We start from the raw sequence: 114,710 nt of genomic DNA on the forward strand, positions 1-114,710 counted from the left end.
CCCGCGGAGCGGCTGCTTCCGGCACTGCTCTCGGGCGAGGCGTCGGCGACCCTGGCCCTCGACGGTTCGTACGCGCTGGACGGCGACGCGGCGACCGTCCGCCTCGCCCTGACCGCCGGCGGACTGCGTCTGGCCCCCGGCCACGGCCCGGTCCGCGCCTGTCTGGACCCCGCCCGCCGCCTCACCCCGCTGACGGCGGGCGGCGAACTCCTGTCCACCGCGCCCCCCGTGGAACACGCCCTCACCTGGGCCCGGCTCGCCACCGCCGCCCAGGCCCTGGGTGTCGGTCTCACGCTCCTCGACCGGACGGTCGCCCACGTCCGGCGCCGCACCCAGTTCGGTGTCCCCGTCGGCTCCTTCCAGGCCGTCAAGCACCGGCTCGCCGACGCGAGGACGGCCCTGGAGTTCGCGCGCCCGCTGCTCTTCGGAGCGGCCCTGACCATGGCACCCGCCGATGTCGCCGCCGCCAAGGTCACCGCCTGCGAGGCGGCGTACGCCACCGCGCGCGCCGCACTCCAGCTGCACGGCGCGATCGGCTACACCGCCGAGTACGACCTGTCGCTGTGGCTGGCCAGGGCCCGCGCCCTGCGCACCGCCTGGGGCGGCCCGGCCGAGTGCCGGGCGGCCGTCCTCAGTGGTCGTGCCGCTCGCCCGTGATCTCCCGGTACTCCTCGGCCGTCGGCTTCGGGATCTGCGTACCGGGCCCGTACATGGCCCGCGCCAGCCGGGCACGCAGCCTGCGGCCGGGGCCGACACGGCGGACGACGCCGTTCGCGTCGACGAGCGGGCCGACCTCGTACGGCGGCGGCTGCTCGTGCTGGGTGAGCGTGAACCGTTGCGCGGGCGAGAGCGGTTCGTGGACCTCCACGTACTCGCCGTGCGGCAGCCGCCGGATCATCCCCGACTCCCTTCCGTGCAGCACCTTTTCGTGGTCCCTTCGCTGAAGTCCCAGGCAGATCCGCCGGGTGAGGACGAAGGCGAGCGCGGGCGCGACGAAGACGGCGACGCGGACGAACCAGGTGATCGCGTTGATGGAGAGGTGGAAGTGGGTGGCCCAGAGGTCGTTGCCGCCGCCGACCAGCAGCACTCCGTACAGCGTCAGCCAGGCGACACCGAGCCCGGTGCGGGTGGGAACGTTGCGCGGCCGGTCCAGGATGTGGTGCTCGCGCCGGTCCCCGGTGATCCACGCCTCGACGAACGGATACACGGCGATGGCGGTCATGATGAGCGGGAAGAGCGAGAACGGGATGAAGACGCCCAGTTGGAGGGTGTGGCCCCAGGCGTTGATCTCCCATCCCGGCATCACCCGGATCAGGCCCTCGGAGAACCCGAGATACCAGTCGGGCTGCGCGCCGGTCGTCACCAGGTCCGGCCGGTAGGGCCCGAAGGCCCAGACCGGGTTGATGGTCGCGACCGCCCCCATGATCGACAGCACCCCGAAGACCAGGAAGAAGAACCCGCCCGCCTTCGCCATGTAGACCGGCATGAACGGCATGCCGACGACCGACTTCTGGTCCCGTCCGGGGCCTGGGTACTGCGTGTGCTTGTGGTAGAAGACCAGGATCAGATGGGCGACCACCAGTCCCAGCATGATCCCCGGCAGCAGCAGGACGTGGATCGGGAAGAAGCGCGGGATGATGTCGTGGCCGGGGAACTCCCCTCCGAAGAGGAAGAAGGAGAGGTACGTCCCCACGACCGGGACCGACAGGATCGCGCCCTGGGCGAAGCGGACGCCGGTGCCGGAGAGCAGGTCGTCGGGGAGCGAGTAGCCGGTCAGTCCGGTGATGAGGCCGAGCATCAACAGGGTCCAGCCGAAGAGCCAGTTGACCTCACGCGGCTTGCGGAAGGCGCCGGTGAAGAAGACCCGCATCATGTGCACGAGCATCCCGGCGAGGAAGACGAGCGCCGCCCAGTGGTGGATCTGCCGGATCAGCAGGCCGCCGCGCACGTCGAAGCTGATGTCCAGCGTGGACTCGTACGCCCGGGTCATGGTGATGCCGTCGAGCGGTGTGTAGGAGCCGTGGTAGACGACCTCGGCCGCGCTCGGCTCGAAGAAGAGCGTCAGGTAGACGCCGGTCAGGATCAGGACCAGGAAGCTGTAGAGGCAGACCTCTCCGAGCATGAAGGACCAGTGGTCCGGGAACACCTTGCGCAGATTGGCCCTGGCCAGCGCGTACAGCCCGAGCCGCCCGTCGGCCCAGTCCGCCAGCCGCTCGCCCCGGCCGGCCGCGTCGCCCCGGCCGGCCGCCGTTTCCCGGGCACCCCCCGAAGTGTCCTCGTTCTGGCCGGAGTTGCTCTCTCGCACGTCCATGCGCCGCTCCCCTCGGCCCACCAGGGTGGCATGGCGCCTCCCCGAAGCCAACGGGGCGTCACGGGTCGGTCGGCGCGGCGAGCGGGGCCCGTGCCGCGAGCCGGACGACGGCGGTGCGGCCGGTCGCCCGCAGCACGGCGTCCTCGCCGGTCAGCAGCGCGGCGTCGTACCGGTCGAGGGTCAGCCCGGCCACCTCGGCGGTGCCGTCGAGCACGACGATCAGCACGGCCGGGGCCGCCGGCACGGCGACGGCCGCGCCACCCCGCACGACCGTGACGGCAGGGACCGCCCCGTCGCCCCTGCGCCACATGACGTTGAGGTTCACGACCGGGCCGGCGAGCAGACGGCAGCCGGTGGGCAGGTCTCCGGGGAAGGACCGGGGCACGAAGGGCGTGTCGACCCGGTGGTGTTCGCCGCCGACGGTCAGGTCCATCCCCGCGCCCTCGGCCATCGTGAGGGTGCGGTCCACCCCGTCGAACGACGAGAACGGGCCGTCGGCGCCGACGTCGGCGAGGCTCACCCGCCACCGGAAGTCGTCCATGCCGGCGTCCTCGGGCCACGCGGCGATCTCCCGCGTCACCCCGCCGCCGTTCTTCCAGGGCACCGCCGCACGTCCGGCGGCGGCCAGCAGCCGGGCGGTCACCGTACGATCCCCCGGGTCCGCGCCGCCGCCAGCCACTGCGGGAACTCGCCGACGATCCGGTCGTACAGCTCCTCGTCGCTCACCTCGCCGGGATACGAACCGGCATGGAAGAAACCGGCGTTGTCGACCACCCGCTTCTGCGGGACGGCCAACTCGTCGAGCTTGCGCAGGAAGTCGAACTGCTTGCTGTCCGGGTCACCGAACCCTATGAACTGCCAGAACAGCGGGAGCTTCGCCGCCTTGCACAAGTACCGCTCGGCGGCAAGCTTGTTGACCGGTCCGCCGTCGGTCTGGAAGACCACCAGGGCGGGGTCCTTGGAGCCGCTGTCGAGGTAGTGGTCGATGACCGCGTCCATGGCCAGGTGGTAACTGGTCCTGCCCATGTGCCCGAGCCCCGCGACGATCCGCTCCACCCGCCCCTGGTGGTCGTCGAGCGCGATCTCGGTGACCGCGTCGATGCCCGTGGAGAAGAAGACCACCGGAACCGTGCCGTCGTCGTCGAGATGTGCCGACAGGCCGAGCACCCGGTCGGCGAGCGCCTGCACACTGCCGTCGCGGTAGTACGGCTTCATCGAACCGGAGTAGTCGACCACCAGGTACACCGCGGCCCGCTGCCCGCCCAGCCCGTGCCGGGCGAGCGAGACACCGGCGGTCTTGTACAGACTGACCAGCGCGGGCGCGGTCTCCTCCACCTTGCTGAGACTGATCCCGGGCATACGGGCTCCCTTCGGTACGGCTCCGGTGCGGCTCGGGCAGGGCTTCGATGCGGTGAGCTGGGCGGAAGTGCCGAGATTACGTCACCACGGCGGCCCCCTGCCGTCCCGCCCGCACACCCGTGTTCGCTATTTTGTTCGCCGCCGACCCCACCGGCTCACCCCTTCCTCTCCCGCATGTCGTACCGCCAAGGAGCCGGCCGTGGAATCCGAGTCCACCGAACCCGCCGCGTCAGCCGACCCCGTCGAGCCCGCCGCCACCACCTGCTACCGCCACCCCAAGGTGGAGTCGTATGTGCGCTGCACCCGGTGCGACCGCTACATCTGCCCCGCCTGCATGCGCGAGGCGGCCGTCGGCCACCACTGCGTGGAGTGCGTGAAGGAGGGCGCCCGGTCCGTCCGGCAGGCCCGCACGGCGTTCGGCGGCCGGATCTCGACGGTGCCCGTGCTGACGTACGTCCTGATCGCGCTGAACGTGCTGGCCTACCTGGGCGAGGTGGCGCGCCCGGCGATCGTGGACCGGTTCGAGATGCTGGGCGCGGGACTGATGGGGCCGGACGGCGGACACTACCTCTGGCAGGCACACCACGCGGCGGACTTCCGTCCGGAAGGCGTGGTCGACGGGGAGTGGTACCGGACGCTGACCGGCGCGTTCCTCCATCTGCCGCCCACCGAGGGCACGTTCGGGATCGTGCACATCGTGATGAACATGGTCGCCCTGTGGAACCTGGGACGGGTGGTGGAGGCCCAGCTCGGCAGAGTCCGCTACATCGCCCTGTACCTGCTGTCGGCGCTCGGCGGTTCCGTCCTGGTGCTGCTGCTCGCGCCGGACGAGCCCACGCTCGGCGCGTCGGGCGCGATCTTCGGACTGGGCGCCGCGTACTACGTCATGGCCCGCCGCCTGGGCGCGGACATGAACGCCGTCAACCGCATCATGGGGGGCCTGCTGCTGTGGCTGCTGATCTCGGCGGGATACACCTCGTGGCAGGCGCACCTCGGCGGTCTGCTGGCGGGCGGCGTGGTCACCTTCGCGTACGCGTACGCACCCCGGGACGGCCGGCGTGCCCTCGTCCAAGGCGCCGTGTGCGCGGGGCTGTTGGTCCTGCTGGTGGTACTGGCCGTCACAAAGGCCTCCGCGCTGCGGAACGGAGCGGTCTAGTCGGGATCCGCCCCGGCCGGTCCCTACGCTGGGGGCATGAAACGCGCACGTCTCCTTCTGCTCGCGGTCCTTCCCCTGGTCGCGGCGGCGCTCTACTTCTTCGTCCCCGGGCTCCAGGGCCCGGGCGAGGCGGCCGGGTCCCCCGGCCGGCAGGGCGCCGGGCGGCCGCGAGGCGCCGGCCTCGCCGCGCCGGACAAGAAGGAACTGGCCCAGGAGATCGTGGCGAGTGCCGAGAACTCCACACTGGACTGGCGCAGCGCGTACGGCTACATCGAGGACATCGGCGACGGCCAGGGTTACACGGCGGGCCTCATCGGCTTCTGCACCGGCACCCACGACCTGCTCGTCCTGGTCGAGCGCTACACGAAGGACCACCCGGGCAACGGCCTCGCCCGCTATCTGCCCGCGCTGCGCAGGGTCGACGGCACCGACTCCCACGAGGGTCTCGACCCGGGCTTCCCGGCGGCCTGGCGCAAGGAGGCCGGGGTGGCCGCTTTCCGGAAGGCCGAGGACGCCGAGCGCGACCGTGTCTACTTCGATCCCGCGGTCCGCCGCGCCGAGCTCGACGGGCTGGGCACGCTGGGGCAGTTCGTCTACTACGACGCCATGGTCATGCACGGCCCCGGCACCGGCCCCGACGGTTTCTACGGGCTGCGCCGGCGCGCCATGGCCCAGGCCGACACCCCGGCCGAGGGCGGTTCCGAGAAGTCCTACCTCGACATCTTCCTGGACATCCGCCGCTCCGCGATGAAGTCCGAGAGCGCCCACCACGACACGACCCGTATCGACACGGCCCAGCGGAAGTTCCTGTACGACGGCAACTTCGACCTGGACACACCGCTGGAGTGGAAGGTGTACGGGGAGACGTACAGGGTGGCGCGGTGACCGGCCGGGGCGGGACGCACCACGGCGCCCACCACCGTCCGGTCGGGGACAAGGCGGGCGCCGCGTTCAGTTCCGTACGCCTTTGTACGGGACGTCTGTTGGGGTGGAGCGTCAGACCATCAGGGAACGGTCCGTGGGGCGGATCGGGGCCGGCAGGTCGCTGGCGCCCGTGAGGAAGCGGTCGACCCCGCGGGCGGCCGAACGGCCCTCCGCGATGGCCCACACGATCAGGGACTGGCCGCGGCCCGCGTCACCGGCAACGTACACGCCGGGCACGTTGGTCGCGAAGTCGGCGTCGCGGGCGATGTTGCCGCGCGCGTCCAGCTCCAGGCCGAACTGGGCGACCACGCCGTTCTCCACGTCGGTGCCGGTGAAGCCCATCGCCAGGGTGACCAGCTGGGCGGGGATCCTGCGTTCCGTGCCCGGCTTCTGGTTGAGCCTGCCGTCGACGAACTCGACCTCGGAGAGGTGCAGCCACTGGACGTTGCCGTCCTCGTCGCCCTCGAAGTGGGTGGTGGAGACCGAGTAGACGCGCTCGCCGCCCTCCTCGTGCGCCGAGGTGACCTTGTAGAGCATGGGGAACGTCGGCCAGGGCTGGCCGGGGTTCCGCTCCTCGCCCGGACGGGGCATGATCTCCAGCTGCGTGACCGAGGCCGCGCCCTGGCGGTGGGCGGTGCCCACGCAGTCCGCGCCCGTGTCGCCGCCGCCGATGACCACGACGTGCTTGCCCTCGGCCGTGATCGGGGGCGCCACGTAGTCGCCCTCCTGAACCTTGTTGGCCAGCGGCAGGTACTCCATGGCCTGGTGGATGCCCTTGAGTTCGCGGCCGGGCACCGGGAGGTCCCGAGCGGTCGTGGCACCGGCGGCGATGACCACCGCGTCGTACCGCTTGCGCAGGTCGGTCGCCTTGAGGTCGCGGCCGATCTCGATGCCCGTGCGGAAGCGGGTGCCCTCCGCGCGCATCTGCTCGATACGGCGGTTGATGTGCCGCTTCTCCATCTTGAACTCGGGGATGCCGTAGCGCAGCAGGCCGCCGACGCGGTCGGCGCGCTCGTAGACGGCGACCGTGTGGCCGGCCCGGGTCAGCTGCTGGGCGGCGGCCAGGCCCGACGGGCCCGAGCCGATGACCGCGACGGTCTTGCCCGACAGGCGCTCGGGGATCTGCGGGGCGACGTCCCCGCTGTCCCACGCCTTGTCGATGATCGAGACCTCGACGTTCTTGATGGTCACGGCGGGCTGGTTGATGCCGAGCACACACGCCGACTCGCACGGAGCGGGGCACAGTCGGCCCGTGAACTCCGGGAAGTTGTTCGTGGCGTGCAGGCGCTCGGACGCGGCCTGCCAGTCCTCGCGGTAGGCGTAGTCGTTCCACTCGGGGATCAGGTTCCCCAGCGGACAGCCGTTGTGGCAGAAGGGGATGCCGCAGTCCATGCAGCGGCCGGCCTGCTTGGAGATGATCGGGAGCAGCGCACCCGGAACGTAGACCTCGTTCCAGTCCTTGACGCGTTCCTCGACGGGGCGGGTCCTGGCGACCTCGCGGCCGTGGTTGAGAAAGCCCTTGGGATCAGCCATTGGTCGCCGCCTCCATCATCTTCTCGGTGATCTCGGACTCGGTGAGTCCGGCTCGCTCGGCGGCGTCCTTGGCGGCGAGCACTGCCTTGTACGTGCTGGGGATGATCTTGCTGAAGCGGTCGACCGCGGTGTCCCACTCGGCCAGCAGCTTCCCGGCGACCGTCGAGCCGGTCTCCTCCTGGTGGCGGCGCACCACGGCGCGCAGCCACTGCTTGTCGGTGTCGTCGAGCTCCTCGACGGCGCCCACGTTGCCGGCGTTGACGTTGTCGCGGTCGAGGTCGACGACGTACGCGATGCCGCCGGACATGCCGGCCGCGAAGTTGCGTCCCGTCTCGCCGAGGACGACGGCGTGGCCGCCGGTCATGTACTCGCAGCCGTGGTCGCCCACGCCCTCGGAGACCACCGTCGCGCCGGAGTTGCGGACGCAGAAGCGCTCGCCGGTGCGGCCGCGCAGGAAGAGTTCGCCGCCCGTCGCGCCGTACGCGATGGTGTTGCCCGCGATCGTCGAGTACTCGGCGAGGTGGTCGGCGCCCCGGTCGGGACGGACGACGACCCGGCCGCCGGAGAGGCCCTTGCCGACGTAGTCGTTGGCGTCGCCCTCCAGGCGCAGGGTGACGCCGCGCGGCAGGAAGGCGCCGAAGGACTGGCCCGCCGACCCGGTGAAGGTGATGTCGATGGTGTCGTCGGGCAGGCCCGCGCCGCCGAACTTCTTCGTCACCTCGTGGCCGAGCATGGTGCCGACCGTGCGGTTGATGTTGCGGATCGGGACCTGGGCGCGGACCGGCTGGGCGTCGGCCTGGGAGTTCGCGGCCAGCGCGTCGGCGGCGAGCTTGATCAGCTCGTTGTCGAGGGCCTTCTCCAGGCCGTGGTCCTGCGCGATGACCCGGTGGCGCACCGCACCCTCGGGCAGTTCGGGCACGTGGAAGAGCGGGGACAGGTCAAGGCCCTGCGCCTTCCAGTGGTCGACGGCCCGGGTGACGTCGAGGTGCTCGGCGTGGCCGACGGCCTCCTCGATGGTGCGGAAGCCCAGTTCGGCGAGGATCTCGCGGACCTCTTCGGCGATGAACTTGAAGAAGTTCACGATGTACTCGGCCTTGCCGGCGAAGCGGTCGCGCAGCACCGGGTTCTGGGTGGCGATGCCGACCGGGCAGGTGTCCAGGTGGCAGACGCGCATCATGACGCAGCCGGAGACGACGAGCGGCGCGGTCGCGAAACCGAACTCCTCGGCGCCGAGCAGCGCGGCGATCACGACGTCGCGGCCGGTCTTCAGCTGGCCGTCGGTCTGGACGACGATCCGGTCGCGCAGGCCGTTGAGCAGCAGGGTCTGCTGGGTCTCGGCGAGGCCCAGCTCCCAGGGGCCGCCCGCGTGCTTGAGCGAGGTGAGCGGGGAGGCGCCGGTACCGCCGTCGTGGCCGGAGATGAGGACCACGTCGGCGTGTGCCTTGGAGACGCCCGCGGCGACCGTGCCTACGCCGACCTCGGAGACCAGCTTCACGTGGATGCGGGCCTGCGGGTTGGCGTTCTTGAGGTCGTGGATCAGCTGAGCCAGGTCCTCGATGGAGTAGATGTCGTGGTGCGGCGGCGGGGAGATCAGGCCGACGCCAGGGGTGCTGTGCCGGGTCCTGGCGACCCAGGGGTACACCTTGTGGCCGGGCAGCTGGCCGCCCTCGCCGGGCTTGGCGCCCTGCGCCATCTTGATCTGGATGTCGTCGGCGTTGACCAGGTACTCCGAGGTCACACCGAAGCGGCCGGAGGCGACCTGCTTGATGGACGAGCGGCGCGCCGGGTCGTACAGCCGGTCCGCGTCCTCGCCGCCCTCACCGGTGTTGGACTTGCCGCCCAGCTGGTTCATGGCGATGGCGAGGGTCTCGTGCGCCTCCTTGGAGATGGAGCCGTACGACATGGCGCCCGTGGAGAAGCGCTTGACGATCTCGCTGACCGGCTCGACCTCGTCGACCGGGATCGACGGGCGGTCGGAGGCGAAGCCGAACAGGCCGCGGAGCGTCATCAGGCGCTCGGACTGCTCGTTCACCCGGTCCGTGTACTTCTTGAAGATGTCGTAGTTGCCGGAGCGCGTCGAGTGCTGGAGGCGGAAGACCGTCTCCGGGTCGAACAGGTGCGGTTCGCCCTCGCGGCGCCACTGGTACTCGCCGCCTATGTCGAGGGCGCGGTGCGCGGGCGCGATGCCGGAGGCCGGGTAGGCCTTGGCGTGCCGGGCGGCGACCTCCTTGGCGATGACGTCGAGACCGGCTCCGCCGATCTTCGTCGCGGTGCCGCTGAAGTACCTGCCGACGAACTCCGCGTCCAGGCCGACGGCCTCGAAGACCTGCGCGCCGCGGTAGGAGGCGACGGTGGAGATGCCCATCTTGGACATGACCTTGAGGACGCCCTTGCCGAGCGCGTAGATCAGGTTGCGGATGGCCTGCTCGGCCTCGATGCCCTGCAGGAAGGTGCCGGCGCGGACCAGGTCCTCGACCGACTCCATGGCCAGGTACGGGTTGACCGCCGCGGCGCCGAAGCCGATGAGGAGGGCCACGTGGTGGACCTCGCGGACGTCGCCCGCCTCGACCAGCAGGCCCACCTGGGTGCGCTGCTTGGTGCGGATGAGGTGGTGGTGGACGGCCGCGGTCAGCAGCAGGGAGGGGATCGGGGCGTGCTCGGCGTCCGAGTGCCGGTCAGACAGCACGATCAGGCGGGCGCCGTTGTCTATGGCGGCGTCGGCCTCGGAGCAGATCTCCTCGATCCGCGCGGCCAGCGAGTCACCGCCGCCGGAGACGCGGTAGAGACCGGAGAGCGTGGCGGCCTTCATGCCGGGCATGTCGCCGTCGGCGTTGATGTGGATGAGCTTGGCCAGCTCGTCGTTGTCGATCACCGGGAAGGGCAGGGTGACGCTGCGACAGGAGGCCGCGGTCGGTTCCAGGAGGTTGCCCTGCGGGCCCAGCGAGGAGCGCAGCGAGGTGACGAGCTCCTCGCGGATCGCGTCCAGCGGCGGGTTGGTGACCTGCGCGAAGAGCTGGGTGAAGTAGTCGAAGAGGAGACGCGGGCGCTGCGACAGGGCGGCGATCGGCGTGTCCGTGCCCATCGAGCCGATCGGCTCGGCGCCGGCGTTGGCCATCGGCGCGAGGATGATCCGCAGCTCCTCCTCGGTGTAGCCGAAGGTCTGCTGGCGGCGGGTGACCGAGGCGTGGGTGTGCACGATGTGCTCGCGCTCGGGGAGGTCGGAGAGCTCGATCTCGCCGGCTTCCAGCCACTCGGCGTAGGGCAGGTCGGCGGCGAGGCCGGCCTTGATCTCGTCGTCCTCGATGATGCGGTGCTCGGCGGTGTCGACGAGGAACATGCGGCCGGGCTGGAGGCGGCCCTTGCGGACGACCTTCGCGGGGTCGATGTCGAGGACGCCGACCTCGGAGCCGAGGACGACGAGGCCGTCCTCGGTGACCCAGTAGCGGCCGGGGCGCAGACCGTTGCGGTCGAGGACCGCGCCGACCTGGGTGCCGTCGGTGAAGGTGACGCAGGCCGGGCCGTCCCAGGGCTCCATCATCGTGGAGTGGAACTGGTAGAAGGCGCGACGGTCCGGGTCCATGGAGCCGTGGTTCTCCCACGCCTCCGGGATCATCATCAGCACGGAGTGCGGGAGCGAGCGGCCGCCGAGGTGGAGGAGTTCGAGGACCTCGTCGAAGGAGGCCGAGTCGGAGGCGTCCGGTGTGCAGACGGGGAAGACCCGCTCCAGGCCCTTGTCGCCGAACAGGTCGGAGACCAGCTGGGACTCGCGGGCCTTCATCCAGTTGCGGTTGCCCTTGACCGTGTTGATCTCGCCGTTGTGCGCGACGAAGCGGTACGGGTGGGCGAGCGGCCAGCTCGGGAAGGTGTTGGTGGAGAACCGGGAGTGCACGAGCGCGATCGCGGAGGCGAAGCGGCGGTCGGACAGGTCCGGGAAGAAGGGTTCGAGCTGGCCGGTGGTCAGCATGCCCTTGTAGACGATGGTGCGCGCGGAGAGCGACGGGAAGTAGACGCCGGCCTCGCGTTCGGCGCGCTTGCGCAGCACGAACGCCTTGCGGTCGAGGTCGATGCCCTTGCTGGCGCCGTCGGTCACGAAGATCTGGCGGAAGACGGGCATCGTGGAGCGGGCGGTGGCGCCGAGGAGTTCGGGGGCGACGGGCACCTGGCGCCAGCCGAGGACGGTCAGGTCCTCGTCGGCGGCGATCGTCTCGATCCGTGAGACGGCGTCCTGGGTGCCGTCGCCGGGCAGGAAGGCGATGCCGACCGCGTAGGCGCCGGCCTCGGGCAGCTCGAATCCGGCCACCTCGCGGAGGAACGCGTCCGGGACCTGGGACAGGATGCCCGCGCCGTCGCCCGAGTCGGGCTCGGCGCCGGTGGCACCGCGGTGTTCCAGGTTGCGCAGCACGGTGAGCGCCTGCTCGACCAGCGCGTAGCTCGCCTCGCCGGTGAGGGTGGCCACGAAGCCGACGCCGCAGGCGTCGTGCTCGTTGCGGGGGTCGTACATACCCTGAGCAGCAGGGCGAGCATCCATGAAGGACCAGTTCTGGCCATTCGTGGAGTGCTGGGACGGCTGGCGCGGCGAACGCATCGGCTCTCCCGTCGTCGTCGTGGCTGGGGGCGCCTCCCAGCGCTTCGAAGGCGTCTGGGGGAGCATGTGCCGAGGGACGACTCTGGCCCTCTGCTGGGGGGATGCAAAATTTCGTGCAGGTTACATGATGGAGCGGTTCTCGGGAACCGGATACTGCGTTCCAACATGCGGACACCGGGGGTGGCGGCGGGGGTACCGCGCACGGCACTGGAGTAAGAGGGGACCCAGTCGGACAGATCGGTGTCCGCGGGGCCGGGGCGCGGCAGGCAACGTCGCCCGCCGCGGTGGTGCGGAGCAGGCCTCATTGCCCGCAGCGCTTACGGCTCATGCCCAGTGGTTAAGTATTCGAAACCAGCGAGTAACGGCTACTTATGCAGTCCCTTGCATAGCCCCGCTATACATCATCCTACGGCGGTACCGAACAGACTGCCCAGGACGTACGTCACACCCGCCGCGGCGCCCCCGAGCGCGAGCTGCCGGATTCCGCTGTACCACCAGGACCGCGCCGTCACCCGGGCCACCACGGCACCGCACGCGAAGAGCCCGACCAGCGCGAGCAGCAGCGCGGGCCACAGGACGGTCGCGCCGAGCAGGTACGGGAGCAGGGGGAGCAGGGCGCCCAGGGCGAAGGAGCCGAAGCTCGACACGGCGGCGACGGCGGGCGAGGGCAGATCGCCGGGGTCTATGCCCAGCTCCTCGCGCGCGTGGATCTCCAGGGCCTGCTCGGGGTCGCGGGACAGCTGCCTGGCGACCTCTCGGGCCAGGGCGGGCTCGACGCCGCGGGTCTCGTAGAGCGCGGCGAGCTCACGCTCCTCGTCCTTCGGGTGCTTTCGCAGCTCCCGGCGCTCCACCTCGAGTTCGGCCTCGACGAGTTCGCGCTGCGAGGCGACGGAGGTGTACTCGCCGGCGGCCATGGAGAAGGCTCCGGCGGCCAGACCCGCGAGACCGGTGATGACGATCGTCTGGTGGGAGACGGACCCACCGGCGACACCCGTCATCAGGGCGAGGTTGGAGACGAGCCCGTCCATCGCACCGAACACCGCCGGGCGCAGCCAGCCACCGTTCACATCGCGGTGGGTGTGGTTGTCCCGGTGCGCCTCGTGCAGTGCGGCTTCGGTCTCGATGATGGACATACCGGTCCCCCAGAACATGCGATTGGACTGTTTCTACTTTTCGACAACCATAAAAGTACGCCTGGAATTTCCTGCCCGCCAGCAAGGAAAGGCTGGGCTAACCTGCACCTTTACCCTTTTCCGCTCATCCGTGGATGGTCATGCACAGATGTCGACCGGGTGAATGCGGGGCTGCGCGAGGCTCTGCGCGCCTCCTCCCGTGGGACACATCCCCAAAGGGCTCTGGGCCCTGAGAGGAGTGGCACCGAATGGCTTCCATCGCCTGCATCCCCTCCGTCCCGGCGCCCGGGGACGCCACCGGTCTGCGCGAACGGGCACGCGGGGCGCTGCTCGGACTCGCCGTCGGGGACGCGCTGGGCGCGCCCGCCGAGAACATGCGGCCGTCGGAGATCCGTGCGAAGTGGGGCCGGATCACGGGCTACGTCGCCGAGCATCCGGCCGGCACGGACGACACGGAGTACGCGATCTTCTCCGGACTGCTGCTGGCCCGGCACGGCTCGGCGCTCACCGTGGCGCACGTCGAGTCCGCCTGGCACCAGTGGATCGCGGACCGTGACGAGGGGCCCTTCCGCGGCGCCGGCTTCAGCGAGCGCGGCACCCTGGAGAACCTCCGCCGGGGACTGGCGGCCCCCATCTCGGCCCAGCACCGGCACGCGTGGAGCGACGGCCTGGCGATGCGCGCGGCCCCCTTCGGCGTCTTCGCGGCGGGGCGTCCCGCGGAGGCCGCGCGACTGGTGGCGATCGACGGTTCGGTGAGCCACGACGGCGAGGGCATCTACGGCGGCCAGGCGGTCGCGGCGGGTGTCGCGGCGGCGATGGCGGGCGCCTCGACGATCGCCGTAGCCGCCTCCGCGCTCGCGGTGATCCCGGACGACTCCTGGACGGCCCGGTCGCTGCGCCGCGCGATCGCGGTCGCGCACCGCGGCGAACGCGCGGTGCGCTCGGCGGTCGTCATCGGCGGCTACCCCTGGACGGACCTGGCCCCCGAAGCCGTCGCCCTGGCCTTCGGCGCGTACGCCGCCGCCGACGGCGACTTCACCGAGTCCGTCCTCACCGCCGTCAACATGGGCCGCGACGCCGACACCACGGCGGCGGTGGCGGGCGCGCTGGCCGGGGCGACCCGGGGCGCCGGCGCGATCCCGGCCGCCTGGGCGGCGGCCATCGGACCGGCGCGCGGCAGCTGCCTCCCCTCGATGGAGGGCCACCACGTGCTGGACGTGGCGGAACTGCTGACCCCCGGGGACGACAAGAAGTGGTGTTCGGGTGCCGCCCGGGAGCCGGTCCCGGACGACGGTCCCGCCGTACGGGACCGGAGACGGCCCGCACACGATCCGGACCGCACGAGAGCGGCCCCGCATCCGGAACCGGGCGTCGCCCTCGGCCCCGGCCCCCGCGTGCTCACCACCGTCTCCGTCAGCACCGCGGGCCACCCCCTCACTGCGGACCGCACCCTCACCACCGTCTCCGTCAGCACCGCGGGCCACCCCCTCACCACCGACTCCGTCAGCACCGCGGGCCAGATCCCCACCACCGGCCACGCCCTCGACGCGGATCACCTCGTCACCGCCGCCCATGCCCTCCCCGCGGACCCGGCCCTCACCGCCGGCCCCCTCTTCACCGCGGACCACCCCGGCGCGGACCACCCCGTCACCGCGGCCCCGACCCTCACCACCCACCCCGCCCACACCACCCACCCCGCCGTCACCGCGGACCCCGCCCTCGCCACCCCCACTCTTGCCACCACCGACGAGGAGGTACGCCCGTGAGTCCCGGTCTCGTGGGAGACGAAACCGGCGCGGGAGCGGCCTCGGCGCCGGACGTCCTCGTCACGGAGGTCGCCGACCCGGCGCCCGGCCCGCGCCCCCGCCGTATCGAGGGCCTCCTGCTCGGCCTCGCCGCCGGCGACGCCGCCGGCTGGCCCGCGGCCCGGCACCGCGCCGCCCGCATGCCCGAGTGGACACGGCGGCTGACCAGGGAACTGGACACGTTCGCCGAACAGAACGCGACGACGACCCTGCCGGTGCCCATCGCCCTGAACCAGCCGCCGGAGCCCCTGCGGCTCGGCCCCTCGGACGACGCCGAGTGGGCGGCGTTCGCCGCCGAGGCCGTACTGCGCGCCGGGGACGCCGGCGCGCTCGGCGATCTCAGCCGGGCGCGGCGGATGCGGGCGTCCATCGACCTGTCCTGGAACGCCGTCGCCAGCGAGGTAGCCGCGGCCGCCGAGCGCGCCCCCGAGGTCGAGTCCGCGCTGCAGCCGCTGCGCGCCCGGATCTCCGTACGGGCCGGGCTCGGCAACCTCGCAACCGGCCTGCGCCCGCCCGCCACCGGCCACGACAATCCGCACTACTTCGACGACGCGGCCTGCGTCCGGGCCTGCGTGCTCGCCATCGCCCACCCGGGCGACGCACGGCTCGCCGCGGAACTGGCCGAGTTCGACGCCCGCTACACCCAGGACGGCGACGGCGTGCACGGCGCCCGCGCCATGGCCGCCGCCCTCGCGCTCGCCCTCGCCGGGGCCGACGTCGAGGCATGCGCGGACGCCGCCCTCGCCGAACTGCCCAAGGAGACGGAGATCGGCCGCAACGCGCGCCACGCGCTGCGGCTCGCCCGCGACAGCGAGGGCACCTTCGCCCTGGTCCCCCTCCTGGAGCACCAGATCGTCGACCACGTCTACAGCTACGGCGTCGCGGCGGCGGAAACCGTTCCGGTCGCCCTGGCCCTCGCCACCGCGGCGCGCGGCCGGATCGCGGAGGCGGTGCCCGCCGCCGCCTGCCTCTCCCGCGTCGCCGACTCCGCCCCGGCCCTGGCGGGGGCGCTGACCGGCGCGCTGGGCGGCGGCGCCGCGATCCCGGCCACCTGGCGCGACGCCTGTCGGATCCTCTCGGGGTGCGCGCTCCCCCGCCTCACCGGTACGGACCTCATCGGACTCGCCGATCTGCTCGAAGCGACGGAACTGGCCCTCCCAGAGGGATGATTCGGGCATGACGCCCAAAAGAGTAGAAATGGGAACCCTCGACGAACGGATCACGGGAGCCCTCGTCGGAGCGGCCGTCGGCGACGCTCTCGGCGGCCCCGTCGAGGGCTACACCCCCGAGCAGATCACCGAACGGCACGGCGGCCGCGTGCACGGCGTCGTCGGCCCCTGGAACGGCGACGCCTGGCGCACCGCCCGCCCCATCGCCCCGTACCACAAGGGCGACGGGCACGTCACCGACGACACCCTCATGACCCACGCGCTGATCCGCGTGTACACCACGGTCCGCGACCACCTCGACGCCTACGCCGTCGCCGGACATCTGGTCCCCGACCTGATGACCACCCCCCGCTGGATCCCGGAACTGGAAGCGGAGGCGCTCCCGCTCCAGCGGATCTTCCTCGCCGAGAAGTGGCTGGTCGCCCGGCTCCACTATGGCCATGTGGACCCCCGGGAGGCGGGCGCGGGCAACATCGTCAACTGCGGCGCCGCGATGTACATGGCACCGGTCGGACTCGTGAACGCGGCCAACCCGGCGGGCGCGTACGCCGAGGCGCTGGACGTCGCGGGCGCGCACCAGTCCTCCTACGGCAGGGAGGCGGCGGGCGTGCTGGCGGCGGGGGTGGCCGCGGCGTGCGCGCCGGGGGCGACCCCGGACTCGGTCGTCACGGCCTGTCTGGCCCTGGCGAAGGACGGCACCCGGGACGCGATCGAGGCGGTCTGCGAAGTCGCCGCCCGCCACTCGGACTTCGAGTCGGCGCTGCGCCCGCTGCGGGAGGCGGTGGCCCCCTTCGACACGGTGGGCCCGGACTACCGCACCCCGTCGCTCGGCGCCCGCCGCCCCTCCCGTCTGCACTCGATCGAGGAGCTCCCCGTCGCGCTCGGCATGCTGCTGGTCTCCGGCGGCGACTTCCGGCACGCGGTCCTCGGCTCGGTGAACTACGGCCGCGACTGCGACTCCATCGCCACGATGGCCGGGGCCCTGGCCGGGGCGCTCGGCTCCGGGATTCCGCGCGACTGGGCCAAGACGGTCGAGGAAGCGAGCCGTCTCGACCTGCACGCCCCGGCGACGGCCCTCGCCGAGGTGACCCGCGAGATCTTCGACCGGGACGTACGCCGCCGGCGCGCGCACGAGGCGGCGTACGCCGCGCTTGCGGGGATCCCATGCTCCGACTGACCTGGGTCCAGCCCGAGGACCTCCTCGGGCACGAACTCCACCAGGCCGCCCAGGACGGCCGCGAGGCCGATCCCATCGCGGCGCGCTGGCACGCGGCCGGCGGCCCGCGGGCCCCCCTCCGGGCCGGTGCCTCCGCCACTCCCGCCTCACCGTACCTACGGGCCCTGGCGACGGATCTGCTGGACGAACTCGCGGACCTGCCGAGCGAGTCGGCGGATCACGAGCCGACGGAACTGGCCTCCGTCATGGCCCGCTGCCCGGACTGGCCCACGCGGCAGCCGGCCCCGCCCGCCGACGGCGACGGCGGCACATCCACCGCCGCGCCCGGAGTCCCTGGCGTCTCCCCGGCCGTCGCCGTCCCCCGCCTGGAAGCCGCCTGGCTGGGCCGGGCCGCGGGCTGCCTGCTGGGCAAACCCGTCGAGAAACTCCCCCTCCGGGGCATCCGCGCACTGGCGAAGGCCACCGGGAACTGGCCCCTCCACACCTGGTTCACCGCCCGCGGCCTGCCCACGGAGCTGACCGACGCGTACCCCTGGAACAGACGCTCGGCGTCCACCTCGCTCGCCGAGAACATCGACGGCATGCCCGAGGACGACGACCTCAACTACCCCCTGCTCAACCTCCTGTTGCTCCAGCGCCACGGGAAGGGCTTCACCACCGCGGACGTGGCCCGCCTCTGGCTGGACGAACTCCCCGCCGGCCGCACCTTCACCGCGGAACGCGTCGCCTACCGCAACCTCCTCGCCGGCGTCGAACCCCCGCGCACGGCCCACCACCGCAACCCCTTCCGCGAATGGATCGGCGCCCTCATCCGCGCGGACGTCCACGGCTGGACGAACCCCGGCGACCCGGCCGCCGCCGCGACCCAGGCCCACCGCGACGCCACCCTCACCCACACCGCGAACGGCGTGTACGCAGCCATGTTCACCGCGGCCACCATCGCCGAGGCCGCCACCGGCCGCAGCGACATCCACGCCTGCCTGCGTACCGGCCTGACCGTCGTGCCCCCCGCCTCCCGACTGGCGAAGGCGGTCCACCACGCCGTCCGGCTCGCCCACTCGACCGTCGACTTCGAGAAGGTCGTCGACGTCCTGCACACCACCTACGGCGACTACCACTGGGTGCACGCCCTCCCCAACACCGCCCTGATCGCGGCCGCCCTCACCCACGCGGACGGCGACTTCAGCGGATCCGTCTGCCGCGCCGTGTCCGGCGGCTGGGACACCGACTCCAACGGCGCCACGGCGGGCAGCGTCGCGGGCCTGCTCGCCGGCGCCCCCGCCGCCCTGCCGGAGCGCTGGACCACCCCGCTCAAGAACCGCCTGGCCACCTCCCTCGCCGACTTCAACGGCATCGGCTTCGACACCCTCGCCCAGCTCACGCACCGGGAGACCCGTCACCCATGACCCACATCGCCGTGCTCGGCAGCACGAACATGGACCTCGTCACGTACGTCGCCAAGGCCCCGCAGCGCGGAGAGACCGTGACGGGACGGGAGTTCCGTACGATCCCCGGCGGCAAGGGCGCCAACCAGGCGGTCGCCGCGGCCCACGCGGGCGCCGACGTCACGTTGATCGGCGCGGTCGGCGTCGACTCCTTCGGCTCCCAGCTCCGCTCCGCCCTGGAGCACTCCGGCGTGGACACCGACCATCTGCGCACCACCGAGGGCCCCTCCGGCACCGCGCACATCGTGGTGGACGACGAGGGCGGCAACGCGATCGTCGTCATCCCCGGCGCCAACGGCACCGTCGACCACCTCGCCCCCGGTGACGAAGGCATGATCGCCACCGCCGACGCGCTCCTGCTCCAGCTGGAGATCCCGCTCGCCGCCGTCGTCGCGGGCGCCGAGGCGGCCCGTCGGCACGGCGTCCGCACCATCCTGACCCCGTCCCCCGTGCAATCCCTGCCCGCTCAACTCCTCGCCTCCATCGACCTGTTGGTGCCCAACGAGTACGAGGCCGCCGCACTGACCGGCACCCCCGACCCCCGCGAGGCGGCCACCGCGCTGCTCGACCTGGTGCCGCAGGTCGTCGTCACCCTGGGTGCCGCGGGCAGCCTGTACGCGGCACGGGGCGCCGCCCCCCTCACCGCCCCCGCGCCCCGCGTCAGCACCGTGGACTCGACCGGCGCGGGCGACACCTTCGTCGGCACCCTCGCGGTCGCGCTCGCGGAGGGCCGGCCGATGCCCGAGGCCCTCACCTGGGCGTCGGCGGCCGCCGCGCTGTCGGTACAGCGGATCGGGGCCACGTCCTCGATGCCGTACCGCTCCGAGATCGACGCCCAGGCCTCGCTGCCCGCGCACCACGCGCAGTCCACGTCATGAGCGCGCGCCCCGGACCCGGCCCGCTCACCGGCCTGCGCGTCCTCGACCTCGCCACCCTCTTCGCCGGCCCGCTCGCCGCCACCCTGCTCGGCGACTTCGGCGCCGAGGTCGTCAAGGTCGAGCACCCGGCCAAGCCCGACCCGTCCCGGGGCCACGGCCCGTCGAAGGACGGCATCGGCCTGTGGTGGAAACTCCTCGGCCGCAACAAGCGCACGATCACCCTCGACCTGTCGAGACCCGGTGGCCGCGCGACCCTTCTGCGGCTCGCCGCGGAGGCCGACGTGATCGTCGAGAACTTCCGCCCCGGCACCCTGGAGAAGTGGGACCTGGGCTGGGAGGAGCTGTCTGCCGCCAACCCCCGGCTCGTCCTCGCCCGCGTCACCGCCTTCGGCCAGTTCGGCCCCTACGCGCACCGACCCGGCTTCGGGACGCTCGCGGAGGCCATGAGCGGCTTCGCGGCGATCACCGGTGAACCGGACACACCCCCGGTCCTGCCCCCGTTCGGCCTGGCCGACTCGATCGCGGGCCTGACGACGGCGTACGCCGTGATGACGGCCCTGCGCGCCCGCGAGACCTCGGGCCTCGGCCAGGTGGTCGACATGGCGATCATCGAGCCGATCCTCACCGTGCTGGGCCCGCAGCCGCTCTGGTACGACCAGCTCGGCCACGTCCAGCCCCGTACCGGCAACCGCTCCGCGAACAACGCGCCCCGCAACACCTACCGCACGGCCGACGGTTCGTGGGTCGCCGTCTCGACCTCTGCGCAGTCGATCGCCGAGCGGGTGATGCGGCTGGTCGGACGCCCGGACCTGATCGACGAACCGTGGTTCGCGACCGGGGCGGACCGGGCACTCCACACGGACGTCCTGGACGAGGCGGTGGGCGCCTGGATCGCCCGCCGCGAGCGCGCCGAGGTGCTGGAGGCCTTCGAGAAGGCGGAGGCGGCGGTGGCCCCGATCCAGGACATCACCGATGTGATGGAGGACGCGCAGTACGAGGCGCTGGACACGATCACCACCGTCGCCGACCCGGAACTCGGCCCCCTGCGCATGCAGAACGTCCTTTTCCGGCTCTCCTCCACGCCCGGCGCGATCCGCTGGGCGGGCCGGGCGCACGGCGCCGACACGGACGCGGTCCTCACCGAGCTCGGACTGTCCGACGCCGAGATCACGGCCCTCAGATCGGAAGGCGCCCTGTGACGGTCCCGGCCTTCCCGCTCACCTGGCTGTACGCCCCCGGAGACCGCCCGGACGTGGTCGTCAAGGCCCTCGCCTCGGGCGCGGACATCGTCCTGATCGACCTGGAGGACGCGGTCGCACCGGACCGCAAGGAGTACGCCCGCGACGCCACCGCGGAGCTGCTCTCGGACCCTCCCCCGATCCCGGTCCATGTACGGGTGAACCCGCTGGACGGCCCCCTGGCCGAGTCCGACCTCAAGACGCTCTCCCCGCTCCCGGGCCTGTCCGGCCTGCGGCTGCCCAAGGTGGCCTCGCCCACGGACGTCGTCCACGTCGCGGAGCACGCGGCGCCCGCCACCGAGGGCAGCGGGATCCCGCTGTACGCCCTGCTGGAAACGGCCCTCGGCGTCGAACACGCCTTCGCCATCGCCTCGGCCCACCCGACCGTGCGCGGCATCGGGCTCGGCGAGGCGGACCTCCGAGCCGACCTGGGCGTACGTGACGACGCGGGCCTGGACTGGTCCCGTGCCCGGATCGTGCTCGCGGCCCGGGCCGCCGGACTCTCACCCCCCGCGCAGTCCATCCACCCCGACATCCGGGACCTGGAAGGGCTGGCGGCCTCCTGCGCCCACGGGCGCACCCTCGGCTTCCTCGGCCGCGCGGCCATCCACCCCCGCCAGCTCCCGGTGATCGAACGCGCCTACCTTCCGACATCGGCCGAGGTGGAGAGCGCCGAGGCCATCGTCGAGGCGGCCGGCGTCGAGCCGGGGGCCCAGGCCCTGCCCGACGGCCGTTTCGTGGACGCGGCGGTCGTGGCGTGCGCCCGCCGCACCCTCGCACTGGCCCGGCGCGACGCCCTGACGGCATGAACGAGGGGGCGCCGCGTCGTCGGACGCTGCGCCCCCTCGGCGTACCCGGTCGTCAGCCCTTCTTGGCCGACTCCGCCTCGCTCTTCACGGCACCGGCGGAATCCTCGGACACCTCGGCGTCGGGCCCGGCTTCGGCCGCCGCCCCGGACGTCGCACCCGTACCGGGCTCCGGGTCCGCGTCACCGGCCGACCTGCCGGCGGCCTTCTCCCCGGACTCCCCGGCCTTCTCGTCGGCCTTCTCGCCGGACTCCCCGGCCTTCTCGCCCGCCTCGCCGGCAGCCTTCTTGTCGACGCCGGGCTTCTCGCCGGACTCGACGTCGGCCTTCTTCTCGGCCTTCTCACCCGGCTCGTCGTCGGCCTTCTTGTCGAGGCCGACCGACGCCCCGGACCCGGCCTCACCGTCACCCTCGCCCTCGCCGGAGGCCTCCGCACCCGGCTCGACGATCTCCTCACGCCCGGGCCGCAGCCGCGCCGACACCACGATGTAGGCCACCGCGAGCACGAAGACCACCATCGCGGTCCAGTCGTTGAGACGCAGGCCCAGGAAGTGGTGGGCGTCGTCGACGCGCATGTACTCGATCCAGCCGCGACCGACGCAGTACGCGGCGACGTACAGCGCGAACGCCCGTCCGTGACCCAGGGTGAAGCGGCGGTCCGCCCAGATGACCAGGAAGCCGACGCCGACGCACCACAGCGACTCGTACAGGAAGGTCGGGTGGTAGTACCCCGGCACCCGCCCGTCCGTGGCGGACGTGATGTGCAGCGCCCAGGGCACGTCCGTGGCCCTGCCGTACAGCTCCTGGTTGAACCAGTTGCCCCAGCGCCCGATGGCCTGCGCGAAGACGATGCCGGGCGCGAGCGCGTCGGCCCAGGCGGGGAGCGGGATGCCGCGCCGGCGGCAGCCGATCCACGCGCCCACCGCACCGAGCGCGATCGCGCCCCAGATGCCGAGGCCGCCCTGCCACACCTTGAAGGCGTCCACCCAGTCACGGCCCTCGCTGAAGTACAGCTCGTAGTCCGTGATCACATGGTAGAGACGGCCGCCGACGAGACCGAACGGCACGGCCCACACCGCGATGTCGGCCACCGTGCCGGCCCGCCCTCCCCGGGCGATCCAGCGCTTGTTGCCGAGCCAGACGGCTACGAAGACGCCGATGATGATGCAGAACGCGTAGCCGCGCAGCGGAATGGGGCCGAGGTGCAGCACACCGTGCGACGGGCTGGGAATGTAGGCAATTTCCATGGCAGGGTCGACGCTACCGTGCCGGACGGGACCCGCGGCGGGCGCCCCGGCAACGGGTCCATAACGGGCGGCGCCCCCGGACCCTTCGCAGGCCGGGGGCGTCGCGGGTTCGGAGGCGTCGCGGGTCGGGGGCTCAGCGCTTGTTCTCCGCCTGCACCAGTTGCTTGAGCTTCGCGGGGGTCATGGTCTGGTCCGCGTAGATGTTCTTGCCGCCCAGCAGCACGGTCGGGGTGCCGGTGAAGCCGCTGGTCTGGAAGGCGGCGTTCGACTTCGTCACCCAGCTGTCGTGCCTGCCGTCGTTGACGCAGGCACGGAAGCCCGGGGTGTCGAGGCCGCCGACCTTGCCCGCCAGCTCGAGGAGCTTGGCGTTGTCCGCGAACGCGTCGTCGGTCTCCTTGGGCTGGTTCGCGTACAGCACGTCGTGGTACGCGACGAACTTGCCCGCGTCCTGGGCACAGGCCGCCGCGTTGGCCGCGTGGCGGGAGCCGCTGCCTCCCGTGTTGCCGTCGATCAGCGTGACCAGGTGGTATTCGACCTTCAGCTGACCGGCGTCCACCAGCTGGTGGATCGTCGGGCGGTACACCGTCTCGAAGGACTGGCAGGCCGGGCAGCGGAAGTCCTCCCAGACCGTGAGCGTCGACTTGGCGCCGTCCTTGCCCACGGGGATCGCGAGGCCGTCCTTGCCGGTCGCCCCCGAGGGCGACACCACCGGTCCCGCCGCGGTCTTCTTCTTGTCCTTGCCCGCACCGGCCGCCAGCACGCCCACCACCGCGGCCAGGGCGAGAACGCACACCACCGACGCGCCCACGATCAGCGCCCGGCGGCGCTTCTCCGCACCCTTCTGCTTCTGTCGCTCTGCCGCCAGCCGCTCACGGGCGGTGCTCTTTCCCTCACGGTTCTTCTCGCTCACATCCGGCAGAACGAACCGGGGAGGCGCAGCGCGCCTCCCCGGTCCCAGGTCCACCCGTTCGAGTGAGTGGATTGTCCCTTACGTGCCTGGACGGCTGCCCGTCACGGTGTTCCGCGCACACCCTTCGCCAGGTCGCCCGCGAGCGCCCGTACGGCCTCCAGGCCCGCCGCCTCGTCCGGCGCGTCCAGCATCCGCTTCACGAAGGCCGAGCCGACGATCACTCCGTCGGCGAAGCCGGCCACCTCGGAGGCCTGCGCGGCGTCGGAGACACCGAGTCCGACACAGACCGGCAGAGCGGTGGTGGCCCTGGTGCGCCGCACCAGGTCCTGGGCCTGGGCCCCCACCGACTCCCGGGTACCCGTGACGCCCATCAGCGAGGCCGCGTAGACGAAGCCGGAACCCGCCGCGGTGATCTCGGCGAGGCGGGCGTCCTTGCTGCTGGGCGCGACGACGAAGACGGTCGCGAGCCCGTGCTTCTCGGCGTGCTCCCGCCACAGCGCCGACTCCTGCACGGGCAGGTCGGGCAGGATGCAGCCCGCGCCGCCCGCCTCCGCCAGTTCGGCGGTGAAGCGCTCGACGCCGTAGCGGTCGATCGGATTCCAGTACGTCATCACGAGCACGGGCTTGCCGGTGGCCTCGAAGGCCTCCCGGACGGTCCGCATGACGTCGGCGATCTTGACCCCGCCGCGCAGGGCGATGTCGTCGGCGGTCTGGATGACGGGACCGTCGAGGACCGGGTCGCTGTGCGGCAGACCGACCTCGACGACGTCCGCGCCGCCCTCGAAGACGGCCTTGACCGCCGCGATGCCGCCGTCGACGGTCGGGAAGCCGGCCGGCAGGTACGCGATGAGGGCGGACCGCCCCTCCGCCCTGGCACCGGCGAGGGTGTCGCTCAACAGCTGGATGTTGCCGCTCACTTCGCGTCCCCCTCGATCTCGGCGTTCTCGTTGTCCGCGTCCGCCGGGACGGCCGCGTCGGCGCCCTCGTCGTACAGGCCGAAGTAGCGGGCGGCCGTGTCCATGTCCTTGTCGCCGCGGCCGGACAGGTTGACGATGATCAGCCCGTCCTCGCCCAGCTCCCTTCCGACCTCCAGGGCCCCGGCGAGCGCGTGGGCGCTCTCGATCGCCGGGATGATGCCCTCGGTGCGGGAGAGCAGGCGCAGTGCCTGCATCGCCGCGTCGTCGGTGACCGCGCGGTACTCGCCGCGGCCGCTGTCCTTGAGGTAGGCGTGCTCGGGGCCGATGCCGGGGTAGTCGAGGCCGGCCGAGATGGAGTACGGCTCGGTGATCTGCCCCTCCTCGTCCTGGAGGACGTAGGACCGCGAGCCGTGCAGGATGCCGGGCTCGCCCGCGGACAGGGTCGCGGCGTGCTCACCGGTCTCGATGCCGTGGCCCGCGGGCTCGCAGCCGACGAGACGCACACCGGCGTCCGGGATGAAGGCGTGGAAGAGCCCGATCGCGTTGGAGCCGCCGCCGACGCACGCGATGGCGGCGTCGGGAAGACGGCCGGCACGCTCCAGGATCTGCCGCCTGGCCTCGACCCCGATCACCCGGTGGAAGTCGCGGACCATGGCCGGGAAGGGGTGCGGACCCGCGACGGTCCCGAAGAGGTAGTGGGTGTGGTCGACGTTGGCGACCCAGTCCCGGAACGCCTCGTTGATGGCGTCCTTGAGGGTGCGGCTGCCCGACTTCACGGCGATGACCTCGGCGCCGAGCATCCGCATACGGGCGACGTTGAGGGCCTGCCGCCGGGTGTCGATCTCACCCATGTAGATGGTGCACTCGAGGCCGAACAGCGCGCAGGCGGTGGCCGTGGCCACCCCGTGCTGCCCCGCCCCGGTCTCGGCGATGACCCGCGTCTTGCCCATCCGCCTGGTGAGCAGGGCCTGGCCGAGAACGTTGTTGATCTTGTGGGAGCCGGTGTGGTTGAGGTCCTCGCGCTTGAGGAACACCCGGGCGCCACCGGCGTGTTCCGCGAAGCGCGCCACCTCGGTCAGTGCACTCGGGCGTCCCGTGTAGTGGACGAGGAGATCGTCGAGTTCACGCGCGAACTCGGGATCCGCCTTCGCCTTGTCGTACTCGACGGCGACCTCGTCCACGGCGGCGACCAGCGCCTCCGGGATGAACTTGCCGCCGAACGCGCCGAAGTACCCCTCGGCGCTGGGAACCTGACCCTCGGGGTCGGGAATGAAGAACTCGCTGGGCATGCGGTTACCTCGCAGGGGCGAAAGCCCCGGTTGAAGGTCGGACATGGGATCACATCAGCCATGCACGCACGCACACACACCGCGTCCTCTTCAGGCCCGCCGGGCCCGGACCGGCACGACCGGCGAACCGTCGCGGCCGGTCGGCCGGACCCGCAGGACGGGCCGGCTGATCTCCCCGCGACGGCCACGAGAGGGCCTGGGGGGAACGCCCGGGAAACCTCGAGGCGGTTGCACCCCGGGGTGTCCCCCGGGTGCCAGGACGGTCCCCGGACGATCCTCACGGTGCCGGGACGGTTCGCAGCCGCCGACGGGAATCGGCGGGCCGGAGCGGGTTCCCGCCCGAGGGCGGGCGACCGCGGGGTGGACCGGTGGTCCTGGCCCCGCTCAGCCCGTCCGCGGGGCGGAGCCGGCCGGAGACGACGCGAGTGCGTGTGCGCCGGGGCGCCATCGCATGCCGTTGACCTGGCCCGGTTCGTCGCCGATGACATAGCGGACCCGGCGTCCGTGGACGCGGCGGGCCGGCGCCCGGCAGCCGCGCGGACGGCAGCCGCGGGCGAGCCGGGCATACGGGTCGCGGGCCGCCGAGGCGGGCGGGAGCGTCACGGCGGACCGTGCGCAGAGCCGGCCCGCGTTCAGGTCGTGGGCCGAGCCGGGAGCGACCGACCGCACGCGCACCGGACCACCGTCCGGGCGCGGGCCCGGACGGGGAACGGCGAGGGCGTGGGTCGGGGTGGCCACCGGTCCGTCAGCTCCGTCCGTGCCGCAGCGCGGGGTGGGCCCCGGCCGCGACGAGGTCGGAGACCGCCGTCCTCGGGTCGCGCCCGGTGACGAGGGACTCGCCGACCAGGACCGCGTCGGCGCCCGCGTTGGCGTACGCGATGAGGTCGTGCGGCCCGCGGACGCCGGACTCGGCGACCTTGACGACACCGGCCGGGATCTCGGGAGCGACCCGTTCGAAGGTGGAGCGGTCCACCTTGAGGGTCTTCAGATTGCGCGCGTTGACGCCGATGACCTTGGCGCCGGCGTCCACCGCCCGCTCGGCCTCGTCCTCGTCGTGCACCTCGACGATCGGCGTGAGCCCGATGGACTCGGCGCGCTCGATGAGGGACTCCAGGGCCGGCTGGTCGAGGGCGGCCACGATCAGCAGAGCGAGGTCGGCGCCGTAGGCCCGGGCCTCCCACAGCTGGTACGACGTGACGATGAAGTCCTTGCGCAGCACGGGGATGTCGACCTTGGCGCGGACGGCCTCCAGGTCGGCCAGCGAGCCGCCGAAGCGGCGCTGCTCGGTCAGGACCGAGATGACGGACGCGCCGCCCGCCTCGTAGTCCGCGGCCAGTCCGGCCGGGTCGGCGATCGCGGCGAGCGCGCCCTTGGACGGGCTGGAGCGCTTGACTTCGCAGATGACCTTGACGCCGTCACCCCGCAGGGCTGCCACGCCGTCCTTGGCCGCAGGAGCCTTCGCCGCGCGCTCCTTGAGCTCGTCGAGGCTGACGCGCGCCTGCCGCTCCGCGAGGTCGGCACGGACTCCGTCGATGATCTCGTCGAGCACACTCACGCGAGCGGCCCCCTTCCCTGACGGTGAACGGTTGAAGCGGTTGAGCCTGTCGACCCGGCACCGCCGTCCCGGCGGTCCTGACGGGTCACTCCGATGGTATCCGGAGGAAGAGCCATGCCTCACATCCGGTTGACGCCGGTCCCACTACCTGGACATTTGTCATTTGATCAAGGGTGCAGCCAGCCACCGAGGGGCAGGTTCCGGACAACCGTGAAAACCAGCACCACAACGCCGGCGCTCCACAGATGCACGGGTCCCAGGTCGGCCCGTAGGGGCCGGCCGCGCACCGAACGGACCACCCAGACGGTCCACACCGCCGCGAAGGCCACATAGCCCACGACGGCGAGCGCGTTGTCCGTGAGCGCCGTCGCGAGGTCCCCGTGCACGAAGGCGTGCGCACTGCGCAGCCCGCCGCAGCCGGGGCAGTACACGCCCGTGAAGCGCAGCAGCGGGCAGACGGGGTAGTGCCCCGGCTGATTGGGGTCCACCGCCCCGACGTACGCGAAGGCGGCCACGACGGCGCCGAGCACGCCGGCCGGGACGCCGAGCCGCCGCAGCGCGAGCGGGGCGTTCGTGCGCGGTGCCCTCTGGGTTTCGGCGTTCACGAGACGCATTCTGCCCCTCTCCCGCGCGGGGCGCGCGTCGCGGACACGCGAGAGGCGGTCCCGGGTGCCGGGACCGCCTCTGGAGAAGCTTCTCGGGGTCAGCTCTCGGCGCCGACGGCCTCACGGACGGGCGGGGTGGAGACGGACGCGGCCCTGGTCTTCGGCTGGCCGAGGCCCGCCGCTCGCATCGCCATGCCGACGACACCGCCGAGCAGAACGATGACCATGCCGGCCCAGAAGCCCAGCGGGTCGGCCATCACCATGAAGGCACCGGAGACGCAGAAACCGATGAAGGCGATGATGACACCGGTCCAGGCGGCCGGGGTGTGACCGTGGCTGCTGCCCGCCATGACTTGCTCCTCGTTGCTGTGTGCGTGTGTGAGTCGGACGCTCACCGTCCATTGTCCCGTACTCGGACGTCCATCGTGAGCGCGGGGGTCGCTCCTCGCACGTCTGATGCGTCACGTCGTGACGGAGGTCCGGGTCCAAGGGCCCGCGGAGGACTCTGGGAGAGAGCCCGTGGGCCGGGGCCTAGGTCCCGGCCGGATCCGGCCCCGTGGGGTCCTCGCCGCGGTCGAGGGCCTTCCAGAGGTCCTCGGGCCGGTCGGGGTCGACAGGTTTGGCCTTGCGCGGCCGGGCCGTCCCGTCGCGCTCGTAGCGCCCCGACATCGCGGGCCACAGCCGTCCGTAGCGCAGGGCGAGCAGCCCGGCGAGGAGGATGAGGGCACCGCCCGCCGCGGCGACGTACGGCCAGGCGGTGTGGCTGAGGGCGTCCGCGGTCGCGGCGGTGTCGCCGGACGCCGCCGCGGCCTTCTCGTCGAGCGCGGAGTCGTCGCTCGCGCCGAGCACCGCCGCGACGACCGTGCCCGCGCCGGAGAGCGCGAGCAGCGCGGAGACCAGCAGGCGTCCGGAGCGGCGGACGGCGAAGACGGCGACGAGCGCGGCGAGGCCCACCACGGCGAGCGCCGCGGGCACGCCCGTGACGTCGCTGCCCCTGGCGGTCAGCGGGAAGGCGCCGCCGGCGACCGTCGCCGTGCCCTGCGACCAGTTCTGCCGGGTGGCGAGCAGGGCCACTGCCGCGCCGAGGGCGCCGCAGAGCAGGGCGATGCCAAGGCTGCGGCGGCCGGCCCGGGCGGGGCCGGCGGCTTCGGATCGGGGGGAAGGTACGGCAGTCACGTACCCCACTATCGCCTGAACCCCGGGCGAACCGTCACCCGGGGTTCACGTGAGCCTTGTCCTACTGCGCGAGCCGGTTGGCCGTGTGCACCGCGCGCAGGACGGCGGCCGCCTTGTTGCGGCACTCGTCGTCCTCCGCGACGGGGTCCGAGTCCGCGACGATTCCGGCGCCCGCCTGCACGTACGCGGTGCCGTCGCGCAGGAGGGCCGTACGGATGGCGATGGCGGTGTCGGAGTCGCCCGCGAAGTCGAGGTAGCCGACGCAGCCGCCGTACACGCCTCGCCGGGAGGGCTCCAGCTCGTCGATGATCTGCATCGCGCGCGGCTTGGGGGCGCCGGAGAGGGTGCCGGCGGGGAAGCAGGCGGTGAGGACGTCGAAGGCCGTACGGCCCGCCGCGACCCGGCCGGTGACGGTGGAGACGATGTGCATCACGTGCGAGTACCGCTCGATGGACATGAAGTCGACGACCTCGACCGAGCCGGGCTCGCAGACGCGTCCGAGGTCGTTGCGTCCCAGGTCGACGAGCATCAGGTGCTCGGCGCGCTCCTTGGGGTCGGCGATCAGCTCGTCGGCGAGGGCCTGGTCCTCCTGGACGGTGCCGCCGCGCGGCCGGGTGCCCGCGATGGGGTGCACCATCGCCTGCCCGTCCTCGACCTTGACGAGGGCCTCCGGGGACGATCCGACGACGTCGAACCCGTCGAAGCGGAAGAGGTACATGTACGGGGACGGGTTGGTCGCCCGCAGCACCCGGTACACGTCCAGCGCGCTGGCCGTGCACGGTGTCTCGAAGCGCTGGGACGGCACGACCTGGAAGGCCTCGCCCGCCCGGATGCGTTCCTTGACGTCCTCGACGGCGTGCTGGAAGTCGGGGCCGCCCCACAGCGCGGTGTACTCGGGCAGCTCGGAGGGCGGCAGCGCGGCGGGGGGCTGCGAGACGGCGCGTGAGAGGTCGGCCTCCATGGCGTCGAGGCGGGCGATCGCGTCGGCGTAGGCCTCGTCGACGCCCGTGTCGAGGTCGTTGTGGTTGATCGCGTTGGCGATCAGCTGGACCGAGCCGTCCCAGTGGTCCATGACCGCGAGGTCGCTGGTGAGCAGCATGGTCAGCTCGGGGAGTTTCAGGTCGTCGCGCTCGCCTGGGCCGATCTTCTCCAGGCGGCGGACGATGTCGTAGCCCAGATAGCCGACCATGCCGCCGGTGAACGGGGGCAGGCCCTCGCCGCGCGGGGTGTGGAGCGCCTCGATGGTGGCCCGCAGGGCGGCGAGCGGATCGCCCTCGACGGGGACGCCGACGGGCGGGGTGCCCAGCCAGTGGGCCTGCCCGTCGCGCTCCGTGAGGGTGGCGTGGCTGCGGACGCCGACGAAGGAGTAGCGGGACCAGGCGAAGGAGGTGCGGCCGTTCTCCGCGGACTCCAGGAGGAAGGTGCCGGGACGCTCCGCGGCCAGCTTGCGGTAGAGCGCGACCGGCGTGTCGCCGTCCGCGAGGAGCTTGCGGCTGACGGGGATGACACGACGGTCGGTGGCCAGCTTGCGGAAGGTCTCGAGGTCCATGGCGGATGACCTTACTGACCTGGTGACGCCGCGTCGGTGACGGCGTCCTTGAGCAGCACGTCGGCGTCGAAACAGGTGCGCTCCCCGGTGTGGCAGGCGGCGCCGACCTGGTCGACCCTGACGAGGACGGTGTCGGCGTCGCAGTCGAGCGCGACGGACTTCACCCACTGGAAGTGGCCGGAGGTGTCGCCCTTCACCCAGTACTCCCCGCGGCTGCGCGACCAGTACGTGCAGCGGCCCGTGGTGAGCGTGCGGTGCAGTGCCTCGTCATCCATCCAGCCGAGCATCAGCACCTCACCGGTGTCGTACTGCTGGGCGATGGCGGGGACGAGTCCGTCGGCGCTGCGCTTGAGGCGCGCGGCGATCTCGGGGTCGAGGCTGCTGGGCCCGCTGGGCGGGGGCGTGCTGGTCATGAGGACCATTGTGCCGCGCCGCCGGGACGTGTCCGGCGGTTGTCCACAGGCCGGACCTCGTGTCCCCCGGTGTCCCCGGTTCGCCTGCTTCCACTGGGCGGAGTGGCGGGACGGCCGTAGGCTTGCCGCCATGTCGACCCATGCCAAGCGTGAACGACTTCTGCTCGCCGACCTGTTGGAGACCGCGGGCCCGAACGCCCCCACCCTGTGCGAGGGCTGGAACACCCGTGATCTCGCCGCGCACGTGGTGGTGCGCGAGCGCCGTGCCGACGCCGCGGGCGGGCTGTTGATCAAGCAGCTCGCGCCGCGCCTGGAGCGGGTGCAGGCGGAGTTCGCGGAGAAGCCGTACGAGGAGCTGATCCAGCTGATCCGTACGGGACCGCCGCGCCTCTCGCCCTTCTCGCTGAAGCAGATCGACGAGGCGTCGAACACGGTGGAGTTCTACGTCCACGCCGAGGACGTACGGCGGGCGCAGCCCGGCTGGGCGCCGCGTGAGCTCGACCCGGTCTTCCAGGACGCCCTGTGGTCCCGGCTGGAGCGCACGGCGCGGCTGGCCGGCCGGGGCGCCCCGACCGGACTGGTGCTGCGCCGCCCGGACGGCCAGACGGCGGTCGCGCACAAGGGCACGCCGGTCGTGACCGTGACCGGTGAGCCCTCGGAGCTGCTGATGTTCGCGTTCGGGCGGCAGAAGGCGGCCGACGTGGAGCTGGACGGCGACAAGGACGCGATCGCGCAGCTGAACGAGACGAAGCAGCTCGGGATCTGACCACAGGGCGCCCGGGGCGTCACGCCCCGGGCGCCCCCTCCCCCGCGGTCGCCGCTCGTTCAGCGGGTTCCGCGGGTTCCGCAGGTTCAGCGGACGGGATGCCCCGCCCCCCGGAGCGTCTCCTTCACCTCGCCGATCCTCAGGTCCCCGAAGTGGAAGACGGACGCGGCGAGCACCGCGTCGGCGCCCGCGGTGACGGCGGGCGGGAAGTCGGCGAGCCGGCCCGCGCCGCCGCTGGCGATCAGCGGCACCGTGACGTGCTTGCGGACGGCCTCGATCATCTCGATGTCGTAGCCGTCCTTCGTACCGTCCGCGTCCATCGAGTTGAGCAGGATCTCGCCCGCACCCAGCTCGGCGGCCCGGTGGGCCCACTCGACGGCGTCGATGCCGGTGCCCTTGCGGCCCCCGTGGGTGGTGACCTCGAAGGAGCCGCTCTCCGTGCGCCGGGCGTCCACCGACAGCACGAGGACCTGACGGCCGAAGCGCTCGGCGATCTCACGGATGAGGTCGGGCCGGGCGATCGCGGCCGTGTTGACCCCGACCTTGTCCGCGCCCGCCCGCAGCAGCTTGTCCACGTCCTCGGCGGTGCGCACCCCACCGCCCACGGTCAGCGGGATGAAGACCTGCTCGGCCGTGCGCCGCACCACGTCGTACGTGGTCTCGCGGTTACCGGAGGACGCGGTGATGTCCAGGAACGTCAGTTCGTCGGCGCCCTCGGCGTCGTACACCTTGGCCATCTCGACCGGGTCGCCCGCGTCGCGCAGGTTCTGGAAGTTGACGCCCTTGACGACCCGGCCGTTGTCCACGTCCAGGCAGGGGATCACTCGTACGGCCAGGGTCATGACTGCGTCGCCTCCCGGTAGGCCTCCACCTCGACCTCGACGACCAGCCGCGGGTCCACCAGGCCGGAGACGATGATCATGGATGCCGCGGGGCGCACGGAGTCGAAGAGCTCCTTGTGGGCGCGTCCGACCTCCTCCACGTCCCGGGCATGGGTGAGGTGCATACGGGTCCGTACGACATCGTCGCGGCCGAGGCCGAGTTCCTTCAGCGCGGCGAGCGCGACACCGAAGGAGTTGACCGCCTGCTCGTACGGGCCGCCGTCGACGATCGCGCCGTCGATCACGGAGGTGCAGCCGGAGACCAGCACCAGACCGTTGGGAAGTTCGACCGCGCGGGAGTACCCGAAGCTCTCCTCCCAGGGCGCGCTGCTCGCGAGGCGTCGGACGCCGCTCACCGGGCCACCGCCTCGAGGGCCTCTTCCAGCGTGAACGCCTTCGCGTACAGGGCCTTTCCGACGATCGAGCCCTCGACGCCCAGGGGCACGAGCGCGGCGATGGCGCGCAGGTCGTCCAGGGAGGAGACCCCGCCGGAGGCGACCACGGGGCGGTCCGTCGCGGCGCAGACGTTCCTGAGCAGTTCCAGGTTGGGGCCCTGCAGCGTGCCGTCCTTGGCGATGTCCGTGACCACGTAGCGCGCGCAGCCCTCGGAGTCGAGGCGCTCCAGCGTCTCGTAGAGGTCGCCGCCGTCGCGGGTCCAGCCCCGTCCGCGCAGGGTCGTGCCGCGTACGTCGAGGCCGACCGCGATCCTGTCGCCGTGCTCGGAGATGACCTTGGCGACCCACTCGGGGGTCTCCAGGGCCGCGGTACCGAGGTTGACGCGGGTGCAGCCGGTGGCGAGGGCGGCGGCGAGCGTGTCGTCGTCGCGGATGCCGCCGGACAGCTCGACCTTGATGTCCATGGCGCCGGCGACCTCGGCGATCAGCTTGCGGTTGTCACCGGTCCCGAAGGCGGCGTCCAGGTCGACCAGGTGCAGCCACTCGGCACCCGAACGCTGCCAGGCGAGCGCGGCCTCCAGGGGGGAGCCGTAAGAAGTTTCCGTCCCCGACTCGCCGTGCACGAGGCGGACGGCCTGGCCGTCGCGGACGTCGACGGCGGGGAGGAGTTCGAGCTTGCTCACAGTGTTCCGATCCAGTTGGTGAGGAGCTGGGCTCCGGCGTCGCCGGACTTCTCGGGGTGGAACTGGGTGGCCCACAGGGCGCCGTTCTCGACGGCCGCCACGAAGGGCTCGCCGTGCGTGGCCCAGGTGACGAGGGGTGCCCGGATCGCCGGGTTCGTGACGTCCAGGGACCAGTCGTGGACGGCGTACGAGTGGACGAAGTAGAAGCGCGCTTCGGCGTCGAGCCCCGCGAACAGGCGCGAGTCCGCCGGTGTCTCGACCGTGTTCCAGCCCATGTGGGGCACGATGCCGGCCTGCAGCGGCTCGACGGCGCCCGGCCACTCGTCCAGTCCCTCGGTCTCCACGCCGTGCTCGATGCCGCGTGCGAAGAGGATCTGCATGCCGACGCAGATGCCCATCACCGGGCGCCCGCCCGCCAGACGGCGACCGATGATCCAGTCACCGCGGGCGTCCCTCAGGCCCTTCATGCACGCGGCGAAGGCACCGACGCCCGGCACCAGCAGCCCGTCCGCGTTCATGGCCGTGTCGTAGTCACGGGTGATCTCGACCTCGGCGCCGGCGCGCGCGAGGGCGCGCTCGGCGGAGCGCACGTTCCCGAAGCCGTAGTCGAAGACGACGACCTTCCTGGAGCCGCTCAATTCCACACCTCCAGCCTCATGACCCCCGCGACCAGGCACATCGCGGCACCGATGGAGAGCAGCACGATGAGGCTCCTGGGCATCTCCTGCTTGACGAAGGAGTAGATGCCGCCGAGGAGGAAGAGTCCGACGACGATCAGGATGCTCGACAGGCCGGTCACAGTGTCTTTCCGTTCGCTTCTGCGCCCGCGTGGCTGGGCGCGGCGGGCATCGTCGTCTGCGGCGCGGTGGCCGTGCGGGCGGTGCTCACAGCGCGCCCTTCGTGGAGGGGAGGATGCCGGCGGCGCGCGGGTCGCGTTCGGAGGCGTAGCGCAGCGCCCGGGCCAGGGCCTTGAACTGGCATTCCACGATGTGGTGCGCGTTGCGCCCGTAGGGCACGTGCACGTGCAGCGCGATCTGGGCCTGGGCGACGAAGGACTCCAGGATGTGCCGGGTCATCGTCGTGTCGTACTCGCCGATCATCGGCGCCATGTTCTCGGGCTCGGTGTGCACGAGGTAGGGGCGGCCGGACAGGTCGACGGTCACCTGGGCGAGCGACTCGTCCAGCGGCACCGTGCAGTTGCCGAAGCGGTAGATGCCCACCTTGTCGCCGAGCGCCTGCTTGAAGGCGGCGCCCAGCGCGAGGGCGGTGTCCTCGATCGTGTGGTGCGAGTCGATGTGCAGGTCGCCCTCGGTCTTCACGGTCAGGTCGAACAGACCGTGCCTCCCGAGCTGGTCGAGCATGTGGTCGTAGAAGCCGACGCCCGTCGACACCTCGACCCGGCCGGTCCCGTCGAGGTCGATCTCGACGAGGACCGACGTCTCCTTGGTCGTCCGCTCCACTCTTCCGACGCGGCTCATGCGCTCTGCTCCTTCTTCAACTCACGGACGGCGTCCAGGAACGCGTCGTTTTCGGCCGGGGTGCCCGCGGAGACCCGCAGCCGGCCCGGTACGCCGTTGTCTCTGACCAGGACGCCCCGGTCGAGGATCTTCTGCCAGGCCTCGTGGGAGTCCGCGAATCGCCCGAACTGCACGAAGTTGGCGTCCGACTCGGTCACCTCGTACCCGATCGCGCGCAGTTCGGTGACCAGCCGGTCCCGCTCGGCCTTCAGGCGCTCCACGTACGCCAGCAGGGTGTCGGTGTGCTCCAGGGCGGCCAGGGCCGTGGCCTGGGTGACGGCCGACAGGTGGTACGGCAGGCGTACGAGCTGTACGGCGTCGACGACCGCCGGGTGCGCGGCGAGATAGCCCAGACGCAGTCCGGCCGCGCCGAACGCCTTCGACATCGTCCGCGAGACGACGAGATTCGGCCGTCCTTCGAGCAGCGGCAGCAGCGAGTCGCCGTGGCTGAACTCGACGTAGGCCTCGTCCACGATCACCATCGACGGCCTGGCCGCCTGCGCGGCCTCGTACAGCGCGAGGACCGTCTCGCGCGGCATCGCGTTGCCGGTGGGGTTGTTGGGGGTGGTGAGGAAGACCACGTCGGGGCGGTGCTCGGCGAGGGCCCGCTCGGCGGCGGCGGGGTCGACGGTGAAGTCCTCGTCGCGCGGGCCGGCGATCCAGCCGGTGCCGGTGCCACGCGCGATGAGCGCGTGCATCGAGTACGAGGGCTCGAAACCGATCGCCGTACGGCCGGGTCCGCCGAAGGTCTGCAGCAGTTGCTGGATGACCTCGTTCGAGCCGTTGGCCGCCCAGACGTTCTCGACGCCGACCCGGTGTCCGCCGGTCCTCGTCAGATACCGGGCCAGCTCGGTGCGCAGCTGCACGGCGTCCCGGTCGGGGTAGCGGTTGAGGTCGCGGGCTGCCTCACGCACCCGCTCGGCGATCCGCTCGACGAGGGGTTCGGGCAGCGGGTAGGGGTTCTCGTTCGTGTTCAGCCGTACGGCGACGTCGAGTTGGGGCGCGCCGTAGGGGGACTTGCCGCGCAGCTCGTCCCGTACGGGGAGATCGTCGATGCCAGTCACTTGCCTTCGGGTACCTTCCAGCCACGCGACACTTGTTCGTCTCCGACAAAACGGGCCTTGATCGCCGCGCCGTGTGCCGGCAGGTCCTCCGCCTCCGCGAGCGTCACCACGTGATGCGCGACGTCGGCGAGCGCGTCCCGCGTGTAGTCGACGATGTGGATGCCCCGCAGGAAGGACTGGACGGACAGGCCCGAGGAGTGGCAGGCGCAGCCGCCGGTGGGCAGGACGTGGTTGGAGCCCGCCGCGTAGTCGCCGAGCGAGACGGGGGCCCAGGGGCCGACGAAGACCGCTCCGGCGTTCTTGACCCGGTCGGCGACCGCCGCCGCGTCGGCCGTCTGGATCTCCAGGTGCTCCGCGCCGTACGCGTCGACGACCCGCAGGCCCTCGTCGATGCCGTCGACGAGCACGATCGCGGACTGCCGGCCCCGCAGGGCCGGGACGATCCGGTCCTCGACGTGCTTGGTCGCCGCGACCTGAGGTCCCAGTTCCTTCTCCACCGCGTCCGCGAGGGCCGGCGAGTCGGTGACCAGTACGGCCGCGGCGAGCGGGTCGTGCTCGGCCTGGCTGATCAGGTCGGCGGCGACGTGCGCCGGGTCGGCGGTCTCGTCGGCGAGGACGGCGATCTCGGTGGGACCTGCCTCGGTGTCGATGCCGATCTTGCCGGTGAAGTACCGCTTGGCGGCGGCGACCCAGATGTTGCCGGGGCCGGTGACCATGGTGGCCGGGGCGCAGGAGTCGGTTCCGTGCGCGAACATCGCGACGGCCTGGGCGCCGCCGACCGCGTACACCTCGTCGATGCCGAGGAGGGCGCAGGCGGCGAGGATCGTCGGGTGCGGAAGTCCGTCGAACTCACGCTGCGGCGGGGAGGCGAGGGCCATGGAGGGCACGCCGGCCTCCTGGGCCGGGACCGCGTTCATGATCACGGACGAGGGGTAGACGGACCGGCCGCCGGGCGCGTAGAGACCCACCCGCTCGACGGGCACCCACTTCTCGGTGACCGAGCCGCCCTGCACGACCTGGGTGGTGTGCGAGGTGCGGCGCTGCGCGCGGTGGACCACGCGGGCCCGCCGGATGGACTCCTCCAGGGCCGCGCGCACGGCCGGGTCGAGCCGCTCCAGGGCGTCCGCGAGAGCCTCGGCCGGGACCCGCACGGCTTCCAGCCGAACGCCGTCGAACTTCTCCGCGTAGTCGATCAGTGCCGCGTCCCCGCGATGATGCACGGCCTCGCAGATCGGACGCACCTTCTCCAGGGCGGCCGATACGTCGAAGTCGGCTCGGGGCAGCAGGTCGCGCAGGGCGGTGCCTTCGGGGAGGGCGTCGCCGCGCAGATCGATTCGGGAGATCACGTGGGCAATTCTCTCAGACCGAGATAAGGCGCCGGTCGCCTGTATCAATGGCTGATACAAGCCACCCCCGTATCCTCCGGGACTTCCTCGTCACCAGGAGCGTTCGACCTGTCACACAGCGGGCATGAACGGTTGTACGAACCCGCGAGTAGCTGGGGAGGAAGGGAAGCACTGTGACCGAGGGTGCCGGCCTCCGCGCCGGGGACCTGCCGGACGAACTGACCGCCGCCGAGGCCGGGATGTGGCAGGCCTTCCGCAACGGCAGCGTGTACGACCTGCGCGACGGGGACACCGCCGTGGACGATCCGCACGGCGGCCACCCCTGGGGGCCAGAGCGCAGTGTGCGGGCGCGGATCGTGGCGTGGCTGCTGCTCGACGGGCCACCCGCCCTGCAGGGCCGGGTCGCCTCCCTGAAGCTGACCGGCGTGCGGATCTCCGACATCCTGGACCTCGCGGGCGGCACCGTCGTGCCGTACGTCGAGCTGAAGGGCTGCCGGTTCGAGAAGGAGATCCTGCTGCCGGAGGCGCGCTTCACGACCGTACGCCTGGTCGACTGCTCGGTGCCGCGCCTGGAGGCGGCCCGGGTGCACACGGAGGGTGACCTGCATCTGCCGCGCTGCCGCTTCCACAACGGCGTACGGCTGACCGACGCGCACATCGGCACCGACCTGATGCTCAACCAGGCCGTGGTCTACCGGGACCGGCGCGGCCGCTCGATCACCGGCGACGGCATGACCGTGGGACAGGATCTGCAGGCGGAGATGCTGGAGTCGCACGGTGAGCTGAGCCTGCGCGGCGCGACCGTCGGCGTCTCGCTCAGCCTGCGCGGCAGCAACCTGAGCAATCCGTACACGCGGCTCGCCCTGAACGCCCCCCAGCTCACCGTCAACCGCACGCTGTACATGACACCCGCGGCCGTGGGCACACCCTGGCTGACGAGCGGCACCACCCCGGCGCGCGGCACGCTGGTGCGGCGGTTCGAGTGCCGGGGCGGCATACGGCTGGACGACGGGCGGTTCGGGGACGCGGTCGACTTCGAGGGGGCCCGTTTCACCTTCGACGACGACCAGGAGCTGTCACTGCTGCGGGTGCAGACGCCGGAACTGCGCTTTCTCGGGGAGCGGCCCGAGCGGGGCAAGGTCGTGCTGTCCGGCGCGCGGATCGTCAATCTGGTCGACCGAGCGGACAGCTGGCCCCAGCCGGGCAATCTGCACATGGGCGGCTTCAGCTACGAGAACCTCGTGCCCCAGGGCGCGTTCCCGCTGACGCGGCGCCTGGAGTGGGTGGCGGCGGCGACCGCCGAGTACAGCCCGGAGCCGTACGAGCGGCTGGCCACCGTGCTGCGCGACTCCGGCGAGGACGAGGACGCGCGCGAGGTGCTCCTCGCCAAGCAGCGCCGCCGCCGCGAGACGCTGCCGCTCGCGGCCAAGCTGTGGGGGTACGCGCAGGACTGGACGGTCGCCTACGGGTACCGGCCCGGCCGTGCCGCCCTGTGGATGGCGGTGCTCTGGGCGGCGACGTCGATCGCCTTCTCGCACGCGAGCCATCCGCCGGTCGACGACGGCGGACACCCGCCGTGGAACGCGGCGCTGTTCGCCCTGGACCTGCTGCTGCCCGTGGTCGACCTCGGACAGGTGGGCGTCTGGCAGCTGCACGGCGGCTGGCAGTGGCTGGCCGCCGTGGTGATCCTGCTCGGCTGGATCCTGGCGACGACGGTGGCGGCGGGGGCGACCCGACTGCTGCGACGCAGCTGACGACGGCCACGACGCGGCTGATGACCGCCGCCACGCAGCCGACAGCGGGTGCGGCGGCTACCGCCGGGGCGGGGCCGCTATCGTTGTTGACGAGGGTTCAATAGCTGAGAAACGGTCATCATTTACCCATTCTTGACTGTTCGACGTACAACCAATCGACGGTTACGAAAGCGTCACCGCGCCCCCTCTGGCACAGCCCCGACCTGCGGCTTTCAATGGTCGACACCATGGCACTGCTGCGCGCCCTCATCCGCACGGCCCGGATGGCCCGGAACTCCTCGACTCTCGCCGCCGGGCTGCCCGCCGACGACGAGGTACTGCTGGACGCCCCCGACGACCGGCTCGGCCCGGCCCTGGTCACCGCGGGACGCGGCGACTACGGGCCCACGGCAAAACTGCTCGCCACCACCCGCGAGGCCGCCGAGTGGGAGAACCGCGACCGCTACACGATGCGTCTCGCCGCCTTCGCGCGCTCCCGCGGCGAATGGCTCGACACCTGGCAGGGCGACTCCCCGCACGACCCGGACGCGCTGCTGGTCAAGGCCGAACTCGCGGTGCGCCGCTGGTGGGACTCGCCCGCCCGCGCCGAGCTGCTGCGCCAGGTCGGCCCGCTGATCGCGGCCGCCTCCGAGGGCGACCCGCACGACCCGGTGCCGTGGCGGATCGCGCTCGACCACGCCAGGGGGACCAACGCCGGGCACACCGAGTTCGAGAAGCTGTGGGGCGAGGCCGTACGCCGCTCCCCGCACCACTACGGATGCCATGTCGCCGCCCTGAAGTACCTCTCGGCCGCCTGGTACGGCTCGCACCGCGAGTGCTTCGACTTCGCCGAGCGGGCCGCCCAGGACGCGCTGCCCGGCTCCCTGGTGCAGGCCCTGCCGGTGCGCGCGGCCTTCGCGTTCCTGACCGAGGGCGGCGGGGCCGTGGTGCGGCGCGAGCGGCTCGACGCGGCGGCCGACCTCGCCATCGCGGTCTCCGCGACCTACGGGCCCGCCGATCCGTGGCCCGCCGAGGTCCGCAACCTGCTCACCTACGTGCTGATCAGGCTGGAGCGCTGGACGGACGCCCTGGAACAGCTCCGTCTGATCGGTCCCTACGCCACGTCGTTCCCCTGGGACCGGGTCTCGGACGACCCCCTCGGCCAGTTCCTGGAACTGCGCGACGGGGTACGTCTGGAGGTCGCGTCCCGCATGCCCGTACATCCACGGAGTGAGCACGGCGGACGCGCTCCCTCCGGCGACCATTAGGCTTGCCCGTCGTGACCACCGTCCGGCTCCCCCTCTTCCCGCTGAACTCGGTACTGTTCCCCGGGCTCGTGCTGCCTCTGAACATCTTCGAGGAGCGCTATCGCGCCATGATGCGCGATCTGCTGAAGACCCCCGAGGACGAACCGCGCCGGTTCGCCGTCGTCGCCATCCGCGACGGCCACGAGGTCGCGACGAGCGGCCCCGGCATGCCCGACCAGACCGCCGTGCCCGCCCGCGGGCCCGCCGCCGGCTTCGGCGACAACCCCTTCCTGGCCTTCCACGATGTGGGCTGCATCGCGGACGCGGCGACCATCCGGGAGCGTGCGGACGGCAGCTTCGAGGTGCTGGCCACCGGAACCACGCGGGTACGGCTGCTGTCCGTGGAGGCCTCCGGCGCGTTCCTCACCGCCGAGCTGGAGGAGCTGCCTGAGGAGCCGGGCGAGGAGGCGGGCGCGCTCGCCGAAGGCGTCCTGCGCGCCTTCCGCCAGTACCAGAAGCGGCTCGCCGGCGCCCGCGAACGCTCCCTGTCCACCGGCGCCGACCTCCCGGACGAGCCGGCGGTGGTCTCCTACCTGGTCGCGGCCGCCGCGATGCTGGACATCCCGGCGAAGCAGAAGCTGCTCCAGGCCTCCGACACGGCCTCCCGCCTCCGCGAGGAGCTGAAACTCCTGCGCGCCGAGACCGCGATCATCCGTAATCTGCCGTCGTTGCCGGCGTCGGAGCTGACGCGCGGCCCGACGAGTCTGAACTGACACCCCTCGCGCATCCGGGAAGGCCGATGGCGAAGAAGCCGAAGAAACAGCAGCAGTCCGGGGGTACTCCCGCGACCGTCGCCCTGACGGCGGCGGGCGTCGCGTACACGGTGCACGCCTACGAGCACGACCCGGCGCACCCCTCGTACGGCGAGGAGGCGGCCGAGGCGATGGGCGTCTCCCCCGACCGGGTCTTCAAGACCCTGGTCGCGGACGTGGACGGCGCCCTCGTCGTCGCGGTCGTCCCGGTCGCGGGCTCCCTGGACCTGAAGGCCCTGGCCACGGCCGTGGGCGGCAAGCGGGCGGCGATGGCGGACCTGGCGGCCGCCGAACGCACGACGGGCTATGTCCGTGGCGGCATCTCACCCCTGGGCCAGCGCAGGAAACTCCGTACGGTGCTGGACGCGTCCGCGCGACTGCACGAGACGATCTGTGTCTCGGCGGGGCGGCGCGGCCTGGAGGTCGAGCTCGCCCCCGACGACCTCGCCACCCTCACCGACGCCGTGCGCGCGCCTGTTGCACGGGGCTGAACCGGGCCCCTGCCCGCACCCGGGGGTGCGGTCCCCCGGACCCCCCGCATCGGCCTGAACGGCCTCGTCCTCGAACGCCGGACGGGCTGGAGATGCGGGCCGGCGCTGGAAATCCCGGCGTGCACCGGAGATGCCGGCATGTACCGGAGATGTCGGCGTGCGCCGGAGACGTCGGCATGCGCCGGAGAGTTCGGCCTGCGCTGGAGACGTCGGGATGTGCCGGAGACGTCGGCATGCGCCGGAGACGTCGGCCTGCGCCGGAGAGTTCGGCCTGCGCCGGAGATTTCGGCGTGCGCTGAATGGCTCCGGACGGGCTGGAGAGGCGAGCCCGCGCTGATGGGGCGCCCTCAGAGCCTGACGCCCAGGTCATGCATGTCAGCCTGTCCGGCGTTTGAGGACGAGCCCTTCGGGCGAGCGGGGGTCCAGGGGGCGCCAGCGCCCCCTGGCGGGATCCGGGGCGGAGCCCCGGGGACGGGACGCAGGCGCGGCGGGGCGGCACACCCCGCGGTCGGTGGACCCTCTCAGCCCGCCGGAGGCACCGGCGGGAACGACGGATAAGGGCTCGCGTAGGGATCCGGATCCCGCGGCCCGAACAACGCGGTCAACCCCAGATGCACCACCAACGCACCCAGCGACCACGCCAACAACGCCCCCTTCGCGCCCAGCTTCAACGGCGCGGAGAAGGTCACCCCCTTGCCCACGGCCTTGGCATGGGCCACCACGTTCTGCGTGGGTCCCAGATAGACGCCGAGCCGCCAGGCCAGCACCGAACCGAGCAGACCGCCCACGGCGAGCCCGAGGACCAGCGGCACACCCCCGCGCCGCCGCACCAGGAACACCACGGCCGCGCTGACCACTCCGAACCCGAGCGCCAGCAGCGTGAACGTTCCGTCCACCCCGATGGCCTGCTCCCCCTCGGTGTCCTTCAGATACACGGCCGTGTCGTCCGCGACCAGCGGCACATGCGGCGCCAGCCACCACCACAGCACGCCGAGCAGCACACCCGTCAGCGCCACCGCCACCGTGATGACGGCGGCCTCCCGGACTTCCGTCTTCATCCCGGGCCCGTCCTTCTCGTACCCGGCGTGCCCGTCGGCGCCACCGGCAGGCGGAGCCTGCCAGCCGTGGGCGTGGTCCGAGGGCTGGTGGTTCGGCGGCGGAGGCGGAGTCAGCGGTGCGGTCACCCTGACATCGTGCCAGGCCCGGCTGTCGACCGCGTCACCGGACGGCCGCCCGGCGGTACGCCCACGTCGCCACGGCCAGCGAGGCGACCCCGACGCCCGCGCAGACGGCGAGGTCACCGAGGACGAAGGTCCAGTCCGGATGCGCCCCGAACGTCCGCGCGAAGGCCTCGACGCCGTACGTCGAGGGCAGCAGATCACGACCGTACTGCACGACCGTCGGCAGCCGGTCGGCCGGCAGCACCCCCAGCAGCAGCGCCGCGGACATGCCCAGCTGTCCCAGCAGCGTCGCGAGTTCGGGCCGCGGCGCGAGCAGCCCGAGCGCCGCCCCCAGCCCGGCGAGCGCCGCGCCCGCGAGCGGGATCACCGCCACGAGCACCCACAGGTGGGCCATGGGCAGCCCGAAGAGCACACAGCCGAAGACGGCGGTGGCGACGGTCCCCGGCACCGTGAAGGACGCGTACGCGCCCGCGGCACCGAGCACGACGGCCGCCGGCGGCACCGGCAGGGTCGCGTAGTGGTCGAGGCCGCCGCTGGCCCGCAGGTGCCCGAAGTACTGCGCGAGGAGGTTGAGCGCGACGAAGGCGACCACCAGGACCGACGCCCCGGCCACCACGGCCCGCGCCTCGCCCCCGCCGTCCACCACGCCCCGCATCAGGATCATGATCCCGACGGACTGGAAGGTGGCCACGAACAGCAGCGGGATCCGCGCCACGCGTGCCCGGGAGAGCTGCGCCCGGTACACGGCGGCGAGGGAGGGCCACAGCCGTGCCCTCGGCCCGAGTTCCACGGCGTCGCCGATCTCCTCGGCCACGGACAGCGCGCTGCCCGGCAGCACCTCGGCGGGTACGACACTCACGTCGAGCTGCTCCTCTTCGCTCCGGCAGCCGTCCTGTCCCTGTTGCGCACGCCCATGACGCCCCTCCCCGTCCGTACAGACTCCCCTACGGATTCCAGGCCCCTCCCGCTCACGCCTTCACCAGCCCCCGCGTGTCGCCGCCGAGCGCCAGGTACACGTCCTCCAGGCTCGGCGTGGCCAGTGTGAAGTCGTCGAGCGCGGCGAAGGCGGCGCCGCCGGTGACCGTGGCGACCGCCGCGCGGGCCTCCTCGGGCGCGAGCCGCAGGGTCCAGCGCCGGCCCGACTCGACGGCCCGGGAGCGCAGCGCGGCGACCTCGGGCACGTCCAGGGGGGCGTTCTCGCGCCAGACGAGTTCGACCCGGACCTCGCCCGCGACCCGCTCCTTCAGACCGGCCGGGGTGTCGCAGGCGATGACGCGGCCGCGGTCGAGGACGGCGACCCGGTCGAGGACGGTCTCGGCCTCGATGACGTTGTGGGTGACCAGCAGCACGGTCGTCCCGCGCTCGGCCCGGCGCCGGTCGACGGCGGCCCAGACGGCGCGCCGGGCGACGGGGTCCATTCCGGTGGTCGGTTCGTCGAGGACCAGCAGCGGCCGCTCCCCGACGAGTGCGGCGGCGACGCACGCGAGCCGCCGCTGTCCGCCCGACAGCTTCTTCAGAGGGCGGGAGGCCAGCGCGGTCAGGCCCAGTTCGTCGAGTACGGCGTCCCGCTCGGCCCGTGCCTCACGCAGCTCAAGCCCGCGCAGCCGTCCGGTCGTCTCAGCCGCCAGCGACACGGTCAGCTCGTCGAGGGCGGTGGACTCCTGTCCGAGGTAGGCGAGGATCCGCGCCGCCCGCTCGGGGTGGCGCACGATGTCGTGCCCGAGGATCTCGACGCTGCCGCTGTCGGGTCGCATGAGACCGGTGAGCTGGCGGACCAGGGTCGACTTGCCGGCGCCGTTCGGCCCCAGCAGACCGAAGATCTCGCCGCGCCGGATGTCCAGCCGCACCCCGTCGGTGGCCCGGACCTCGGGTGTGCCGGGGGCGCCCCGGCGTCCCCGGACGGCCGGATAGGTCTTGGTCAGCGCGCGCACCGCGCACACGAGACCGCCCCCGTGTCCGTTCCGGACTGCCTGTGCCGTGCGCGTACTCACGAGGGACGAGCCTACGGGGTCCGATGCCCCGTTATGCTCCCGGGGCCCTTGCCTCAGCCCGGTTCCGAGCGGCGCTGGACCGGGTCTCCAGCCCGGCATGCGCTCGGCATGGTCTTCCACGGACCCGGACCCGGCGGGCTCCTTCGGGAGCGCCCGCGGCGATGTGACCAGCTCCCGCCCACCCGCGGCGGAGGAACGGAAGAGGGCTCGCCTGAGGCTCGGCGACTCCCCGGTTCACTCCCCGGCGGGGGCGTGCTCCGCGGCCGTACGCACGTCGATCTCGCGCCAGAAGCCCGCCCGGATGGCATACCGGTCGTGCTCGTCGATCTGGTCGTCCTTGTGCGCGAGCAGTCCGAACCGCGCGGCGTAGCGCAGCAGCTCGCCGTCGACGCGGTGCGGGACGCGCGGGTACATCGCGGACAGCTTCTGCAGATGGCTCTGGTCCGTCAGCCGCCCCATCCAGCGGCGCGCGAAGACCTGTCCGACCTCGTACGGGTCGCCGCCGACCGTGGTGATGTCCTCCTCCCGGTCGGCCCAGCGCTGCTCGGCGGAGGTGAGCTGGGCGAGCGTGGGCAGCACGGCGGCCTCGGCGGACTCCGTGGTGCCCCCCGGCCGCTCGATCCACCCCTTGTCGGAGGACCAGCGCAGGGTGGCGCTGGTGGGGGGCTGGGCGGCCTGGACGCCGGGCGCGCGCAGTGCGGCGAGGTCCTTGGGTGTGGGGACGCCCTTGGGGGCGGGAACACGCTCCTCGGCGCCGTTCTGCGACTCGGCGGCCGGCCCGTGCTCCGCGTCCTGGGCGGCACGCTCCGCGGAGTCGGCGAGCGAGGAGTCGGCGAGCGAGGAGTCGGGCAGCGGCGCGGAGAGGATCGCGGCGATCTCCGGGCGCGGCGCGGGCTGTGGGGCGCAGATCCCGCCGATCTCCTTGGCCCGTACGGCCTTGGTGATCCAGGCCCGGTCCAGCACCCGCCGCTCGTCGGCCTCGGCGACCAGGTCCTCGGACTGGTTGTAGTCCCCGTCGGCGGCCTGCACGGCCCACAGGTGCACGGCGACACCGTGCTCCTTGGCGGCCATCATGCCCGGCAGCAGATCCCCGTCGCCGGTCACCAGGACCACGTCGGAGCAGGCGCGGTTGCGGGCGAGTTCGGTGAGCTCGGCGTGCATGGCGGCGTCGACGCCCTTCTGCGCCCACCGTCCGTCGCTGCGGGTCAGCGCGCCGAGGCGTACCGTCACCCGCGGCATCACCCTGAGCCTGCGGTGCTCCGGCTGCGGTACGCGGTCGGGGGCGCCGTCGAACCAGTAGATACGCAGCAGGGGCCGCTCCGTGTCGGATTCGGCACGGTCGCGCAGCCCCTGGATGAGGGCGCCGTGGTCGACGGTGATCCGGGATCTCGAGGGCTCTCCCGCCAGGAGACTGGCGGCAGCACCGAGCAGATACCCGGCGTCCACCAGGACGATGCAGCGGTCCACGCGGTCCACCCTCTTTCCGGTTTCCGGGAGGTTTGCTTCGGGCTTCCTTCGAGTCTGCCCGACGCCGTGGAGGTTAACGGCCCGAACTCGATCTTCGGCGTGGCGTATCAGGAGATAACGCTCCGACAGGGCTTATTACGCACGGTAATTCTCCGAAATGCACTGGTTGTCAGGCTATGTGAATCTGGATCCGGCCCTGACCCCTCGGGCCCCACAGGAGGCAATCACCATGGCCAAGAACAAGAACCGCAAGCAGGGCAGCCAGCAGGACCGCTCCTCGCAGGCCGAACGCGCGCAGGAGCAGGCGCAGCGATCCTCGACGGAGGCACACACGCCGATGTCACAGGCGCAGGGCAGCCCCTCGGACGTAGCCCGCAAGCACCAGAAGCGCTTCGGCCACAACTGAGGCCGCGCGTAAGGGCTGTTGAAGCCCATGCACACACCGAGGGGCGCATCCGGTCTTGGATGCGCCCCTCGCGTAACTCCGTCCCCGCCGGTCTCAGCCCGCCAGACAGGACGGGCCCAACAGGACCTTCAGGTCGCCGAAGAGGGCCGGATCGGGCTTCACCCGGTGCCGGTCGAGGCGCAGGACGGTGGTCTTGCGCGGGCCCTGGAGCCTGATGCGCACCTCGCTCTCGCCCCGGTGGTGGCTGAGGATCTCACCGAGCCTGCTGACCATGGGCGGAGTGACCTTCAGCGCCGGGATGGTGAGGATCACGGGCGCGTTGGTGCCCGCGTTGGACAGGTCCGGGACCTGGAGTTCCATCGCGACGAGGCGCGGCACGTCCTCGCGCTTGTCGAGGCGTCCCTTGACGAAGACGACCGCGTCCTCGACGAGTTGGGTGGACACCAGCTGGTAGGTCGCGGGGAAGAACATGCACTCGATGGAGCCCGCGAGGTCCTCCACGGTGGCGATCGCCCAGGCGTTGCCCTGCTTGGTCATCTTGCGCTGCAGGCCGGAGATGATGCCGCCGATGGTGACGACGGCGCCGTCGGCGTGCTCACCGCCGGTGAGCTGGGAGATGCCCGCGTCCGCCTTGTCGGACAGCACGTGCTCCAGGCCGAAGAGCGGGTGGTCGGAGACGTACAGACCGAGCATCTCCCGTTCCTGGGCGAGCAGATAGGCCTTGTCCCACTCGTCGGCGGTGAACTCGACGTCGAGTCCGAAGCCGGGCTCGCTGGTGTCCTCCTCGCCCATGCCGCCGAAGAGGTCGAACTGGCCCTCGGCCTCCTTGCGCTTGACCTGCACCACGTTGTCGATCATCGGCTCGAACTGCGCGGTGAGGCCCTTGCGGGTGTGCCCCATGGTGTCGAACGCGCCGGCCTTGATCAGCGATTCCGTGGTGCGCTTGTTGCAGGCGACCGCCTCGACCTTGTCGAGGTAGTCGGGGAAGGAGGCGTACTTCCCCTTGGCCTTGCGGCTCTTGATGATCGACTCGACGACGTTCGTGCCGACGTTGCGGACGGCGGAGAGGCCGAAGAGGATCACGTCGTCGCCCTGGGCGGCGAAGTTCTGCTCCGACTCGTTGACGTTGGGCGGCAGCACCTTGATGCCCATGCGCCGGCACTCGTTGAGGTAGATCGCGGACTTGTCCTTGTCGTCCTTGACCGAGGTGAGCAGACCGGCCATGTACTCGGCCGGGTAGTTCGCCTTCAGGTAGGCGGTCCAGTACGAGACCAGGCCGTACGCGGCCGAGTGCGCCTTGTTGAACGCGTAGCCGGCGAAGGGGACCAGCACGTCCCACAGGGCCTGGATCGCCTCGTCGCTGTAGCCCTTGTCCCGGGCGCCCTTCTGGAAGAGGACGAAGTTCTTGGCCAGTTCGTCGGGCTTCTTCTTGCCCATCACACGGCGCAGGATGTCGGCCTCGCCGAGCGAGTACCCGGCGATGATCTGGGCGGCCTTCTGCACCTGCTCCTGGTAGACGATCAGGCCGTAGGTGACGGCCAGGACCTCTTCGAGGGGCTCCTCCAGCTCCTTGTGGATCGGGGTGATCTCCTGGAGCTTGTTCTTGCGGAGCGCGTAGTTCGTGTGCGAGTCCATGCCCATCGGGCCGGGACGGTAGAGCGCCGAGACGGCGGAGATGTCCTCGAAGTTGTCGGGCTTCATCAGGCGCAGCAGGGAGCGCATGGGCCCGCCGTCGAACTGGAAGACGCCGAGGGTGTCGCCGCGCTGGAGCAGTTCGAAGGTCGTCGGATCGTCGAGCGGGAGGGCCAGCAGGTCGAGGTCGATGCCCTTGTTGGACTTCACCATCTTGACGGCGTCGTCCATGATCGTCAGGTTGCGCAGGCCGAGGAAGTCCATCTTCAGCAGGCCGAGCGACTCGCACTGCGGGTAGTCCCACTGCGTGATGGTCACGCCGTCGGTGTGCCGCACCCAGACCGGGGCGTGGTCGACGATGGGCTCGCTGGACATGATGACGCCGGCGGCGTGCACGCCCATCTGCCGGACCAGGCCCTCGACGCCCTTGGCGGTGTCGATGACCTTCTTCACGTCCGGCTCGTTCTCGTACATCGCGCGGATCTCGCCGGCCTCGCTGTAGCGGGGGTGCGAGGAGTCGGTGATGCCGTTCAGGTCGATGCCCTTGCCGAGGACGTCGGCGGGCATCGCCTTGGTGAGACGGTCGCCCATGGCGTACGGGTAGCCCAGGACACGCGCGGAGTCCTTGATGGCGTTCTTCGCCTTGATCTTGCCGTAGGTGCCGATCATGGCGACCTTGTCGGCGCCGTACTTCTCGGTCACGTACCTGATCACCTCGACGCGCCTGCGCTCGTCGAAGTCGATGTCGACGTCGGGCATGGAGACGCGCTCGGGGTTGAGGAACCGCTCGAAGATCAGTCCGTGCGGGATCGGGTCGAGGTCGGTGATGCCCATGGCGTACGCCACGATCGAACCGGCCGCGGAACCACGGCCCGGGCCCACCGCGATGCCCTGCTTCTTGGCCCACATGATGAAGTCCGCGACGACGAGGAAGTACCCCGGGAACCCCATCTGGATGATGACGTCCATCTCGTACTCGGCCTGCTTCTGGCGGTCGTCGGGGACGCCGCCGGGGAAGCGGCGCTCCATGCCGAGGCGGACCTCCTCCTGGAACCAGGTGACCTCGGTGAAGCCCTCGGGGATGTCGAACTTCGGCATGAGGTTCTTCGCCTCGAACATGCCGGTCGTGTCGATCTGCTCGGCGACCAGGAGGGTGTTGGCGCAGCCCTGCTGCCAGGCGTCCGAGGAGTCGACCGCGTACATCTCGTCCGTCGACTTCAGGTAGTAACCGGTGCCGTCGAAGCGGAAGCGGTCCGGGTCGGAGAGGTTCTTGCCGGTCTGGATGCAGAGCAGGGCGTCGTGCGCGGTCGCCTCGTGCGCGTACGTGTAGTGCGAGTCGTTCGTCACCAGGGGCGGGATGCCGAGCTTCTTGCCGATCTCCAGGAGGCCGTCGCGGACCCGGCGCTCGATCTCGATGCCGTGGTCCATCAGCTCGAGGAAGTAGCGGTCCTTGCCGAAGATGTCCTGGTACTCGGCGGCCGACTTCAGGGCCTCGTCGAACTGGCCGAGGCGCAGCCGGGTCTGGAGCTCGCCGGAGGGGCAGCCGGTGGAGGCGATGAGCCCCTCGGACCACTGGGAGATGGTCTCCTTGTCCATCCGCGGCCACTTCTGGAGCCAGCCCTCGGCGTACGCGTCCGAGGAGAGCTTGAAGAGGTTGTGCAGTCCCGTCCGGTTCGCCGCCCAGATCGTCTTGTGGGTGTAACCGCCCGAACCGGACACGTCGTCGCGCTTCTGGTGCGGCTGGCCCCACTGGATCTTGCGCTTGTTGCGCCGGGACTCCGGGGCGACGTACGCCTCGATGCCGATGATCGGCGTGACGCCCGCCTTCTTGGCCGTGTGGAAGAAGTCGTACGCCCCGTGGAGGTTGCCGTGGTCGCTCATGGCGATGTGTGTCATGCCCATCTCATTGCAGGCATCGAACATGTCCTTGAGCCGCGCGGCACCGTCCAGCAGCGAGTACTGGGTGTGGACGTGCAGGTGCGTGAACGGCGGCTTCGACACGGCTTCGGCCTCCAAGAAGAACGATCGGCGACAGTCTGGGGGGACAGCGACGAAGTCTATGACGCGCGACTGACAGCTGAGATGAACACTGCGACGCGAGGTGCCCCGGGACGCCCCGCGGCGGTGGTGGCCGGGTGACGGGCGGCCGGATCGGCCGTAACTTCGTGCGGGGAACGCGGGCACTCCCGCGTACCTTCGTCCGTTGGGAGGACGAAGGCGTCCGTCCCGGGTGGACGGCTCTGTCGTCCTTCCCTCATGTCACGCACCACCTGCACCAGGAGGCACCCAGCGATGTCGGTCCCGCAGCTCAGCGCCGAGCAACGCGGCGAGCAGATCCTCGCCGTCTTCGACACCGCCTTCGGCGAGCTCCTGGCCGCCGACCCGGCCGCGTTCCGCGTGAAGTTCCGCAAGATGGCGGCCTCCGCCTTCGCGTTCTACCGGGGCACGGCGGGGCTCTTCTACCACGACCTCGAGGCCGACCGGCGGGGCGGCCCGTACCTGGACGAGCGGACCTCCCGGGTGTGGATCCACGGCGACCTGCACGCGGAGAACTTCGGCACGTACATGGACGCCCAGGGCCGCCTGATCTTCAACGTGAACGACTTCGACGAGGCGTACGTCGGCCCCTTCACCTGGGACCTCAAGCGCTTCGCCGCCTCCGTGGCGCTCATCGGCTACGCCAAGGCGCTCAGTGACGACCAGATCACCGAGCTGGTCACGGTGTACGCGACCGCCTACCGCGAGCGCATCCACTCCCTCGCCACCGGCGCCAAGAGCGACGAGGTGCCGCCCTTCACGCTGGACACCGCCGAGGGCCCGCTGCTGGACGCGCTGCGCGACGCCCGCTCGCTGACCCGCTTCGGGCTGCTCGACTCGATGACCGAGATCCGTGACTTCGAGCGCCGCTTCGCCCCCGGCGGCGGCTCCATCGAGCTGGACGCGGCCACCCGCTACAAGGTGCTCGCCGCCTTCGACGGCTACCTGGAGACGCTCCCCGAGTCCTCGCTCGCCCGCCCTGACTCGTACCGCGTGAAGGACGTCGTCGGCCGCCGCGGCATCGGCATCGGCTCGGCCGGTCTGCCCTCGTACAACATCCTGCTGGAGGGCAACAGCGACGCCCTGGAGAACGACGTCGTGATCTACATCAAGCAGGCCCAGACGCCGGCCGTCTCCCGGCACATCACGGACTCCTCGATCCGCGACTACTTCCAGCACGAGGGCCACCGCACGGTGATCTCCCAGCGCGCGCTGCAGGCGCACGCCGACCCGTGGCTGGGCTGGACCGAGCTGGACGGCGCGGGCCAGCTCGTCGCCGAGGTCTCGCCGTACGCGGTGGACCTGGACTGGAGCGACATCGACGACCCGGAGGAGATCGCCTCGGTCGTCGCGGACCTCGGCCGGGCCACGGCCGCGATGCACGCGGCGGCCGACGACGAGAGCGGCCACTCGGAGCTGGTGCCGTTCTCCACGGAACGGGCCATCGACGCGGCGATCGCGGCCGACGAGGAGGGCTTCGCCGCCCTCCTGGTCGACTTCGCGCACAGCTACGGCGCACGCGCGCGCGGCGACCACCAGATCTTCGTGGACCTGTTCCGCAACGGCCGGATCCCCGGCCTGTAGGCACGCCGGACGACGGACTCACAACGCTCCCGTAACACATAGGAACCCTTTAGGGAGCTCTTACGGGAGCGCGTGGGACACTCGGCTCCGCTATGGACATATCCGGGACCCAGCTCAGAGCCGTGCGCGCGGCACTGTTCACGGCTGTCGTCGTGACGCTCTCCGCCGCGTCGCACGTGCTGCTGTCCCGGGTCGCGCTGCCGCTCGGCACCGTGGCCGCGATCACCGCCGCCGTCTTCGTCATCGCGTACGCGCTGGCGGGCCGCGAACGCGGCTTCGGGCGGATCGCGGCCCTGCTCATCCCCCTGGAGCTGGCCGCCGACACGGTCTTCACCACGGGCCAGCACGTCTGTTACGGCAGGGCGGGCGGCCCCGTCGCGGGCCCGCTGCGCGCCGTCGGCCTCGACGTGCTGTGCGGCGGCAGCGTGGGCGCGCCGCTGGCCCGGGTGACCGGTGGCGACGACCGCGCCGCCACCCTGCTCGTGCACACCGACCCGGGCGCCGCCTGGCTGCTGCTCGCCGCGCACGTCGGCGTCGGGCTCCTCGCCGCCGCCTGGCTGCGCCGCGGCGAGCGGGCCCTGGACCAGCTGCTGCGCGCCGTGGCCGCGTCCACCTTCCGGCCGCTGCTGATCGCGGTCGCCGCGGTGACCGTACGGCTGACCCCGGTACGCCGGCTCCCGCGCCCCGCGCGCCGGAGCACCCCCGCCCGTACGCGCCTGTTCGTGCACTCACTGGGACGGCGTGGCCCGCCCCGCTCGGCCGCTCTCGCCTGAGCGACAGCAACTGAGCACCAGCGGTCCCCCTTACGTATCCCGCGTACGACGAGTACGCGCCCCCATGGAGATCACCAACATGAGCAAGCGGAACAGCCAGGCGGCCAAGTCGGCGGCGCGCGAGAAGCTGCGTATCGAGCGCGAGCGCCAGGCCAGGCGCGACCGGATCAAGCGCCAGGTCATCGTGGCCGGCGGCATCGTCGCCGTCCTCGCGATAGCGGGCGGTGTCGGCTACGCGGTCGTACAGAACAACAAGCCCGGGTACTGGGAAGCCGCCAAGGACGACAAGCTCGTCAAGCCGGCCAACACCACCGGCGCCGACGGCACCACCGTCGTGCTCGGCAAGAGCACCGCCAAGAAGACCCTGGTGATGTACGAGGACCCGCGCTGCCCGATCTGCGCCCAGTTCGAGCAGACCGTCGGCACGACCCTCAAGAAGGACTACGACGACGGCAAGTTCAAGATCGAGTACGTCGGCGCCACGTTCATCGACAACGGCAGCCCCGGCGTGGGCTCGAAGAACGCCCTCAGCGCCATGGGTGCCGCGCTGAACGTGAGCCCCGAGGCCTTCCTCGAGTACAAGACCGCGCTGTACTCGGCGAAGTACCACCCCGAGGAGACGGACGACAAGTTCAAGAGCGACGACTACCTGATCAAGGTCGCTGACACGGTCTCCGCCCTCAAGGGCAACGCGGCCTTCGAGAAGGCGGTGAAGGACGGCACCTACGACAAGTGGGCGCTCGACATGTCCGAGAAGTTCAACAAGAGCGGCGTGCAGGGCACTCCGACCCTGAAGATGGACGGCAAGACGCTGACGGGCTCCGACGGCAAGAACGCGCCGATGACCGTCGCCGACTTCACGACGGCGATCGACAAGGCCCTCGCCGCCTGATCCGTCGGGCGGTCCGAAGCGCCGCGCGCAGCGGTGGCGCCGGACCGAAATTGTCCAGCAGTCGAAGAGCGGGCGAACTTTCTCGGTTCGCCCGCTCTCTGCGTGTACCGGTCGGTAACCTGACCGCTCGTGACCAGTCGCTTCAGCTCATCCGACCCCTCGGGCGCCGTCAACTCCCGCGCCCCGCGCCGCCGTACGGTCGTCAAGGCCGCGGCCGCCACCGCCGTCCTCGCCGCCCCGCTCGCGGCCGCCCTGCCGGCCCGCGCCGCCGAGGCGCCCGCCTTCCTGCACGGCGTCGCCTCCGGCGACCCGCTCCCGGACGGCATCCTGCTGTGGACGCGGGTGACCCCCACCTCCGCGGCGATACCCGGCTCCGGCATCGGCCCGGACACCGAGGTCAGCTGGACCGTCGCCAAGGACAAGGCGTTCACCACGATCGTCGCCAAGGGCTCCCTCACCGCGACGGCCGCCTCCGACCACACCGTCAAGGCCGACATCCGCGGCCTGGAACCGGCCACCGACTACTGGTTCCGCTTCTCCGCGGGCGGCACCGACTCGCCCGTCGCCCACACGCGCACCACGCCGGCCGCCGACGCCTCCGTGGCCGGTCTGCGCTTCGGCGTGGTCTCCTGCGCCAACTGGGAGGCCGGCTACTTCTCGGCCTACCGCCACCTCGCGGCCCGGGGCGACCTGGACGCCTGGCTGCATCTCGGCGACTACATCTACGAGTACAAGTCCGGCGAGTACGGCACCCGCGGCACGGTGGTACGCCCGCACGCCCCCGCCAACGAGATCCTCACCCTCGCCGACTACCGCACCCGGCACGGCCGTTACAAGACCGACCCGGACCTCCAGGCCCTGCACCACAAGGCGCCGGTCGTGGCGATCTGGGACGACCACGAGTTCGCCGACAACGCCTGGTCGGGCGGCGCGGTCAACCACACCGAGGGCGCCGAGGGCACCTGGACGGCCCGTCAGGCCGCCGCGAAGCAGGCCTACTTCGAGTGGATGCCGGTCCGCCCGGCGATCGAGGGCACCACCTACCGCCGGCTGCGCTTCGGCAAGCTGGCCGACCTCTCCCTGCTCGACCTGCGCTCCTTCCGCTCCCAGCAGGCGTCCACGGCCAGCGGCTCGGTCGACGACCCGGACCGTACGATCACCGGCCGCGCGCAGCTCGACTGGCTGAAGTCCGGACTCAAGGGCTCGGACACCACCTGGCGGCTGGTCGGCAACTCGGTGATGATCTCGCCGTTCGCGGTGGGGTCCCTCTCCGCCGACCTGCTCAAGCCGCTCGCCAAGCTGCTCGGCCTGCCCCAGGAGGGCATCGCCCTCAACACCGACCAGTGGGACGGCTACACCGACGACCGCCGCGAACTCCTCGCGCACCTGCGCTCCAACGCCATCCGCAACACGGTCTTCCTGACCGGTGACATCCACATGGCGTGGGCCAACGACGTGCCGGTGGACGCCGGTACCTACCCGCTGTCCGCCTCCGCCGCCACGGAGTTCGTGGTCACCTCGATGACCTCCGACAACCTCGACGACATCGTCAAGGTCCCCGAGGGCGTCGTGTCGGCGATCGCCTCCCCCGTCATCCGCGCGGCGAACCGGCACGTCCACTGGGTCGACACCGACCGCCACGGGTACGGCGTCCTGGACGTCACCGCCACCCGGGCGCAGATGGACTACTACGTGATCTCCGACCGCGCGAACCCGAACGCCACCTCGTCCTGGACCCGTTCGTACCGCACGCTGAGCGGATCACAGACGGTGGAGCGGACCTACGACCCGGTGTAGACACGGCTCGCGGTCTCCTGACCGCGGTTACCGCCACGGGCCACGGGGCGCCTACGGCTACGGCTACGGCTACGGCTGGAGGCTGTCGAGGAAGCCGAGCGCCACCTTCCAGGTGGCCTCGGCCGCCTCGGCGTCGTAGTCGGGCAGTTCGGGGTCGGTGTAGAGGTGACCGGCTCCCGCGTACCGATAGATCTCCACATCGGCGCCCGCTCTCTGCATCTGGAGATACCAGGCGCCCAGCCAGTCGTCCGTCTCGAACTGGTCGGGCTCGGCGACATGGAGCTGGACCGGCAGCTCGTCCACCGACGCGTTCTCCGCGATGTCCGACGTGCCGTGCAGCAGGAGCAGTCCGCGGGCCTTCTCGTCGCCGAGGGCCAGGGTCTGCGCGAGGGAGGCGCCGAGGGAGAAACCGGCGTAGACGAGCCCGCGGTCCGAATAGGGCGCGGCGGCCAGGACCGCGCGCTTGAGCAGCTCGACCTTGCCGATCCCTTCGTTGAAGGCCATGCCCTCCTCCACGGTCCCGAAGGTGCGCCCCTCGAAGAGGTCCGGCGTCCACACCTCGTGTCCCGCGGCCCGCAGCCGGTCCGCCGCCGCGCGCACCGCAGGCCGCAGACCGTACGTCGAGTGAAAGAGCATGATGTTCATGAGACCCATGGTGCCAGCCGGTACCGACAGTGACGGGCGCAGGGCATACCCCGTTCCCTCGCGAGCACACATGTTCATGACCGCCCATGGCCGGTTACGTTCTCAGGCATGGAGAACGTACTGCGCCCGATGATCGTCGTCGGCGGCTCGGTCGTGCTCGCACTGCTCATCGGGTGGTCCGTGGACCGCCTGTTGCGCCGGGTGGACGACCGTCACAGCGAGACCTCCCTGTGGGGCCTGCTCCGCCGGGGTCGCATCCCCTTCCAGCTGGTCCTGTTCGCGGCCCTGCTCAGAGGCTCGTACGACGAGGCGAAGCTGCTGGTGGAACACCGGATCGGGATCGGCAGGACCCTGACCCTGATCCTGATCGGCGCCGCCGCCTGGCTGGTGGTGAGCATCGCGACGGCGGTCGTCGACACCTCGTACTCCCGCTACGCGAACGCGCACCGCGACCCGGCGCGGGTGCGCCGGGTGCGCACCCAGGTCGCGCTGATACAACGGGTGGTCACCGCGGTCGTCGGCGTCGTCGCGATCGCCGCGATGCTGCTCACCTTCCCGGCGATGCGCGCGGCCGGCGCCTCACTGCTCGCCTCGGCCGGCATCCTCGGCATCGTCGCCGGTGTCGCCGCCCAGTCCACACTGGCGAATCTCTTCGCCGGGCTGCAGATCGCCTTCGGCGACATGGTGCGTCTCGGTGACACCGTCGTGGTGGACGGCGAGTGGGGCACGGTCGAGGAGATCACTCTGACGTTCCTGACGGTCCGGACCTGGGACGAGCGCCGGATCACCATGCCGGTCTCGTACTTCACCTCGAAGCCCTTCGAGAACTGGTCGCGCGGCACCCCTCAGATGACCGGCATCGTCTTCTTCCACCTCGACCACAGCGCGCCGGTCGAGGTCATGCGGGAGAAGCTGCGGGACATCCTGCGCGAGTGCCCGGCCTGGGACGGACGTGACTACGGACTGGCGGTCACCGACTCGACGCCCAACACCGTCCAGGTGCGCGCCCTGGTCACGGCGAAGGACGCGGACGACATCTGGACGGTACGGGTCACGGTGCGCGAGCAGATGATCCGCTGGCTGACCGAGAAGCATCCCTACGCCCTCCCCCGCGTCAACACGACGGAGGCGGTGCTGCCGCCGGGACAGCTCCCCAGCGCGACCCGCACCGAACCCGACGGCGCGGCGACCACCCGCCACAACCACGCCCACACCCCCGGCCCCCCACGCACCGGCCCGGGCCGCGGCTGACCCCACCGACCGCCCGTGACCGCCCCATCCCGCGGTCGCGGTCGGCCGCAGCGGGAAACGCCACGGGCAACCCCTACCACTCGACGAACCCGAAGCGGACGGTGCGCGGGCGGGAGACACACTCCCGGGGCCCGCGCATCGTCAGCGCAGGCTGCGCACGTCCAGATGCCGCAGTACCCGGTCCACGATCTCCGGATCCGCCCCCGGCTCACTGCGCGCGGACAGCACCTCGTGCCGTGCCGCGCTCATCATCTCCCCCTGGATGCGCCGGATCCGCTTGATCCGCCGCGCCCGCTGCTCGTACGCCTCGCGCCGTTCCTCGTCCCCCAGGTCCGGGCTGATCCGCGTCCCGATGTCGAAGGCCCGCCGCAGCAGCTGTTCGGACACCTCCTCCGACAGCTCCTCGACCTCCTCGATCTCCTTCAGCCTCCGCTTCGCGGCCTTGGCCGCCCGGATCGCCAGCTCCTTCTCGAAGGCCTTCTCGACGTCCTCGTCGGCCCGCACCCCGAGCCTTCTGACGAGCCACGGCAGCGTGAGCCCCTGCAGCACGAGCGTCGCCATGATCACACCGAACGCGATGAACACGATCTCGTCCCGGTCGGGGAACGGCGACCCGTCGTCCATCTTCAGCGGAATCGCCAGCGCGAGGGCCACGGAGGCGACCCCCCGCATCCCCGACCACCACATCACCACGGTCTCCCGCCACGACGTGGGGATCTCCTCGTCGTAGTCCCGTTTCGCGTGCAGCCGTTTCGTCAGCGCCGTCGCCGGCAGCAGCCACGCCAGCCGTACGAGCACGACGACGGCGACGATCGCGGCCGCCCACCCGAGCATCTCGCCCCACCGTCCGGCCGCCGTCCGGATCGCGTTGTGCAGCTCCAGTCCGATCAGTCCGAACGCGACACCGGTGACGAGCGTGTCCACCACGTCCCAGAACGTGTGCCCGGCGAGCCGGGTCATGACGTCGTCGGCGTCGGTGGCGTACTCGGCCAGGAACAGCGCGGTGGTGAGCACGGCGAGCACCCCGGAGCCGTGCAGCTCCTCCGCCAGGACGTACGCGGCGTAGGGCACCAGCAGCGTCAGCCCGATCTGCAGCGTGGCGTCGCCGAGCAGGTCCATCAGCTTGTTCGCGGCCCACCCCAGGCCCACCCCGGCCGCGATCGCGACGACCGCGGACAGCACCAGGTCGAGCCCGGCCCGCCACGGCGAGAAGGAACCGCTCACGGCGGCGGCGATCGCGACGTGGTAGAGCACGATGGCCGTCACGTCGTTGAAGAGCCCCTCGCCCTCCAGGATCGACACCAGCCGGCGGGGCAGCCCGAGCTGCCCCGCGACAGCGGTCGCGGCGACCGGGTCGGGCGGCGCCACGAGCGCGCCCAGTGCCACGGCGGCGGCGATCGGCAGCCCCGGCACGATCGTGTTGGCGACGACCGCCACCGCCGCGGTGGTGAGGAACACCAGCGCCACGGCCAGCAGGAAGATCGGCCGCTTGTTGGCGGTGAACTGTCGCCACGAGGTCCGCCGCACCGACGCGTACAACAGCGGCGGCAACAGCAGGGGCAGGATCAGGTCCGGCCGGATGTCCACGTTGGGCACGAAGTCCAGCACGGCCAGCACGATCCCGAGGAGCGTCATCAGCACCGGCGCCGGCAGCCCGAAGCGGTCCCCCACCGGGACGCTCACCACGGCCCCGAGCAACAGCACGAACAACAGGGCCAACTGATCCACGGTCAGCGCTCCCGCGAGGTCTAGGCGATCAAGGAGGGGCCGGACCCCAAGCCTGCCACGCCGCTACGACAATGCCCTCCCGGCAGGCCCCGCCGGCGCACGCACCTCTCACAAGGTCTTGCGCATCGCCCGGTGGTCGATCCCCGCGTCGAGGAACTCCTCGCCGTACGCCACGTATCCGAGCCGCTCGTAGAAGCCCAGCGCATGCGTCTGCGCGTGCAGATCCACCGACGTGAGTCCACGCGCGCGTGCCGCGTCCTCGATGGCGCCGACGAGCGCGACCCCGACGCCGAGCCCGCGCGCCTCCTTGGTCACGGCGAGCCGTCCCAGCGAACCGACGCCGGGGTCGCCGCCGGTCTTCGCGGCGGCGTCCTCGCCGTACAGGAGCCGCCCGGTGCCCAGCGGCGCCCCGTCGTCACGGACGGCCAGCACATGCAGCGCCCTGGCGTCGTAGGCGTCGTACTCGATGTCCTCGCTGACGCCCTGTTCGCCGACGAAGACCTCCTTGCGCACCGCGAAGCACGCCTCACGGTCCGCGGCGTCCTCGGCCACCCGCAGCGCGTACGGGACGGTCATGCGTTGCTCTCCTCACGCACCTTGTCGAGGGCCTTCTGCAGGTCCTCGGGATAGTCGCTCCCGAACTCGACCCACCGGCCGTCCCCCGGGTGCTCGAAGCCGAGGCGCTTCGCGTGCAGCCACTGCCGGGTGAGGCCGAGACGCTTCGCGAGCGTGGGGTCGGCGCCGTAGGTCAGGTCACCGACGCACGGGTGGCGGTGGGCCGACATGTGGACGCGGATCTGGTGGGTGCGCCCGGTCTCCAGCTTGATGTCGAGCAGGGAGGCCGCGCGGAACGCCTCCATCAGGTCGTAGTGCGTGACCGACGGCTTGCCCTCGGCCGTGACCGCCCACTTGTAGTCGTGGTTCGGATGGCGGCCGATGGGGGCGTCGATGGTGCCGCTCGTCGGGTCCGGGTGGCCCTGCACGAGGGCGTGGTAGCGCTTGTCGACCGTGCGCTCCTTGAACTGGCGCTTGAGCGACGTGTACGCGTACTCGGACTTGGCGACCACCATCAGGCCGGACGTGCCCACGTCGAGCCGGTGCACGATGCCCTGGCGCTCGGAGGCACCCGAGGTGGAGATGCGGTACCCGGCGGCCGCGAGACCGCCGATCACGGTCGGTCCCGACCAGCCGGGGCTGGGGTGCGCGGCGACGCCGACCGGCTTGACGATCACGACCACGTCGTCGTCGTCGTGCACGATCTCCATGCCCTCGACGGGCTCGGCGACGATCTGGACGGGGGCGGGCGCCTGCGGCATCTCCACTTCCAGCCACGCGCCGCCGTGCAGTCGCTCGGACTTGCCGACCACCGAACCGTCGACCGTGACCTTCCCCGCCGCGGCGAGCTCGGCGGCCTTCGTGCGGGAGAAGCCGAACATCCGGGAGATGACGGCGTCGACGCGCTCGCCCTCCAGTCCGTCGGGCACGGGCAGGGTACGGATCTCGGGAACGGTGCTCACCCGTCGAGTATGCCGGACCGGCCGGACACCCCAGGACCAGGGACCGAACGCCAGTACCCGTCAGAGGGCCCCGGAGACCGGCCCGCACCGGCCCTCGCCGGTGCTCGTCGGTCCCCGCCGGCCCGTGTCAGCCCGTGTCAGACCTCGTCAGTCCTTGTGGACGGTCCCGTCGGGGTCCAGTCCGCGGAAGGACAGCAGCACGATGAGGATGCCGCCGCACACGATCGCCGAGTCGGCCAGGTTGAAGACGGCGAAGTGCTTGGGCGCGATGAAGTCGACGACCGCGCCCTCGAAGATGCCGGGCGAGCGGAAGATCCGGTCGGTGAGATTGCCCAGCGCACCGCCCAGCAGCAGGCCGAGCGCGATCGCCCAGGGCAGGCTGTAGAGCTTGCGCGCGAGCCGGGCGATCACGATGATCACCGCCGCGGCGATCATCGTGAAGATGATCGTGAACGCCTCACCGAAGCCGAAGGCGGCGCCCGCGTTGCGGATGGCCTCGAACTGCAGCCAGTCCCCGACGATCTCGATCGGCGCGTGGTGCTCCAGCTTGGCGACCACGAGCAGCTTGCTGACGAGGTCGAGGGCGTACGCCAGCACCGCGACCGTGAACAGGACGGCGATCCTGCGCTTGCCCTTCGGCCGCTGGGCCTGGGCCGCCGTGCCGTCCTCCGTCCCGGACCGCTCGGCCGGGGACGACTCGCCGGAGCCGGAGCGGTCGCCCGGCGTCGTGTTCCCGTCGGACTGCTCCGGCTCGGACCCCGCCGCTCCTGGGGAATCCGGCGTACCGATGATGCGCTCCGCCTCTGCCACGTGAGTGAGTCCCTCGACCTAGGTGCCTGACTGAGGACGAGGGTACGTCACACCCCCCGGCATTCACGTGCGCAGGAGCCCTCCCACGCCGTTCATTACCGGCGTTCCTGCTTCTGCTTGCATTCGACGCACAGGGTGGCGCGCGGGAAGGCCTGCATCCGGGCCTTGCCGATGGGATCGCCACAGTTCTCGCAGAGCCCGTACGTGCCCGCGTCGAGCTTCTCCAGAGCGCGCTCGGTCTGGACGAGCATCTCGCGCGCGTTGGCCGCCAGCGCCATCTCCGACTCGCGGGTGATGTTCTTCGTGCCGGTGTCCGCCTGGTCGTCGCCCGCGCCGTCCCCGGAGTCGCGCATCAGGCCCGCGAGCGACTCCTCCGAGGACGTGATCTCGGTGCTCAGCCGCAGCGCCTCGGACTGGAGCTCCGCGCGTGCGTCCGCGACCTCCTGCGGGGTCCAGGGGTCCTCACCCGGGCGCACCGCGAGCTCGCCGGGCTCCACCGCGGAGATCCGCGCCTTGGGGAGCGCGGTGGGCTTCCCGGCCGCCGTGGCCGTGCCAGGGGTCTTCTTCGCAACCACCGTCGGGGCTCCCGTCGTCTTCGCGGCCCGGGCCGCGTCCTCGGCCGCGGAAGCGGCCGTCTTCTTCGTCCTGCTCGCGTTCTTCGTCGCCGTACCGGTGCTCTTCTTCGCCGCACCGGTGGCCTTCTTGGCCGTACCGCTGCTCTTCCCCGCCGCGCTCCTGGCGGCCCGCTTCGGTGCGCCCTTCGCGGTGGCGTCCGCAGCCGGTCCCGGTTCCTCCGGCACGGACTTCTCGGCCACCGCCCTCTTGGTGGCCGTCTTCTCGGCGACGGTCTTCTTGGTGCCCGTTCTCCCGGCGGCCGTGCTCACCGGCGCGATACCGCTCCCGTGCTCCGCCGGCGCTCTCTGTGCGCTCTTCTTGCCGCTCACGTCCTTGGCCGCCGGACCCGTGGATCTTCCGGACGCCGACTGCTGTACGGCGGTCTTTTTCGCCACCATGGCCGCGGCCCCTTCACATATTGTGATCTTGCGCGCAAATCGCTCTGGGACGATAAATCGACTTCCGGCCCGCGGCAACGGGGCACGCCCACCTTCCGGCCGCCCCGCAGGTCCCGCCTGACGAGCCTGCATGCGTTGTGCCCAGCTCCCCGCCGGGTAATCCGCCGGGCCCGGCGTCCCGGAACACGGACCACGGTGCCTCCCCATTCGGGTCAGCCGGGCCGCCACCGAGGCACCCCGGCCCGCACCGGCCGCCGACTCCGGAAAACCGGTCGGCCGCCGTGCGCGCGGCGCCGTACACTGGGCGCAGCGAGAAGCGTGGATGGGGACGAGTAGCGGCGTACGCGGCCAGGAGCGACCCGGGGACGGTGGAAGCCCGGGGGCGAGCGCGACGCGAAGATCACCCCGGAGCCGCCGGAAGAAAGCCGTGGCCGACAGGCAGCGGCCGGTAGACCCGGCATCGCGACCCCAATGAGGGGGCTCACCGGCGCACAGCACGCACCGGGGAGCCAAGGAGGGTGGTACCGCGGGAGCACGCCGCACACGGCGTCCGCAGCAGCTACTGGGCAGCGGCACGGGCTCTCGTCCCTCCGGACGGAAGGCAGAAAGTCCGCCGGAGGAAGCTCGCTGATGACAACGCCGACGTACCGCCAGGTGCCCGCCCAGGTCGACCTGCCCGCCCTCGAGCACGCCGTGCTCGATTTCTGGCGCGAGCAGAAGATCTTCGCCAAGAGCCTCGAGCAGTCCGAGGGACGCCCCGAATGGGTGTTCTACGAGGGCCCGCCCACCGCGAACGGCATGCCGGGAGCGCACCACATCGAGGCGCGCGTCTTCAAGGACGTCTTCCCGCGCTTCCGGACCATGCGCGGCTATCACGTGGCCCGCAAGGCCGGCTGGGACTGCCACGGCCTGCCGGTGGAGCTGGCCGTGGAGAAGGAGCTCGGTTTCACGGGCAAGCAGGACATCGAGGCGTACGGCATCGCCGAGTTCAACGCCAGGTGCCGCGAGTCCGTGACCCGTCACACCGACGCCTTCACCGACCTCACGAACCGCATGGGCTACTGGGTCGACCTGGACGACGCGTACCGCACGATGGACCCCGAGTACGTGGAGTCCGTGTGGTGGTCGCTGAAGGAGATCTTCAACAAGGGTCTGCTGGTCCAGGACTACCGCGTCGCCCCGTGGTGCCCCCGCGACGAGACGGGCCTGTCGGACCACGAGCTGGCGCAGGGCTACGAGACGATCGTCGACCCGTCCGTGTACGTCCGTTTCCCGCTCACCTCCGGTCCGCTGGCCGGCGAGGCCGCGCTCCTGGTGTGGACGACGACCCCGTGGACGCTGGTCTCCAACACCGCGGTCGCCGCGCACCCCACGGTCACCTACGTGGTCGCGACGAACGGCGAGGAGAAGCTCGTCGTCGCCGAGCCTCTCGTCGAGAAGGCGCTCGGCGAGGGCTGGGAGACCACGGGTGAGACCTTCACGGGTGCCGAGATGGAGCGCTGGACGTATCAGCGTCCGTTCGAGCTGGTGGAGTTCACCGAGCCCGCCCACTACGTGGTGAACGCGGAGTACGTGACGACCGAGGACGGTACGGGCCTGGTCCACCAGTCCCCCGCCTTCGGTGAGGACGACCTCAAGGTCTGCCGCGCGTACGGACTGCCGGTGGTGAACCCGGTCCGCCCGAACGGCACCTTCGAGGAGGACGTTCCGCTCGTCGGCGGCGTCTTCTTCAAGAAGGCGGACGAAAAGCTCACCGAGGACCTCCAGGACCGCGGGCTGCTCTTCAAGCACGTCCCGTACGAGCACAGCTACCCGCACTGCTGGCGCTGCCACACCGCGCTCCTCTACTACGCGCAGCCGTCCTGGTACATCCGCACCACCGCCGTCAAGGACCGTCTCCTCGAGGAGAACGAGAAGACCAACTGGTTCCCGGAGTCGGTCAAGCACGGCCGCTTCGGCGACTGGCTGAACAACAACATCGACTGGGCGCTGTCCCGCAGCCGCTACTGGGGCACCCCGCTCCCGCTGTGGCGCTGCGAGAACGACCACCTCACCTGCGTCGGCTCCCGCGCGGAGCTGACCGAGCTGACCGGCACCGACCAGTCGGAGCTGGACCCGCACCGCCCGTACATCGACGCCGTCACCTTCACCTGCCCGCAGTGCGAGGCGACGGCGACCCGCGTCCCCGAGGTCATCGACGCCTGGTACGACTCGGGCTCGATGCCGTTCGCGCAGTGGGGCTACCCGTACAAGAACAAGGAGATCTTCGAGAGCCGCTACCCGGCGCAGTTCATCTCGGAGGCCATCGACCAGACGCGCGGCTGGTTCTACACGATGATGGCGGTCGGCACGCTCGTCTTCGACAAGTCGTCCTACGAGAACGTGGTGTGCCTGGGCCACATCCTCGCCGAGGACGGCCGCAAGATGTCCAAGCACCTGGGCAACATCCTGCAGCCGATCCCGCTGATGGACCAGCACGGCGCCGACGCGGTGCGCTGGTTCATGGCGGCCGGCGGCTCCCCCTGGGCGGCCCGCCGCGTCGGTCACGGCACCATCCAGGAGGTCGTCCGCAAGACCCTCCTGACCTACTGGAACACGGTCGCCTTCCAGGCCCTGTACGCCCGCACCTCCGGCTGGGCGCCCAGCGAGGCGGACCCGGCCCCGGCCGACCGCCCGGTCCTCGACCGCTGGCTCCTCTCCGAACTGCACGCCCTCACCGACCAGGTGACCCAGGCACTGGAGAGCTACGACACCCAGCGCGCCGGCAAGCTCCTCTCGGCGTTCGTCGACGACCTGTCGAACTGGTACGTGCGCCGCTCGCGCCGTCGCTTCTGGCAGGGCGACAAGGCCGCGCTGCGCACCCTGCACGAGGTCGTCGAGACCGTGACCCGCCTGATGGCCCCGCTGACCCCGTTCATCACCGAGCGGGTCTGGCAGGACCTGATCGCGCCGGTCACGCCGGACGCCCCCGAGTCCGTGCACCTGTCGTCGTGGCCGGAGGCGGACCTGTCCGCCATCGACCCCGGGCTTTCGCGGCAGATGGTGCTGGTCCGCCGTCTGGTCGAGCTCGGCCGCGCCACCCGCGCGGAGTCGGGCGTCAAGACCCGCCAGCCGCTGTCCCGTGCGCTGATCGCGGCGACCGGCTTCGACTCGCTCGACCCCGAACTGCACGCGCAGATCACGGAGGAGCTGAACGTCAGCGGCCTCGCCTCGCTCTCCGAGGTGGGCGGCTCGCTGGTCGACACCACGGCCAAGGCGAACTTCCGCGCGCTCGGCAAGCGCTTCGGCAAGGGCGTCCAGGCCGTCGCGAAGGCGATCGCCGAGACGGACGCGGCGGCCCTCTCCCTCGCCCTGCGCGAGGGCACGGCCGCGGTGCTGGTCGACGGCGACACGGTCACCCTGGCTCCGGACGAGGTCATCATCACGGAAACCCCGCGCGAGGGCTGGTCGGTGGCCTCCGACTCCGGCGCCACGGTCGCCCTCGACCTGGAGATCACCGAGGAACTGCGGCAGGCGGGCCTCGCCCGCGACGCGATCCGCCTCATCCAGGAGGCCCGCAAGAACAGCGGCCTCGACGTGGCCGACCGGATCGCGCTGCGCTGGACGTCCACCGACCCGGCCGTCATCGCGGCCCTGTCCGAGCACTCCGACCTCATCGCCGACGAGGTCCTCGCCACGGACTTCGCCCAGGGCCAGGCCGACGACACCTACGGCGCGCCGTTCACCGACGAGTCCCTGTCGCTGACCTTCCGCCTGCACAAGGCGTAGCACCGGGCGGCGGGGCGGTTCCCCGCCCCGCCGCCCCCACCCGTCCCACCCCCGCTCGGGGGCCGCTCCCCAGTGCCGGACGGGCTGAAGATGCGGGCAGCGCCTCGCAGAAGCGCCGGAAACTGCGCGTCCGGCCTCCACCGCCCCGCAGCCGAAGTACGCCGAAGGCCGGGGCCCGCCAAAGATCTTGGTGGGCCCCGGCCTTCGGCGTTGTGTATCCCGTACAGGTGCCCCAGGAGAACCGCACGCCCATCCGAAACAGCACGGCAAAAGGGCGGAGCCCCGGAAAGATCCGGGGCTCCGCCCTGAACGCTGCCGACGCCTAAGGCGTACAGGAGGCCGTCAGTTGTCGTCCTCGTCGATGAGGAACCCGCGCATCGGCGAGGGCGCCTGCTGCATCGGCGACGGGCCCTGGGGCCGCACCGGAGCCATCGGCTGGGTCATCGCCGGAGACATCTGCTGCTGCCCGCCGTAGGAGGGCGCCGCCGGTGCCGGAGCACCGCCCATGCCCTGGCCACCGCCGTACGACGGGGCGCTCGCGCCGGCCGGAGCCATCGAGGGCGCCGAGGGCGAAGGCAGGGAGGGAGCGGCCGGGGAACGCGGCGGGGCGAGCGAGTCGTCCGCCTGCGTCTCCAACTGGCGCAGCTGCGACTCCAGGTAGGACTTCAGACGTGTGCGGTACTCGCGCTCGAAGCCGCGCAGGTCCTCGACCTTGCGCTCCAGCGTGGCGCGGGCGGACTCCAGGGAGCCCATCGCGACGCGGTGCTTCTCCTGCGCGTCCCGCTCCAGCGCGTCGGCCTTGGCACGGGCGTCGCGCTCCAGACCCTCGGCGCGGCTGCGGGCCTCGCCGACGATCTTGTTGGCCTCGGAACGGGCTTCGGCGATCGCCTGGTCGGCGGTCTGCTGGGCCAGCGAGAGCACCCGGGCGGCACTGTCGCCACCGGGACCCTGGCCGGGCTGTCCCATCTGCGGTCCGTGACCGCCCATGGGGCCACCCATGGGTCCGCCCATCGGGCCACCCATCTGCTGCTGCATCTGCTGCTGCATCTGGCCGGGCATCTGCTGCTGCATCTGCTGGCCGGGGCCCTGGCCCATGGGGCCCTGACCCATCGGACCCTGACCCATGGGGCCCTGACCCATCGGACCCTGGCCCATGGGGCCCTGGCCCTGCTGGCCGCCCTGGGCACTGGGGCCCGCGGGCAGCTGCGGCGCACCGCTCGGCAGCTGGGGCGGACCACCCATGGGGCCACCCATCTGCTGCTGCGGCGGACCCGATATGCCGGCGGGCACGGGAGCGCCCGGACCGCGCATGCCCTGCGGCGGCCCCTGCTGCTGGTCCTGCTGCTCGGGCGGCTTGCGCATGCCCTGCTGCTGGTTCTGCGCGGCCGCGCGCGTGGCAGCGGCCAGCTTGGCGCGCAGGTCCTCGTTCTCGCGGAGCAGGCGAGTCAGTTCGGCTTCGACCTCGTCGAGGAAGGCATCGACCTCGTCCTCGTCATAGCCTTCTCGGAGGCGGACGGTCGTGAACTGCTTGTTCCGCACGTCCTCGGGGGTCAACGGCATCTCTTCACCTCAACGTAGTCGTCGGCATTCGGCAAGACCGTATCGTTCACAGCCGGCTCACGACGGAGATCAGGATGTAGACGATGATCATCAGTACGAAGAAGGACAGGTCGAGCGCCACGCCCCCGAGACGCAGCGGCGGAATGAACCGCCGCAGAAGCTTGAGCGGTGGATCGGTGACAGTGTAAGTGGCCTCGAGAACGACCACCATCGCCTTGCCGGGTTGCCATGAGCGGGCGAACTGGAAGACGTAGTCCATGACCAACCGGAAGATCAGCACGATGAGGAAACACATCAGCGCGATGTAGAGAACCTGCCCAACCACGCTCATGATCCGTGCTTCCCTCTCCCCTGTTTCCCTGCGTTGTTCCGGTCCAGCGTCTCAGCTCTGGTTGAAGAACCCGCCCTCTGCGATGCGGGCCTTGTCCTCCGCCGTGACATCGACGTTAGCAGGCGACAACAGGAACACCTTCTGCGTCACCCGCTCGATGCTGCCGTGGAGACCAAACACCAAACCGGCCGCAAAGTCGACAAGTCGCTTCGCATCTGTGTCATCCATCTCAGTCAGATTCATGATCACCGGGGTGCCCTCACGGAAGTGTTCCCCGATGGTACGGGCCTCGTTGTACGTCCGCGGGTGAAGTGTGGTGATCCGGTACGGCTCTCGTTCCGACACGACCTTGGGCATGATCACCGGTGCGTTCTTCTCCAGGCTCGCGCGTTCTTGTGTGATGGATGCCACGGGCGCGATGCGCGCCGGACGGCCTGATTCCGCAGAGAGCGAAGCGGAATGCGGCACCGGCTCGCGCTGCGCGGGAGGCTGCACCACTCGTACCGATTCGTCCCGTTGGGACTGGTGCGCCTGATGTGACTGGTGCGGCGGCTCATGCCGCCGGCGGTCCCGCTCTGGCTCCGGATCAAGCTCGGGCTCGAACTCGTCATCGGGGTCGAATCCCCTGCCGTCGTACCCATCGTCCTCCACGAGGCCGAGGTAGACCGCCATCTTGCGCATCGCGCCGGCCATGCTCTGAGTCCTCCGCTCTGTGGTGGATCGGCTGACGAATAGCCAAGTGCCCGCGATCCACGAGGTCGTTATGCCCGCCTGTGGCGGTAATGACCATATTTTCTGCTGTGGTCCGACTTCTTGGCGACGTTACCCGAGCCCGGGTCGGACTCCGAGTACCGCCGTACCGACGCGCACATGTGTCGCTCCGGCCGCCACGGCCTGCTCGAGGTCCGCACTCATCCCTGCGGACACCATGTTCGCAGCCGGATGCGTGCGGCGCATAGCAGTCGACAAATCCATCAGTCGCGCGAACGCGTCCTGCGGACGCCCCGCGTACGGCCCGGTGAGGGGCGCGACGGTCATCAGACCGTCGAGCCGGAGCCCGGGAGCCCCCTCGACGAGGTCGGCCAACTCCTCGACACCGCCCACCCCCACGCCGCCCCGCTCGCCCCGGCCGCTCTCCTCCGCGTCCAGTGCGACCTGCAGGAGACAGCCCACCTCGCGCTCCACCCGCACCGCCTCCTTCGACAGGGCGGTGACGAGCCGGGAACGGTCGACGGACTGCACCACGTCCGCGTAACCGACCACCGAACGCACCTTGTTGGTCTGCAACTGACCGACGAAGTGCCAGGAGAGGGGCAGATCGGAACAGGCGGCGGCCTTGGGGGCCGCGTCCTGGTCCCGGTTCTCGGCGACGTGGCGCACGCCGAGCTCCGACAGGATCCGCACATCGCTCGCGGGGTAGGTCTTGGTGACCACGATCAGGGTCACCTCTTCGCGCTTGCGCCCGGCGGCCGTGCACGCCGCCGCGATGCGCTCTTCCACTTTCGCCAGATTTCCGGCGAGTTGCACCTTACGGTCCGTCATGCCCCATCAGTCCAGCCAGACATAGCCCGCGAGCCGCCCGGTGGTGCGGTCCCGTCGGTACGAGAAGTGGTCCTTCGACTCCAGCGTGCACGCCGGCGACTGCTGCCGGTCGCGCACCCCGAGCCGCTCCAGTTGCGCGTGCACTCCGGCGGTCACGTCGACCGCGGGAGTGCCCCAACTGGTCTCGGCGTACGCCGCCGGCTCGACGGCGGCGACTTCGGCGCGCATCCCGTCCGGCACTTCGTAGCACCTTCCGCAGACCGCGGGTCCGGTGCGGGCGACGATCCTTGCGGGCTCGGCGCCGAGTTCCACCATGGCCCGTACGGCGGCGGGGACGACCCCCGCGACCATGCCGGGCCGCCCCGCGTGGGCGGCCGCCGCGATCCCGGCGACGGGATCGGCGAGCAGGACCGGCGTGCAGTCCGCGGTGAGGACGGCGAGAGCGAGCCCCCGCCGCGCGGTGACGACCGCGTCGACGGACGGGATCTCCGAGGAGCCCCACGGTGCGTCGACGACCGCCACGTCCGGCCCGTGCACCTGGTTCATCCAGACGACCCGGGCCGGGTCCAGCCCGAGAGAACTCGCGGCCAGTTCCCGATTGGTCCGTACGGCGCCGGGGTCGTCGCCGACCGCTCCGCCGAGGTTGAGCTCCTCGTACGGAACGGCGCTCACCCCGCCCCACCGGTCGGTGAAGGCGAAGTGCGCGCCGCTCACGGTGCTCGTCTCGGAGCGCTGTCCTATCACTTGAGGAAGTCCGGCACGTCCAGCTCTTCGGCCGCGCTGTCCGAGTAGGTGCGGGACGGCGGGACCGGCGGCGCCACCTGGATCTCGCTGACCGGCTCCGGAGCGGGCTCCGGTGCCTCCTTCGGCGTGACGCTGCCGAGCGATCCGAAGGACGGACGGCTCTCGGGGGCCCGCACCGGCGCGGGCTCCTCGCGCTGCTTGGCCGCGGTGGAGCCGAGGACGGTGTCCCGCTTGGCCGGCGGCTGGCCGCCGTCGAAGCCGGCGGCGATGACGGTGACCCGCACCTCGTCGCCGAGCGCGTCGTCGATGACCGCTCCGAAGATGATGTTGGCCTCGGGGTGCGCGGCCTCGCTGACCAACTGGGCGGCTTCGTTGATCTCGAACAGGCCGAGGTCGGAGCCACCGGAGATGGAGAGCAGGACGCCGCGGGCGCCGTCGATGGAGGCCTCCAGGAGCGGCGAGGAGATCGCCATCTCCGCGGCCGCCACGGCGCGGTCGTCGCCGCGGGCCGAGCCGATGCCCATGAGCGCGGAACCCGCCTCGGACATCACGGACTTGACGTCGGCGAAGTCGAGGTTGATCAGACCGGGCGTGGTGATGAGGTCGGTGATGCCCTGGACACCGGAGAGCAGGACCTGGTCCGCCGACTTGAACGCGTCGAGGACCGAGACCTGGCGGTCCGAGATGGACAGCAGCCGGTCGTTCGGGATGACGATGAGGGTGTCGACCTCTTCGCGGAGTTCGGCGATGCCGTCCTCCGCCTGGTTGGCGCGGCGCCGTCCCTCGAAGGTGAACGGGCGGGTGACCACGCCGATGGTCAGGGCGCCCAGCGAGCGGGCGATGTTGGCCACGACGGGGGCGCCGCCGGTGCCGGTGCCGCCGCCTTCGCCGGCCGTCACGAAGACCATGTCGGCCCCCTTGAGGACCTCCTCGATCTCCTCGCGGTGATCCTCGGCCGCCTTCCGGCCGACGGCCGGGTTGGCTCCGGCGCCGAGTCCGCGGGTGAGTTCGCGGCCGACGTCGAGTTTGACGTCGGCGTCGCTCATCAACAGAGCTTGCGCGTCCGTGTTGATGGCGATGAACTCGACGCCCTTGAGACCGACCTCGATCATCCGGTTGATGGCATTGACACCACCGCCGCCGACACCGATGACTTTGATGACTGCGAGGTAGTTCTGCGGTGCTGCCACGTCGAAGGCCTCTCGCCTCGAGTTACGTGTCGTCGCCTCGCACGCTCGCGATCCGACGACTGATGCCGAATGGGACGGTCCGAACGCCGACCCGAACCCTAACGCTGAAGTTTAGGGTTACCAGTGTGTCTGTTCCTTGGACTCTTCCGAACAGGACACTAAGTCGACAAGTGGCGCACGTTCAACGAACACGCCGAACCTCCCGTTTTTCTTTTCACCCTATGTGATCAGCCGTAGCGCTGCCCAACCAGGGTGCTGGCCTGCGCGGATGTGCGTCAACTACCGGCTGACGAGGGGGCGGTGGGGACGCTCACGTCGAAGTGCCGGGCCTTCGGAGCTGCTTTCATGAGAGCGGTGAGTGTCCGCGCCTTCGCGCGGCCCTTCTCGCCGCTCCCCCACTCGACGTCACGGCCGTCGCTCAGTTCCAGCGAGATGGAGTCGTACGAGCGGACCTTGACGGTCCGGGTGGCACGGGCCACGGCGGGCGGAATGTCCCCGGCGACCCGAACCGCCTCGCGCACCAGCCGGTCGGCGGGGAAGCGGCGCAGGGCGGCCGAGCGGGACGGCGTCAATTCGAGCAGGGCCACGTTCTTCGGAGCCCGCGAAACCGTCGCGAAACGCACGCCCTTGGCGTCCACTTCGACGTACTTGCCCCTCTTTCCCGGTTGCTCCATCACCAGGACAGGGGTGCGTTCGGTCACTTTCAGCCCGATTCCGTGCGGCCAGGAACGGACGACGTCGACCGAGTCGATCCGCGGCAGTCTCCGCAGCAGCCGCGCCTCCACGGCGTCGGTGTCGACGGAGACCAGCGGCGTACCCTCCGGCACCTCGGCCGCCTCGCGCACCTGCCGCGCCGTCAGCACCCGGGTCCCGGAGACCGAGAGCCTCTCGACCCGCAGCCACTGCGAGCCGTACAGCAGCCAGACCACACCGCCGCCGACCAACACCATCGCGACCAAAAGGACGATGAGCACACGAAGGCGGCGAAGCCGCACCGGACGGGGCGGCCGGGGCGGGCCGGACTTCAGCTTCTGCCGTTCACCGCGCTCGGCGGTCGTCGGTCCGGCCACGCTCCCTGCCTTCCCTCACATGTGCCTAGTGGTGGCGTGAGGCGATCGCCTCGTACACCATGCCGACGAGCAGGTCGTCGGCGTCCCGGCGCCCGAACTCGCTGGCGGCGCGGGACATCTCGTACAGCCGGTGCGGGTCGGCGAGCACGGGCAGCACGTTCTGCTGCACCCACTGGGGCGTCAGTTCCGCGTCGTCGACCAGCAGTCCGCCGCCGGCCTTGACCACCGGCTGGGCGTTGAGCCGCTGTTCGCCGTTGCCGATGGGCAGCGGGACGTAGGCGGCCGGGAGCCCGACGGCGGAGAGTTCGGCGACGGTCATCGCGCCCGCGCGGCAGAGCATCATGTCGGCCGCGGCGTACGCGAGGTCCATCCGGTCCACGTACGGTACCGGGATGTACGGAGGCATCCCGGGCATCTGGTGCACCTGCGGCAGTTCGTTCTTCGGTCCGACCGCGTGCAGGATCTGGATGCCGGCCTGCTGGAGGTACGGGGCGGCCTGCTGGACGACCTCGTTGAGGCGCCGGGCACCCTGCGATCCACCGGAGACCAGCAGCGTCGGCAGGTTCGGGTCGAGACCGAACGCGGCGCGGGCCTCGGGGCGTACGGCGGCCCGGTCGAGGGTGGCGATGGAGCGGCGCAGCGGGATGCCGATGTAGCGGGCGCCGCGCAGCTTGTTGTCGGGCGTCGAGACGGCGACCTGCGCCGCGTACCGCGAGCCGATCTTGTTGGCGAGACCCGGCCTGGCGTTCGCCTCGTGGATGACGATCGGTACGCCGAGGCGCTTGGCCGCGAGGTAGGCGGGCAGCGCGACATAGCCGCCGAACCCGACGACCGCGTCCGCCTTGGTGCGCTCCAGGATCTGCTCGGCCGCCTTGATCGTGCCGCGCAGCCGTCCGGGGACGGTGATCAGCTCGGGGGTGGGCTTGCGCGGCAGCGGAACGGCGGGGATCAGCGCGAGTTCGTATCCCCGCTCGGGTACGAGCCGGGTCTCGAGTCCGCGTTCCGTGCCCAGGGCCGTGATCCCCACGGTCGGGTCCTGCCTGCGCAGGGCGTCCGCGAGGGCGAGCGCGGGCTCGATGTGGCCGGCGGTCCCCCCGCCGGCGAGTACGACATGCACCGAAATTCACCGCTCTCCGGACGAACGCGCCGCGGCGCGCCGTCGCATCGTGTTCCATCTCCGAGGCCCCGCGGCCCCCGCGGAGCCTCTCACCGCAGCACGCTTTCTGCCAAAGCGGGGTTGCCGCATCGCGAGCGCCGCCCGCGCAGCGGGCTCGTCGCGCGCGAAGGCGATCAGCAACCCGACGGCGAACATGGTCGGCAGCAGGGCGGAACCCCCGTAGGAGAACAGCGGGAGCGGGACTCCGGCGATCGGCAGCAGACCGAGCACCGCACCGATGTTGATCACGGCCTGGGCCGTGATCCAGGTGGTCACGCCTCCCGCGGCATACCTCACGAAGGGGTCCTCCGTGCGTCCGGCCACGCGGATACCCGCATAGCCTAGAGCCGCGAAGAGGGCGAGTACCGACAGTGTCCCCGCGAGGCCGAGTTCCTCCCCGGTGATGGCGAAGATGAAGTCGGTGTGCGCTTCGGGCAGTTGGCCCCATTTTTCCACGCTGGCGCCGAGGCCGGATCCGAACAGGCCGCCGGAGGCGAGGGCGTAGATGCCGTGCACGGCCTGCCAGCAGGTGTCGTTCGGTCCTGGCTCGGTGGCGCCGATGCAGGCGAGCCGGGACATACGGTTGGGGCTGGTCTTGATGAGGACGAAGCCGATCGTCAGCGCGACGGCCAGGACGCCCGCGAACAGCCGGGTGGGCGCTCCGGCCAGCCACAGCAGCCCGAAGAGGATGGCGGTGAGGATGATCGCCGTGCCCATGTCGCCGCCGAGCATGATCAGCCCGAGCAGCAGGAAGGCGACCGGGACGAGCGGCACCAGCATGTGCTTCCACTGCGCCAGCATCGCCTTGTCCTGTTTGCGCGCGAGCAGGTCGGCGCCCCACAGCACGAGCGCGAGCTTGCCGAACTCGCTGGGCTGGATCTGGAACGAGCCGCCCAGGGAGATCCAGTTCTGGTTGCCGTTGACCGACATCCCTATCCCCGGCACCTGCACGAGAACCATCAGGAAGACCGCGCCGGCCAGGATCGGATAGGCCAGCGCGCGGTGCAGTTTCACCGGCACCCGCATGGCCACCAGGAGCAGCACGGCGCCGATCGAGGCGGCGAGGAACTGTTTGCGGAAGAAGAACGATCCGGGCAGCGACAGCTGCAGTGCCGTGATCATCGACGCCGAGTAGACCATCACGAGGCCCAGTACGGTGATCAGCAGGCTGCTGCCGAGGATCAGGTAGTAGGCGGTCAGCGGCCGGTCCCAGGCCTTGCGCGCACGCGTGACGAGGCGGCCCACGGGGTTGTCGCGCCCGGGGCGTGCGGAGGCGGGGCGCCGGGGGGCGCGCTGGACGGGGGGCCGGCCCGTGCGGCTATCGGCCATCGCCGGCTCCGTCCGCCGGGGCACGGAGGTGTCCCTCCGCGGTGGTTCTCCCGGGCTGTGCGGGCACGGCGGCGGGGAAGGGCCGGCACAGCGCCGTTCCGCCTGCCGAAAGCCACCTGCGAAGCCCCGACCGCACTGGCGTCACGCGTCCCTCCCAAGGGTCCCGGGGCGCCTGGGTCCCGCCGTCAGGCGCTCGCGGTGCCGAGTTCGCGAACCGCCTCCGCGAAAGCGTCACCGCGCTTGTTGTAGTTGACGAACATGTCCATGGACGCACAGGCCGGCGCCAGCAGGACAGTGTCTCCCGCTCCGGAGAGCCGTGCGGCCTCCTGAACCGCCGCGAGCATCGCCCCAGTGTCGGTGCGGGCGACGTCGACGACGGGTACTTCCGGGGCGTGTCGCGCGAGGGCTTCACGGATCAGCGCACGATCGGCGCCGATCAGCACGACCCCCCGAAGTCGCTGTGCCGACTTGGCGACCAGCTCGTCGAAGGTCGCGCCCTTGGCGAGGCCGCCGGCGATCCACACGATCGACTCGTAGGCCGCCAAGGAGGCTTCCGCCGCGTGGGTGTTGGTCGCCTTGGAGTCGTCGACGTACGCGACCCCGTCCACGTCGGCCACGTGCGCGATGCGGTGGGCGTCCGGGGTGAAGGCCCGCAGGCCGTCCCGTACGGCGCCGGCGGGGACGCCGAAGGCGCGCGCGAGGGCCGCCGCCGCAAGGGCGTTGGCGATGTTGTGCGGGGCCGACGGGCGCACGTCGGAGACCTCGGCGAGCTCCTGGGCGTTCTTCTGCCGGTTCTCGACGAAGGCGCGGTCGACCAGGATGCCGTCCACCACGCCGAGTTGGGACGGCCCGGGTGTGCCGAGGGTGAAGCCGACGGCCCGGCAGCCCTCCTCGACGTCCGCCTCGCGCACCAGGTCCTCGGTGGCCTTGTCGGCGACGTTGTAGACGCAGGCGACCCGATTGCCCTCGTAGACACGGCCCTTGTCGGCGGCGTACGCCTCCATGGAGCCGTGCCAGTCGAGATGGTCGGGCGCCAGGTTCAGCACGGCCGCGGAGTCGGCGCGCAGCGAAGGCGCCCAGTGCAGTTGGTAGCTGGACAGCTCCACCGCCAGGACGTCGTACGTCTCCTCGCCCAGCACCGCGTCCAGCAGCGAGACCCCGATGTTGCCGACGGCTGCCGTACGCAGTCCTGCCGCCTTCAGGATCGAGGCGAGCATCTGCACGGTCGTGGTCTTGCCGTTGGTGCCCGTGACGGCGAGCCAGGGGGCGGCCTTCCTGCCGTCCAGCTCCCGCAGGCGCCAGGCCAGCTCGACGTCGCCCCAGACCGGGACGCCCGCCTCGGCGGCCGCGGCGAACAGCGGCTTGTCCGGCTTCCAGCCGGGCGCGGTGACGATGAGTTCGGTGCCCCCGGGCAGGGTGTCGCCGTCGCCGAGGCGCACGGTGACGCCGAGCGCCTCCAGCTCCGCGGCCTGCGCGCGGGAGCGCTCGTCGTCGCCGTCGTTGACGACCGTGACGACCGCGCCGAGTCCGTGCAGGACCCGCGCCGCCGGGATGCCGGAGACCCCGAGCCCGGCGACGGTGACGCGCTTGCCCTGGAACTCCGGGGAGGTCACTTCTCGGCCGCCCATCCCGCGTAGAAGATGCCGAGGCCGACGATCACGCAGATGCCCTGGATGATCCAGAATCGGACCACGACCAGGACTTCCGACCAGCCCTTGAGTTCGAAGTGGTGCTGGAGCGGTGCCATGCGGAAGACACGTTTGCCGGTGAGCCGGAACGAACCGACCTGGATGACCACGGACATGGTGATCAGGACGAAGAGACCGCCGAGCAGCGCGAGCAGCAGCTCGGTGCGGGAGCAGATCGCCAGACCGGCCAGCGCGCCGCCCAGGGCCAGCGAACCGGTGTCACCCATGAAGATCTTGGCGGGCGAGGTGTTCCACCACAGGAAGCCGAGGCAGGCGCCCATCAGCGCGGAGGCGACGATCGCGAGGTCCAGTGGATCTCGTACCTCGTAGCAGGCGGCCGGGTTGGTCAGGGTCTGCGTGTTGGCGCAGGACTCCTGGAACTGCCAGACACCGATGAACGTGTAGGCGCCGAAGACCAGGACGGAGGCGCCGGTGGCGAGGCCGTCCAGACCGTCCGTCAGGTTCACGCCGTTCGACATCGCCAGGATCATGAACAGCGCCCAGACCACGAACAGCACCGGGCCGATGGTCCAGCCGAAGTCCTGGACGAAGGAGAGCTTGGTGGAGGCCGGGGTGTTGCCGCGATTGTCGGAGAACTGGAGCGCGAGCACCGCGAAGGAGATGCCGACGATCAGCTGTCCGGCCATCTTCGCCTTGGCCCGCAGACCGAGCGAACGCCGCTTGACGATCTTGATGTAGTCGTCCAGGAAGCCGACCAGGCCCATGCCCGCCATCAGGCCGAGCACCAGCAGACCCGAGAAGGTCGGCGCGTACCCGGTGATGATCTTGGACAGGAAGTACGCGGCGATCGTCGCCAGGATGAAGGCGATGCCACCCATCGTCGGCGTACCGCGCTTGCTGTGGTGCTCCTTCGGCCCGTCGTCACGGATGTACTGCCCGTAGCCCTTGCGGGCCAGCAGCTTGATCAGCAACGGCGTGCCGACCAGGGTGAGGAACAGACCAATGACTCCTGCGAACAGGATCTGCTTCATCATCGGGCAGCAACCTCACCCTCGGCACCGTCGAGCAGCGCCTGCGCCACCCGTTCGAGCCCGACCGACCGGGACGCCTTCACGAGGACGACGTCCCCCGGGCGCAACTCGCTGCGCAGCAGGTCGACAGCCGCCTGTGCGTCGGACACGTGCACCGACTCCTCACCCCACGAACCCTCGTTATATGCGCCCAGTTGGAGCCAGGACGCTTCCCTGCCCCCGACCGCGACGAGCTTGCTGACGTTGAGTCGGACGGCGAGCCGCCCGATCGCGTCGTGCTCGGCGAGAGCCTCGTCCCCGAGCTCGGCCATCTGACCGAGCACCGCCCACGTACGACGCCCTCGTCCCATCGCCACGAGCGCGCGCAGGGCGGCTCGCATGGACTCGGGGTTCGCGTTGTAGGCGTCGTTGACGACCGTCACGCCGTCCGGGCGCTCGGTGACCTCCATCCGCCAGCGGGAGAGGGAGCCCGCCTCGGAGAGCGCGCGGGCGATCTCGTCTGCGGACATGCCCAGCTCATGGGCGACGGCGGCCGCGGCGAGCGCGTTCGACACGTGATGCTCACCGTACAGGCGCATGGTCACATCACTGCACCCGGAGGGTGTGTGAAGCCTGAACGCAGGCTGTCCAAGGTCCGTGAGACGGACGTTCTCGGCGCGTACGTCCGCTTCGCCGGACTCTCCGAAAAGCACCACCCGCGCCTTCGTCCGGGAGGCCATGGCGCGGACGAGGGGGTCGTCGGCGTTGAGGACCGCGGCGCCGTCCTCGGGGAGGCCCTCGACGAGCTCGCCCTTCGCCTGTGCAATCTGTTCGCGGCCGCCGAACTCGCCGATGTGGGCGGTGCCGACGTTGAGGACGAGACCGATTTTCGGCGGGGTGAGATCCGCGAGGTAACGGATGTGGCCGATGCTGCGGGCGCCCATCTCCAGCACGAGGTACTTCGTCTCCTCGGTGGCGGTCAGCGCGGTCAGCGGCAGTCCGATCTCGTTGTTGAGCGAACCGGGCGTGAAGACGGTCGGCGCCTTGCTCCGCAGGACCTGGGCGATCAGGTCCTTGGTGCTGGTCTTGCCCGCGGAGCCGGTGAGGGCCACGAGGGTCGTGCCGAGCCGTTCGACGACGTGGCGGGCGAGGGCGCCGAGGGCCGTCTGCACGTCCTCGACGACGATCGCGGGCACGCCGACGGGCCGGGAGGCCAGTACGGCGACCGCGCCCGCGTCGACGACCGCCCGGGCGAAGTTGTGGCCGTCCACGCGCTCGCCGGCGAAGGCGACGAAGAGGCTGCCTGGCTCCACTTCACGGGAGTCTCTGACGACCGGTCCGGTGACCTGGAGGGCCGGATCCGGTATGTCGTACGTCTGCCCGCCGACGACTGCTGCGATCTCGGCGAGAGAGAGGGCGATCACAAGTTCATCCCTGGGTCTTCTGGATAGCTTCGCGAAGCACCTGGCGGTCGTCGAAGGGACGCACCACCCCGGCGATGTCCTGGCCCTGCTCGTGGCCCTTGCCCGCGACCAGCACGGTGTCGCCGGGCCGGGCCCGGGCGACGGCGGCGGCGATGGCGGCGGCCCGGTCCTCGAAGACCTGGACCTCGCCGCGCTCGTGGGCCGGTACCTCGGCGGCGCCCGCGAGCATCGTCGCGAGGATCGCGAGGGGGTCCTCGGAGCGGGGGTTGTCCGATGTCAGTACGGCGGTGTCGGCGAGCCGCGCCACGGCGGCGCCCATCGGCATCCGCTTGGTCATGTCCCGGTCGCCGCCGCAGCCGAGCACGACGTGCAGCCGGCCCTCGGTGACCTTGCGCAGTGCGCGCAGCACCGACTCGACGGCGTCCGTCTTGTGGGCGTAGTCGACCACCGCGAGGTAGGGCTGGCCGGCGTCCACGCGCTCCAGCCGGCCCGGGACGCCCGGGACGGCGGCGATGCCGTCGGCCGCGGTCTGCGGGTCGAGTCCGGCGGCGGCGAGGGCGACGATCGCGGCGAGGGTGTTCGCCACGTTGAAGGGGCCCGCGAGCGGCGACCTGGCGGTGATCCGCTCGCCCTTGGGCCCGACCGCGACGAAGACCGAGTCCATCGGACCGACCTCGACCTCCTCGGCCCGCCAGTCGGCGTCCGGGTGGCCCTCCGCGGAGAAGGTGACGACGGGCACGGCGGTCTCCTCGGCCAGCCGGCGCCCGTAGGCGTCGTCGAGGTTGATCACGCCGAGTTTGCTGCGTTCCGGAGTGAACAGCTGCGCCTTGGCCCGGAAGTAGTCCTCCATGTCGGAGTGGAACTCCATGTGTTCCGGGCTGAGGTTGTTGAAGACGGCGATGTCGAAGACGCAGCCGTCGACCCGGCCGAGCACCAGCGCGTGGCTGGAAACCTCCATCGCGACCGCGTCGACGCCGCGCTCGCGCATGACCGCGAACAGCGCCTGGAGATCGGTTGCTTCGGGGGTGGTGCGCTCCGACTTGATGCGCTCGTCGCCGATGCGCATCTCCACCGTGCCGATGAGGCCGGTGCTGCGGACCGTCTTCAGACCGCCCTCGACGAGGTACGCCGTGGTGGTCTTGCCGGAGGTTCCGGTGATGCCGATCTGGAGCAGGTCGCGCCCGGGGTGGCCGTAGATCGTGGCCGCGAGCTCGCCCATGCGTCCGCGCGGGTCGTCGACCACGAGGACCGGCAGGCCGGTGGCCGCGGCCCGCTCGGCACCGGTGGGGTCGGTGAGCACGGCGACCGCGCCGAGACCGGCCGCCTGGGTCACGTAGTCGGCGCCGTGCAGGCGGGCGCCGGGCAGCGCGGCGTAGAGGTCGCCGGGGCGCACGGCGCGGGAGTCATGGGTGATGCCCGTGACCTCCGCGGTCGACGCCGGGGCGTTGGCACCCAGCTGATCGGCGAGCTCCGCGAGGGGTGTTGCGGAGTTCTGGACCGGTCGCGGCGGCCCCGGATATGTCACAGGAACGCCCTTCTGGGTGGTTTGGGACTGATCAGCGTGTGGCACGGCGGTGAGCGTACCGGGCTCACCCCCGCCGGAGCGAAGCGAGGGGCGCGAGGAGCCCTGGTTGCGGGGATCCGGGGTGATCGTTGTCACGAGGTGGTTCCTGGTCCGTTGTACGTACGGGCTGATCAGGGTGTGCGGTCGGGGGCGGGCTCGGGCTCGGGGTGGATCACGGGGTGAAGGAGACGGGGAGGTTGGCGGCCCCGGCTCCGGTGGGCGGGATCTGGAGGGTCTTCAGCGCGAACTCCATGACCTGCTTGTAGATGGGGCCGCAGATCTGGCCGCCGAAGTAGCTGCCCTTGGTGGCGTTCTGGATCGCGCAGTAGACGGTGATCCTGGGCTTGTCGGCGGGGGCGAACCCGGCGAACGACGAGGTGTAGCCGTGGTACTTGCCGGTGGCCGGATCCACGCGGTTGGCCGTACCCGTCTTGCCCGCGACCCGGTAGCCGGGGATGCGCGCCTTGGCGCCGGTGCCCTCCTCGTCGTCCACGACGGACTCCAGCATCTGGGCGAGGGTCTTCGCCGTCTTCGCGCTCACGACCCTGGTCTTCTTCGGCTGGGCGACGGGAGCGAAGCGGCCGTCGGGTCCCTTCGTGCCGCGTACCAGCGTCGGCTCCACGCGTACGCCGCCGTTGGCGATCGTCGAGTAGACGGACGCGGCCTGCATCGCGTTGATGGAGACGCCCTGGCCGAAAGGAATCGTGTACTGCTGCGACGTCGACCACTTGTCGGCGGGCGCGAGGATGCCCCTCGTCTCGCCGGGGAAGTCGAGCCCGGTGTAGCCGCCGATGCCGAACTTGCGCAAATACGAGTAGAGGACCTTGTTGGCCGCCTGCTGCGTCTTGCCGAGCTGGCCGGCGGCCAGGATGGTGCCGATGTTGCTGGACTTGGCGAGCACGCCGTTGAGCGTCAGGTTCCAGGTCGCGTGGTCGACGTCGTCCTGGAAGAGCCGGTCGCCGCGGTGCAGCCGGTTCGGCACGACCACGTGCGTCCCGGGCGTGGCGACGTTCTCCTCCAGCACGGCGGCCATCGACATGACCTTGGCGGTGGAGCCGGGCTCGTACGCGTCCTGGAGGGCCGCGTTGCCCAGGGCCGCCGCACTGGCCTGGGAGAGGTCGTTCGGGTCGAAGCCGGGCGAGTCGGCCATCGCGAGCACCTCGCCGGTGCGGGTGTCCTGCACGATCACGTATCCGCGGTCAGCCCCGGACTTCTTCACCTGCTCGGTGATGGCGTTCTGCGCGGCCCACTGGATGTCACGGTCGATGGTCAGTTCGACGTCGGAGCCGGCCACTGCGGGCGTCTCGGTGGAGCCGACGGTCGGCACCTGACGGCCGCCGGACTGCGCGTAGCGGAGCTTGCCGTCCTTGCCGGAGAGCTCCTTGTTCAGCTGCTGCTCGACACCGCCGCCGCCCTTGCCGTCGGCGTTGACCCAGCCCAGTATCCCGGCGGCCAGATCGCCGTTCGGGTACACACGCTTGCTCGCCGGGACCGCGAGGACGCCCGCGAGGAAGTTGACCGCGCTCTTGTCGGTCTCCGCCTTGGCCGCGAGCGTGGTCTTCAGGTCCTTGATCTGCTTCCAGACCTGCGGGGTCCGGCGGTGTGCGAGGAGCGTGTAGCGGGTGTTCTTCGTCCGCAGCTTCCTCGCGACCGTGTCCGGGCTCTGGTCGAGGATCGGCGCGAGCAGCGCCGCGGCCTGCTCGGGCGCGTCCGACACCTTCGTCGCCGCCCGCGTGAACATCGTGGGGTCGGCCGTGATGTCGTACGCGTCCACACTCGTGGCCAGCTCGACGCCGTTGCGGTCCGTGATCCCGCCGCGGGTGGCGGCCAGCGTGCGGCCGACGTAGCGGTTCTGTTCCGCCTTCGCGGCGTACGCGCTCGCGTCCACGGCCTGTACCTGGAGCAGCCGGACGACGAAGGCGGCCATCACCAGCGTCAGGGCGAGGCTGACCATGCGGAGCCGGGGCCGGGGACTGCCGAGCCGCAGGGGGCGCGAGCCGCCGGACCTGGGTGCGCCGGGCCTGGTTGTGCCGGGACGGCGTGCGGGGCGGGCGCCGGGGCCCGGGCGGCGCTGGCCGCCGGGACGTGCGGGCCGGGCGGGGCCGGGCACACGGCGGCGCGGCGGTTCCCTGTCGGACACTTCCGTCACCTGCCGGGGGTCGAGGAGCGCTGCGTGGACGGGGTGAGGGTGGGGGTGGGGGTGGGAACGGAAGCCAGGGACCGTGCGCGGGACGTGCTCGGGGTGTTGGGGGTACCGACGGCCCGAGGGGTGGCGACCGGGGTGGTGGCGGCCGGGGTGGCGGGGGTGCTCGTGGCGGAGTTGCCGGTGGCCGGGGAGCTGGTGGGCGGGGCCTGGCTCGCGGTCGGCGAGGAGCCGAGGACCTCGGGCGGCCGCATCGCCGGGTTCTGCAGGGAGGAGTCCCTGGCGGCCGTTTCGGGGACGCCCTTGACGGTGCCGTCCGGGTTGAGGAAGGCGGGGTCGCCGCCCGGGACCATGCCCAGCTCACGGGCGCGGCGCTGGAGGGCGTCGGGCGCGGAGTAGGCGTCCACGTCCCGCTGCAGCGCCTGCTCCTCGTCGGTGAGGGTCTTGGTGTCCTTCTGGAGGTCGTCGAGGTGGAAGGATCCCTCGCTCAGCGCGGAGTTCAGTACGAGCAGGCCGATGAGTCCGCCGCCGAGCAGGAGCACGACGAGCAGGACGAAGGGGGTCCGGGCGGCGCCTGCCGCGCCGGCGGGGAGAAGCCGGGCGAGCCGGGCGGCTCGGCCCTTGAGTTCGGGTTTCCTGCTCACAGGCCCTCCCGGCGGGTTCGCTTTCCCGACCCGCGGTCGCGTCGCGGGGAGGCGCCGCCGGCCCTCGGCCGCGCCGTGCGTTCGGGTTTCCCACTCACTCGCTCTCCCCCTCCCGGCGCCTCACTCGGCGTCCTCACGGATGCGCTGTGCCCCGCGCAGCCGCGCCGGAGCCGCTCGCCGGTTCTCGGCGACCTCTTCCTCGGTGGGAAGTTCGGCACCGCGGGTGAGCAGCTTGAGCCGGGGCTGGTAGCGCTCGGGCACCACGGGCAGGCCGGGCGGCGCGGTGGTGGCGGCGCCTGCCGCGAAGACCTGCTTGACCAGCCGGTCCTCCAGCGAGTGGTACGACAGCACGGCGATCCGGCCGCCGACGGCGAGCGCCTTCACGGCGGCGGGGATCGCCCTCTCCAGGACGCTCAGCTCGCCGTTGACCTCGATGCGCAGGGCCTGGAAGGTGCGCTTGGCCGGGTTGCCGCCGGTGCGCTTGGCGGCCTGCGGCAGGGAGTCGCGGATCAGCTCGACGAGCCGCGCACTGTTGCCGAACGGCTCCTTCTCGCGTTCGCGCACCACGGCGGAGACGATCCGCTTGGCCTGCTTCTCCTCGCCGTACGCGCGCAGGATCCGTACCAGTTCGCCCGGCGCGTAGGTGTTGAGCACCTCGGCCGCGCTGATCCCCGTCGTCTGGTCCATGCGCATGTCGAGCGGGGCGTCCTGGGCGTAGGCGAACCCGCGGTCGGCCTCGTCGAGTTGCATGGAGGAGACGCCGAGGTCGAACAGGACGCCCTGGACGCGCGGGGCGTCCAGGCGGGCGAGCACGTCGGGCAGTTCGTCGTAGACGGCGTGCACGAGGGTGGCGCGTTCGCCGAAGGGCGCGAGCCGCTCCGCGGAGAGCCGCAGCGCTTCCTTGTCACGGTCGAGGGCCACCAGACGGGCCTCGGGGAAGCGGGTGAGGAGCGCCTCGCTGTGGCCGCCGAGTCCGAGCGTGCAGTCGACGACGACGGCTCCCGGCTCGGCGAGGGCCGGGGCCAGCATGTCCAGGCACCGCTGGAGCATCACCGGGACGTGTCGACTCTGGCTCAAGGGGCCCTCTCAGATCCGGCACGGTGGCACGCACCGCCGGGTCCCCGCCCGCTCGAGAAGGGGAGGCCTGCTGCCGCCGGGTGAGTGGCGTCAGCCGACCGGGAGCGGGAGGAGGCCGAGCCGTACGTACGCGCCGCGCACGCGGGGAAGACGCCGGAAAATCGCCGGGTCTCCGGGGGAAAACAGTCCAGCAGGGAGTCTCGACTCCCGCTTCGCGTCACTTTAGTCCACGCCGTGTCGCGGTCAATCAACCGGCATGCGCGTCGCGGACCGCTCCTCGATCAAGCCCCCGACGAAGTCACGAATCGGTAAAGATCACCCAAACGGCCGGTACCGAGAGCCCATGTGGGTTACCTCACAACAAGAGACGATGACGTTCTTTGTCCACCCTCACAGCAGGACTACTTCATACGTGACCAGTAACGTCATAGCTATGACGACTTCTGCATCCGTACCCACAGAGCCCGAAGACGCCATATCCACCCGCGGCGTCTCCCCCGACGGCACCGTGACCGATCGCCTCGTCGAGGCGAACCACCGGTACGCCGCCGCGTTCACCGACCCGGGGATGGACGCACGGCCCGTGCTGCACGTGGCCGTGGTCGCGTGCATGGACGCCCGGCTCGACCTGCACGCGGCGCTCGGCCTGGAGCTTGGCGACTGTCACACCATCCGCAACGCGGGCGGTGTGGTCACCGACGACGTGATCCGTTCCCTCACGATCAGCCAGCGAGCGCTCGGCACCCGGAGCGTCGTGCTCATCCACCACACCGGCTGCGGCCTGGAGTCCCTCACCGAGGAGTTCCGGCACGACCTGGAGATGGAGGTCGGCCAGCGCCCCGCCTGGGCGGTCGAAGCCTTCCGGGACGTCGAACAGGACGTACGGCAGTCGATGCAACGGGTGCGCACCTCCCCGTTCCTGCTCCACACGGAGGACGTGCGCGGCTTCGTCTTCGACGTGACGACGGGCCTGCTGCGCGAGATCGATCCCGCCTGAACGCTCCCACCGGCCCCCTCGTACAACCTCAGGGGGCCCTCGTGGGACTCTCACTTCACGAAATGACCCCGACCTTTCGGCGCCCAAAAGCCCGTAAGACCCGACATATCGCAGCCAGTTATCCACAGGCGAGTGACACGAACCGGTAACGGCAACAAGAATGCGGGTGTGGCGTCACGCGGAACTTCGCGCGTGGTGTCCGTTTTTCGGGGTGGGCCGGTCCGCACAGGGCGTCGGCCCGGGAAAGGGCCGAGGAGGGCCGGGTGACGACCTATGACGATCGAGCGAGCCTCACGGATCTGACCGCCACTGTGGAGCGAGTCCGCAGTTCGGTGGAAGGAGTGATCGAGGGCAAGCCAGAGGTCGTACGGCTTTCGCTGACCGTGCTGCTCGCCGAGGGGCATCTTCTGATCGAGGATGTCCCGGGCGTCGGCAAGACCATGCTCGCCAAGGCGCTGGCACGGTCCATCGACTGCTCGGTGCGGCGTATCCAGTTCACGCCCGACCTGCTGCCCTCGGACATCACCGGTGTGTCCATCTGGGACCAGCAGCGCCGGGACTTCGAGTTCAAGCCGGGCGCGATCTTCGCGCAGATCGTGATCGGCGACGAGATCAACCGCGCCTCGCCCAAGACGCAGTCCGCACTCCTGGAGTCGATGGAGGAGCGCCAGGTCACCATCGACGGGCAGACCTACGAACTGCCCAGCCCCTTCATGGTGGTCGCCACGCAGAACCCCGTCGAGATGGAGGGCACCTACCCGCTGCCGGAGGCGCAGCGCGACCGTTTCATGGCCCGGGTCTCCATCGGCTACCCCAGCGCGGAGGCCGAACTCCAGATGCTGGACATCCACGGCGGCGTGAACCCGCTGGACGACCTCCAGCCGGTGGCGCACGCGCACGAGATCGTGAAGCTGATCGACGCCGTCCGCACGGTCCACGTCGCGGACAGCGTCCGCCGGTACGCGGTCGACCTGGTCGCCGCCACGCGCACCCACCCCGACCTGAGACTCGGCGCCTCGCCGCGTGCCACCCTGCACCTGCTGCGCGCGGCGAAGGCGTCCGCAGCCCTGAGCGGCCGGGAGTACGCGCTGCCGGACGACATCCAGGCACTCGCCGTGGCGGTCCTGGCACACCGTCTGCTCCCCACCGCCCAGGCGCAGCTGAACCGTCGTACGGCCGAGCAGGTCGTCCAGGAGATCCTGCAGCACACCCCCGTTCCGGCAGCACCCCAGCAGCAGGCCGGCTCCGGCTACCCGATGGGCCGCGGCGCGCCCGCGTTCGGCCAGCAGCCGCCCCGGAGGCTGTGATGTCCGGGGGGACGGGCGACGCCGAGGAGGAGAAGGGCGGGCTGCGCACCGCGCTCGCCGGTCTCACCACCCGCGGACGCTCCTTCCTGGCCGCCGGAGTCGCCGCCGTGATCTGCGCGTACGTCCTGGGGCAGAGCGATCTGCTCCGGGTCGGCCTGCTGCTCGCGGCGCTTCCCCTGGTCTGCGCGACCGTGCTGTACCGCACCCGGTACCGCGTCGCGGGCAGCCGCAGGCTCTCCCCCGGGCGCGTACCCGCGGGCTCCGAGGCCCGGGTCCATCTGCGGATGGACAACGTGTCCCGGTTGCCCACCGGACTGCTGATGCTCCAGGACCGGGTGCCGTACGTGCTCGGGCCGCGGCCCCGGTTCGTCCTGGACCGGGTGGAGGCGGGCGGCCGCCGCGAGGTGTCCTACCGGGTGCGCTCCGACCTGCGTGGCCGCTATCCGCTGGGACCGCTGCAACTGCGGCTCACGGACCCCTTCGGCATGTGCGAGCTGACACGCTCCTTCTCCACGTACGACACCCTGACCGTCATCCCGCGCGTGGAGCCGCTGCCGTCGGTGCGGCTGACCGGCGAGGCGAAGGGGTACGGCGAGGGAAGGCAGCGCTCGCTGGCGCTGGCCGGCGAGGACGACATCATCCCCCGCGGCTACCGCTACGGCGACGACCTGCGCCGGGTGCACTGGCGCCTGACCGCGCGCTACGGCGAACTGATGGTCCGTCGTGAGGAACAGCCGCAGCGCTCCCGCTGCACGGTGCTGCTCGACACCCGGGGCATCGCCTACCAGGGTGCGGGTCCCGACTCGGCCTTCGAGTGGGCGGTTTCGGGCGCGGCCTCGTCGCTGGTGCACATGCTGGAGCGGGGCTTCTCCGTCAGGCTGCTGACGGACGACGGCAGTTCGGTGCCCGGGGAGGGCGCCGACGGGTTCGCGGGCGCGAGCCAGCAGTCGGCGGACGCCGCCGGGCTGATGATGGACACGCTCGCGGTCATCGACCACTCGGACGGCACCGGGCTGTCCCGCGCCTACGACGTCCTGCGCAGCGGGAACGAAGGGCTGCTGATCGCCTTCCTGGGCCACCTGGACGAGGAGCAGGCGTCGGTGCTCGGCAAGATGCGCCAGCGCAGCGGTGGGGCCGTCGCCTTCCTGCTGGACAGCGAGGCCTGGGTGCGGGAACCCACGGACGTCCCCGGCCCGTTGGTCAGAAGCGAGGATCGACTGCGCATGCTGCGCGAGGCGGGCTGGACCGCCGTGACCGTGCCGCGTGGCGCGGATCTCGCGGACCTGTGGCGGCTGGCGGACAGGCAGCGCACGAGTGCCGCGTCCACGGGGAGTTCGGCAGGGGGTGGAGTCCGATGAGCGGGCGGGCACGACTGACGCTGTGCTCGGCCGCGGCCACGCTGATGGCGGCGTGTGCTCTGCTGCCGCTGGTCGAACCGGTGACCTGGCTGTTCCAGGCGGCGTTCCTGCTGGCACTGCAGGCCGGTGTGGGCGCGCTGACCCGGCGGGTTCCGCTGGCCCGGCCGCTGACCGTGGCGGCGCAGGCGCTGGTGACGCTGATGCTGCTGACCCTGGTCTTCGCCCGGCAGCAGGCAGTCCTCGGTTTCGTTCCCGGGCCGGAGGCGTTCCAGCACCTCGGCGACCTGCTCCGAACGGGCACGGACGACGTCGGCAGGTACGCGATACCGGCACCGCTGTCCGACGGCATCCGGCTGATGCTGGTCGGTGGTGTCCTGGTGATCGGGCTCGCGGTGGACGCGCTCGCGGTGACGTTCCGCATCGCGGCCCCCGCCGGACTCCCGCTGCTCGCGCTGTACTCGGTCGCCGCGGGTCTTTCGGGCGGCGGGGCCACCTGGCTGTGGTTCCTGCTCGCGGCCGGGGGCTATCTGATGCTGCTTCTGGCGGAGGGCCGTGACCGGCTCTCGCAGTGGGGGCGTGTCTTCGGCGGCGCGCCCCGCACCCGGGGGCCGGACGTATCGACGGGCGCGACCGCACCGGTCCGCACGGGGCGGCGCATCGGCGCGGTCGCGCTGGGTGTCGCCCTGGTGGTGCCGCTCGGCCTGCCCGCTCTCGACGGCGGTCTGCTGGACGCCGCCGGTAGGGGCGTGGGCCCGGGCTCCGGCGGCGGCGGCACGATCTCCGCGGTGAACCCGCTGGTCTCCCTCCGCGACAGCCTGAACGTGGACGAGGACCGCCAGGTCATGTCCTACCGCACCAACACGCAGGACACCCAGGACATGTATCTGCGGATCGTGTCCCTGGACGACTTCGACGGCACGGCGTGGAAGCCGGCCCAGCGGCACATCCAGGACGTGCCCGACACGTTCCCGACCCCGGTCGGCCTCGGGGCGGACGTCCGGCGCAGCAAGATCCGCACCCGTATCGCAGCGGCCGACTGGTACGCGCAGGACTGGCTTCCGATGCCGTACCCCGCGAGCCGGGTGAGCATCAAGGGCAGTTGGCGCTACGAGCCGGTGGGCCGCACGCTCGTCGGCGACCACGGCCAGAACACGCGCGGTGTGGAGTACGACGTCACCAGCCTGATCGTCCAGCCGACCGCGGCGCAGCTCGCGGACGCGCCGGAGCCGTCGGCGGCCCTGAAGCGTGAGTTCACCAAGGTGCCCGAGTCGCTGCCCGCGGTGGTGGCCCAGACCGCGCGCAAGGTCACCGAGGGCTCGACGAACCACTACGAGCAGGCGGTCAAGCTCCAGGACTACTTCGCGGTGACCGGCGGATTCACCTACGACACCCAGGTGCAGGTCGGCAGCGGCTCGGCCGCCATCGCGCGCTTCCTGAGGGACAAGCAGGGTTTCTGCGTCCACTTCTCCTTCGCGATGGCCTCGATGGCCCGCACGCTGGGCATCCCGGCCCGGGTCGCGGTGGGCTTCACGCCCGGCTCCCCGCAGGCCGACGGTTCGATGTCGGTGGGGCTGCGGGACGCGCACGCCTGGCCCGAGCTGTACTTCGAGGGGGTGGGCTGGACCCGCTTCGAGCCGACCCCGAACCGGGGTTCGGTGCCGGACTACACCCAGACGGCCACTCCCGGCCTGGACACGCCGACGCTTCCGAATCCGGCGACCTCGACGTCCGCCGCGCCGTCCACCGCGCCGTCGGCGGGCACCACCTGCTCGGCCCAGCTGAAGCGGCTGGAGGGGTGCCCGAGCCAGTCCGCGTCGGCCGCGGTGGGCTCCAAGGACGACGGCACACCGTGGTTCCAGACCCTGGGGCTCACCCTGTTGGCACTCCTGGTGCTGGCGTTGCCGTTGCTGCCCATGCTGTGGCGGCTGCGGGTCCGGGCCCAGCGGCTCGGTGCGCACGGCCGCGGTGAGGCGGACGCGGCGGCGTACACGCTGGCGGCCTGGCTGGAGGTGACCGACACGGCGTGGGACTACGGGATCGTGCCGGACGAGTCCCAGACTCCGCGCAACGCCGCGGCGCGGATCGTGCGGCTCGGGCTTCTCGACTGGGACGCGGCGGAGGCGGTGCACCGGGTGGCGGCGGCGGTGGAGCAGGTTCTCTACGCCCCGCGTCCCCGGATGATCGCGGGGCTCGCGGAGGACGCCCGCCGGGTCGCGGCTGCCCTGCGCACTCCGGCGAGCCGGCTCGCCCGGTTGCGGGCGCTCGTCGCACCCCGCTCAGCCATCAGAGTGGCCTGGGCGGCGTCGGCCCGCCGGGCGACCGTGACGGCCCGGATGGCGGCCCGCAAGGAGACTCTGCTGCGACGCCCCTCGGGGCAGAACGGCTGACGTCGGACACCACTTCGGACACCGCCTGTGGCCCGCACCTCCCGACCGGGGGGGCGGGCCACACGGGATTCACGAGCGGGCCGCCCACGAGACGGACAGCAACAGCAGCACACCGGGGCGAACCGCGCCACCGGTCGGGCTGGGCCACCGGTCGGACCGCGCCACCGGTTACCGGGCCCGGTCGGGTTGGGCGGGTGGGCTCGGCCGGAGGCGGGGGCGGGTGTTGGTGGCATCGCGTGAGGGGGTGTCCACCCGGTCCGGGTGGACACCCCCTCACGATGTCCTACTTGCGCGGCCCGTCCGCCGTTGCCGCGGCGGCCGCTGCTGCTGTTACTGGCCCTGCTCGTCGCGACGTCGCTGCCAGCGTTGTTCGATGCGGTCCATCATGGAGCGGCGCTGTCGCGCCTGGCGACGCGCGGCGGGTGCGCCGGGCGTCGCCGGTTGTTCTCCCGGCTTGGGAGCCTTGCGCCAACCGGTGACGGCAAGCACCGCACAGCCCAGCATGACAAGAAAACCCACCACGCTCAGCCAGATCTGTACTGCGACCATTCCGGCCATGAGGAGCGCGATACCCACCAGGAAGCCCGCGACCGCCTGGTAGACCCGTCGCCGGGTGTACGTACGCAGCCCGCTTCCCTCAAGCGCTGTCGCGAACTTGGGATCTTCGGCGTACAGCGCTCGCTCCATCTGCTCGAGCATTCGCTGCTCGTGCTCCGAGAGCGGCACGGCGTCCTCCTCATCGTGCAGTCGCCGGGGCGACCGGGGGTCCCCTTCAGGATAGGCAGGGAATCGCCCCCGTGAAACCCGCCCCTCTGCGCCAATTCGCCAACCGGAACCCGCCATGGCACCCCGATCCACTGAGGCCTGCATTCCCCAGCGACCGGCCCGTCATGCCGGACGGTCTCCCTCGATCATACGGCGCCGAGGGCTCGATCGGGTGGCCTGTGGCGTACTCCATCTGCCGCCCCGCCCCTGATCAGGGGCGCACCACGGCGGACGACTCAGGCCTCGTCGGTCCCCTGCGGCTCACCGAGCACATGAAGCTGTGTGGCCACGGAGTGGAACGCGGCGAGTTCCGCGGCCGCCGCCTCCAGCTTCAGGAGTGCTTCGAGGGCTCCCGGTTCGGTGTCCACGAGGACTCCGGGGACCAGGTCCGCGAAGACCCGTACGCCATGAATGGCGCCGACGCGCAGGCCCGCGCCCTCGACGAGCGCGGTGAGCTGCTCGGCGGTGAAGCGGTGGGGCACGGGGTCGCCCTCGCCCCAGCGCCCGTCGGGGTCGGCGAGGGCGTGCCTGGCCTCCTTGAAGTGTCCGGCGAGGGCGCGGGCGATCACCGCACCGCCCAGGCCGGCGGCGAGCAGGCTGAGGACGCCCTCGGGGCGCAGCGCGTCCACCACGTTGCGCACGCCCTCGGCCGGGTTGTCCACGTACTCGAGGACCCCGTGGCACAGCACCGCGTCGTAGCCGCCTCGCTCGACGACGTCGAAGAGACCGTGGGCGTCGCCCTGCACGCCCTTGACGCGGTCGGCGACGCCGGCCTCGGCGGCCCTGCGCTCCAGCGCGAACAGCGCGTTCGGGCTCGGGTCGACGACGGTGACGCGGTGGCCGAGTCGGGCCGCGGGCACCGCGAAGTTACCGCTGCCGCCCCCGGTGTCGAGAACGTCCAGGGACTCCCGTCCGGTCGCCTTGACCCGGCGGTCGAGGGCGTCCTTGAGGACCTCCCAGACCACGGCGGTACGGAGAGAAGCGCGGGGGCGCATCGGGTCCGACACGGCAGTTGACTCCTCGGCGCGGCACCGCCTCGGGTAGGGCGGAGCGATCGGGGGGCCTCCCGGCGGGAGGCATCAGGCGTCTCCACCCTATTGCCTCCGCCGCCGTACCCGATCCTCCGTCTCACGCGCCGGTTCACGTGGTGGATCACATGACGAATGAGGTGACGGATCGGGTGATGGACCGGGTGTCGGACCCGAATCGTGGATCAAGGGGGACCGCACGGCGGGCGTGCGGGCCGCCGGTGCGCCTGCCGGTGCGGCGGTCCACGGCTTCGACGGCGGCGCCGGACCGCGCGCGTCCTGATCTCCCTCCCCCGCACGGTCAGCCGGCGTCCGGGACCTCCCGACCCCCGTCCTGCCGTGGCTGGGGCAGGACGGGTTGGAGCACGAGCATCCGCTCGACGATGCGCAGGAACATCGCCACGTCCCGTATGAGGTCGTCGGCGTCGCGGTTGCCCGCCGCGCCCTGGATGCCGGCCTCGGCCCGGGCGCGGCGGCCGGCGCCGGAAGCGAACAGGGCGCTCCACTCGGTCAGTTCGGGCGCGATCTCGGGGAGCACCTCCCAGGCGCTGCGGATGCGGGCCCGGCGTCGGGGGGTGGGTTCGGGTCGTCCCCGCGCGGCGAGGACAGCGGCGGCGGTGCGCAGAGCGGCCAAGTGGGCCGTCGCGTAACGCTCGTTGGGCGTTTCCAGGACCGCCGCCTCCTCGAGTCCGGCGCGGGCCTGGGCCAGCAGGTCGAGGGCGGCGGGCGGGGCCGTGGTCCGGCGGAGCACGGGGTGCACGTCGCTCGCGGGGCCGGTCAGTGAGGGGGCAGGGCCGGGGGCGCGGCGCCGGTGGGGGGCTGCTGCGGAAGAGGTGGCCATGACGAACCTCCTGTCGTCTGTGTGACGGCACTGTGGCCGTATGTGCCCATCGTGAGGTATGCCACTGACAATCCGTTCTGACCTGCGCCTTTGCTTCGATCGAAGGTTCGCGTTAGTTTTTGCACTGACCAGTCAGTTCAAAATTGCTCAGGGGGTGGGGACGCTGTGGACGGTCCGCACGGACTCGGTGTCACGGCCACGGACTTGGGACTCGAGGGGCCCCGCGGCTGGGCGTTCCGCGGGGTGGGGGTGAGCGCGGAGCCCGGTTCGCTGATCGCGGTCGAGGGCCCGTCCGGATCCGGCCGGACGTGCCTGCTGCTCGCCCTCACCGGCCGGATGCGGCCCACCGAGGGAAGCGGCGTCATGGGCGGATCGACCCTGCCGAAGCAGATGGCCGCGGTGCGCCGCGCGAGCGCGCTCGCCCACGTCCCGGGCGTCACCGATCTGGACCCCGCCCTGACCGTCGGGGAGCACCTGCTCGAACGGGCGCTGCTGCAAAGGCGGTTCGGGGGGACGCTGCGGGGGCTGTGGCGCCCGAGGGCCGGGCGGAACGCCGAGACGGAACGGCGGATCGACGACGCGCTGACCGCCGCCGGGCTGGACCGGGAAGCCCTGCCCAAGGGGTCCCGGACCGCCGTACGCGATCTGGAGCGGCTCGAAAGCCTGCGACTGTCCGTCGCGCTGGCCCTCGTCGGCCGTCCGGGGCTGCTCGGCGTCGACGACACCGACCTCAAGCTGTCGGATGCCGAACGGGCCGAGGCGTGGGCCCTGTTGGCGTCGATCGCCGCATCCGGCACCACCGTCGTCGCGGTGTGCAGCGAGGCCCCCGAAGGGGTGGTCACCGTGTCCACCGGCCGGACCGGGAAGCCCACGGGAACAGGCGACGACCCCGACAAGACCGGCGATCCCCGTACAGCCGACGAACCCGGCGATCCCCGCACAGTCGGCGAACCCGACGGCACCGCGGAACCCCACGCGGCCGAGACCCCCCGCAAGACCGCGGAACCCCAAACGACCGACGAGAAGGAGACGGCCGATGCGCTCACCGAAACTGGCCGCTCTTGAGCTCAGGCGGTTCGGCCGGGGCAGGCTGCCGCGCGCCGCACTCGCCGCGCTCCTCCTGCTGCCGCTGCTCTACGGCGCCCTCTACCTGTGGTCGTTCTGGGACCCGTACGGCCGTCTCGACCGCATCCCCGTGGCGCTCGTGAACGACGACCGGGGGGCGACGGCCGGGGGCGCCAAGCTCAGGGCGGGCGACGACATCACCAAGGGGCTGCGCGACAGCGACACCTTCGAGTGGCACGAGGTGAGCGCCGCCGAGGCCCGCAAGGGTGTCGAGAACGGCACGTACTACCTGTCGCTGACGATGCCGTCCGACTTCAGCAGCAGGATCGCCTCCAGCTCCGGGGACGCGCCGGAGACCGGCGCGCTCCAGGTCCGCACGAACGACGCGAACAACTACATCGTCGGGCAGATCTCGCGCACGGTCTTCAGCGAGGTGCGCACCGCGGCCTCCACGAAGGCGTCGAGATCGTTCCTCGACAAGATCTTCATCTCGTTCTCGGACATCCACGGGGAGACCGAGAAGGCCGCCAAGGGGGCCGACCGGCTCAAGGGCGGGATCGGCAAGGCCAAGAAGGGCTCCAAGGACCTCGCGGACGGCCTGAAGGAGGCCGAGAAGGGCAGCGGGAAGCTCTCCGCGGGCCTGAAGCGGCTCGACAAGGGCGCCGGCGACCTGGAGGACGGTTCACGGCAGGTCGCGGACGGCACGCGGACGCTGGCCACCAGGGTCAACGGCGTCGCGGACAAGGTGGGCCCCTTCGTGAAGGCCAACGAGAAGTCGATCGGCGACACGGCCCGTCTCGTCGCCGACTCCGCGTCGGTGGTCCGCCACAACCTGGGCACCCTGGTGGAGGCGGCTCCGGCCGCCTCCAGGGGCGCCCACACGGCCTCCACCGTGCTGAACAACGTCTACAAGGCGCGCTGCGAGACCCTGCCGGTCCCCGACCCCGCGTGCCCCGATCTCAAGAAGGCCAAGCAGGCCGCCGCGGACGTGGCCGCGGTCGCCGACGACCTCGACACGCTCGTCGACGACCAGGGCGGCGACCTCGACACGCTCGACCGGAACCTGGGCACGCTCCAGAAGCAGGCCCGTGCGCTCGCGAACCGCTCACCGCACCTCTCCGAGGACCTCGACGACGCCGTCTCCAAGATCAACGAACTGGACGCGGGCGCCGCGAAGGTCGCGGCGGGTGCCGAGAAACTCCACACCGGGCTCGGCACGGCCAGGACCGGCGCGGCGGACCTCGACACGGGTGTCGGCCGGCTGACGACCGGCGCGAGCGACCTCGACGGAGGCATCTACCAGCTCGTCGGAGGCTCCGGGAAGCTGGCCGGGGGCCTGCACGACGGCGCCGGCCGGATCCCCGACTACGACCGGCAGGACCGCGACCGGCGCACCCACGTCATGGCCGACCCGGTCCAGCTCGCCTCCGGGGACCTGCACAAGGCGCCCAACTACGGCACCGGTTTCGCCCCGTACTTCATCCCGCTGTCGCTGTGGGTGGGCGCGATGGTCGCCTACATGCTGATCCCGCCGCTCAGCCGGCGCGCACTCGCGATCGGCGCCTCGGCCTGGCGCATCGCCCTGGCGGGCTGGCTGCCGGTGGCCGCCCTGGGCGTGCTGCAGACGGCGGCCCTGATGTCCGTACTGCACTGGGCGATCGGCCTGGAGATGGTGCGGGCGGCCGGGACGGTCGGCTTCCTGTTCCTGGTGACGGCGTGCTTCGCGGCCGTCGTCCAGTGGCTGAACGCGCGCTTCGGAGCGGCCGGCCGGATCCTCGTACTGGCGCTTCTGATGCTCCAGCTGACGTCGGCGGGCGGCACCTACCCCGTCCAGACGAGTCCGCGCTTCTTCAACGCGATCCACCCCTTCCTGCCGATGAGTTATGTCGTCGAGGCCCTCCGCAGGCTCATCACCGGCGGCGGTCTGGGACCCGTCTGGCAGGCGTGCGCCGTCCTCACGGCGTTCACCGCGGGCGCCCTCGCGCTCACCGCCCTGTCGGCGCGCAACAGGCAGGTGTGGACCCTGGACCGCCTTCACCCGGAGCTGAGCCTGTGACAATCAGGGCCATGGAAAGCAGCAACACCACGGCAGGCAGCGGTCGCCGCGAGGCCACCCGGCAGAAGCTCTACGAAGCGGCCGTCACCCTCATCGCGGAACAGGGTTTCTCCGCCACCACCGTGGACGAGATCGCGGAGCGGGCCGGAGTCGCCAAGGGCACCGTCTACTACAACTTCGCCAGCAAGGCCGTCCTCTTCGAAGAGCTGCTGCGGCACGGCGTGGGGCTCCTCACCACCTCCCTGCGCGAGGCCGCGGAGCGGACCGAGCGCGAGGGAGGGACGAGAGTCGACGCCCTGGACGCGATGATCCGCGCCGGGCTCGTCTTCATGGACCGTTACCCGGCCTTCACCCAGCTGTACGTGGCCGAGCTGTGGCGCACCAACCGGGCCTGGCAGTCCACGCTCATGGTGGTCAGGCGGGAGGCGGTCGCGGTCGTCGAGGACGTGCTGCGCGAGGGGGTGGCGGGCGGTGAGCTCAGCGACGAGATCGACATCCCGCTGACCGCGGCCGCTCTGGTCGGCATGGTCCTGGTGGCCGCCCTGGACTGGCAGGCCTTCCAGCCCGAGCGTTCCCTGGACGACGTCCACGCGGCGCTCTCACGGCTGCTCCAGGGGCGTGTGAGCGGCAGCCGCTAGGGCACCGCGCCCGAGCGGGACGGCCCTGGCGCGACGGCCCGGCTCCATGCGAAAGCGCCGGTCCGAGGTGGCCGCGTCCCCCGCGGGCCACTTCGAACCGGCGCTTCGCCGTGCTCCCCCGTACTCCCCCCGTGCTCCCCGCTCTCTCCGTCGGGCCCCGTCCGGTCGTTCCCCGGGTTCCCCCGTGCCTCACTCCCGCCGACCGGGCCGGCGGAAGGAGCGGCCAAGGGCGCGGGAACCGTTCCGCCGCCCCGTGTCGGCGGTACCGGAGCCGCGCCCCCTTCCGTGCCTCCACTCTCCCGTCCGAACGGGGCGGACCCCATCCGTCCGGATACTCATCTCCCTCACTGGGTACGGATACCTAGTCCTGGGCACTCACCCCCAGGACGGACCGTCGTCAACTGGTTACGATCGCTGCCGTGTCCGTACTCCCCCTGGTCTTCACCAGCGGCTGGGCCAGCGGCATCAACGCGTACGCGGTGGTGCTGCTGCTCGGCGTCTTCGGCGCGACCGGCCTGAGCGACGACGTCCCCGAGGCCCTGCAGCGCCCCGACGTGCTCATCGCGGCGGGCGTCCTCTTCCTGTGCGAGGCGGTCGCCGACAAGATCCCGTACGTGGACACGGTGTGGGACTCGGTGCACACCGTGGTCCGGCCGGTGGCGGGGGCGGTGGTCGGTGCGCTGCTCGCCGGACACAGCGGTTCGCTCCCCGACCTGGCGGCGGGCGCGATCGGTGGTTCGACCGCGCTGGCGAGCCACGCGGTCAAGGCCGGGACCCGGATGGCGATCAACACCTCGCCCGAGCCGTTCACCAACGTCGGCATGAGCATCGCCGAGGACCTCGGGGTCGCCGGGATCCTGACGTTCGCGATGTTCCATCCCGTGGCCGCGGCGGTCATCGCGGCCGTGCTGCTGCTCGCGGGGCTGCTGACGCTCTTCTTCCTGGTCTCCCGCATCCGGCGGTTCCTGCGCCGCAGGGCCCAGCGCCGGGAGGAGAGACGGCTCGCCGCACATGTCAGGCCACCACCCGGCTGACCAGCGAGAGGCCCCCGGACCGGCCTGTCGGTGGTGGCCGATAAAGTCGCGGGCATGGGACGGATTGCGGTGATCGGCGCCGGGATGGGCGCGATGGCGGCCGCCGCCCGGCTGGCCGTCGCGGGCCATCGGGTGGTGGTGTACGAGCGCGCGTCGACGTACGGCGGAGCACTGGGCCGCTTCGAGCGCGACGGCTTCACGTTCGACACGGGCCCCGGGCTGTTGCGGGTGCCCGCCGTCCTGCGCGATCTGTTCGTCAAGACGGGCAAGGAGCCGCTGGAGGCGTGTGTCGACCTGGTCCAGGTGGACCCGTCCGCACGCCATGTCTTCGCCGACGGCACCGAGGTCTCGCTGCCCAACGCCTCCCGCGCGGGTGTCGTCACCGCCCTCGACCAGGCGCTCGGGGCGGGCGCGGGCGAGCGGTGGGGCGACTTCATGGTGCGGGGCCGCGAGGCCTGGGACCGGACACGGCGGCCGCTCCTGGAGGAACCGCTGTGGCCGAACTGGCAGGTGCTCGCCGACCGCGAGCCCTACCCCGCGGTGTCGCACAGGAGGATGCTGCGCACCCGCCGGGCCGGCACGCTCGCCGAGGTCGGCGCGTGGGAGCTGCGCGAGCCGCGGCTCGCCGCCCTCCTGGAGAGTCATGCCCTCGCGTACGGGCTCGACCCACGCGTCGCACCGGCGAGCGCGGCCGTGCTTCCGTACATGGAGCACGCCTTCGGCACCTGGTACGTACGCGGAGGCATGCGGGAACTGGCGCGTGCGGTGTACGAGCGGTGTCTGGCCCGCAGGGTGGAGTTCCGCTTCGGGACGCCGGTCGGGCGGATCGTGGAGAAGGACGGACGGGCGGTGGGCGTCGAGCTCGCCGAGGACCCCTCCCGGGCTGACGGCTCCGCGGCGGCGACGGTCGAGGACGCCGACTTCGTGGTCGCCGGTGTCGCGCCCGAGGTGCTGGACCGTCTCGTCGCCGGGACGGCGCTGCGCGGCGGTGACGAGATCGCGCCGCAGCGGGGCGTGCCGAGCCGGCTGACCGTGCTGCTGGCGCTGCGCGGCGGGCGGCAGGCAGGGGTGGCGCACCGGACGGTGGTGCACACTCCCGACCGTGCGGAGGAGCTGGAGCGGCTCTTCGGCGAGCGTCCCGGACTCCCCGCCGCGCCCACGGTGACGGTCTCGCGCCCGGACGACCCCGGTCTCGCGCCCGACGCGGACCACGAGGCGGTGACCGTGACGGTCACGGTGCCCTCGGGTCTGCGGGTGTCGAAGGCGGACGTGGAGCGGGTGCTCGACGCCACCCGGCGCGCCGTGCCGGACGTGCGTGAGCGTCTGCTGTGGCACGAGATCCGCACCCCGTCCGACATCGCGGAGGCGACGGGCGCGGAGGGCGGCGCGGTGCCCGCACCGGCGCTCGCGGCGGCGGGCGGCCGGCTGCTGCACCCGTCGAACGGCACCCGCATGCCGGGGCTGTTCACGGTCGGCGGCTGGACGCATCCCGGCGGCGGCCTTCCGCACGCGGGGATGTCGGGCGCCCTGGTGTCCGGGCTGATCGTGGAGGGACCGGACTTCCGGGGCTCGCAGTGAGCCCGCGAGCTCTCGGAGAGCACCCCTGGGGGCCGCCCGTACCGGCCCTCACCCGGTCCCTGAGGCGTTCCCGGCCCTGAGGACGCTGCGGACGGTCAGTACCGGTACTGCTCGTCGAACCCGGCGCCGTTCCCGTTCCCGTTCCCGTTGCCGTTCCCCTGGCCGTTGTCCTGGTACGGATACTGCTGCTCGGGCGGAAGCTCGCCGCCGTACTGGGCGTCGGTGCTGCGCTGCTGCGGGACCCAGACGCCGCCGGCCGGGGTCTCGCCGCCGTAGCCGCCGGTGGCGTACTGGTCCTGGCCGTAGCCCTGCTGCTGCGGGTACTGCTGATCGCCGCCGTACGTCATGTCGTACGCCGCGCCGTTGTAGGTCTGCGTGCCGATGTACGGGTCGGAGTACGCGGCGTACTGCTGCTGGCCGTTGTCGTAGCCGTACTGCTGCTGGTCGTAACCGGAGTAACCGTCGTACGCGTAGGCCTGCTGGTCCTGGGAGGGAGCGGCTGCGTAGGACTGGCCGGACTGACCCGCGCCGGCCGCGTAGGCGGCGTCGCTGTAGACGCCGTAGGAGCCGGTGTCATCGGGCAGGGGCTGGGGCTCGTACACGGCCGTGCCGCCGGTCGCCGTGAGGTCGCCGGAGCCGGTCGGCATGAACCGGTCGGAGTGCGCGGGCGTGAAGACGTCGTCCTCGCGGGTGTAGTCGTCGTCGCTCTGCGGATACCGTGCGTCCTCGGCCGCCTCCTGCTCCGGCTCGAGGTCGGAGACGTCCAACGTCGGATCCTGGCGGTCCGGCTCGCCGCGCCGACGCTTGCTCCTGCCCGAACCCTTGTCCGGAGCCTGCTCGGCTGCCTGACGGTTGCCCACCGCCCAGCCGGCCGCGAAGCCGCGGCGGAACGACAGCGTGACGTACGTCTGGCCGACCGCGAAGGCGGCCGCGCCCAGACCGACGACGATCACGGACGGGATCAGCACACCGAGAACCACACCGGCGAAGCCGACGAAGGCGAGCAGCCGGTAGCGCAGCCGCGCCTTGTACTGCAGCAGAACCTCGCCGAGGAGCCACAGTGCGACGATGCCGAAAGCGATATAGAGGACCGTCAAGCCCATGTACGCCCCTCTCCCAGTGGCCGCTACGCAGTGTGTCGTACGCGGGTGCGGCCGGTCTAGGCCTGCTGTGGGTGGTGCAGGCCCAGATTCTCGTAGATTTCCAGCGTCGCCGTGGAGTTGTTCAGCGTAATGAAGTGCAGTCCGGGGACGCCCTCGTCCAGCAGCTTCGCGCAAAACTCCGTCGCGAACTCGATGCCAATGGAGCGTACAGCCGCCGGATCGTCTTTGGCTGTGAGGATCCGCTCTTTCAGGACGTCCGGGAACGAAGCGTTACTGAGCTGTGGAAGCCGTTCCAGCATCTTCACACTCGTCACCGGCATGACCTCGGGGATCACCGGTGTCCCGCACCCCGCCGCCGCGACCCGGTCGCGCAGCCGAAGGTACGACTCGGGCTGGAAGAACATCTGCGTGATCGCGTAGTCCGCGCCGGCCCGGCACTTGTCGACGAAGTGCGCGACGTCCGTGTCCCAGCCGGTGGAGCGCGGATGCATCTCGGGGAAGGCGGCGACGCCCACGCAGAAGTCGCCGGACTCCTTGATGAGACGGACGAGTTCGGCCGCGTAGGTCAGGCCCTGGGGATGCGGCACCCACTCGCCCATGGGGTCTCCCGGCGGGTCTCCGCGGACCGCGAGCATGTTCCGGATCCCCGCGTCCGCGTACTGGCCGATGATGTTGCGCAGCTCCGCCACGGAGTGGTTGACGGCGGTGAGGTGGGCCACCGGCGTGAGCGTGGTGTCGGCGACGATCTGCTCGGTCTCCCTGACCGTGCCTGCGCGGGTGGAGCCGCCCGCTCCGTAGGTCACGGAGACGAAGTCGGGGGCCACGGCCTCGACCCGGCGCAGCGCGTTCCACAGGTTCCGCTCGCCCTTGGGGGTCTTCGGCGCGGAGAACTCGAACGAGTACGTCTTCTTGCCGGACGCGAGCATGTCGCTCACGATGCGTGCGCGGTCAGTCCTGGTGGAGGCAGATCCGAGGGCCATACTCGCAGGTTAGCCAGGGGGCGACGGTCCCCCAACCGAACAGCAGGGAATTGTCCGCTTCGTCGGCTTCTTGTCCACCCCTCGGACAGAGCGGGACCGACCCGACGGGCGGCGGGACGACCCGGCGGGCCGCAGGCGGTCCGGCAGGCGGGTCACGGGCGGGCCGCGGGCGGGTCCGGCAGGCGGGCCACGGGCCGTGCGGATCGGGGCGGTCAGGCCTGCCGCAGCCGCTTCGCGAACTCCGCGGCCGCCGCCGCGGGGTCGTCCGCCTCGGTGATCGCGCGTACGACGACGACACGGCGGGCGCCGGCCTCCAGCACCTCGTCGAGGTTGCCCAGGTCGATGCCGCCGATGGCGAACCAGGGGCGGTCGGTGTCCAGCGCGGCGGTGTGGCGGACCAGGTCCAAGCCCGGTGCGTGGCGGCCGGGCTTGGTGGGAGTGGGCCAGCAGGGGCCGGTGCAGAAGTAGTCCACGCCCTCCTGGACGGCGGCGGCCGAGGCCTCCGCCGCCGCGTGCGTGGAACGGCCGATCAGGACGTCGTCGCCGAGGATGGCGCGGGCCGCGGGGACCGGGAGGTCGCCCTGGCCCAGATGGAGTACGTCGGCGCCGGCCGCGTGGGCGACGTCCGCCCGGTCGTTGACCGCGAGGAGCTTGCCGTGGCGGGCGCAGGCGTCGGCGAAGACCTGGAGGTGTTCCAGTTCCTCGGCCGCCTCCATGCCCTTGTCGCGCAGCTGCACGATGTCGACGCCACTCGCCAGAACGGCGTCCAGGAACTCGGCGAGGTCGCCCTGGCGCGTGCGCGCGTCCGTGCAGAGGTAGACGCGGGCGTCGGCGAGGCGGGCGGCGTTCTCGGGCATGCGTGGGTCCCCCGTGGTGCGGCGGTGCGTACGGACCACGGCGGCCGGGGTGGTCCGGGGCCGGCCGTGGTCCGTACGCCGGACGTGTTGTCGGATCAGACGGCGAGCGCCTGGGCGCGACGCTTCACCTCCGTGCCGCGATTCTCGCTCAGCGCCTGCGCGGGGGTGCCGGGCAGGGTCGGGTCGGAGGTGAAGAGCCACTCGAGCATCTCTTCGTCGGTGAAGCCGTCGTCCCGCAGGAGCGTCAGGGTGCCGGTGAGGCCCTTGACGACCTTGTCCTCGTCGATGAAAGCGGCGGGGACGTGCAGCGCGCGGTTCTCACCACGGCGTACGGCGATCAGCTGGCCTTCCTTGACCAGCTGCCGGACGCGGGTCACCTCGACGCCGAACTGTTCGGCGATGTCGGGGAGGGTGAGCCAGGCGGGGACGAGAGCATCGATCTTTGCGTCAATCTCGGTCACGGGACAAGCCTGCCATCCCGGACTGACACTCGGTACCCGAGCGCCACCCGTCCCGCGTCAGAAGCGCGTGAATCTCGCGGAATTCCGTCGAATTCCGGCGCGGTGGCACCCGTGCGGACCGGGCGGCGGCGCGGCCGCCGCCCGGCGGGGGAACCGGCCGGCCCGGGGTCCGCCGGGCGAGGGAACTCCCGGCCCGGGACCGGTCCCCCAGCGTCGCGCACCCGAGGAAAGGCGCCGGAGTCTGCTCAGGCCGCGGCGCCCTTCAGCCAAGGGAACCCACCGGCCCGAGACCCGGCCCCCCAGCGTCGCCCGCCCGACGGAAGACGCCGCAGCCCGCTCACGCCGCGGCGTCCTTCAGAGGACGTGACGGATTCGACAGGATCTCCGGGTCCAGCGGCATGCCCGCCTCGATCAGACGGCGGCCCTGGGCCAGGTCGCGGGGGCGGCCCACCGCCAGGAGGGCGACGAGGCGGGAGTCGCGCAGCCAGCAGACCGTCCAGGCGGCGCCCGAGGAGTCGCCGCGCCAGACGGTCGTGTCGGCGGGCGCGTGGTGGCCGACGTACTGGACGAAACGGCCGAACTGCTCGGACCAGAAGTACGGAACCGGGTCGTACGCCGCCGGGGCCTCGCCGATGATGTTCGCCGCCACCGTGCGCGGTCCCTGCAGAGCGTTGTCCCAGTGGTGGACGAGGAGGCGCTCCTCGTACCGGCCCGAGGGGAAGGAGGCGCAGTCGCCGACCGCGTAGACGTCCGGCAGCGAGGTGCGCAGGTGGCTGTCGGCCACGACCTCGCGGTGGGCTCCGAGTTCGATGCCGGAGCCGGCCAGCCAGGCGGTGGCGGGCCGGGCGCCGATGCCGACGACCACGGCGCCCGCGGGCACCCGGGACCCGTCGTCGAGCACGACGGCGCCGGGCTCGACGCGCTCCACGCGCGCGTGGGTGCGCAACGAGGCCCCGCTGTCCGCGTACCAGGCGGCCATCGGCGCGGCCACCTCGGCGGGCAGTGCCCCGGCCAGTGGCCGGTCGGCGGCCTCGACGACCGTCACCGCGCACCCGGCCTCGCGCGCCGCCGTCGCGAACTCGGCGCCGATCCAGCCCGCCCCGACCACCACGATGTCGTGCTGCCGGGCGAGCACCGGGCGCAGCCGTTCGGCGTCGTCCAGGGTGCGCAGGAGATGGACGCCGGGCATGCCCTCCGCGCCGGGGAGCTGGATCGGTTCCGCGCCGGTCGCCAGGACCAGGACGTCGTAGGGCACGGGTCCCGTGGCGGTGTCCAGCTCGTGGTCCCCGGGGCGCAGGCCCAGCGCCTCGCAGCCGAGCTTCAGTTCGATGCCCAGCGCCTCGAAGTCGATGTCGAAGGCGGAGTGCTCGGCCTTGCCGAGCAGCACCGCCTTCGACAACGGCGGCCGGTCGTACGGCTGGTGCGGCTCGGCGCCGATCAGTGTCACGCCGCCGGTGAAGCCCTGTTCGCGCAGGGCGACCGCGGTCTGTACGCCGGCCATGCCCGCGCCCGCGATGACGACCCGGCGTGCCGTAGGCCCCTGCGTCTGCCCCTGCGTCTGCTCGCTCACCTGATCACCATAGACACCTGACATTCCGTCAGTCAGCGGACGTGCTCAGTGACCTCTTCCACAATGCGACTCGGTGTCAGCCGGTCCGTTCGGCGCGGGCGGCCAGTGCGGGGCGTGCAGGGGGTTCGATCTGTTCCACGACGCTCGTCCCGCTGCCCGTCCGCGACTCCCACTCCCAGGTCTCCTCCAGCCGCAGCCGGCCGTCGGAGAGCTCCACCACGACGGACACGCAGTGTCCGCCGGACGTGGTGCCGTCGCGTCCCAGCTGTACGTACCGGAAGTCGAGGCGGTCGCCCTCCCGGGTCCCCAGGAGACGGCCGCGGACGATGTCGCCGCCCGCGTACTCGGCCCAGATCTCGCCGTCCTTCTCGTGGTACGTGAACCGGGTGCCGGTCCCGACCTGGCCCGGCGCCTGGTCGGCGACCGGGGCGAGGACGAGGCCGTCGAGCGAACGGGCCATGGGGCGGAGGCTCCCTTACTGAGGCCCGCGGCAGCGAGCTAGGGTGGTCAACGTAGAGCACTCGCGGGAGCCCGGACGCACCGGGCTGAGAGGGAGGCTGGCGGCCTCCGACCGTACGAACCTGATCCGGGTCATGCCGGCGAAGGGAGGGGCTGGACGCCCATGTCGCGTACACCGGCGGAGAGGTCCGTCACGTCCGACGTCCTGGTGGTGGGGGGCGGGATCATCGGCCTGGTCACGGCCTGGCGGGCCGCCCAGCGCGGGTTCACCACGACGGTCGTGGACCCGGAACCCGGCGGCGGGGCCGCGCAGGTCGCCGCCGGGATGCTCGCGGCCGTCACCGAGCTGCACTACGGCGAACAGACGCTGCTGGGCCTGAACCTCGCCTCCGCGCGCCGCTATCCGGACTTCGTCGCCGAGCTCACCGAGGCGGCGGGCCAGGACCTCGGCTATCGCCGGTGCGGCACGCTGGCCGTCGCCCTGGACTCCGACGACCGCGCCCATCTGCGTGAACTGCATGACCTGCAGAGCCGTTCGGGGCTCGACTCGGAGTGGCTCAGCGGTCGCGAGTGCCGCCGGCTGGAGCCGATGCTCGCGCCCGGTGTCCGTGGTGGTCTGCGCGTCGACGGCGACCACCAGATCGACCCGCGCCGCCTCGCGAAGGCCCTGGTCACCGCATGCGAGCGAGCCGGAGTGGGGTTCCACAGGACCTGGGCGGAGCGGCTGACCGTGGTCCGGGAGCGGGCCACCGGGGTCGTCACCGCGGGCGGCGACCGGCTGGAGGCGGCGCAGGTGGTGCTGGCGGCGGGCAGCCTCAGCGGGAGGCTCAAGGGCGTGCCCGACGACGTGAGGCCGCCCGTGCGCCCGGTGAAGGGGCAGGTGCTGCGGCTGACCGTGCCGAAACGGTACGCGCCCTTCCTGAGCCGCACCGTACGGGCCGTGGTCCGCGGCAGCCAGGTCTATCTGGTGCCGCGCGAGAGCGGCGAGCTCGTCGTCGGCGCGACCAGCGAGGAGCTGGGCTGGGACACCACGGTGACCGCGGGCGGCGTGTACGAGCTGCTGCGCGACGCCCATGAGCTGGTGCCCGGGATCACCGAACTGCCGCTCACCGAGACCCGGGCCGGACTGCGCCCCGGCTCGCCCGACAACGCTCCGCTGCTCGGCCCGACCGGGCTCGACGGACTGCTGCTGGCCACCGGCCACCACCGCAACGGCGTCCTGCTCACTCCCGTCACCGGGGACGTCATGGCGCACGTCCTCGCCTCGGGGGAGCTCCCCGAGGAAGCGCGCCCCTTCACTCCCCACCGGTTCAGCCCGACACGCACGGAGCAGCCCGTATGAACATCCTCGTCAACGGCGAGCGCCGGCTCGTCGCCGCGGGCACCGCCCTCGACACGCTCGTCGCCACCCTCACGGCGGCGCCCTCCGGCGTCGCGGCCGCGCTCAACGAGACCGTCGTCCCGCGCACCCGGTGGTCGTCCACGTCCCTGCGCGAGGGAGACCGTGTCGAAGTCCTCACCGCTGTCCAAGGAGGCTGACCCATGGCCGACGATCCGTTCGTCCTCGGAGGTACGTCCTTCACGTCCCGGCTGATCATGGGTACGGGGGGTGCGCCCAGCCTCGACGTGCTGGAGCGGTCGCTCGTGGCGTCCGGGACGGAGCTGACGACGGTCGCGATGCGCCGGGTGGATCCCGCGGCGCACGGCTCCGTCCTGTCCGTGCTCGACCGGCTCGGCATCCGGATCCTGCCGAACACGGCGGGGTGCTTCACCGCGGGCGAGGCCGTGCTGACCGCGCGGCTCGCCCGGGAAGCGCTCGGCACCGATCTCGTCAAGCTGGAGGTCATCGCCGACGAGCGCACCCTGCTGCCCGACCCGATCGAGCTGCTCGACGCCGCGGAGACGCTGGTCGACGACGGATTCACGGTGCTGCCGTACACGAACGACGACCCCGTGCTCGCGCGGAAGCTGGAGGATGTCGGGTGCGCGGCGGTCATGCCGCTCGGCTCGCCCATCGGGTCGGGCCTGGGGATCCGCAACCCGCACAACTTCGAGCTGATCGTGGAGCACGCGCGCGTGCCGGTGATCCTGGACGCGGGGGCCGGTACGGCGTCGGACGCGGCACTGGCGATGGAGCTGGGGTGTGCCGGTGTGATGCTCGCCTCGGCCGTGACACGGGCGCAGGAGCCGGTGCTGATGGCCGAGGGCATGAGGCACGCCGTGGAGGCGGGGCGTCTCGCGCGGCGTGCGGGGCGGATTCCCCGGCGGCACTTCGCCTCGGCGTCCTCTCCCGCGGCAGGTCTCGCGCGGCTGGATCCGGAGAGGCCGGCCTTCTAGCGCCGCGATACCGGGCACCGCGGCACCGGGTGCCGGGAACCGTGGCGGGGCGACCGGTGCCTGCCGGTGGCACCCGGCCGTGACACCACGGGCTCCTCCCGGCGGTCGCGTGACGGCGGTTTCCGGCCAGTGGGAGTGTGGGGGCTCCGAGTGGTGGGGCCGCCGTCAGCGGAGCGGGCCGCGTCACCTCTTCGGCGCGATGTGCGTCACAGGTCGGCTGCAGTCCCGCCCCGGTACGGGCCACAACGAGAGGGCCGACGGCGACGGCTCGTAGACTCACTTGCGTGGATACGACCCTTCAGGACCCGCTCGTCGGGCAGATGCTCGACGGCCGCTATCGCGTCGACGCCCGGATCGCGGTCGGCGGAATGGCCACGGTCTACAGGGCCCTGGACACCCGTCTGGACCGCGTGCTCGCGCTCAAGGTCATGCACCCGACGCTGGCCGCCGACGTCTCGTTCGTCGAGCGGTTCATACGCGAGGCCAAGTCGGTGGCCCGGCTCGCGCACCCCAACGTGGTGCAGGTCTTCGACCAGGGGACGGACGGGTCGTACGTCTATCTGGCCATGGAGTACGTCGCGGGCTGCACCCTGCGTGACGTGCTGCGCGAGCGCGGGGCGCTCCAGCCGCGGGCCGCGCTGGACGTCCTGGAGCCGGTGCTCGCCGCGCTGGGCGCCGCGCACCGCGCCGGGTTCGTGCACCGCGACATGAAGCCCGAGAACGTCCTCATAGGGGACGACGGCCGGGTCAAGGTGGCGGATTTCGGCCTGGTACGGGCCGTGGACACCGTTACGCAGACGACGGGGTCCGTGCTCGGCACCGTGTCGTATCTCGCTCCCGAGCAGATCGAGCACGGCACCGCCGACACCCGCGTCGACGTGTACGCCTGCGGAGTCGTCCTCTACGAGATGCTCACCGGCGGCAAGCCGCACTCCGGCGACTCCCCCGCCCAGGTGATCTACCAGCATCTGAACGCGGACGTGCCGCCGCCGTCGGCCGCCGTGCCGGGCATGCCCTTCGCGCTCGACCAGCTGGTCGCCGCGGCCACCGCCCGCGACCCCGGGATGCGCCCGCACGACGCGGTGACGCTGCTCGGCCACGTGCTGGAGGCGCGGGCGGGGCTCACCGCCGAGCAGCTGGACGCCGTACCGCCGCAGGCCGTCACCGCGGGCCACGACAACGCGGAGGACCGTACGAGCGTGATCCCGCGCTCCCTGTCCGTGCCGCGTCTGCTGCCGGTGAACGAAGAGGACGCGGCCGGCGGGGCCGACGGGCTCAACCGGACGAGCCGGTTCGAGCAGACCAGTGTGCTCGCCTCCGAGCCGCCCGCCCCCACGCGGCGGCGCGGCTCACGCCCCCGGCGCGGAACGATCGTGATCGTGACCGCGATCCTGCTGGCGCTCGGCCTGGGCGCGGGCGTCTGGTACATCAACTCCGGCCAGTTCACGAAGGTCCCGTTGTTGCTGGCGAAGACCGAGACGCAGGCCAGGTCGCGGATCGAGGCGGCCGGGCTCGACGTCGGGCAGGTCAGGCACGCGTACAGCGACACCGTGAAGCGCGGCACCGTGATCAGCAGTGACCCGCAGCCCGGCGCGCGGATCCGTGACCACGACTCCGTGTCGCTGACCGTCTCCGACGGCCCGAAGACGGTGCGGGTGGCCGACCTGTCGGGCTTCACGCTGTCCAAGGCGCGGGAGGTGCTGGAGGGTGACGGACTCGCCGCGGGCATGATCACGCGGGAGTTCAGCGCGGACGTGCTCAAGGGCTCGGTGATCCGTACGGATCCGGAGGCGGGCACGCGACGGCACGCCGGTTCCGCCATCGCCCTCGTCGTCAGCAAGGGCAGTCCGGTGGAGATCTCGGATGTCACCGGGACGTCCGTCGAGGACGCCACGGCGGAGCTCGAACAGGCGGGGCTGAAGGTGAAGATCGCCGCCCGGCGGGTCACCTCGGAGTTCGACAAGGGCCAGGTCGCCCGGCAGTCGCCGGACGCGGGCAGCGAGGCCGCCACGGGCGACACCGTCACGCTGACGGTGTCCAAGGGCCCCGAGATGGTCCAGGTGCCGGACGTGGTGGGCGACAGCGTGGACGACGCGACGAAGGCGCTCGAGGACGCCGGGTTCCAGGTCGACGAGGACCGTGGACTGCTCGGGCTCTTCGGGGACCACGTCAAGGGCCAGTCGGTGGACGGCGGCAAGACCGCGCCCAAGGGGTCGACGATCACCATCGAGATCCGCTGAGCCGGGCCGGAATTCCGCGGAACCGGGCCGGTGGGTCCGCCGAGCGGAACCCGGAGGTCCGCCGACGGGGTGTACCGGAGCGCGTGGCACCCTGAAGGGTGTGACCAGCAAGCAGCTTCGCAATCCCGTCGGCGGCCATGTCCCCGTGGCCGGCGGCCTCAACTCCGTCGGCCTGGCCTACGCGCGCGAGATGGGCGCGGAGACCGTCCAGGTCTTCGTCGCCAACCCGCGAGGCTGGGCGACGCCCGCCGGGAACCCGAAGCAGGACGAGGAGTTCCGCGCCGCCTGCGCGGCCGGGTCGATCCCCGCGTACGTGCACGCCCCGTATCTGATCAACTTCGGTTCGCACACGGCGGCGACGGCCGAGAGGTCGGTGGAGTCGCTGCGGCACTCGCTGCGCCGGGGCCGGGAGATCGGCGCGCTCGGCGTGGTCGTGCACACGGGGAGCGCCACCGGGGGCCGGGAGCGTGCGGTGGCCCTCGCGCAGGTACGCGACCACCTGCTGCCGCTCCTGGACGAGCTGACCCACGACGACGACCCGTACCTCCTCCTGGAGTCGACCGCGGGCCAGGGTGCCTCCCTGTGCTCGCGGACCTGGGACTTCGGGCCGTACTTCGAGGCGCTGGACGCCCATCCGAAGCTGGGGGTCTGTCTCGACACCTGCCACATCTACGCGGCGGGCCACGACCTGACCGGACCGTCCGGGATGCACCGGACCCTGGATCTGCTGGTGGACACCGTCGGCGAGGGCCGGCTCAGGCTGATCCACGCCAACGACTCCAAGGATGTGGTCGGCGCCCACAAGGACCGCCACGAGAACATCGGCTCCGGTCACATCGGCGAGGACCCGTTCCGCGCGCTGATGACCCACCCCGCCACCGAGGGCGTACCGCTGATCATCGAGACGCCCGGCGGCAAGGAGGGGCACGCGGCGGACGTGGAGCGGCTGAAGAAGCTGCGCGACGGCTGAACGCCACGGCGGACACGGCGGCTGGACAAGGGAATACCCCCAGGGGGTATTAGGTTAGGTTGCCCCAGGTACAGGAACCGTCACCTGACGCCGGGGGCCCTTCATGCAGCACGACGCGCACACCCACTCCGAGACGCACACGCACACCCATGCCGCCCGCACCACGGGCCGGGTCACCTGGTCGACGGCCGCACAGGCCACTCTGCACTGCCTCACCGGCTGTGCCGTCGGCGAGGTGCTCGGCATGGTGGCGGGCACCGCGCTCGGCTGGGGCAACGTTCCGACGATGGTCCTGGCGATCGTCCTCGCCTTCGTCTTCGGTTACTCGCTCACCCTGCGCGGAGTGCTCGGGGCCGGCGTGGACCTCAGGGCCGCCCTCCGGGTCGCGCTCGCCGCGGACACCCTGTCCATCGCGGTGATGGAACTGATCGACAACGGCGTGATCGCGCTGTGGCCGGACGCGATGGACGCACACCTCGACGACCTGCTGTTCTGGGGCGCGCTGGCCGTCTCCCTGGGCCTCGCCTTCGTGGTGACCACCCCGGTGAACCGGTGGATGATCGGCCGCGGCAAGGGCCACGCCGTGGTGCACCGGTACCACCACTGACGCACGCGCCGGCGCACGCCGGGTCAGAGCTCGGGGCCGTCCCCGGGCTCCTCCTGGTACGAGTAGCGCTGCTCGCGCCAGGGGTCGCCGATGTTGTGATAGCCGCGCTCCTCCCAGAATCCGCGGCGGTCGGCCGTCATGTACTCGACGCCGCGGACCCACTTGGGCCCCTTCCAGGCGTACAGGTGCGGGACGACCAGGCGGAGCGGGAACCCGTGCTCCGCCGTCAGCAGTTCGCCGTCTTTGTGGGTGGCGAAGATCGCGCGGTCGGAGGCGAAGTCGTCGAGGCGCAGATTCGAGCTGAATCCGTACTCGGCCCAGACCATCACATGGGTGACGGCGGGCGAGGGCGGCGCGATCTCCAGGATCGTGCGCGCGGGGATGCCGCCCCATTCGGCCCCGAGCATGCTGAACTTCGTGACGCAGTGCAGATCGGCCATGACCGAGGTGTACGGAAGGGCTGTGAACTCCTCGTGGGTCCAGCAGTGCTTCTCGCCGTCCGCGGTGGCGCCGAAGACCCTGAACTCCCAGCGTTCGGGGCGGAACTTGGGCACGGGACCGTAGTGCGTGACGGGCCAGCCACGCTGCAGTCGCTGCCCCGGCGGAAGCTCCGACTGTGCCGCCGCTCCCGTTCCTCGCTCCACCGGCTGACCCATGACTCCATCCTGACAGACCCGGGACGGTGCCCATGACCAGCACAACCCCCATCAGGGCAAATCGACTAAGTATGCACTTACTGGACGCCCCGGAACGCCGATGCGAGGATGCAGCGCAAACTGCCCGGTTCCCCCGCCTGGAAGGAGCCTCTGCGATGCAGGGCGACCCCGAGGTCATCGAGTTCCTCAACGAGCAGCTCACCGGTGAGCTGACCGCGATCAACCAGTACTTCCTGCACGCGAAGATGCAGGAGAACTTCGGCTGGACGAAGCTCGCGAAGTACACGCGTCACGAGTCCTTCGACGAGATGAAGCACGCGGAGGTACTGACCGACCGCATTCTCTTCCTGGAGGGCCTGCCCAACTACCAGCGGCTCTTCCACGTCCGGGTGGGCCAGACCGTCACCGAGATGTTCCAGGCCGACCGCCAGGTGGAGATCGAGGCGATCGACCGCCTCAGGCGCGGGATCGAGGTGATGCGCGGCAAGGGCGACATCACGTCCGCGAAAATCTTCGAGTCGATCCTCAAGGACGAGGAGCACCACATCGACTATCTGGACACCCAGCTGGAGCTGGTCGAGAAGCTCGGTGAGGCGCTCTACATCGCACAGCTGATCGAGCAGCCGGACAGCTGATCCGACGGCGGGGCTGTTACGGGAACCAGCGGGACCGGTACGGGAACTAGGCGGCCTCGGCCGCAGTCGCGGGCACCGGGCGACCCGCGAGGCCGGAGAGCTCCGCCAGGGCAGGCCTGCCCTGCTCCGCGAGCTCCCGGCGCGGGCACGCACCGCGGCCCAGCAGGGACTGGATCTGGCGGACGCACGAACCACAGTCCGTGCCCGCCTTGCTCACCGACGCTATCTGGCGCGGGGTGCAGGCACCGTCCTCCGCGTGCTTCTTCACCTGCGCCTCGGTGACACCGAAGCAGCTGCAGACGTACACGCGGTTCACCTCCCGGGCGGGGTCGACTGGCGATGCCTTCCCGATGAACGGTGAGGCTAACCTAACCTTACCTGCCGTCCGGAGTCCGCAAAAGTGCGAGAGGGCGCGGATCGTATGTGATCCGCGCCCCACCCGCACCCCGCCGCGAGGGACGGAACAGACCTCGATCCGCTACTGGTCGCGGTACATCTCGGCGACCAGGAAGGCCAGGTCGAGCGACTGGCTGCGGTTCAGACGCGGGTCGCACGCCGTCTCGTAACGCTGGTGCAGGTCGTCGACGAAGATCTCGTCGCCGCCGCCCACGCACTCGGTGACGTCGTCACCGGTGAGCTCGACATGGATGCCGCCGGGGTGCGTCCCCAGGCCCTTGTGGACCTCGAAGAAGCCCTTGACCTCGTCGAGCACGTCGTCGAAGCGGCGGGTCTTGTGGCCCGAGGCCGCCTCGAAGGTGTTGCCGTGCATCGGGTCGGTCACCCAGGCCACGGTCGCTCCGGAGGCACTGACCTTCTCCACCAGCTCGGGCAGCTTGTCACGGACCTTGTCCGCGCCCATCCGCACGATGAAGGTGAGCCGGCCCGGCTCGCGCTCCGGGTCGAGACGGTCGATGTACTGCAGCGCGTCCTGGGCCGTCGTCGTCGGGCCCAGCTTGATGCCGATCGGGTTGCGGATCTTGGACGCGAACTCGATGTGCGCGCCGTCCAACTGTCGGGTGCGCTCACCGATCCACACCATGTGGCCCGAGACGTCGTACAGCTTGCCGGTGCGGGAGTCGACGCGGGTCAGCGCCGACTCGTAGTCGAGGAGCAGCGCCTCGTGGGAGGCGTAGAACTCGACGGTCTTGAACTCCTCCGGGTCGGTGCCGCAGGCCCGCATGAAGTTCATCGCGTTGTCGATCTCGCGCGCCAGCTGCTCGTAGCGCTGGCCGGACGGGGACGACCTCACGAAGTCCTGGTTCCAGGCGTGGACCTGGCGCAGGTCGGCGTAGCCACCGGTGGCGAAGGCGCGCACCAGGTTGAGCGTGGAGGCGGACGCGTTGTACATCCGCTTCAGCCGCTCGGGGTCCGGGACACGGGCCTTCTCGTTGAAGTCGAACCCGTTGACCGAGTCGCCGCGGTACGTCGGCAGGGTCACGCCGTCCCGGGTCTCGGTGCCCTTGGATCGCGGCTTGGAGTACTGGCCGGCGATCCGGCCGACCTTCACCACCGGCACCGAGGCGGCGTACGTGAGCACGGCACCCATCTGGAGCAGGGTCTTGAGCTTGTTGCGGATCTGGTCGGCCGACACCGCGTCGAAGGCCTCGGCGCAGTCGCCGCCCTGGAGGAGGAACGCCTCTCCCTTGGCGACGGATGCCATCCGGGCGCGCAGCTGGTCGCACTCGCCCGCGAAGACGAGCGGCGGATACGACTCGAGGTCCGCGATCACATCGCGCAGAGCC

101 protein-coding genes, 1 pseudogene and 1 riboswitch (2 of these 103 only partly in view) are annotated in these 114,710 nt (G+C 71.5%); of the genes and pseudogenes, 38 read left to right on the forward strand and 64 right to left on the reverse strand.

Annotated elements, in window-relative coordinates; genetic code table 11:
- A protein-coding gene (locus tag OHB41_RS14430; RefSeq protein WP_266698463.1) for an acyl-CoA dehydrogenase family protein crosses the window boundary here: on the forward strand, nucleotides 1–657 show its 3' portion. It extends 312 nt beyond the left edge of the window; 657 of the gene's 969 nt are visible here — the last part of the coding sequence; its start codon lies beyond the left edge, outside the window; it ends in the stop codon at nucleotides 655–657.
- Here OHB41_RS14430 and qcrB read toward each other — a convergent pair.
- From qcrB to OHB41_RS14445, 3 genes are read right to left on the reverse strand one after another with little or no spacing between them, the layout of a single operon-like run.
- Nucleotides 632–2,311: a cytochrome bc1 complex cytochrome b subunit gene (gene qcrB, locus OHB41_RS14435; protein ID WP_266698465.1), complete on the reverse strand. Its 1,680-nt coding sequence runs from the start codon at nucleotides 2,309–2,311 to the stop codon at nucleotides 632–634. The two genes, OHB41_RS14430 and qcrB, sit on opposite strands and share 26 nt — an antisense overlap.
- A 58-nt stretch (nucleotides 2,312–2,369) precedes the next feature.
- Complete coding sequence (locus OHB41_RS14440; protein ID WP_266698466.1) at nucleotides 2,370–2,954, reverse strand: HutD/Ves family protein; 585 nt, start codon at nucleotides 2,952–2,954, stop codon at nucleotides 2,370–2,372.
- Nucleotides 2,951–3,670, reverse strand: coding sequence for a vWA domain-containing protein (locus OHB41_RS14445; RefSeq protein ID WP_266698468.1), 720 nt, complete (start codon nucleotides 3,668–3,670; stop codon nucleotides 2,951–2,953). The genes OHB41_RS14440 and OHB41_RS14445 overlap by 4 nt, the downstream gene beginning before the upstream one ends.
- 199 nt (nucleotides 3,671–3,869) lie before the next feature.
- Between OHB41_RS14445 and OHB41_RS14450 the strand changes: the two genes are divergently transcribed.
- Nucleotides 3,870–4,826, forward strand: a complete 957-nt coding sequence (locus OHB41_RS14450; RefSeq protein WP_266698469.1) for a rhomboid family intramembrane serine protease — start codon at nucleotides 3,870–3,872, stop codon at nucleotides 4,824–4,826.
- Between the two features lie 36 nt (nucleotides 4,827–4,862).
- Entirely contained in the window at nucleotides 4,863–5,711 is an 849-nt protein-coding gene (locus OHB41_RS14455; RefSeq protein ID WP_266698471.1) for a chitosanase, read from the forward strand.
- Nucleotides 5,712–5,822: 111 nt separating this feature from the next.
- On the opposite strand, the gene gltD is transcribed toward OHB41_RS14455, so the two are convergent.
- The 3 genes from gltD to OHB41_RS14470 all read right to left on the reverse strand — a co-directional run bounded on the left by gltD (nucleotide 5,823) and on the right by OHB41_RS14470 (nucleotide 13,001).
- Entirely contained in the window at nucleotides 5,823–7,283 is a 1,461-nt protein-coding gene (gene gltD, locus OHB41_RS14460; protein ID WP_266698473.1) for a glutamate synthase subunit beta, read from the reverse strand.
- Nucleotides 7,276–11,784, reverse strand: coding sequence for a glutamate synthase large subunit (gltB, locus tag OHB41_RS14465; RefSeq protein ID WP_266705870.1), 4,509 nt, complete (start codon nucleotides 11,782–11,784; stop codon nucleotides 7,276–7,278). The genes gltD and gltB overlap by 8 nt, the downstream gene beginning before the upstream one ends.
- 485 nt (nucleotides 11,785–12,269) lie before the next feature.
- Nucleotides 12,270–13,001, reverse strand: coding sequence for a VIT1/CCC1 transporter family protein (locus tag OHB41_RS14470; RefSeq protein WP_266698474.1), 732 nt, complete (start codon nucleotides 12,999–13,001; stop codon nucleotides 12,270–12,272).
- Nucleotides 13,002–13,249: 248 nt separating this feature from the next.
- On the opposite strand from OHB41_RS14470, the pseudogene OHB41_RS14475 reads away from it, so the two are divergent.
- From OHB41_RS14475 to OHB41_RS14505, 7 genes and pseudogenes are all read left to right on the forward strand, one after another.
- A pseudogene (locus tag OHB41_RS14475) lies at nucleotides 13,250–14,290 on the forward strand (ADP-ribosylglycohydrolase family protein); the annotation flags it as partial.
- Nucleotides 14,291–14,871: 581 nt separating this feature from the next.
- Nucleotides 14,872–15,975 carry an ADP-ribosylglycohydrolase family protein gene (locus OHB41_RS14480; protein ID WP_323138451.1) on the forward strand — a complete coding sequence of 368 codons (1,104 nt, stop codon included), beginning with the start codon at nucleotides 14,872–14,874 and terminating at the stop codon, nucleotides 15,973–15,975.
- Between the two features lie 7 nt (nucleotides 15,976–15,982).
- The gene (locus OHB41_RS14485; protein WP_451289344.1) at nucleotides 15,983–17,152 is read left to right on the forward strand and encodes an ADP-ribosylglycohydrolase family protein; all 1,170 of its coding nucleotides are present in this window, start codon (nucleotides 15,983–15,985) and stop codon (nucleotides 17,150–17,152) included.
- A complete protein-coding gene (locus OHB41_RS14490) occupies nucleotides 17,140–18,558 on the forward strand; it encodes an ADP-ribosylglycohydrolase family protein (RefSeq protein ID WP_266698480.1) in 1,419 nt (472 codons plus the stop codon). The genes OHB41_RS14485 and OHB41_RS14490 overlap by 13 nt, the downstream gene beginning before the upstream one ends.
- A complete protein-coding gene (rbsK, locus tag OHB41_RS14495) occupies nucleotides 18,555–19,475 on the forward strand; it encodes a ribokinase (protein ID WP_266698482.1) in 921 nt (306 codons plus the stop codon). Before OHB41_RS14490 ends, rbsK begins: the two co-directional genes overlap by 4 nt.
- Nucleotides 19,472–20,674 carry a CaiB/BaiF CoA transferase family protein gene (locus tag OHB41_RS14500; protein WP_266698483.1) on the forward strand — a complete coding sequence of 401 codons (1,203 nt, stop codon included), beginning with the start codon at nucleotides 19,472–19,474 and terminating at the stop codon, nucleotides 20,672–20,674. Before rbsK ends, OHB41_RS14500 begins: the two co-directional genes overlap by 4 nt.
- Nucleotides 20,671–21,522, forward strand: a complete 852-nt coding sequence (locus tag OHB41_RS14505; protein ID WP_266698484.1) for an HpcH/HpaI aldolase/citrate lyase family protein — start codon at nucleotides 20,671–20,673, stop codon at nucleotides 21,520–21,522. Before OHB41_RS14500 ends, OHB41_RS14505 begins: the two co-directional genes overlap by 4 nt.
- 52 nt (nucleotides 21,523–21,574) lie before the next feature.
- On the opposite strand, the gene lgt is transcribed toward OHB41_RS14505, so the two are convergent.
- The 11 genes from lgt to hisI all read right to left on the reverse strand — a co-directional run bounded on the left by lgt (nucleotide 21,575) and on the right by hisI (nucleotide 31,179).
- Nucleotides 21,575–22,765 carry a prolipoprotein diacylglyceryl transferase gene (gene lgt / locus OHB41_RS14510; RefSeq protein WP_266698485.1) on the reverse strand — a complete coding sequence of 397 codons (1,191 nt, stop codon included), beginning with the start codon at nucleotides 22,763–22,765 and terminating at the stop codon, nucleotides 21,575–21,577.
- A 133-nt stretch (nucleotides 22,766–22,898) separates the two neighbouring features.
- Nucleotides 22,899–23,675 carry a DsbA family protein gene (locus OHB41_RS14515; protein ID WP_266698487.1) on the reverse strand — a complete coding sequence of 259 codons (777 nt, stop codon included), beginning with the start codon at nucleotides 23,673–23,675 and terminating at the stop codon, nucleotides 22,899–22,901.
- Nucleotides 23,676–23,776: 101 nt separating this feature from the next.
- Complete coding sequence (trpA, locus tag OHB41_RS14520) at nucleotides 23,777–24,592, reverse strand: tryptophan synthase subunit alpha (RefSeq protein WP_266698488.1); 816 nt, start codon at nucleotides 24,590–24,592, stop codon at nucleotides 23,777–23,779.
- A complete protein-coding gene (gene trpB, locus OHB41_RS14525; protein WP_266698489.1) occupies nucleotides 24,589–25,881 on the reverse strand; it encodes a tryptophan synthase subunit beta in 1,293 nt (430 codons plus the stop codon). Before trpB ends, trpA begins: the two co-directional genes overlap by 4 nt.
- Nucleotides 25,882–26,265: 384 nt before the next feature.
- Entirely contained in the window at nucleotides 26,266–26,484 is a 219-nt protein-coding gene (trpM, locus tag OHB41_RS52030) for a tryptophan biosynthesis modulator TrpM (protein WP_323138452.1), read from the reverse strand.
- A gap of 142 nt (nucleotides 26,485–26,626) precedes the next feature.
- Nucleotides 26,627–27,436, reverse strand: coding sequence for an indole-3-glycerol phosphate synthase TrpC (gene trpC, locus OHB41_RS14535; RefSeq protein ID WP_266698493.1), 810 nt, complete (start codon nucleotides 27,434–27,436; stop codon nucleotides 26,627–26,629).
- Nucleotides 27,437–27,603: 167 nt separating this feature from the next.
- Entirely contained in the window at nucleotides 27,604–28,050 is a 447-nt protein-coding gene (locus OHB41_RS14540; protein WP_266698494.1) for a DUF2752 domain-containing protein, read from the reverse strand.
- Nucleotides 28,051–28,139: 89 nt separating this feature from the next.
- A complete protein-coding gene (locus tag OHB41_RS14545; RefSeq protein ID WP_266698495.1) occupies nucleotides 28,140–28,391 on the reverse strand; it encodes an HGxxPAAW family protein in 252 nt (83 codons plus the stop codon).
- 181 nt (nucleotides 28,392–28,572) lie between these two features.
- Nucleotides 28,573–29,226 (reverse strand): TIGR02234 family membrane protein, encoded by a 654-nt coding sequence (locus OHB41_RS14550; protein WP_266698497.1) that lies wholly within the window; start codon nucleotides 29,224–29,226, stop codon nucleotides 28,573–28,575.
- A 52-nt stretch (nucleotides 29,227–29,278) separates the two neighbouring features.
- The gene (locus tag OHB41_RS14555) at nucleotides 29,279–30,766 is read right to left on the reverse strand and encodes an anthranilate synthase component I (RefSeq protein ID WP_266698499.1); all 1,488 of its coding nucleotides are present in this window, start codon (nucleotides 30,764–30,766) and stop codon (nucleotides 29,279–29,281) included.
- 11 nt (nucleotides 30,767–30,777) lie between these two features.
- Nucleotides 30,778–31,179, reverse strand: coding sequence for a phosphoribosyl-AMP cyclohydrolase (gene hisI, locus OHB41_RS14560; RefSeq protein WP_266698500.1), 402 nt, complete (start codon nucleotides 31,177–31,179; stop codon nucleotides 30,778–30,780).
- 130 nt (nucleotides 31,180–31,309) lie between these two features.
- Here hisI and OHB41_RS14565 point away from each other — a divergent pair, with 130 nt between their 5' ends.
- Complete coding sequence (locus tag OHB41_RS14565) at nucleotides 31,310–31,945, forward strand: TIGR03085 family metal-binding protein (protein WP_266698502.1); 636 nt, start codon at nucleotides 31,310–31,312, stop codon at nucleotides 31,943–31,945.
- An 86-nt stretch (nucleotides 31,946–32,031) separates the two neighbouring features.
- Here OHB41_RS14565 and hisF read toward each other — a convergent pair whose 3' ends face one another.
- The 8 genes from hisF to hisD form a co-directional block, all read right to left on the reverse strand.
- On the reverse strand, nucleotides 32,032–32,787 hold the full coding sequence (gene hisF / locus OHB41_RS14570) for an imidazole glycerol phosphate synthase subunit HisF (protein ID WP_266698503.1): 756 nt from the start codon (nucleotides 32,785–32,787) through the stop codon (nucleotides 32,032–32,034).
- The gene (locus OHB41_RS14575) at nucleotides 32,784–33,182 is read right to left on the reverse strand and encodes a RidA family protein (protein ID WP_266698505.1); all 399 of its coding nucleotides are present in this window, start codon (nucleotides 33,180–33,182) and stop codon (nucleotides 32,784–32,786) included. The genes hisF and OHB41_RS14575 overlap by 4 nt, the downstream gene beginning before the upstream one ends.
- Entirely contained in the window at nucleotides 33,179–33,904 is a 726-nt protein-coding gene (gene priA, locus OHB41_RS14580) for a bifunctional 1-(5-phosphoribosyl)-5-((5-phosphoribosylamino)methylideneamino)imidazole-4-carboxamide isomerase/phosphoribosylanthranilate isomerase PriA (protein ID WP_266698507.1), read from the reverse strand. Before priA ends, OHB41_RS14575 begins: the two co-directional genes overlap by 4 nt.
- Complete coding sequence (gene hisH / locus OHB41_RS14585; protein WP_266698509.1) at nucleotides 33,901–34,548, reverse strand: imidazole glycerol phosphate synthase subunit HisH; 648 nt, start codon at nucleotides 34,546–34,548, stop codon at nucleotides 33,901–33,903. The genes priA and hisH overlap by 4 nt, the downstream gene beginning before the upstream one ends.
- The gene (locus tag OHB41_RS14590) at nucleotides 34,539–34,703 is read right to left on the reverse strand and encodes a CG2302 family histidine operon protein (RefSeq protein WP_194280715.1); all 165 of its coding nucleotides are present in this window, start codon (nucleotides 34,701–34,703) and stop codon (nucleotides 34,539–34,541) included. Before OHB41_RS14590 ends, hisH begins: the two co-directional genes overlap by 10 nt.
- A gap of 85 nt (nucleotides 34,704–34,788) precedes the next feature.
- Nucleotides 34,789–35,382: an imidazoleglycerol-phosphate dehydratase HisB gene (gene hisB / locus OHB41_RS14595; RefSeq protein WP_266698512.1), complete on the reverse strand. Its 594-nt coding sequence runs from the start codon at nucleotides 35,380–35,382 to the stop codon at nucleotides 34,789–34,791.
- Nucleotides 35,379–36,485 carry a histidinol-phosphate transaminase gene (locus OHB41_RS14600; RefSeq protein ID WP_266698513.1) on the reverse strand — a complete coding sequence of 369 codons (1,107 nt, stop codon included), beginning with the start codon at nucleotides 36,483–36,485 and terminating at the stop codon, nucleotides 35,379–35,381. Before OHB41_RS14600 ends, hisB begins: the two co-directional genes overlap by 4 nt.
- A complete protein-coding gene (hisD, locus tag OHB41_RS14605) occupies nucleotides 36,482–37,831 on the reverse strand; it encodes a histidinol dehydrogenase (RefSeq protein ID WP_266698515.1) in 1,350 nt (449 codons plus the stop codon). The genes OHB41_RS14600 and hisD overlap by 4 nt, the downstream gene beginning before the upstream one ends.
- 173 nt (nucleotides 37,832–38,004) lie before the next feature.
- On the opposite strand from hisD, the gene OHB41_RS14610 reads away from it, so the two are divergent.
- From OHB41_RS14610 to ybaK, 4 genes are all read left to right on the forward strand, one after another.
- Entirely contained in the window at nucleotides 38,005–39,585 is a 1,581-nt protein-coding gene (locus OHB41_RS14610) for an oxidoreductase (protein ID WP_266698516.1), read from the forward strand.
- A gap of 227 nt (nucleotides 39,586–39,812) precedes the next feature.
- Nucleotides 39,813–40,832, forward strand: a complete 1,020-nt coding sequence (locus tag OHB41_RS14615) for a hypothetical protein (RefSeq protein ID WP_266698518.1) — start codon at nucleotides 39,813–39,815, stop codon at nucleotides 40,830–40,832.
- Nucleotides 40,833–40,843: 11 nt separating this feature from the next.
- Nucleotides 40,844–41,584, forward strand: coding sequence for an LON peptidase substrate-binding domain-containing protein (locus tag OHB41_RS14620; protein WP_266698519.1), 741 nt, complete (start codon nucleotides 40,844–40,846; stop codon nucleotides 41,582–41,584).
- Nucleotides 41,585–41,610: 26 nt separating this feature from the next.
- Nucleotides 41,611–42,114 (forward strand): Cys-tRNA(Pro) deacylase, encoded by a 504-nt coding sequence (ybaK, locus tag OHB41_RS14625; protein WP_266698520.1) that lies wholly within the window; start codon nucleotides 41,611–41,613, stop codon nucleotides 42,112–42,114.
- A 521-nt stretch (nucleotides 42,115–42,635) separates the two neighbouring features.
- Here ybaK and OHB41_RS14630 read toward each other — a convergent pair.
- The 4 genes from OHB41_RS14630 to OHB41_RS14645 all read right to left on the reverse strand — a co-directional run bounded on the left by OHB41_RS14630 (nucleotide 42,636) and on the right by OHB41_RS14645 (nucleotide 46,753).
- A complete protein-coding gene (locus tag OHB41_RS14630; RefSeq protein ID WP_266698521.1) occupies nucleotides 42,636–43,298 on the reverse strand; it encodes an AAA family ATPase in 663 nt (220 codons plus the stop codon).
- Nucleotides 43,299–43,332: 34 nt separating this feature from the next.
- Nucleotides 43,333–44,154 carry an ABC transporter permease gene (locus OHB41_RS14635; protein WP_266698523.1) on the reverse strand — a complete coding sequence of 274 codons (822 nt, stop codon included), beginning with the start codon at nucleotides 44,152–44,154 and terminating at the stop codon, nucleotides 43,333–43,335.
- 109 nt (nucleotides 44,155–44,263) lie between these two features.
- A complete protein-coding gene (locus tag OHB41_RS14640) occupies nucleotides 44,264–45,286 on the reverse strand; it encodes an ABC transporter ATP-binding protein (protein ID WP_266698524.1) in 1,023 nt (340 codons plus the stop codon).
- A gap of 234 nt (nucleotides 45,287–45,520) precedes the next feature.
- Complete coding sequence (locus OHB41_RS14645; protein WP_266698526.1) at nucleotides 45,521–46,753, reverse strand: NYN domain-containing protein; 1,233 nt, start codon at nucleotides 46,751–46,753, stop codon at nucleotides 45,521–45,523.
- Nucleotides 46,754–46,982: 229 nt separating this feature from the next.
- Between OHB41_RS14645 and OHB41_RS14650 the strand changes: the two genes are divergently transcribed.
- Nucleotides 46,983–47,159: a hypothetical protein gene (locus OHB41_RS14650; RefSeq protein ID WP_168527680.1), complete on the forward strand. Its 177-nt coding sequence runs from the start codon at nucleotides 46,983–46,985 to the stop codon at nucleotides 47,157–47,159.
- Nucleotides 47,160–47,252: 93 nt separating this feature from the next.
- On the opposite strand, the gene dnaE is transcribed toward OHB41_RS14650, so the two are convergent.
- The gene (gene dnaE, locus OHB41_RS14655; RefSeq protein ID WP_266698528.1) at nucleotides 47,253–50,792 is read right to left on the reverse strand and encodes a DNA polymerase III subunit alpha; all 3,540 of its coding nucleotides are present in this window, start codon (nucleotides 50,790–50,792) and stop codon (nucleotides 47,253–47,255) included.
- A gap of 291 nt (nucleotides 50,793–51,083) precedes the next feature.
- On the opposite strand from dnaE, the gene OHB41_RS14660 reads away from it, so the two are divergent.
- The 4 genes from OHB41_RS14660 to OHB41_RS14675 all read left to right on the forward strand — a co-directional run bounded on the left by OHB41_RS14660 (nucleotide 51,084) and on the right by OHB41_RS14675 (nucleotide 55,874).
- On the forward strand, nucleotides 51,084–52,412 hold the full coding sequence (locus OHB41_RS14660) for a DUF2252 domain-containing protein (protein WP_266698530.1): 1,329 nt from the start codon (nucleotides 51,084–51,086) through the stop codon (nucleotides 52,410–52,412).
- 92 nt (nucleotides 52,413–52,504) lie between these two features.
- Nucleotides 52,505–53,185: a hypothetical protein gene (locus OHB41_RS14665; protein ID WP_266698531.1), complete on the forward strand. Its 681-nt coding sequence runs from the start codon at nucleotides 52,505–52,507 to the stop codon at nucleotides 53,183–53,185.
- Nucleotides 53,186–53,264: 79 nt separating this feature from the next.
- On the forward strand, nucleotides 53,265–54,077 hold the full coding sequence (locus tag OHB41_RS14670; RefSeq protein ID WP_266698533.1) for a DsbA family protein: 813 nt from the start codon (nucleotides 53,265–53,267) through the stop codon (nucleotides 54,075–54,077).
- Nucleotides 54,078–54,206: 129 nt separating this feature from the next.
- Complete coding sequence (locus OHB41_RS14675) at nucleotides 54,207–55,874, forward strand: alkaline phosphatase D family protein (RefSeq protein WP_266698534.1); 1,668 nt, start codon at nucleotides 54,207–54,209, stop codon at nucleotides 55,872–55,874.
- Nucleotides 55,875–55,943: 69 nt separating this feature from the next.
- On the opposite strand, the gene OHB41_RS14680 is transcribed toward OHB41_RS14675, so the two are convergent.
- Nucleotides 55,944–56,519 (reverse strand): dienelactone hydrolase family protein, encoded by a 576-nt coding sequence (locus tag OHB41_RS14680; RefSeq protein WP_266698536.1) that lies wholly within the window; start codon nucleotides 56,517–56,519, stop codon nucleotides 55,944–55,946.
- Between the two features lie 108 nt (nucleotides 56,520–56,627).
- On the opposite strand from OHB41_RS14680, the gene OHB41_RS14685 reads away from it, so the two are divergent.
- Nucleotides 56,628–57,770, forward strand: a complete 1,143-nt coding sequence (locus OHB41_RS14685; RefSeq protein ID WP_266698538.1) for a mechanosensitive ion channel family protein — start codon at nucleotides 56,628–56,630, stop codon at nucleotides 57,768–57,770.
- A 141-nt stretch (nucleotides 57,771–57,911) separates the two neighbouring features.
- Here OHB41_RS14685 and OHB41_RS14690 read toward each other — a convergent pair whose 3' ends face one another.
- The 5 genes from OHB41_RS14690 to OHB41_RS14710 all read right to left on the reverse strand — a co-directional run bounded on the left by OHB41_RS14690 (nucleotide 57,912) and on the right by OHB41_RS14710 (nucleotide 62,838).
- The gene (locus OHB41_RS14690) at nucleotides 57,912–59,498 is read right to left on the reverse strand and encodes a Na+/H+ antiporter (protein ID WP_266698539.1); all 1,587 of its coding nucleotides are present in this window, start codon (nucleotides 59,496–59,498) and stop codon (nucleotides 57,912–57,914) included.
- Between the two features lie 108 nt (nucleotides 59,499–59,606).
- Nucleotides 59,607–60,074, reverse strand: coding sequence for a GNAT family N-acetyltransferase (locus OHB41_RS14695; protein ID WP_266698541.1), 468 nt, complete (start codon nucleotides 60,072–60,074; stop codon nucleotides 59,607–59,609).
- Nucleotides 60,071–61,015 carry an RluA family pseudouridine synthase gene (locus tag OHB41_RS14700; RefSeq protein WP_266698543.1) on the reverse strand — a complete coding sequence of 315 codons (945 nt, stop codon included), beginning with the start codon at nucleotides 61,013–61,015 and terminating at the stop codon, nucleotides 60,071–60,073. The genes OHB41_RS14695 and OHB41_RS14700 overlap by 4 nt, the downstream gene beginning before the upstream one ends.
- 147 nt (nucleotides 61,016–61,162) lie before the next feature.
- Entirely contained in the window at nucleotides 61,163–61,825 is a 663-nt protein-coding gene (gene lspA, locus OHB41_RS14705; protein ID WP_266698545.1) for a signal peptidase II, read from the reverse strand.
- A 95-nt stretch (nucleotides 61,826–61,920) separates the two neighbouring features.
- Nucleotides 61,921–62,838: a TraR/DksA family transcriptional regulator gene (locus OHB41_RS14710; protein ID WP_266698547.1), complete on the reverse strand. Its 918-nt coding sequence runs from the start codon at nucleotides 62,836–62,838 to the stop codon at nucleotides 61,921–61,923.
- A gap of 630 nt (nucleotides 62,839–63,468) precedes the next feature.
- On the opposite strand from OHB41_RS14710, the gene ileS reads away from it, so the two are divergent.
- Nucleotides 63,469–66,606 carry an isoleucine--tRNA ligase gene (gene ileS / locus OHB41_RS14715; protein WP_266698548.1) on the forward strand — a complete coding sequence of 1,046 codons (3,138 nt, stop codon included), beginning with the start codon at nucleotides 63,469–63,471 and terminating at the stop codon, nucleotides 66,604–66,606.
- Between the two features lie 342 nt (nucleotides 66,607–66,948).
- On the opposite strand, the gene OHB41_RS14720 is transcribed toward ileS, so the two are convergent.
- The 16 genes from OHB41_RS14720 to rsmH form a co-directional block, all read right to left on the reverse strand.
- Nucleotides 66,949–68,166 (reverse strand): DivIVA domain-containing protein, encoded by a 1,218-nt coding sequence (locus OHB41_RS14720; RefSeq protein WP_266698550.1) that lies wholly within the window; start codon nucleotides 68,164–68,166, stop codon nucleotides 66,949–66,951.
- Nucleotides 68,167–68,212: 46 nt separating this feature from the next.
- Nucleotides 68,213–68,497: a YggT family protein gene (locus OHB41_RS14725; RefSeq protein ID WP_028803186.1), complete on the reverse strand. Its 285-nt coding sequence runs from the start codon at nucleotides 68,495–68,497 to the stop codon at nucleotides 68,213–68,215.
- 51 nt (nucleotides 68,498–68,548) lie between these two features.
- Nucleotides 68,549–69,190 (reverse strand): cell division protein SepF, encoded by a 642-nt coding sequence (locus OHB41_RS14730; RefSeq protein WP_148014095.1) that lies wholly within the window; start codon nucleotides 69,188–69,190, stop codon nucleotides 68,549–68,551.
- A gap of 129 nt (nucleotides 69,191–69,319) precedes the next feature.
- Nucleotides 69,320–70,039, reverse strand: a complete 720-nt coding sequence (locus OHB41_RS14735; RefSeq protein ID WP_266698552.1) for a YggS family pyridoxal phosphate-dependent enzyme — start codon at nucleotides 70,037–70,039, stop codon at nucleotides 69,320–69,322.
- A gap of 6 nt (nucleotides 70,040–70,045) precedes the next feature.
- The gene (gene pgeF, locus OHB41_RS14740) at nucleotides 70,046–70,783 is read right to left on the reverse strand and encodes a peptidoglycan editing factor PgeF (RefSeq protein WP_266698553.1); all 738 of its coding nucleotides are present in this window, start codon (nucleotides 70,781–70,783) and stop codon (nucleotides 70,046–70,048) included.
- Nucleotides 70,780–71,973 carry a cell division protein FtsZ gene (ftsZ, locus tag OHB41_RS14745; protein WP_266698554.1) on the reverse strand — a complete coding sequence of 398 codons (1,194 nt, stop codon included), beginning with the start codon at nucleotides 71,971–71,973 and terminating at the stop codon, nucleotides 70,780–70,782. The genes pgeF and ftsZ overlap by 4 nt, the downstream gene beginning before the upstream one ends.
- 275 nt (nucleotides 71,974–72,248) lie before the next feature.
- Complete coding sequence (locus OHB41_RS14750; RefSeq protein ID WP_266698555.1) at nucleotides 72,249–73,043, reverse strand: cell division protein FtsQ/DivIB; 795 nt, start codon at nucleotides 73,041–73,043, stop codon at nucleotides 72,249–72,251.
- Nucleotides 73,044–73,068: 25 nt separating this feature from the next.
- Nucleotides 73,069–74,160 (reverse strand): undecaprenyldiphospho-muramoylpentapeptide beta-N-acetylglucosaminyltransferase, encoded by a 1,092-nt coding sequence (gene murG / locus OHB41_RS14755; RefSeq protein WP_266698556.1) that lies wholly within the window; start codon nucleotides 74,158–74,160, stop codon nucleotides 73,069–73,071.
- A gap of 6 nt (nucleotides 74,161–74,166) precedes the next feature.
- Entirely contained in the window at nucleotides 74,167–75,528 is a 1,362-nt protein-coding gene (gene ftsW / locus OHB41_RS14760; protein WP_266698557.1) for a putative lipid II flippase FtsW, read from the reverse strand.
- Nucleotides 75,529–75,713: 185 nt separating this feature from the next.
- Entirely contained in the window at nucleotides 75,714–77,156 is a 1,443-nt protein-coding gene (gene murD / locus OHB41_RS14765) for a UDP-N-acetylmuramoyl-L-alanine--D-glutamate ligase (RefSeq protein ID WP_266698559.1), read from the reverse strand.
- On the reverse strand, nucleotides 77,138–78,211 hold the full coding sequence (mraY, locus tag OHB41_RS14770) for a phospho-N-acetylmuramoyl-pentapeptide-transferase (protein ID WP_266698560.1): 1,074 nt from the start codon (nucleotides 78,209–78,211) through the stop codon (nucleotides 77,138–77,140). The genes murD and mraY overlap by 19 nt, the downstream gene beginning before the upstream one ends.
- Nucleotides 78,208–79,611 (reverse strand): UDP-N-acetylmuramoyl-tripeptide--D-alanyl-D-alanine ligase, encoded by a 1,404-nt coding sequence (locus tag OHB41_RS14775; protein WP_266698561.1) that lies wholly within the window; start codon nucleotides 79,609–79,611, stop codon nucleotides 78,208–78,210. Before OHB41_RS14775 ends, mraY begins: the two co-directional genes overlap by 4 nt.
- Nucleotides 79,612–79,615: 4 nt before the next feature.
- On the reverse strand, nucleotides 79,616–81,136 hold the full coding sequence (locus OHB41_RS14780; RefSeq protein WP_266705872.1) for a UDP-N-acetylmuramoyl-L-alanyl-D-glutamate--2,6-diaminopimelate ligase: 1,521 nt from the start codon (nucleotides 81,134–81,136) through the stop codon (nucleotides 79,616–79,618).
- 211 nt (nucleotides 81,137–81,347) lie between these two features.
- A complete protein-coding gene (locus OHB41_RS14785) occupies nucleotides 81,348–83,315 on the reverse strand; it encodes a peptidoglycan D,D-transpeptidase FtsI family protein (protein ID WP_323138374.1) in 1,968 nt (655 codons plus the stop codon).
- 5 nt (nucleotides 83,316–83,320) lie between these two features.
- On the reverse strand, nucleotides 83,321–83,962 hold the full coding sequence (gene ftsL, locus OHB41_RS14790; RefSeq protein ID WP_266698563.1) for a cell division protein FtsL: 642 nt from the start codon (nucleotides 83,960–83,962) through the stop codon (nucleotides 83,321–83,323).
- A 120-nt stretch (nucleotides 83,963–84,082) separates the two neighbouring features.
- Complete coding sequence (gene rsmH, locus OHB41_RS14795) at nucleotides 84,083–85,039, reverse strand: 16S rRNA (cytosine(1402)-N(4))-methyltransferase RsmH (protein WP_266698564.1); 957 nt, start codon at nucleotides 85,037–85,039, stop codon at nucleotides 84,083–84,085.
- A 433-nt stretch (nucleotides 85,040–85,472) separates the two neighbouring features.
- On the opposite strand from rsmH, the gene OHB41_RS14800 reads away from it, so the two are divergent.
- The 4 genes from OHB41_RS14800 (at nucleotide 85,473) to OHB41_RS14815 (ending at nucleotide 91,088) form a co-directional block, all read left to right on the forward strand.
- Complete coding sequence (locus tag OHB41_RS14800; protein WP_266698566.1) at nucleotides 85,473–86,036, forward strand: beta-class carbonic anhydrase; 564 nt, start codon at nucleotides 85,473–85,475, stop codon at nucleotides 86,034–86,036.
- 263 nt (nucleotides 86,037–86,299) lie between these two features.
- Nucleotides 86,300–87,343: an AAA family ATPase gene (locus OHB41_RS14805; RefSeq protein ID WP_266698568.1), complete on the forward strand. Its 1,044-nt coding sequence runs from the start codon at nucleotides 86,300–86,302 to the stop codon at nucleotides 87,341–87,343.
- Nucleotides 87,343–88,701, forward strand: coding sequence for a DUF58 domain-containing protein (locus OHB41_RS14810; protein ID WP_266698569.1), 1,359 nt, complete (start codon nucleotides 87,343–87,345; stop codon nucleotides 88,699–88,701). Before OHB41_RS14805 ends, OHB41_RS14810 begins: the two co-directional genes overlap by 1 nt.
- A complete protein-coding gene (locus OHB41_RS14815) occupies nucleotides 88,698–91,088 on the forward strand; it encodes a transglutaminase TgpA family protein (RefSeq protein ID WP_266698570.1) in 2,391 nt (796 codons plus the stop codon). The genes OHB41_RS14810 and OHB41_RS14815 overlap by 4 nt, the downstream gene beginning before the upstream one ends.
- A 330-nt stretch (nucleotides 91,089–91,418) precedes the next feature.
- Here OHB41_RS14815 and OHB41_RS14820 read toward each other — a convergent pair whose 3' ends face one another.
- The 3 genes from OHB41_RS14820 to OHB41_RS14830 form a co-directional block, all read right to left on the reverse strand.
- Nucleotides 91,419–91,814 (reverse strand): SCO2097 family morphological protein, encoded by a 396-nt coding sequence (locus OHB41_RS14820; protein ID WP_153291062.1) that lies wholly within the window; start codon nucleotides 91,812–91,814, stop codon nucleotides 91,419–91,421.
- A 275-nt stretch (nucleotides 91,815–92,089) separates the two neighbouring features.
- Nucleotides 92,090–92,860, reverse strand: coding sequence for a methyltransferase (locus OHB41_RS14825; protein ID WP_266698572.1), 771 nt, complete (start codon nucleotides 92,858–92,860; stop codon nucleotides 92,090–92,092).
- A 322-nt stretch (nucleotides 92,861–93,182) separates the two neighbouring features.
- The gene (locus OHB41_RS14830) at nucleotides 93,183–93,722 is read right to left on the reverse strand and encodes an SAV_6107 family HEPN domain-containing protein (protein ID WP_266698574.1); all 540 of its coding nucleotides are present in this window, start codon (nucleotides 93,720–93,722) and stop codon (nucleotides 93,183–93,185) included.
- A 165-nt stretch (nucleotides 93,723–93,887) separates the two neighbouring features.
- Here OHB41_RS14830 and OHB41_RS14835 point away from each other — a divergent pair, with 165 nt between their 5' ends.
- From OHB41_RS14835 to OHB41_RS14855, 5 genes are all read left to right on the forward strand, one after another.
- Nucleotides 93,888–94,787 (forward strand): ATP-binding cassette domain-containing protein, encoded by a 900-nt coding sequence (locus OHB41_RS14835; protein WP_266698576.1) that lies wholly within the window; start codon nucleotides 93,888–93,890, stop codon nucleotides 94,785–94,787.
- Nucleotides 94,759–96,843, forward strand: a complete 2,085-nt coding sequence (locus OHB41_RS14840; protein ID WP_266698578.1) for a YhgE/Pip domain-containing protein — start codon at nucleotides 94,759–94,761, stop codon at nucleotides 96,841–96,843. Before OHB41_RS14835 ends, OHB41_RS14840 begins: the two co-directional genes overlap by 29 nt.
- Before the next feature lie 11 nt (nucleotides 96,844–96,854).
- Nucleotides 96,855–97,481: a TetR/AcrR family transcriptional regulator gene (locus OHB41_RS14845; protein WP_266698580.1), complete on the forward strand. Its 627-nt coding sequence runs from the start codon at nucleotides 96,855–96,857 to the stop codon at nucleotides 97,479–97,481.
- A 419-nt stretch (nucleotides 97,482–97,900) separates the two neighbouring features.
- Entirely contained in the window at nucleotides 97,901–98,515 is a 615-nt protein-coding gene (locus OHB41_RS14850; protein WP_266698582.1) for a DUF4126 domain-containing protein, read from the forward strand.
- A 54-nt stretch (nucleotides 98,516–98,569) separates the two neighbouring features.
- Nucleotides 98,570–100,093 (forward strand): phytoene desaturase family protein, encoded by a 1,524-nt coding sequence (locus tag OHB41_RS14855; RefSeq protein WP_266698583.1) that lies wholly within the window; start codon nucleotides 98,570–98,572, stop codon nucleotides 100,091–100,093.
- Nucleotides 100,094–100,188: 95 nt separating this feature from the next.
- Here the strand turns inward: OHB41_RS14855 and OHB41_RS14860 are convergent, their stop codons facing one another.
- The 6 genes from OHB41_RS14860 to OHB41_RS14885 form a co-directional block, all read right to left on the reverse strand.
- Nucleotides 100,189–101,196, reverse strand: coding sequence for an SCO2102 family sporulation regulator (locus OHB41_RS14860; RefSeq protein WP_266698584.1), 1,008 nt, complete (start codon nucleotides 101,194–101,196; stop codon nucleotides 100,189–100,191).
- A gap of 56 nt (nucleotides 101,197–101,252) precedes the next feature.
- On the reverse strand, nucleotides 101,253–102,176 hold the full coding sequence (gene metF / locus OHB41_RS14865; RefSeq protein ID WP_266698585.1) for a methylenetetrahydrofolate reductase [NAD(P)H]: 924 nt from the start codon (nucleotides 102,174–102,176) through the stop codon (nucleotides 101,253–101,255).
- 212 nt (nucleotides 102,177–102,388) lie between these two features.
- Nucleotides 102,389–103,033 (reverse strand): thiamine phosphate synthase, encoded by a 645-nt coding sequence (gene thiE / locus OHB41_RS14870; protein WP_266698586.1) that lies wholly within the window; start codon nucleotides 103,031–103,033, stop codon nucleotides 102,389–102,391.
- A 95-nt stretch (nucleotides 103,034–103,128) separates the two neighbouring features.
- A complete protein-coding gene (locus OHB41_RS14875) occupies nucleotides 103,129–103,494 on the reverse strand; it encodes an Rv2175c family DNA-binding protein (protein ID WP_266698587.1) in 366 nt (121 codons plus the stop codon).
- Between the two features lie 337 nt (nucleotides 103,495–103,831).
- Nucleotides 103,832–105,064: an NAD(P)/FAD-dependent oxidoreductase gene (locus OHB41_RS14880; RefSeq protein ID WP_266698588.1), complete on the reverse strand. Its 1,233-nt coding sequence runs from the start codon at nucleotides 105,062–105,064 to the stop codon at nucleotides 103,832–103,834.
- A gap of 76 nt (nucleotides 105,065–105,140) precedes the next feature.
- Nucleotides 105,141–105,524 (reverse strand): avidin-fold protein, encoded by a 384-nt coding sequence (locus tag OHB41_RS14885; RefSeq protein ID WP_266698589.1) that lies wholly within the window; start codon nucleotides 105,522–105,524, stop codon nucleotides 105,141–105,143.
- Nucleotides 105,525–105,577: 53 nt separating this feature from the next.
- Nucleotides 105,578–105,689: riboswitch (TPP riboswitch) on the forward strand.
- Between OHB41_RS14885 and thiO the strand changes: the two genes are divergently transcribed.
- From thiO to OHB41_RS14915, 6 genes are all read left to right on the forward strand, one after another.
- Nucleotides 105,687–106,865: a glycine oxidase ThiO gene (gene thiO / locus OHB41_RS14890; protein WP_266698590.1), complete on the forward strand. Its 1,179-nt coding sequence runs from the start codon at nucleotides 105,687–105,689 to the stop codon at nucleotides 106,863–106,865. It overlaps the preceding riboswitch by 3 nt.
- Nucleotides 106,862–107,062: a sulfur carrier protein ThiS gene (thiS, locus tag OHB41_RS14895; protein WP_266698592.1), complete on the forward strand. Its 201-nt coding sequence runs from the start codon at nucleotides 106,862–106,864 to the stop codon at nucleotides 107,060–107,062. The genes thiO and thiS overlap by 4 nt, the downstream gene beginning before the upstream one ends.
- Nucleotides 107,063–107,065: 3 nt before the next feature.
- Nucleotides 107,066–107,860, forward strand: coding sequence for a thiazole synthase (locus tag OHB41_RS14900; protein ID WP_266698593.1), 795 nt, complete (start codon nucleotides 107,066–107,068; stop codon nucleotides 107,858–107,860).
- Nucleotides 107,861–108,144: 284 nt separating this feature from the next.
- Entirely contained in the window at nucleotides 108,145–110,100 is a 1,956-nt protein-coding gene (gene pknB / locus OHB41_RS14905) for a Stk1 family PASTA domain-containing Ser/Thr kinase (RefSeq protein ID WP_266698595.1), read from the forward strand.
- Nucleotides 110,101–110,200: 100 nt separating this feature from the next.
- The gene (locus tag OHB41_RS14910; protein WP_266698597.1) at nucleotides 110,201–111,070 is read left to right on the forward strand and encodes a deoxyribonuclease IV; all 870 of its coding nucleotides are present in this window, start codon (nucleotides 110,201–110,203) and stop codon (nucleotides 111,068–111,070) included.
- A 103-nt stretch (nucleotides 111,071–111,173) separates the two neighbouring features.
- Nucleotides 111,174–111,677: a DUF4396 domain-containing protein gene (locus OHB41_RS14915; protein WP_266698599.1), complete on the forward strand. Its 504-nt coding sequence runs from the start codon at nucleotides 111,174–111,176 to the stop codon at nucleotides 111,675–111,677.
- Nucleotides 111,678–111,700: 23 nt separating this feature from the next.
- On the opposite strand, the gene OHB41_RS14920 is transcribed toward OHB41_RS14915, so the two are convergent.
- Complete coding sequence (locus tag OHB41_RS14920) at nucleotides 111,701–112,333, reverse strand: sulfite oxidase-like oxidoreductase (RefSeq protein ID WP_266698601.1); 633 nt, start codon at nucleotides 112,331–112,333, stop codon at nucleotides 111,701–111,703.
- Between the two features lie 155 nt (nucleotides 112,334–112,488).
- On the opposite strand from OHB41_RS14920, the gene bfr reads away from it, so the two are divergent.
- On the forward strand, nucleotides 112,489–112,968 hold the full coding sequence (gene bfr, locus OHB41_RS14925) for a bacterioferritin (protein WP_266698602.1): 480 nt from the start codon (nucleotides 112,489–112,491) through the stop codon (nucleotides 112,966–112,968).
- Nucleotides 112,969–113,014: 46 nt separating this feature from the next.
- Here the strand turns inward: bfr and OHB41_RS14930 are convergent, their stop codons facing one another.
- Complete coding sequence (locus tag OHB41_RS14930) at nucleotides 113,015–113,284, reverse strand: (2Fe-2S)-binding protein (RefSeq protein ID WP_323138375.1); 270 nt, start codon at nucleotides 113,282–113,284, stop codon at nucleotides 113,015–113,017.
- 162 nt (nucleotides 113,285–113,446) lie between these two features.
- Nucleotides 113,447–114,710, reverse strand: the 3' portion of a protein-coding gene (locus tag OHB41_RS14935) for a class II 3-deoxy-7-phosphoheptulonate synthase (protein ID WP_266698605.1). The gene runs 89 nt beyond the window's last position; 1,264 of the gene's 1,353 nt are visible here — the last part of the coding sequence; the start codon falls outside the window, past its right edge; it ends in the stop codon at nucleotides 113,447–113,449.

The organism is Streptomyces sp. NBC_01571 (assembly GCF_026339875.1).
Classification (GTDB): domain Bacteria; phylum Actinomycetota; class Actinomycetes; order Streptomycetales; family Streptomycetaceae; genus Streptomyces.

What these genes read in the sequence shown, in the direction of transcription:
- ftsW (WP_266698557.1), bottom strand. Translation starts at nt 75,528, where the DNA reads ATGGCCGATAGCCGCACGGGCCGGCCCCCCGTCCAGCGCGCCCCCCGG.
- gltB (WP_266705870.1), bottom strand. Translation starts at nt 11,784, where the DNA reads ATGTACGACCCCCGCAACGAGCACGACGCCTGCGGCGTCGGCTTCGTG.
- OHB41_RS14485 (WP_451289344.1), top strand. Translation starts at nt 15,983, where the DNA reads ATGACGCCCAAAAGAGTAGAAATGGGAACCCTCGACGAACGGATCACG.
- OHB41_RS14500 (WP_266698483.1), top strand. Translation starts at nt 19,472, where the DNA reads ATGAGCGCGCGCCCCGGACCCGGCCCGCTCACCGGCCTGCGCGTCCTC.
- OHB41_RS14670 (WP_266698533.1), top strand. Translation starts at nt 53,265, where the DNA reads ATGAGCAAGCGGAACAGCCAGGCGGCCAAGTCGGCGGCGCGCGAGAAG.
- ileS (WP_266698548.1), top strand. Translation starts at nt 63,469, where the DNA reads ATGACAACGCCGACGTACCGCCAGGTGCCCGCCCAGGTCGACCTGCCC.
- OHB41_RS14555 (WP_266698499.1), bottom strand. Translation starts at nt 30,766, where the DNA reads ATGGACCTCGAGACCTTCCGCAAGCTGGCCACCGACCGTCGTGTCATC.
- OHB41_RS14455 (WP_266698471.1), top strand. Translation starts at nt 4,863, where the DNA reads ATGAAACGCGCACGTCTCCTTCTGCTCGCGGTCCTTCCCCTGGTCGCG.
- qcrB (WP_266698465.1), bottom strand. Translation starts at nt 2,311, where the DNA reads ATGGACGTGCGAGAGAGCAACTCCGGCCAGAACGAGGACACTTCGGGG.
- OHB41_RS14830 (WP_266698574.1), bottom strand. Translation starts at nt 93,722, where the DNA reads ATGGCCACCTCTTCCGCAGCAGCCCCCCACCGGCGCCGCGCCCCCGGC.
- OHB41_RS14860 (WP_266698584.1), bottom strand. Translation starts at nt 101,196, where the DNA reads ATGGGCTTGACGGTCCTCTATATCGCTTTCGGCATCGTCGCACTGTGG.
- OHB41_RS14815 (WP_266698570.1), top strand. Translation starts at nt 88,698, where the DNA reads ATGAGCGGGCGGGCACGACTGACGCTGTGCTCGGCCGCGGCCACGCTG.
- OHB41_RS14685 (WP_266698538.1), top strand. Translation starts at nt 56,628, where the DNA reads ATGGAGAACGTACTGCGCCCGATGATCGTCGTCGGCGGCTCGGTCGTG.
- thiS (WP_266698592.1), top strand. Translation starts at nt 106,862, where the DNA reads ATGAACATCCTCGTCAACGGCGAGCGCCGGCTCGTCGCCGCGGGCACC.
- OHB41_RS14490 (WP_266698480.1), top strand. Translation starts at nt 17,140, where the DNA reads ATGCTCCGACTGACCTGGGTCCAGCCCGAGGACCTCCTCGGGCACGAA.
- OHB41_RS14545 (WP_266698495.1), bottom strand. Translation starts at nt 28,391, where the DNA reads ATGGCGGGCAGCAGCCACGGTCACACCCCGGCCGCCTGGACCGGTGTC.
- mraY (WP_266698560.1), bottom strand. Translation starts at nt 78,211, where the DNA reads ATGATGAAGCAGATCCTGTTCGCAGGAGTCATTGGTCTGTTCCTCACC.
- OHB41_RS14725 (WP_028803186.1), bottom strand. Translation starts at nt 68,497, where the DNA reads ATGAGCGTGGTTGGGCAGGTTCTCTACATCGCGCTGATGTGTTTCCTC.
- hisB (WP_266698512.1), bottom strand. Translation starts at nt 35,382, where the DNA reads ATGAGCCGCGTCGGAAGAGTGGAGCGGACGACCAAGGAGACGTCGGTC.
- metF (WP_266698585.1), bottom strand. Translation starts at nt 102,176, where the DNA reads ATGGCCCTCGGATCTGCCTCCACCAGGACTGACCGCGCACGCATCGTG.
- OHB41_RS14695 (WP_266698541.1), bottom strand. Translation starts at nt 60,074, where the DNA reads ATGACCGTCCCGTACGCGCTGCGGGTGGCCGAGGACGCCGCGGACCGT.
- gltD (WP_266698473.1), bottom strand. Translation starts at nt 7,283, where the DNA reads ATGGCTGATCCCAAGGGCTTTCTCAACCACGGCCGCGAGGTCGCCAGG.
- OHB41_RS14730 (WP_148014095.1), bottom strand. Translation starts at nt 69,190, where the DNA reads ATGGCCGGCGCGATGCGCAAGATGGCGGTCTACCTCGGCCTCGTGGAG.
- OHB41_RS14845 (WP_266698580.1), top strand. Translation starts at nt 96,855, where the DNA reads ATGGAAAGCAGCAACACCACGGCAGGCAGCGGTCGCCGCGAGGCCACC.
- thiO (WP_266698590.1), top strand. Translation starts at nt 105,687, where the DNA reads ATGTCGCGTACACCGGCGGAGAGGTCCGTCACGTCCGACGTCCTGGTG.
- OHB41_RS14540 (WP_266698494.1), bottom strand. Translation starts at nt 28,050, where the DNA reads ATGCGTCTCGTGAACGCCGAAACCCAGAGGGCACCGCGCACGAACGCC.
- OHB41_RS14840 (WP_266698578.1), top strand. Translation starts at nt 94,759, where the DNA reads ATGCGCTCACCGAAACTGGCCGCTCTTGAGCTCAGGCGGTTCGGCCGG.
- OHB41_RS14710 (WP_266698547.1), bottom strand. Translation starts at nt 62,838, where the DNA reads ATGGTGGCGAAAAAGACCGCCGTACAGCAGTCGGCGTCCGGAAGATCC.
- ybaK (WP_266698520.1), top strand. Translation starts at nt 41,611, where the DNA reads ATGGCGAAGAAGCCGAAGAAACAGCAGCAGTCCGGGGGTACTCCCGCG.
- OHB41_RS14650 (WP_168527680.1), top strand. Translation starts at nt 46,983, where the DNA reads ATGGCCAAGAACAAGAACCGCAAGCAGGGCAGCCAGCAGGACCGCTCC.
- bfr (WP_266698602.1), top strand. Translation starts at nt 112,489, where the DNA reads ATGCAGGGCGACCCCGAGGTCATCGAGTTCCTCAACGAGCAGCTCACC.
- OHB41_RS14810 (WP_266698569.1), top strand. Translation starts at nt 87,343, where the DNA reads ATGTCCGGGGGGACGGGCGACGCCGAGGAGGAGAAGGGCGGGCTGCGC.
- OHB41_RS14900 (WP_266698593.1), top strand. Translation starts at nt 107,066, where the DNA reads ATGGCCGACGATCCGTTCGTCCTCGGAGGTACGTCCTTCACGTCCCGG.
- OHB41_RS14615 (WP_266698518.1), top strand. Translation starts at nt 39,813, where the DNA reads ATGGCACTGCTGCGCGCCCTCATCCGCACGGCCCGGATGGCCCGGAAC.
- OHB41_RS14920 (WP_266698601.1), bottom strand. Translation starts at nt 112,333, where the DNA reads ATGGGTCAGCCGGTGGAGCGAGGAACGGGAGCGGCGGCACAGTCGGAG.
- OHB41_RS14915 (WP_266698599.1), top strand. Translation starts at nt 111,174, where the DNA reads ATGCAGCACGACGCGCACACCCACTCCGAGACGCACACGCACACCCAT.
- OHB41_RS14445 (WP_266698468.1), bottom strand. Translation starts at nt 3,670, where the DNA reads ATGCCCGGGATCAGTCTCAGCAAGGTGGAGGAGACCGCGCCCGCGCTG.
- OHB41_RS14565 (WP_266698502.1), top strand. Translation starts at nt 31,310, where the DNA reads ATGTCGACCCATGCCAAGCGTGAACGACTTCTGCTCGCCGACCTGTTG.
- OHB41_RS14735 (WP_266698552.1), bottom strand. Translation starts at nt 70,039, where the DNA reads ATGACGGACCGTAAGGTGCAACTCGCCGGAAATCTGGCGAAAGTGGAA.
- thiE (WP_266698586.1), bottom strand. Translation starts at nt 103,033, where the DNA reads ATGCCCGAGAACGCCGCCCGCCTCGCCGACGCCCGCGTCTACCTCTGC.
- rbsK (WP_266698482.1), top strand. Translation starts at nt 18,555, where the DNA reads ATGACCCACATCGCCGTGCTCGGCAGCACGAACATGGACCTCGTCACG.
- OHB41_RS14470 (WP_266698474.1), bottom strand. Translation starts at nt 13,001, where the DNA reads ATGTCCATCATCGAGACCGAAGCCGCACTGCACGAGGCGCACCGGGAC.
- trpB (WP_266698489.1), bottom strand. Translation starts at nt 25,881, where the DNA reads ATGCCCAGCGAGTTCTTCATTCCCGACCCCGAGGGTCAGGTTCCCAGC.
- lgt (WP_266698485.1), bottom strand. Translation starts at nt 22,765, where the DNA reads ATGGAAATTGCCTACATTCCCAGCCCGTCGCACGGTGTGCTGCACCTC.
- OHB41_RS14885 (WP_266698589.1), bottom strand. Translation starts at nt 105,524, where the DNA reads ATGGCCCGTTCGCTCGACGGCCTCGTCCTCGCCCCGGTCGCCGACCAG.
- murD (WP_266698559.1), bottom strand. Translation starts at nt 77,156, where the DNA reads ATGGGCGGCCGAGAAGTGACCTCCCCGGAGTTCCAGGGCAAGCGCGTC.
- OHB41_RS14680 (WP_266698536.1), bottom strand. Translation starts at nt 56,519, where the DNA reads ATGAACATCATGCTCTTTCACTCGACGTACGGTCTGCGGCCTGCGGTG.
- OHB41_RS14800 (WP_266698566.1), top strand. Translation starts at nt 85,473, where the DNA reads ATGACGACTTCTGCATCCGTACCCACAGAGCCCGAAGACGCCATATCC.
- OHB41_RS14665 (WP_266698531.1), top strand. Translation starts at nt 52,505, where the DNA reads ATGGACATATCCGGGACCCAGCTCAGAGCCGTGCGCGCGGCACTGTTC.
- hisI (WP_266698500.1), bottom strand. Translation starts at nt 31,179, where the DNA reads ATGACCAGCACGCCCCCGCCCAGCGGGCCCAGCAGCCTCGACCCCGAG.
- OHB41_RS14660 (WP_266698530.1), top strand. Translation starts at nt 51,084, where the DNA reads ATGTCGGTCCCGCAGCTCAGCGCCGAGCAACGCGGCGAGCAGATCCTC.
- OHB41_RS14855 (WP_266698583.1), top strand. Translation starts at nt 98,570, where the DNA reads ATGGGACGGATTGCGGTGATCGGCGCCGGGATGGGCGCGATGGCGGCC.
- hisF (WP_266698503.1), bottom strand. Translation starts at nt 32,787, where the DNA reads ATGACCCTGGCCGTACGAGTGATCCCCTGCCTGGACGTGGACAACGGC.
- OHB41_RS14720 (WP_266698550.1), bottom strand. Translation starts at nt 68,166, where the DNA reads ATGCCGTTGACCCCCGAGGACGTGCGGAACAAGCAGTTCACGACCGTC.